103 protein-coding genes, 1 tRNA gene and 1 other RNA gene are annotated in these 111,650 nt (G+C 47.6%); 66 read left to right on the forward strand and 39 right to left on the reverse strand.

All coding sequences use genetic code 11. The features are described 5' to 3' along the window. Positions 1–224 precede the first annotated feature (224 nt). On the reverse strand, positions 225–1,925 hold the full coding sequence (locus ACOSVP_RS14935; protein WP_487348290.1) for a tannase/feruloyl esterase family alpha/beta hydrolase: 1,701 nt from the start codon (positions 1,923–1,925) through the stop codon (positions 225–227). Positions 1,926–2,025: 100 nt separating this feature from the next. Next, positions 2,026–3,207 (reverse strand): AGE family epimerase/isomerase, encoded by a 1,182-nt coding sequence (locus tag ACOSVP_RS14940; protein WP_487348291.1) that lies wholly within the window; start codon positions 3,205–3,207, stop codon positions 2,026–2,028. Positions 3,208–3,364: 157 nt separating this feature from the next. Between ACOSVP_RS14940 and ACOSVP_RS14945 the strand changes: the two genes are divergently transcribed. From ACOSVP_RS14945 to ACOSVP_RS14955, 3 genes are all read left to right on the forward strand, one after another. Further along, positions 3,365–6,733 (forward strand): MHYT domain-containing protein, encoded by a 3,369-nt coding sequence (locus tag ACOSVP_RS14945; RefSeq protein ID WP_487348292.1) that lies wholly within the window; start codon positions 3,365–3,367, stop codon positions 6,731–6,733. 10 nt (positions 6,734–6,743) lie between these two features. Next, a complete protein-coding gene (locus tag ACOSVP_RS14950; protein WP_487348293.1) occupies positions 6,744–7,766 on the forward strand; it encodes an HD-GYP domain-containing protein in 1,023 nt (340 codons plus the stop codon). A 187-nt stretch (positions 7,767–7,953) separates the two neighbouring features. Beyond that, complete coding sequence (locus ACOSVP_RS14955; protein WP_487348294.1) at positions 7,954–8,271, forward strand: c-type cytochrome; 318 nt, start codon at positions 7,954–7,956, stop codon at positions 8,269–8,271. Positions 8,272–8,323: 52 nt separating this feature from the next. On the opposite strand, the gene ACOSVP_RS14960 is transcribed toward ACOSVP_RS14955, so the two are convergent. Then, entirely contained in the window at positions 8,324–9,559 is a 1,236-nt protein-coding gene (locus ACOSVP_RS14960) for an OmpP1/FadL family transporter (protein ID WP_487348295.1), read from the reverse strand. A 377-nt stretch (positions 9,560–9,936) separates the two neighbouring features. On the opposite strand from ACOSVP_RS14960, the gene ACOSVP_RS14965 reads away from it, so the two are divergent. Genes ACOSVP_RS14965 through ACOSVP_RS14975 form a run of 3 tightly spaced genes read left to right on the forward strand, consistent with a single transcriptional unit; the run spans position 9,937 to position 11,460 of the window. Next, positions 9,937–10,347 carry a DoxX family protein gene (locus ACOSVP_RS14965; protein WP_487348296.1) on the forward strand — a complete coding sequence of 137 codons (411 nt, stop codon included), beginning with the start codon at positions 9,937–9,939 and terminating at the stop codon, positions 10,345–10,347. 13 nt (positions 10,348–10,360) lie between these two features. Continuing rightward, positions 10,361–10,987: a TetR/AcrR family transcriptional regulator gene (locus tag ACOSVP_RS14970; RefSeq protein WP_487348297.1), complete on the forward strand. Its 627-nt coding sequence runs from the start codon at positions 10,361–10,363 to the stop codon at positions 10,985–10,987. 38 nt (positions 10,988–11,025) lie between these two features. Next, positions 11,026–11,460, forward strand: coding sequence for a DoxX family protein (locus ACOSVP_RS14975; protein ID WP_487348298.1), 435 nt, complete (start codon positions 11,026–11,028; stop codon positions 11,458–11,460). An 11-nt stretch (positions 11,461–11,471) separates the two neighbouring features. Here the strand turns inward: ACOSVP_RS14975 and ACOSVP_RS14980 are convergent, their stop codons facing one another. Continuing rightward, complete coding sequence (locus ACOSVP_RS14980; RefSeq protein ID WP_487348299.1) at positions 11,472–12,278, reverse strand: helix-turn-helix domain-containing protein; 807 nt, start codon at positions 12,276–12,278, stop codon at positions 11,472–11,474. Between the two features lie 87 nt (positions 12,279–12,365). Between ACOSVP_RS14980 and ACOSVP_RS14985 the strand changes: the two genes are divergently transcribed. Then, the gene (locus tag ACOSVP_RS14985; RefSeq protein ID WP_487348300.1) at positions 12,366–13,541 is read left to right on the forward strand and encodes an MFS transporter; all 1,176 of its coding nucleotides are present in this window, start codon (positions 12,366–12,368) and stop codon (positions 13,539–13,541) included. 37 nt (positions 13,542–13,578) lie between these two features. Beyond that, entirely contained in the window at positions 13,579–14,160 is a 582-nt protein-coding gene (locus tag ACOSVP_RS14990; RefSeq protein ID WP_487348301.1) for an NAD(P)H-dependent oxidoreductase, read from the forward strand. An 84-nt stretch (positions 14,161–14,244) separates the two neighbouring features. Here ACOSVP_RS14990 and ACOSVP_RS14995 read toward each other — a convergent pair whose 3' ends face one another. Further along, the gene (locus ACOSVP_RS14995) at positions 14,245–15,138 is read right to left on the reverse strand and encodes a LysR family transcriptional regulator (protein ID WP_487348302.1); all 894 of its coding nucleotides are present in this window, start codon (positions 15,136–15,138) and stop codon (positions 14,245–14,247) included. Between the two features lie 123 nt (positions 15,139–15,261). Between ACOSVP_RS14995 and ACOSVP_RS15000 the strand changes: the two genes are divergently transcribed. After that, complete coding sequence (locus tag ACOSVP_RS15000; RefSeq protein ID WP_487348303.1) at positions 15,262–15,894, forward strand: NADPH-dependent F420 reductase; 633 nt, start codon at positions 15,262–15,264, stop codon at positions 15,892–15,894. Between the two features lie 304 nt (positions 15,895–16,198). On the opposite strand, the gene ACOSVP_RS15005 is transcribed toward ACOSVP_RS15000, so the two are convergent. Continuing rightward, a tRNA-Arg gene (locus ACOSVP_RS15005) sits at positions 16,199–16,275 on the reverse strand. A 228-nt stretch (positions 16,276–16,503) separates the two neighbouring features. Here ACOSVP_RS15005 and ACOSVP_RS15010 point away from each other — a divergent pair. The 7 genes from ACOSVP_RS15010 (at position 16,504) to aroQ (ending at position 23,952) form a co-directional block, all read left to right on the forward strand. Further along, on the forward strand, positions 16,504–17,394 hold the full coding sequence (locus ACOSVP_RS15010; RefSeq protein ID WP_487348304.1) for a DUF4394 domain-containing protein: 891 nt from the start codon (positions 16,504–16,506) through the stop codon (positions 17,392–17,394). 23 nt (positions 17,395–17,417) lie between these two features. After that, positions 17,418–18,029, forward strand: coding sequence for a methylamine utilization protein (locus ACOSVP_RS15015; RefSeq protein WP_487348305.1), 612 nt, complete (start codon positions 17,418–17,420; stop codon positions 18,027–18,029). Then, a complete protein-coding gene (locus ACOSVP_RS15020; RefSeq protein ID WP_487348306.1) occupies positions 18,029–20,413 on the forward strand; it encodes a bifunctional diguanylate cyclase/phosphodiesterase in 2,385 nt (794 codons plus the stop codon). The genes ACOSVP_RS15015 and ACOSVP_RS15020 overlap by 1 nt, the downstream gene beginning before the upstream one ends. A gap of 109 nt (positions 20,414–20,522) precedes the next feature. Then, positions 20,523–21,236 (forward strand): dienelactone hydrolase family protein, encoded by a 714-nt coding sequence (locus ACOSVP_RS15025; RefSeq protein WP_487348307.1) that lies wholly within the window; start codon positions 20,523–20,525, stop codon positions 21,234–21,236. Between the two features lie 129 nt (positions 21,237–21,365). Continuing rightward, on the forward strand, positions 21,366–22,028 hold the full coding sequence (locus ACOSVP_RS15030) for a glutathione S-transferase family protein (RefSeq protein WP_487348308.1): 663 nt from the start codon (positions 21,366–21,368) through the stop codon (positions 22,026–22,028). Positions 22,029–22,105: 77 nt separating this feature from the next. Further along, positions 22,106–23,323, forward strand: coding sequence for an MFS transporter (locus tag ACOSVP_RS15035; protein ID WP_487348309.1), 1,218 nt, complete (start codon positions 22,106–22,108; stop codon positions 23,321–23,323). A gap of 173 nt (positions 23,324–23,496) precedes the next feature. Further along, positions 23,497–23,952, forward strand: a complete 456-nt coding sequence (gene aroQ, locus ACOSVP_RS15040) for a type II 3-dehydroquinate dehydratase (RefSeq protein ID WP_487348310.1) — start codon at positions 23,497–23,499, stop codon at positions 23,950–23,952. A 143-nt stretch (positions 23,953–24,095) separates the two neighbouring features. Here the strand turns inward: aroQ and ACOSVP_RS15045 are convergent, their stop codons facing one another. From ACOSVP_RS15045 to ACOSVP_RS15080, 8 genes are all read right to left on the reverse strand, one after another. Continuing rightward, positions 24,096–25,424 (reverse strand): GNAT family N-acetyltransferase, encoded by a 1,329-nt coding sequence (locus ACOSVP_RS15045; RefSeq protein ID WP_487348311.1) that lies wholly within the window; start codon positions 25,422–25,424, stop codon positions 24,096–24,098. After that, a complete protein-coding gene (locus ACOSVP_RS15050; protein WP_487348312.1) occupies positions 25,421–28,687 on the reverse strand; it encodes an Ig-like domain-containing protein in 3,267 nt (1,088 codons plus the stop codon). The genes ACOSVP_RS15045 and ACOSVP_RS15050 overlap by 4 nt, the downstream gene beginning before the upstream one ends. A gap of 471 nt (positions 28,688–29,158) precedes the next feature. After that, positions 29,159–30,094 (reverse strand): AEC family transporter, encoded by a 936-nt coding sequence (locus ACOSVP_RS15055; protein WP_487348313.1) that lies wholly within the window; start codon positions 30,092–30,094, stop codon positions 29,159–29,161. Positions 30,095–30,144: 50 nt separating this feature from the next. After that, positions 30,145–31,095 (reverse strand): pca operon transcription factor PcaQ, encoded by a 951-nt coding sequence (gene pcaQ / locus ACOSVP_RS15060; protein WP_487348314.1) that lies wholly within the window; start codon positions 31,093–31,095, stop codon positions 30,145–30,147. 206 nt (positions 31,096–31,301) lie between these two features. Beyond that, positions 31,302–32,594, reverse strand: coding sequence for a Xaa-Pro dipeptidase (gene pepQ / locus ACOSVP_RS15065; protein ID WP_487348315.1), 1,293 nt, complete (start codon positions 32,592–32,594; stop codon positions 31,302–31,304). A gap of 47 nt (positions 32,595–32,641) precedes the next feature. Further along, a complete protein-coding gene (locus ACOSVP_RS15070) occupies positions 32,642–34,561 on the reverse strand; it encodes a putative bifunctional diguanylate cyclase/phosphodiesterase (protein WP_487348316.1) in 1,920 nt (639 codons plus the stop codon). Between the two features lie 11 nt (positions 34,562–34,572). Next, on the reverse strand, positions 34,573–34,791 hold the full coding sequence (locus tag ACOSVP_RS15075) for a YgaP family membrane protein (protein ID WP_487348317.1): 219 nt from the start codon (positions 34,789–34,791) through the stop codon (positions 34,573–34,575). A gap of 48 nt (positions 34,792–34,839) precedes the next feature. Beyond that, positions 34,840–35,847: a GyrI-like domain-containing protein gene (locus tag ACOSVP_RS15080; protein WP_487348318.1), complete on the reverse strand. Its 1,008-nt coding sequence runs from the start codon at positions 35,845–35,847 to the stop codon at positions 34,840–34,842. Positions 35,848–36,011: 164 nt separating this feature from the next. On the opposite strand from ACOSVP_RS15080, the gene ACOSVP_RS15085 reads away from it, so the two are divergent. After that, entirely contained in the window at positions 36,012–36,671 is a 660-nt protein-coding gene (locus tag ACOSVP_RS15085; protein WP_487348319.1) for a cytochrome b/b6 domain-containing protein, read from the forward strand. A gap of 27 nt (positions 36,672–36,698) precedes the next feature. On the opposite strand, the gene ACOSVP_RS15090 is transcribed toward ACOSVP_RS15085, so the two are convergent. Then, on the reverse strand, positions 36,699–37,121 hold the full coding sequence (locus ACOSVP_RS15090; protein WP_487348320.1) for a YebG family protein: 423 nt from the start codon (positions 37,119–37,121) through the stop codon (positions 36,699–36,701). 125 nt (positions 37,122–37,246) lie between these two features. Here ACOSVP_RS15090 and ACOSVP_RS15095 point away from each other — a divergent pair, with 125 nt between their 5' ends. The 5 genes from ACOSVP_RS15095 (at position 37,247) to ACOSVP_RS15115 (ending at position 41,267) form a co-directional block, all read left to right on the forward strand. Beyond that, a complete protein-coding gene (locus ACOSVP_RS15095; protein WP_487348321.1) occupies positions 37,247–38,101 on the forward strand; it encodes a mechanosensitive ion channel family protein in 855 nt (284 codons plus the stop codon). Between the two features lie 14 nt (positions 38,102–38,115). Next, a complete protein-coding gene (locus ACOSVP_RS15100; protein ID WP_487348322.1) occupies positions 38,116–38,718 on the forward strand; it encodes a DUF1439 domain-containing protein in 603 nt (200 codons plus the stop codon). A 56-nt stretch (positions 38,719–38,774) separates the two neighbouring features. Beyond that, positions 38,775–39,257, forward strand: a complete 483-nt coding sequence (locus ACOSVP_RS15105) for an FKBP-type peptidyl-prolyl cis-trans isomerase (protein ID WP_487348323.1) — start codon at positions 38,775–38,777, stop codon at positions 39,255–39,257. Positions 39,258–39,525: 268 nt separating this feature from the next. Further along, the gene (locus ACOSVP_RS15110; protein WP_487348324.1) at positions 39,526–39,894 is read left to right on the forward strand and encodes a hypothetical protein; all 369 of its coding nucleotides are present in this window, start codon (positions 39,526–39,528) and stop codon (positions 39,892–39,894) included. Next, entirely contained in the window at positions 39,891–41,267 is a 1,377-nt protein-coding gene (locus ACOSVP_RS15115) for a class II fumarate hydratase (protein WP_487348325.1), read from the forward strand. The genes ACOSVP_RS15110 and ACOSVP_RS15115 overlap by 4 nt, the downstream gene beginning before the upstream one ends. A 95-nt stretch (positions 41,268–41,362) precedes the next feature. Here the strand turns inward: ACOSVP_RS15115 and ACOSVP_RS15120 are convergent, their stop codons facing one another. After that, positions 41,363–41,632 (reverse strand): DUF3820 family protein, encoded by a 270-nt coding sequence (locus tag ACOSVP_RS15120; RefSeq protein WP_487348326.1) that lies wholly within the window; start codon positions 41,630–41,632, stop codon positions 41,363–41,365. Between the two features lie 1,537 nt (positions 41,633–43,169). On the opposite strand from ACOSVP_RS15120, the gene ACOSVP_RS15125 reads away from it, so the two are divergent. The 5 genes from ACOSVP_RS15125 to ACOSVP_RS15145 all read left to right on the forward strand — a co-directional run bounded on the left by ACOSVP_RS15125 (position 43,170) and on the right by ACOSVP_RS15145 (position 46,613). Further along, positions 43,170–43,778: a hypothetical protein gene (locus ACOSVP_RS15125; protein ID WP_487348327.1), complete on the forward strand. Its 609-nt coding sequence runs from the start codon at positions 43,170–43,172 to the stop codon at positions 43,776–43,778. A gap of 72 nt (positions 43,779–43,850) precedes the next feature. Continuing rightward, positions 43,851–45,008 carry an HNH endonuclease gene (locus ACOSVP_RS15130; protein WP_487348328.1) on the forward strand — a complete coding sequence of 386 codons (1,158 nt, stop codon included), beginning with the start codon at positions 43,851–43,853 and terminating at the stop codon, positions 45,006–45,008. Between the two features lie 150 nt (positions 45,009–45,158). After that, the gene (locus tag ACOSVP_RS15135; protein ID WP_487348329.1) at positions 45,159–45,434 is read left to right on the forward strand and encodes a putative quinol monooxygenase; all 276 of its coding nucleotides are present in this window, start codon (positions 45,159–45,161) and stop codon (positions 45,432–45,434) included. A 99-nt stretch (positions 45,435–45,533) separates the two neighbouring features. Then, the gene (locus tag ACOSVP_RS15140; RefSeq protein WP_487348330.1) at positions 45,534–46,103 is read left to right on the forward strand and encodes a DJ-1/PfpI family protein; all 570 of its coding nucleotides are present in this window, start codon (positions 45,534–45,536) and stop codon (positions 46,101–46,103) included. 150 nt (positions 46,104–46,253) lie between these two features. Then, on the forward strand, positions 46,254–46,613 hold the full coding sequence (locus tag ACOSVP_RS15145) for a ribbon-helix-helix domain-containing protein (RefSeq protein WP_487348331.1): 360 nt from the start codon (positions 46,254–46,256) through the stop codon (positions 46,611–46,613). Between the two features lie 33 nt (positions 46,614–46,646). On the opposite strand, the gene ACOSVP_RS15150 is transcribed toward ACOSVP_RS15145, so the two are convergent. Together ACOSVP_RS15150 and ACOSVP_RS15155 are read right to left on the reverse strand one after the other, a co-directional pair. Further along, positions 46,647–48,059 carry a dihydrolipoyl dehydrogenase gene (locus ACOSVP_RS15150; RefSeq protein WP_487348332.1) on the reverse strand — a complete coding sequence of 471 codons (1,413 nt, stop codon included), beginning with the start codon at positions 48,057–48,059 and terminating at the stop codon, positions 46,647–46,649. 294 nt (positions 48,060–48,353) lie between these two features. Then, the gene (locus ACOSVP_RS15155) at positions 48,354–49,259 is read right to left on the reverse strand and encodes a LysR family transcriptional regulator (RefSeq protein WP_487348333.1); all 906 of its coding nucleotides are present in this window, start codon (positions 49,257–49,259) and stop codon (positions 48,354–48,356) included. Between the two features lie 132 nt (positions 49,260–49,391). Between ACOSVP_RS15155 and ACOSVP_RS15160 the strand changes: the two genes are divergently transcribed. Both ACOSVP_RS15160 and fghA read left to right on the forward strand, forming a co-directional pair. Next, positions 49,392–50,510 (forward strand): S-(hydroxymethyl)glutathione dehydrogenase/class III alcohol dehydrogenase, encoded by a 1,119-nt coding sequence (locus ACOSVP_RS15160; RefSeq protein ID WP_487348391.1) that lies wholly within the window; start codon positions 49,392–49,394, stop codon positions 50,508–50,510. A 66-nt stretch (positions 50,511–50,576) separates the two neighbouring features. Further along, the gene (fghA, locus tag ACOSVP_RS15165; protein ID WP_487348334.1) at positions 50,577–51,410 is read left to right on the forward strand and encodes an S-formylglutathione hydrolase; all 834 of its coding nucleotides are present in this window, start codon (positions 50,577–50,579) and stop codon (positions 51,408–51,410) included. A 108-nt stretch (positions 51,411–51,518) separates the two neighbouring features. On the opposite strand, the gene ACOSVP_RS15170 is transcribed toward fghA, so the two are convergent. Beyond that, positions 51,519–53,141 carry a methyl-accepting chemotaxis protein gene (locus ACOSVP_RS15170; protein WP_487348335.1) on the reverse strand — a complete coding sequence of 541 codons (1,623 nt, stop codon included), beginning with the start codon at positions 53,139–53,141 and terminating at the stop codon, positions 51,519–51,521. Positions 53,142–53,302: 161 nt separating this feature from the next. On the opposite strand from ACOSVP_RS15170, the gene ACOSVP_RS15175 reads away from it, so the two are divergent. Continuing rightward, complete coding sequence (locus tag ACOSVP_RS15175; RefSeq protein ID WP_487348336.1) at positions 53,303–54,136, forward strand: SDR family NAD(P)-dependent oxidoreductase; 834 nt, start codon at positions 53,303–53,305, stop codon at positions 54,134–54,136. Between the two features lie 2 nt (positions 54,137–54,138). On the opposite strand, the gene ACOSVP_RS15180 is transcribed toward ACOSVP_RS15175, so the two are convergent. From ACOSVP_RS15180 to ACOSVP_RS15190, 3 genes are all read right to left on the reverse strand, one after another. Next, complete coding sequence (locus tag ACOSVP_RS15180) at positions 54,139–55,128, reverse strand: alpha/beta hydrolase (protein ID WP_487348337.1); 990 nt, start codon at positions 55,126–55,128, stop codon at positions 54,139–54,141. A 7-nt stretch (positions 55,129–55,135) separates the two neighbouring features. Beyond that, positions 55,136–55,423, reverse strand: a complete 288-nt coding sequence (locus ACOSVP_RS15185) for an HlyU family transcriptional regulator (RefSeq protein WP_487348338.1) — start codon at positions 55,421–55,423, stop codon at positions 55,136–55,138. A gap of 76 nt (positions 55,424–55,499) precedes the next feature. Further along, on the reverse strand, positions 55,500–56,687 hold the full coding sequence (locus ACOSVP_RS15190; RefSeq protein WP_487348339.1) for an MFS transporter: 1,188 nt from the start codon (positions 56,685–56,687) through the stop codon (positions 55,500–55,502). Between the two features lie 168 nt (positions 56,688–56,855). On the opposite strand from ACOSVP_RS15190, the gene ACOSVP_RS15195 reads away from it, so the two are divergent. Next, entirely contained in the window at positions 56,856–58,208 is a 1,353-nt protein-coding gene (locus ACOSVP_RS15195; protein ID WP_487348340.1) for a ribonuclease J, read from the forward strand. 79 nt (positions 58,209–58,287) lie between these two features. Here ACOSVP_RS15195 and argC read toward each other — a convergent pair whose 3' ends face one another. From argC to ACOSVP_RS15220, 5 genes are all read right to left on the reverse strand, one after another. Next, positions 58,288–59,223, reverse strand: a complete 936-nt coding sequence (argC, locus tag ACOSVP_RS15200; RefSeq protein WP_487348341.1) for an N-acetyl-gamma-glutamyl-phosphate reductase — start codon at positions 59,221–59,223, stop codon at positions 58,288–58,290. A gap of 142 nt (positions 59,224–59,365) precedes the next feature. Then, on the reverse strand, positions 59,366–60,649 hold the full coding sequence (gene sbmA / locus ACOSVP_RS15205; RefSeq protein ID WP_487348342.1) for a peptide antibiotic transporter SbmA: 1,284 nt from the start codon (positions 60,647–60,649) through the stop codon (positions 59,366–59,368). A gap of 194 nt (positions 60,650–60,843) precedes the next feature. Then, on the reverse strand, positions 60,844–61,341 hold the full coding sequence (locus ACOSVP_RS15210; protein WP_487348343.1) for an NlpC/P60 family protein: 498 nt from the start codon (positions 61,339–61,341) through the stop codon (positions 60,844–60,846). 157 nt (positions 61,342–61,498) lie between these two features. Continuing rightward, positions 61,499–62,725, reverse strand: coding sequence for an aspartate aminotransferase family protein (locus tag ACOSVP_RS15215; protein ID WP_487348344.1), 1,227 nt, complete (start codon positions 62,723–62,725; stop codon positions 61,499–61,501). Between the two features lie 52 nt (positions 62,726–62,777). Further along, complete coding sequence (locus ACOSVP_RS15220; RefSeq protein WP_487348345.1) at positions 62,778–67,595, reverse strand: NAD-glutamate dehydrogenase; 4,818 nt, start codon at positions 67,593–67,595, stop codon at positions 62,778–62,780. Between the two features lie 255 nt (positions 67,596–67,850). Between ACOSVP_RS15220 and ACOSVP_RS15225 the strand changes: the two genes are divergently transcribed. From ACOSVP_RS15225 to ACOSVP_RS15245, 5 genes are all read left to right on the forward strand, one after another. Beyond that, positions 67,851–68,909: a GlxA family transcriptional regulator gene (locus ACOSVP_RS15225; RefSeq protein ID WP_487348346.1), complete on the forward strand. Its 1,059-nt coding sequence runs from the start codon at positions 67,851–67,853 to the stop codon at positions 68,907–68,909. A 126-nt stretch (positions 68,910–69,035) separates the two neighbouring features. Further along, on the forward strand, positions 69,036–69,803 hold the full coding sequence (locus ACOSVP_RS15230; RefSeq protein ID WP_487348347.1) for an ABC transporter ATP-binding protein: 768 nt from the start codon (positions 69,036–69,038) through the stop codon (positions 69,801–69,803). A gap of 93 nt (positions 69,804–69,896) precedes the next feature. Further along, entirely contained in the window at positions 69,897–70,652 is a 756-nt protein-coding gene (locus ACOSVP_RS15235; RefSeq protein ID WP_487348348.1) for a transporter substrate-binding domain-containing protein, read from the forward strand. A 60-nt stretch (positions 70,653–70,712) separates the two neighbouring features. After that, complete coding sequence (locus ACOSVP_RS15240) at positions 70,713–71,402, forward strand: ABC transporter permease (protein ID WP_487348349.1); 690 nt, start codon at positions 70,713–70,715, stop codon at positions 71,400–71,402. A 4-nt stretch (positions 71,403–71,406) separates the two neighbouring features. Beyond that, positions 71,407–72,123, forward strand: a complete 717-nt coding sequence (locus ACOSVP_RS15245; RefSeq protein ID WP_487348350.1) for an ABC transporter permease — start codon at positions 71,407–71,409, stop codon at positions 72,121–72,123. A gap of 82 nt (positions 72,124–72,205) precedes the next feature. On the opposite strand, the gene glnK is transcribed toward ACOSVP_RS15245, so the two are convergent. Beyond that, the gene (glnK, locus tag ACOSVP_RS15250) at positions 72,206–72,544 is read right to left on the reverse strand and encodes a P-II family nitrogen regulator (RefSeq protein ID WP_055463653.1); all 339 of its coding nucleotides are present in this window, start codon (positions 72,542–72,544) and stop codon (positions 72,206–72,208) included. A 134-nt stretch (positions 72,545–72,678) separates the two neighbouring features. On the opposite strand from glnK, the gene ACOSVP_RS15255 reads away from it, so the two are divergent. Next, positions 72,679–73,053, forward strand: coding sequence for a hypothetical protein (locus tag ACOSVP_RS15255; RefSeq protein ID WP_487348351.1), 375 nt, complete (start codon positions 72,679–72,681; stop codon positions 73,051–73,053). Between the two features lie 27 nt (positions 73,054–73,080). On the opposite strand, the gene hemE is transcribed toward ACOSVP_RS15255, so the two are convergent. From hemE to ACOSVP_RS15270, 3 genes are all read right to left on the reverse strand, one after another. Further along, positions 73,081–74,184: a uroporphyrinogen decarboxylase gene (hemE, locus tag ACOSVP_RS15260; RefSeq protein ID WP_487348352.1), complete on the reverse strand. Its 1,104-nt coding sequence runs from the start codon at positions 74,182–74,184 to the stop codon at positions 73,081–73,083. 126 nt (positions 74,185–74,310) lie between these two features. After that, positions 74,311–75,120 (reverse strand): DUF2927 domain-containing protein, encoded by an 810-nt coding sequence (locus ACOSVP_RS15265; protein ID WP_487348353.1) that lies wholly within the window; start codon positions 75,118–75,120, stop codon positions 74,311–74,313. Further along, on the reverse strand, positions 75,110–75,643 hold the full coding sequence (locus ACOSVP_RS15270; RefSeq protein WP_487348354.1) for an NUDIX hydrolase: 534 nt from the start codon (positions 75,641–75,643) through the stop codon (positions 75,110–75,112). The genes ACOSVP_RS15265 and ACOSVP_RS15270 overlap by 11 nt, the downstream gene beginning before the upstream one ends. A 206-nt stretch (positions 75,644–75,849) precedes the next feature. On the opposite strand from ACOSVP_RS15270, the gene astE reads away from it, so the two are divergent. The 22 genes from astE (at position 75,850) to gspM (ending at position 97,275) form a co-directional block, all read left to right on the forward strand. Beyond that, entirely contained in the window at positions 75,850–76,860 is a 1,011-nt protein-coding gene (astE, locus tag ACOSVP_RS15275) for a succinylglutamate desuccinylase (protein ID WP_487348355.1), read from the forward strand. 85 nt (positions 76,861–76,945) lie between these two features. Further along, positions 76,946–78,040, forward strand: a complete 1,095-nt coding sequence (znuA, locus tag ACOSVP_RS15280) for a zinc ABC transporter substrate-binding protein ZnuA (RefSeq protein WP_487348356.1) — start codon at positions 76,946–76,948, stop codon at positions 78,038–78,040. Positions 78,041–78,129: 89 nt separating this feature from the next. Further along, a complete protein-coding gene (locus ACOSVP_RS15285) occupies positions 78,130–79,107 on the forward strand; it encodes a KpsF/GutQ family sugar-phosphate isomerase (RefSeq protein WP_487348357.1) in 978 nt (325 codons plus the stop codon). Between the two features lie 22 nt (positions 79,108–79,129). Further along, entirely contained in the window at positions 79,130–79,987 is an 858-nt protein-coding gene (gene kdsA, locus ACOSVP_RS15290) for a 3-deoxy-8-phosphooctulonate synthase (protein ID WP_487348358.1), read from the forward strand. Further along, positions 79,987–80,574, forward strand: coding sequence for a KdsC family phosphatase (locus ACOSVP_RS15295; protein WP_487348359.1), 588 nt, complete (start codon positions 79,987–79,989; stop codon positions 80,572–80,574). Before kdsA ends, ACOSVP_RS15295 begins: the two co-directional genes overlap by 1 nt. Before the next feature lie 3 nt (positions 80,575–80,577). Then, positions 80,578–81,351 (forward strand): 3-deoxy-manno-octulosonate cytidylyltransferase, encoded by a 774-nt coding sequence (gene kdsB / locus ACOSVP_RS15300; RefSeq protein WP_487348360.1) that lies wholly within the window; start codon positions 80,578–80,580, stop codon positions 81,349–81,351. An 11-nt stretch (positions 81,352–81,362) separates the two neighbouring features. Beyond that, positions 81,363–82,121 (forward strand): hypothetical protein, encoded by a 759-nt coding sequence (locus ACOSVP_RS15305; RefSeq protein ID WP_487348361.1) that lies wholly within the window; start codon positions 81,363–81,365, stop codon positions 82,119–82,121. 104 nt (positions 82,122–82,225) lie between these two features. After that, the gene (locus ACOSVP_RS15310) at positions 82,226–83,053 is read left to right on the forward strand and encodes a type II secretion system protein N (protein WP_487348362.1); all 828 of its coding nucleotides are present in this window, start codon (positions 82,226–82,228) and stop codon (positions 83,051–83,053) included. 9 nt (positions 83,054–83,062) lie between these two features. Beyond that, a complete protein-coding gene (gspD, locus tag ACOSVP_RS15315; RefSeq protein ID WP_487348363.1) occupies positions 83,063–84,952 on the forward strand; it encodes a type II secretion system secretin GspD in 1,890 nt (629 codons plus the stop codon). A 185-nt stretch (positions 84,953–85,137) separates the two neighbouring features. Next, on the forward strand, positions 85,138–86,442 hold the full coding sequence (locus ACOSVP_RS15320) for a conjugal transfer protein TraF (protein ID WP_487348364.1): 1,305 nt from the start codon (positions 85,138–85,140) through the stop codon (positions 86,440–86,442). 271 nt (positions 86,443–86,713) lie between these two features. Further along, positions 86,714–87,703, forward strand: coding sequence for a paraquat-inducible protein A (locus ACOSVP_RS15325; protein ID WP_487348365.1), 990 nt, complete (start codon positions 86,714–86,716; stop codon positions 87,701–87,703). After that, positions 87,696–89,357 (forward strand): intermembrane transport protein PqiB, encoded by a 1,662-nt coding sequence (pqiB, locus tag ACOSVP_RS15330; RefSeq protein ID WP_487348366.1) that lies wholly within the window; start codon positions 87,696–87,698, stop codon positions 89,355–89,357. Before ACOSVP_RS15325 ends, pqiB begins: the two co-directional genes overlap by 8 nt. Beyond that, on the forward strand, positions 89,354–89,914 hold the full coding sequence (locus tag ACOSVP_RS15335; RefSeq protein WP_487348367.1) for a PqiC family protein: 561 nt from the start codon (positions 89,354–89,356) through the stop codon (positions 89,912–89,914). Before pqiB ends, ACOSVP_RS15335 begins: the two co-directional genes overlap by 4 nt. Before the next feature lie 25 nt (positions 89,915–89,939). Then, positions 89,940–91,457: a type II secretion system ATPase GspE gene (gene gspE, locus ACOSVP_RS15340; RefSeq protein WP_487348368.1), complete on the forward strand. Its 1,518-nt coding sequence runs from the start codon at positions 89,940–89,942 to the stop codon at positions 91,455–91,457. Further along, positions 91,457–92,656, forward strand: coding sequence for a type II secretion system inner membrane protein GspF (gene gspF, locus ACOSVP_RS15345; protein ID WP_487348369.1), 1,200 nt, complete (start codon positions 91,457–91,459; stop codon positions 92,654–92,656). Before gspE ends, gspF begins: the two co-directional genes overlap by 1 nt. Before the next feature lie 20 nt (positions 92,657–92,676). Further along, the gene (gspG, locus tag ACOSVP_RS15350) at positions 92,677–93,138 is read left to right on the forward strand and encodes a type II secretion system major pseudopilin GspG (RefSeq protein ID WP_487348370.1); all 462 of its coding nucleotides are present in this window, start codon (positions 92,677–92,679) and stop codon (positions 93,136–93,138) included. Then, on the forward strand, positions 93,128–93,622 hold the full coding sequence (locus tag ACOSVP_RS15355; protein WP_487348371.1) for a pilus assembly FimT family protein: 495 nt from the start codon (positions 93,128–93,130) through the stop codon (positions 93,620–93,622). Before gspG ends, ACOSVP_RS15355 begins: the two co-directional genes overlap by 11 nt. After that, positions 93,600–94,019 carry a type II secretion system minor pseudopilin GspI gene (gene gspI / locus ACOSVP_RS15360; protein WP_487348372.1) on the forward strand — a complete coding sequence of 140 codons (420 nt, stop codon included), beginning with the start codon at positions 93,600–93,602 and terminating at the stop codon, positions 94,017–94,019. The genes ACOSVP_RS15355 and gspI overlap by 23 nt, the downstream gene beginning before the upstream one ends. Next, on the forward strand, positions 94,006–94,650 hold the full coding sequence (gene gspJ / locus ACOSVP_RS15365; RefSeq protein ID WP_487348373.1) for a type II secretion system minor pseudopilin GspJ: 645 nt from the start codon (positions 94,006–94,008) through the stop codon (positions 94,648–94,650). Before gspI ends, gspJ begins: the two co-directional genes overlap by 14 nt. Further along, positions 94,647–95,633, forward strand: a complete 987-nt coding sequence (gene gspK / locus ACOSVP_RS15370; RefSeq protein ID WP_487348374.1) for a type II secretion system minor pseudopilin GspK — start codon at positions 94,647–94,649, stop codon at positions 95,631–95,633. The genes gspJ and gspK overlap by 4 nt, the downstream gene beginning before the upstream one ends. Before the next feature lie 2 nt (positions 95,634–95,635). Further along, a complete protein-coding gene (gene gspL / locus ACOSVP_RS15375; protein ID WP_487348375.1) occupies positions 95,636–96,766 on the forward strand; it encodes a type II secretion system protein GspL in 1,131 nt (376 codons plus the stop codon). Beyond that, complete coding sequence (gene gspM, locus ACOSVP_RS15380; RefSeq protein ID WP_487348376.1) at positions 96,763–97,275, forward strand: type II secretion system protein GspM; 513 nt, start codon at positions 96,763–96,765, stop codon at positions 97,273–97,275. Before gspL ends, gspM begins: the two co-directional genes overlap by 4 nt. Positions 97,276–97,294: 19 nt before the next feature. Here gspM and ACOSVP_RS15385 read toward each other — a convergent pair whose 3' ends face one another. From ACOSVP_RS15385 to ACOSVP_RS15395, 3 genes are all read right to left on the reverse strand, one after another. Then, positions 97,295–97,861 (reverse strand): 5-formyltetrahydrofolate cyclo-ligase, encoded by a 567-nt coding sequence (locus tag ACOSVP_RS15385; RefSeq protein ID WP_487348377.1) that lies wholly within the window; start codon positions 97,859–97,861, stop codon positions 97,295–97,297. Positions 97,862–97,866: 5 nt separating this feature from the next. Beyond that, positions 97,867–98,044, reverse strand: a non-coding RNA gene (gene ssrS / locus ACOSVP_RS15390) — 6S RNA. Between the two features lie 124 nt (positions 98,045–98,168). Further along, positions 98,169–98,462 (reverse strand): cell division protein ZapA, encoded by a 294-nt coding sequence (locus ACOSVP_RS15395; protein ID WP_487348378.1) that lies wholly within the window; start codon positions 98,460–98,462, stop codon positions 98,169–98,171. Positions 98,463–98,604: 142 nt separating this feature from the next. Between ACOSVP_RS15395 and prfB the strand changes: the two genes are divergently transcribed. From prfB to scpC, 4 genes are all read left to right on the forward strand, one after another. After that, positions 98,605–99,700, forward strand: a protein-coding gene (gene prfB / locus ACOSVP_RS15400; protein ID WP_487348379.1) for a peptide chain release factor 2 whose coding sequence is annotated in 2 segments (ribosomal slippage) — positions 98,605–98,676 and positions 98,678–99,700 — 1,095 coding nt in all. Because the reading frame shifts where the segments join, the coding sequence is not laid out codon by codon here. Between the two features lie 38 nt (positions 99,701–99,738). Then, positions 99,739–101,241, forward strand: a complete 1,503-nt coding sequence (lysS, locus tag ACOSVP_RS15405) for a lysine--tRNA ligase (protein WP_487348380.1) — start codon at positions 99,739–99,741, stop codon at positions 101,239–101,241. A gap of 205 nt (positions 101,242–101,446) precedes the next feature. Next, positions 101,447–102,502: a histidinol-phosphate transaminase gene (gene hisC / locus ACOSVP_RS15410; RefSeq protein WP_487348381.1), complete on the forward strand. Its 1,056-nt coding sequence runs from the start codon at positions 101,447–101,449 to the stop codon at positions 102,500–102,502. A gap of 438 nt (positions 102,503–102,940) precedes the next feature. Beyond that, complete coding sequence (gene scpC / locus ACOSVP_RS15415; protein WP_487348382.1) at positions 102,941–104,434, forward strand: succinyl-CoA:acetate CoA-transferase ScpC; 1,494 nt, start codon at positions 102,941–102,943, stop codon at positions 104,432–104,434. A gap of 69 nt (positions 104,435–104,503) precedes the next feature. Here the strand turns inward: scpC and ACOSVP_RS15420 are convergent, their stop codons facing one another. The 4 genes from ACOSVP_RS15420 to ACOSVP_RS15435 all read right to left on the reverse strand — a co-directional run bounded on the left by ACOSVP_RS15420 (position 104,504) and on the right by ACOSVP_RS15435 (position 108,402). After that, entirely contained in the window at positions 104,504–105,142 is a 639-nt protein-coding gene (locus ACOSVP_RS15420; protein ID WP_487348383.1) for an SDR family oxidoreductase, read from the reverse strand. A gap of 207 nt (positions 105,143–105,349) precedes the next feature. Continuing rightward, positions 105,350–107,233 carry a 1-deoxy-D-xylulose-5-phosphate synthase gene (dxs, locus tag ACOSVP_RS15425; RefSeq protein WP_487348384.1) on the reverse strand — a complete coding sequence of 628 codons (1,884 nt, stop codon included), beginning with the start codon at positions 107,231–107,233 and terminating at the stop codon, positions 105,350–105,352. 48 nt (positions 107,234–107,281) lie between these two features. Beyond that, positions 107,282–108,163: a (2E,6E)-farnesyl diphosphate synthase gene (ispA, locus tag ACOSVP_RS15430; RefSeq protein ID WP_487348385.1), complete on the reverse strand. Its 882-nt coding sequence runs from the start codon at positions 108,161–108,163 to the stop codon at positions 107,282–107,284. After that, positions 108,160–108,402, reverse strand: a complete 243-nt coding sequence (locus tag ACOSVP_RS15435; protein ID WP_487348386.1) for an exodeoxyribonuclease VII small subunit — start codon at positions 108,400–108,402, stop codon at positions 108,160–108,162. The genes ispA and ACOSVP_RS15435 overlap by 4 nt, the downstream gene beginning before the upstream one ends. A 170-nt stretch (positions 108,403–108,572) precedes the next feature. Between ACOSVP_RS15435 and pomA the strand changes: the two genes are divergently transcribed. From pomA to dapB, 3 genes are all read left to right on the forward strand, one after another. Then, positions 108,573–109,328, forward strand: a complete 756-nt coding sequence (pomA, locus tag ACOSVP_RS15440; RefSeq protein WP_487348387.1) for a flagellar motor protein PomA — start codon at positions 108,573–108,575, stop codon at positions 109,326–109,328. Between the two features lie 33 nt (positions 109,329–109,361). Then, positions 109,362–110,369 (forward strand): flagellar motor protein MotB, encoded by a 1,008-nt coding sequence (locus ACOSVP_RS15445; protein ID WP_487348388.1) that lies wholly within the window; start codon positions 109,362–109,364, stop codon positions 110,367–110,369. Positions 110,370–110,487: 118 nt separating this feature from the next. Next, positions 110,488–111,291 carry a 4-hydroxy-tetrahydrodipicolinate reductase gene (gene dapB, locus ACOSVP_RS15450; RefSeq protein ID WP_487348389.1) on the forward strand — a complete coding sequence of 268 codons (804 nt, stop codon included), beginning with the start codon at positions 110,488–110,490 and terminating at the stop codon, positions 111,289–111,291. A gap of 53 nt (positions 111,292–111,344) precedes the next feature. Here the strand turns inward: dapB and ACOSVP_RS15455 are convergent. Further along, positions 111,345–111,650: integrase core domain-containing protein (locus ACOSVP_RS15455; protein ID WP_487348390.1), on the reverse strand; the 306-nt coding region annotated here is incomplete at its 5' end.

The following is a 111,650-nucleotide window of genomic DNA, read 5'->3' on the forward strand; positions in this document are numbered from 1 at the left end:
AGCATTGCTGTCAGGGCTTTTTTACGTCTGTCAAAAAAGCTTACCAGCTTAGCAAAGGGGTCAGATCCCTTAACAGATGGCAGTGCTGGGAAGCTGATGTACGTACAGGGATCTGACCCCTGAAATGTAACCTTGATCCCCGATGGAATCGGGTCGTGCGAGTTGTCTCCTGAAAGCAATCAGAACCTCTCCTTAACAAGAAGGGGAGGTTGTTGAAAGTTAAACTACTGGCAACTAAAACTCGCCGCTGAATTGGTATTACCTTGACCGTTGTATTTAGCTACTGTTGGATAAGGACATAGAGGCCGTTCTAAGTTGTTAGGAAAACTCTCTGGGAGCTCTTCGTTTGTACCACCTAGATTATTTTTACCTCGTACTGAGGCAATCACCTGTTCTGGCTTTTGACCTTGCTCTACCCAATTAACCAGAGGAGTTAGCATATCAAATTGGTCAGTGGCGGAGCCGCCGCGACAGTGTCCCATCCCTGGAACGGTGTAGAACTGAGCAAATTGATCAGCATGGCCTTGGTTATTATCATTAAGTTGATCGTACCAAGCTTGAGTGTCATCAATGGAGAAGATGCCATCAGAGACACCATGGTAGACCATGATTTTCCCGCCACGGTCACGTAGGGTATCCAAGGATGCTGGGGAAGGGGGTTTCATAAAGTCCATGCCCGATTCGGAATATATCTCAGTTGATGCGTGTACTTTAGCAACTAATTTATCAATATCAGATTCCCAGACAAATTTTGCGCCATCAAAATTGCGAATGTTGAGATCTTTCAATGTCACCGGGGGGGATTGGAAAATCATCGCTACTGCACCTGAGTCCCGTTGTAATGGAGCCTTATATTCCCACATCATATGGTCCTCGCTGGCAATACCCGCATCGTATGGGAAGGATGAGTAAAATACCTCACCATCGCTGGTCGTGACACCTGAGTAAATGTCACTAACCGCAGTCTTTTGAGCCGTGGTCAAGCAGCTTCCATCTCGCCCATTTTCACAAGTTGGAATGTCTTTTTGCAAACTGAAAACCGTCTGGCAAGCGCGGTAGTCTTGTACTAAGCCATCTTTAAGGCCATCCAACGCATCGCACTTTTCTAGAATCTTATGGCTTACCATCAGACGTTCTTGTTTGGTAAAGGCACTTTCTAGGTTGTTCTGATCTGTATCCGGAACACTGGCATAGGTTTGTGCCCCTGCAATACTGGCTGCCGCAGCAAGGGGCAAACGGTAGCCGGGTGCACCGACTAAGATACCATCGTATTGGTCGCCATAGCGTGCCGCTGCGACCATGGCGTGTCGACCACCGTTGGAGCAGCCCGCGAAGTAGCTACGATCAGGCGCTTTTCCGTAAACTTGCTGGATAACAGATTTGGCCATAGGTGTCAGTTTAGCCACGGCCTGATAGCCATAATCTAAGCGCGCTTGAGGGTCGTAGCCAAAGGTGGGGAGTGGCTTATCATGACCCGCATCTGAGCTAATGACCGCAAAGCCTTGGCTTAGCGCACTGGTTGTTGGACCGCCGCCTGCTGTGCCTAAGGCCGTTTTCACGCTGCCATCTAAACCGCCATTCGCTTGATAGAGAAAGCGGCCATTCCACTCTTTTGGCAGACGCATTTCAAAGCCAATGGCGTAACGTTTGCCATTAACTTTTGAGGTTCGAGGGTACATTTCGCCTTTAACCAAGCAGTGTTCAGCGATGTCTTGCCCTGCAAGCGTGAGTTCACCGGATTGGACGGTACTGACAGACTGAACCGTTAAGTGATCATAAGAGAGAGACTCAGAAAGCGCTTCACATTGGCTTGCTAGAGAGGAAGATTGCGCTGGAGAAAGTTGTGGGTAGCTAGGCTGAGATAAAGTGCTACAGCCTTGTAAAGCCGTGGCTGAAATCGCCAAAGCCAACAGAGATTTTCTCATGATAACGTCCTTTGTATTTATTATTCGCAGATCAAAGATAACGTGTTGAGAAAGGTAAGCCCAGTCACTTTTTCACTAGGCTTATCCTGTGTGCTTTGCACTAGGGCTGATGCATTGTATCCAGTACATCCCAGCAGGCGCCCAAGGTATGGTAATCCACCTTGCCCATAGGCGATTTCTGATTAGTAATTTTGCTGCCGTCGCGAGCAACGATGCGATACCAAGCTCCGTGTTGATGATCAATTAAATGATCCCAGCTGTATTGCCAAAGTTTGTCGTACCAGACCAAGTATTGATCGTCACCAGTGACTTTAAACAAACGATAAGCGGCCGCGATCGCTTCGGCTTGTACCCAAAAGTATTTTTGGGCGTCGGCAAATTCTCCCGTTTTAGGGGCAAATCCATAAACCAAACCAGCAAACGTTTTATCCCAGCCATTGGCAACCGCTTGATCGAATAATGATTTAGCCCGCTCTACATACCAAGATTCGGGGCTGAGCTGATGCAGTTGAAGCAGTAACTTAGTCCACTCTACCTGGTGGCCAGGTTGAAAGCCCCATGGCTTGAAGAGATCATCAGGCTTATCAATATTGTAGTGCCAATCCGGCTGCCAGTTTTCATCGTAATGCTCCCAAATCATTCCACCAGCGAGATCGCAAAGCTCGCCTGCAAAACGGTTGGCTAGCTCTTTTGCTCGTTTCAGAAAGCGTTCATCCTCGGTAGCTCGATAGGCTGCAATAAAGGCTTCGCATAGATGCATATTGGCATTTTGGCCGCGATAAGGATCAAGTGTTTCCAAATCATCGGAACGCTCATCGGCATATGCGTGAAAGTCAGCTTGGTAGAAGTATTTATCTAACCAATTAAAACGATCAATCAGTTTCTGCTTGGCGTCACAAATTCCTGCTAGGTGGGCATGAGCATAGGCAAGCACAACAAAGGCTTGTCCGTAGGCCATGGCGGTTTTATCTACCGAGTCACCCAGCATCCATGCGTAGTGATCGGTTTCAGCTAAGTAATGCTGGCTTTCTAAGTGTTGCAAACCATGTCGAACCCACTCTGCATAATGTTCACCATAGCCACGGCGATAGGCTTCTGCATAGTTAAAGATAAAGCGAGTTGAAGACACAAGGTGACGAGTGTTGGCATCGAACACTGTGCCATTGTCTAAAAAGTTTTGAAAAAAACCGCCCTGTTGGTCGAAAGCAATAGGCTCATAAAAGCTCAGAATATCGAGGGTATGTTGCTTGAGAAAGTCGGCTTGTTGGAACTTGCTTGCCATAGAAAATCCTTTAGCTTGGTCAACATAATATGCACATTGAGGAATAACAGATAATTACTCATATTCGCTGTCATATATGCATGAGACTGATAAAGTAGCGTGGTGCTGTGCCGAATGGAATGTGGCACATGATGTTAATACTTTGCAGAGCTGAACTATGAACTGGCTAGATACATTTTTTGTTACGGATGTCGATCCATCACGTCTTGTTGTCGGTCAGTATGATCCGCTTTTGGTACTCTTGTCTATTTTAGTCGCTTCCTGTGCTTCCTTTTTTGCGCTGCGTCTTGCTGAAACGGCACGCCATATTGTTATTGAAAAGTATCGACATATTGCCACTATTACCGGTGCGAGCATTTTAGCGGGTGGTATTTGGAGCATGCATTTTGTTGGCATGCTGGCATTTGACATGCCCTATAAACATAGCTACCACGTCGGCCTAACCGTTCTTTCATTGGTGCCTGCCTTTATTGCCAGTTTTATCGTCTTACGCTCGCTTATTTATGTGCATGAAAAAGACACGCTATCACTAACTCTGACGCTTAAAAATGGCGTCATTGTGGGGGCGGGTATTGGTATGATGCATTACTTAGGCATGGCGGCGATGGAGATGCAGCTTACCCTGAAGTACAACCCTTATCTTTTCCTACTATCAATAGTTGTCGCTGTGGCATTGGCATGTGTGGCTTTACTTGCACGACGTGCGATGAAGTTATCCTTCCCCAATATGCCTACCATTCGTATTAAGTTGATCATCGCCAGCATTATGGGGTTGGCTATCTCGGGGATGCATTACACCGGTATGTCGGCGGCTTACTTTATTAAAGAGGCTCCTACTAGTGAAGTGCTGGCATTATCACATTCCAACCATTTCATGCTGGGCTACTCGGTCTCTATTTTTTCCTTTCTGATTTTTATTCTGGCAGTGAATGTCAGCTCGCAGCTGCGCTATCGCCAGCTGTTGATGGAGAAAACCGCCAGTGAGGCGCGTACTCAGGCGGTTCTACAGACTGCGACCGATGCCGTTTTCACAGTTAATGCGCAAGGGATCATCGAAGAGTTTAATACCGCCGCGCAAGAGATCTTCGGTTGGCAGGAGAGTGAGATTACCGGTCAGTCGGTCGCGCTGTTATTCCCTGACCAAGATGACGAACACTATGATGGCTTTTTAGTGGAATACTTTGACAAGCCTCAGTACAACGTTGTTGGTGTGAACCGCGAACTGATGGCGCGTCACCAATCCGGTCAATTCTTTCCTATTGAGCTAGGTGTAGGGCGTATCAATTTACCAAATGGTGATTTGTTGTACGTTGGTTTCGCTTCGGATATTTCACAGCGTAAAGCAATGGAAGAGCGTATCTTTAAAAGTGAAGAGCGTCTAAGTTCACTGATTCGTAATATCCCTGGTGTGTCATTTCGCTGTCTGCTAGATGAGAGCTGGACACCTTTGTTTCTATCAGAAGCGATTGAAAAGCTTAATGGATACAAAGCCGAAGAGTATCTTGACGGTCGTCGTAGCTTTGGATCTTGGCTGCATCCTGACGACCTCCAAGACGTGACTAAGTTTTTTGAAGAAGCGGTTGGTAAGCAGGATAAATACGAGCTGGAATATCGTGTTGCTCACAAAGATGGCCAAACCATTTGGGTGCTAGAAAGCGGTACCATTGTCTATGACGAAGCGGGTACTGCTAAGTGGTTGGATGGTGTCATGCTCGATATTACCGCACGTAAAACCATGGAAGATGAGCTACGAGAAGCCAAATCGAAAGCCGAGTATGCTGCCGAAGCGAAGGCATCATTTTTGGCTAACATGAGCCATGAAATCCGCACGCCAATGAATGCCATTATTGGCTTTAGTAGCATTTTATTGGACTCATCGTTACCTGCTGAAACGCGTCGACATCTACAGACCATTAGTCAGTCGGCACAATCATTGCTTCATTTGCTGAATGATATTCTCGATAGCGCTAAGCTGGATAAACACAAGCTGGAATTGGAACTTAAACCCTTCCGCCTTAACAGTTGTGTGGATACGGTCATTTCGACTTTATGGCTACAGGCTAAAAATAAGCATCTGGCGCTTGAATTTGAAATCAGCCCAGAGCTGCCTAAAGTGGTCAATGGGGCTGAAGAGCGAATTCGACAAATCCTAATGAACCTAGTTGGCAATGGCATCAAATTTACTGAGCAAGGCTCTGTTTCACTCACCGTAGAGCCCCTAACTGATCGTCCAAATTGGGTACGCTTCACAGTGCGTGATACGGGGATTGGTATTTCCCAAGATCGTATCAACAGTATTTTTGAGGCCTTTACTCAGGCGGATGCTTCCATGAGCCGCCGTTTTGGCGGTACTGGGCTTGGTACCACTATTTCAAAACAGCTAGTTGAGCTAATGGGCGGGGAGATTCACCTTGAAAGCCAATTGGGTCAAGGCAGCTGTTTCTACTTTGATATTCCACTGCCAGAATCGGATGCGGAATTGGTGGTTAATACGCAACAGATTTTACAGCTGCCGCCACTTCGTATTCTGGTGGCAGACGATATTGAAGAGAACCTAACCCTACTGAAAATTATGTTAGGCAAACAGGGCCACAGTGTCTTTGTCGCCAGCGATGGTATTGAAGCGGTGGAACAATTTAAAACCCTTCAGCCGGACGTGGTGTTGATGGATATTCAAATGCCAAGGCTCGATGGGTTAGGTGCTTGCCAAGCGATTCGCGAATATGAACAGTCTGCTGGTTTACCGGCGACCCCAGTGATTGCCCTAACCGCAAGCGTGTTACTAGAAGATCGACTTCAAGCGCAAGATGCTGGGATGAGCGGTTTTGCGAATAAGCCAGTCGACCTACCCGCGCTGACACAAGAAATGGCTCGCGTGCTGGATATTGAAGCGGAAACCTTAGCGTCTGTCATGAGCAACAGTTCCTCTCCTGCGCAAAAGTTGTCGGTTGTGCATGTGAATCGAGGGCTTGAGCTGTGGGGCGATTATGCGGTGTATGTATCGGAATTGGTGAAGTTTTATAACAAGCATCAAGCGTTAGTCAGTACGCTGGAAAGCTACCTCGAACAACAAGAATGGGCATTACTGGGCGAGCGTGCTCATGCTTTGAAAGGCTTAACTGGCAACCTTGCGTTGCTGTCCTTATATCAACATTTTGCCACCCTAGAAAAAGCCAGCGACCATCATCGTATAAGTGATGCAAAGACGGCTTTAACCAATATTGAAGACGTATGGTCTGCGTTAGCCGGTGATATCCAGACACTAGAATCCAGTTTAGACCCCGTTTCAGATGAACCGTCAGAACAGGGTAAGTTGAGTGATCAAACCTTAATTGAATTACTGACAGAGTGGTTACACATTACCGAATCTGGTGAGCTTGATGACGAGCTTTCGCAATCGATCATCCGTGGTGCTACTGAAGATATTTCCTCGATAGTGTATCAGGCGGTCCAAGCGATTGATGACTTTGAGTTCAAAGAAGCGGTTGAACTGATTCATCAAGCACGTGCCAGTCTTTGTCAGTAAAGGAAGAAACATGTCATTACTTAATAAAGCGCTTCCTCGAATCCTGATTGTGGACGATGAACCCGCTAACTTAAAAGTGCTGCGTCAGGTACTACAGGACAACTATCGTTTGTCCTTTGCCCGTTCTGGTGTAGACGCGTTAGAGCTTCTTGAGAAAGAAGACATTCATCTCATTTTGCTGGATATCATGATGCCGGATATGACCGGCTTTGAGGTCTGCGAGAAAGTGAAAGCTAACCCGCAAACGGCACGTATTCCTGTGATCTTCGTCACCGCCTTGAAAGACACCATTGATGAAGAGACCGGCTTTAATCTTGGAGCGGTCGACTACATCACCAAGCCTATCGTGCCGGCCATTGTTCGGGCGCGTGTAAAGACTCACTTATCATTGGTGCAAGCGGACGTATTAAAAGACACGCAGGTGGATTTGATTCAGCGTTTGGGCCGTGCAGCCGAGTATAAAGACAACGAGACCGGCATGCATGTGCAGCGCATGAGCAGTTATGCTTACGTGTTAGCGGTTGCTGCTGGCATTGATGAGGATACGGCAAATGAGTTGTTACTGGCGGCGCAAATGCACGACCTAGGCAAAATTGCCATCCCTGATAGCATTTTGCTGAAGCCGGGGCGACTGGATGACAGTGAGTTCAAACAAATGAAGTCACATACGCAAATTGGCGCCGATATTCTGTCAAACCCTCGTTCTCAGCTGGTGGCTCTGGCGCATTCGATCGCTATCACGCACCACGAAAAGTGGGATGGCAGTGGTTATCCAAAAGGCTTAAAAGGTGAAGAGATTCCGCTAGAAGGCCGCATTGCCGCGGTGGCGGATGTGTTTGATGCTTTGACCAGTGAACGCCCGTATAAAGCGGCTTGGTCTGTAGAAGAAGCCATACAGTTATTGAAAGAAGAGTCAGGTAAACACTTCGACCCAAACTTGGTCGAGTTGTTTATACAAGAGCTGCCTAAGATCATCGCCATTAAAAATCAGTTTGCCGAGCAAATTCTCTATAAAAAACCAAACGCGGAATAACACGTTTCGATAGGTCATACACGATAGCCTTAAAAGAATAGAGATTTCTCTCATGTGCTTGGCTAATGCTGAGTTACCAAGCACAACACTTTCACTGCATTTCTTTACATCCCCATACACAATCACCGTACGTCTTTGAACCTAAACGAAATAATATATTAGATGTGGTTAATAAAAAGGTTGTGTCATGGGCAAAGTTTTTTTGACTCTGATGCTAGCCTCGTTAATAGGCTGCTCAGATAGAAACCAAGCCACAACGGACGTGCAAGATGGTAAAGAGCTGTATTCCATGTATTGCTCTAGTTGCCACAAGGACAACGGAGGCGGTCAATTCCTAGCGGGTATTCCTCGTAATCGGGATACGCACTTTAGTGTGCAGGAAGTAGCCGGATTGATTCGCATCGGTCATCAAGACAAGGCAAATATGCCAACGTTTTCACAGCTTTCGCCGGCACAAGCCTATGCGATTGCATCTTATCTAAAGCATAAGTTAGGCACGCAATAGCACTTCAATAAAGCAAGCCTGACTTGCTTTATTGAAGGTAAACGTTCACCGCCTAGAAGTTATATCCCCAAGCTACACCAACAATATCCTGATCCATGGTTAAGTTGGCTTCACCGCCACCAAAGGCTTGTGGAATAGACTGATTACCGTAAACGGTATTTTCCAAGGCATGAGTATAAGACGCAGTGAGGCTGTGTGCTTTACTGATTTGCCAAGTGCCACCAATGCTCACATGGTCTTCGATGACACCAGGAGCTAATACGTTAAAGAAGGTCTGGCTTGCAGGGATGGGTTGATCCGCATGGCTATAGCCTGCGCGTAGCGTGACTTCTGGCGATGCTTTAAAGATCACGCCAATTTTGTACACGTCCATATCTTGCCAGCCAAAGCCCGCACCATGACTGCCGCCTAGTGACATGCCCAGTGGGTTATTGATGGAAGCAACGTCGCTGTAGTCGATGTGTTCCCAATCTCCCGCCAAGGTCCACGTTGGATTCATTTGCCAAGCAAAGCCTAAGCTGTAGCTTTCGGGTACATCAAAGCCACCTTGTTCAGCAAATAGGCCACGGTACTTATCAAAGCTATCTGTGTTGATTTTAGAAGCCCAAGTGGCACCTAAGGTCACGCTGTCAGAGACCTTCCCCTGCCATCCTAAACGCACCCCCCAGCCGGTACTGCTGTCGACGTCATTATTGCTGACCGCATCAGGACTTTGGCTCATTTGCGCGAAGTTTTGGATGCCTTGTGCTTTAAAGTATTGGTATAGGTAAGTGATACCGATACCAAAGCTATGATCCGGCGTAGCTTGGTAGGCCATTGAGCTGGTGATAAACAGCTGGCTTAAGTCGACTCCTGCGGTACCTGAGCCACCCATATTGGCAAATGGGTTATTGCTGTAAGAAGTGTTCATACCGCCATTGGCATACACGGCTACACCGTAAGCGACTTTCGGTGAGTAAAGGCGTGAGAAGCCCGCTTGAGGGATCCAAAATGAACCATCTTGGTTACCATCGTATTGGCCGTCCATACCATAGCCGTTTCCTTCAATGCTGGCGCCGCGCTCAGGCTTAAACCAGCTCAACCCCAGCTCCATTTGATTGCCAACAGCAATCAGTGACGCTGGGTTAGTGGCGCCTTGAACACTGTCATGGGCCAATGCCGTGCTCACGCCCGCCATGCCTTGGGCCTGAATACTAGTACCGTGAATAAAGTAACCATTCGTAGCGTGAGCCGCTATAGGCAAGCTCACCAATGCGAGTACGACAGGCGTACGAGACGTGATGTTCATGAAAATCTCTATATTCGTAAAATGATAATTAGATGGTGCAATATTAGCATTTATAGATATAAGAGATAAGGAAATAATGGGTATTTGGTTATATTGCAGGCTTTAAGCTCTGTATTTGGTCACCTATTGAGAATAGAAAGTTAGCAAGAATGTTGTCTGATCTGGGGCGGTTCATCTTGCGATTGAACGTTTTTGTTGGTTGATAACTAGCCTCGATGCAAAGCACAAGCGACCTATGAATGATCATTGATCAGGTAAATAGCACAACGCATTAATTAATGTACTAATAAGTTTGATAAATTTGCTCGATCATATTGACGTTTGGGTATTGCGTAATTAGCATACTCGAAGGTTTAGTAAATTGAGTGTGACTACTTATGTATCTAATTGAATCCTTTCTTACTCACCCTATAGCGCTCCTAATCGCCAAGATTATTTTAACTTGTGTCTTTTGGATGGCGGGTGTGTTCGGTTTGTTTAATTTTAAAGTGATTGTCCAAGAGATGATCGATGCCAACTTACCGAGCCCTAAAGTCTTTGCTGTTGCAACGATTGCTACCCAGCTGATTGGCTCTGCAATCGTTATTGTTAACCCTTATGGTCTTGGCTGGTTGGGAGCGGGTGGCTTAGCAGTATTCCTACTTTTAACCATTCCTATAGGACATCCTTTTTGGAAGTTTGATGGCGCTAAAAAAGATGAAGAATTTCATATTGCACTTGAACACATCACGGTCGTTGGTGGGCTGATGCTTGCGGCGATCTTGTCTTTTCTACCGTTGAATTCATAAATTTGAGGTTCATATGACAAATGAAAAACGCTCTCGTGGTAGACCCAAGGATCGCACTAAAGAAATCAGCATCTTAAACGCAGCACGTACTTTATTTCTGACTCGTGGACCGGACGTCACATTGGATGAAATCGCCGCTGCTGCTGGGGTGGCCAAAGTGACTTTGTATGCCAAGTTTTCGGATAAAAACAGCCTTATTAAAGCCGTGATTCGTCGCGAGTCTGATCTGACTGTAACAGATGAACAGTTGGTTAAGTTCAGTGGCCTAAAGATTCAAGAGGCGTTGTTTGAGTTCGGTATTCAGTTCCTAACCTTTATCAATAGTAGGGATTTGCTGGGATGGGATCGTTTGATTTCGTCCCTTGAAGAGGATGAAAACGAGCTACCAAGGGAGTTTTTTGACCTAGGGCCAGGACGTGGTCAACGTCTGCTCACACACATGATTGCGACAGCAGCAGATCAAGGGCAGCTAGTAGAGCTCGATCCTGTCGATGCCGCCGATGTATTAACGGGTCTTTGGCTTGGCTTTGTCCATTTAGAAATCAAGTTAGGCGTTAAGTCACCGCTGTTGGGCGATGAAATCAATAAGCGGGTAAAAAACGGTGTGGAGATCTTTATGAAGGTCTATCAGGCTGCCTAACGGTCATGAATGAAAGCGTTCTTTGGGAGAAATGTTAAATGGGTAATGTGGTGGAATCATTATTGGTAAGCCGATGGCTTTGGTTAGTCGCTCGGGTACTGTTGGCGATTGTATTTGTATCATCTGGCTTAGCGAAGCTGATTGATTTTGAGGGAGGGATGGCTGAAATGCGAGGTGCAGGGCTATCACCCGCATGGCTATTTAATGTCGCGACTATTATTACGTTGCTAGGTGGTTCGTTATTATTGTTGCTAGATCGTGTCGTTTGGCTAGGATCCGGTGCTCTTGCTGTTTTTCTAATGTTGACGATTGTGATTGTTCATCATTTTTGGGCAATGCCTGAAGAGCAAATGATGATGTCGCTATATGTTGCTCTTGAGCATATTGCGGTGATTGGTGGTTTGATTGCCGTGAGCATTGCGAGCGAGCTTCACAAACGTTATGCGCAGCTTCGCCAATCCGCTTTGAGTTAGGAATTTTCGGTTTAGTCTCCCCAACGTTGTTGTCGATACTGCCTTGGGGAGCATCCAAATTGCTGTTTAAAAAACGTAATGAAAGCACTGATGGATTCATAGCCTAAAGATTCAGAAATACTTTGAATCGACTCGTTGTTCGCCAGCTTTTGCAGAGTAATCACGATTTTTAACTGCGCTCGCCACTGTCCAAAAGACAGTTTTGTATGCTGTTTCACAAGTCTAGACAGCGACCTTTCACTCATCGCCAAAGTATGTGCCCACTCCTTTAAGGTAAAACGATCCTGCGGATTCTGTAGCAACATGGTGGCGAGGGCTTTTAAACGCGGCTCATCTGGGATAGGGAAATCAAAGGCTTCAGTCGGAGCCTGATTAAGCAGATTAAGTAGTACCTGCACTTCTCGATAAGTTGGGCTGTCTAGCTCATAGTCAACCGGCTGTTGCGCGATATGTAGCACAAGCTCCCGAATAAGAGGGGAGATGGAAATAGTACAGACATGGGACGGTAGCTCTGTTTGTTCAACATCAATAAAGACCATACACACATCGGTATGCGCGGCGACCGTATTACTGTGTGGAACGCTGCCAGGGATCCATACAGCACACAGTGGCGGTACTGACCATATACCATTCTCTGCAAACGTCGTGACGCTACCACACAAAGGGACAATCAACTGGCCCTTTTTGTGCTGATGCATCGGAACCGTTTCTTCATTAGGAAGGTCAAGCCAGCGCTGTAAAACCATCGGCTGCTGCATTTGATCTGCAACGCCAATGCTGTCGAGCATAGATTGATTAGTTTGGCCAGTTTTAGTCATTATCTGTCTAATATTAGAAATTCAGCCAGAAAGTTAGTTTATATACTAGCGACCTGTCAAATTGTTCAACTAAACAAGCTTTCTAATATGTTTCGTCAATTCTCACCTACGTCGCTCGTTTTACTTGCGTTTATCTTTTTACTCTCCTTAAGTTTGCGTGGTCCTGTTGTCGGTATCGCACCGGTTTTAGACCAGCTTCAGGTCGACTTATCTTTACCCAACGCAGCCTTGGGATTACTCACTTCATTGCCGTTGCTATGTTTTGCCATCTTTGCACCCGTAGCATCGTGGCTGAGTCATAAGCAGGGCATTGAGAAAACACTGCTGCTAAGTGCGCTGTTAATTTTGTTCGGCATAGGGCTGCGTTCAGCTGGCTTTTTGAGCAGTCTTTACGGTGGTGTAATCCTTATTGGGGCAGGGATTGCTATCAGCAATGTCTTATTGCCTATCGTGTTAAAGCGTGATTTCAAAGAGCACATCTTTGTTTTGACGGCGATATACGTTTTGATGATGAACTTGGGTGGCGCCTTGATGACTGGCAGCGCGATTCCAGTGGCTTTATTTTCTGAACAATGGTTTCACGATCAATTACCAAGCTGGAGTGTCGCATTAGCGAGCCAAGCGTTGTTTATTTTACTACCTATTATCATTTGGTTTTTCTTGCCCAAACAGAAAACCGACGCACCACAGCAGCAGGCATCAACACCAATATGGCGCTCCCCTGTTGCTTGGCTATTGGCGATGTTCCTCGCGCTAAACTCAGTGATTAATTATGCCTTGAACGCATGGATTCCAACCATTCTCATGGCGAAAGACTTTAGTCCTGTCACAGCGGGTCTATATCAGAGTTACATTCAGATTGCAGGGGTTATCCCAGCGTTAATTCTGCCTTTCCTACAACGTGTCTTCACGACGAAACGTCAGTTGAGTGTTCTTTCGGTGCTTTCAACTTTGGTGGCTTTGCTTGGCTTTACGTTTGTGCCTGCATGGTCACTGGTTTGGTCATTCTGTTTCGGTTTTGGTAACACGTTAGGCTTTATCGTTGGTCTTTCGTTTATCAGCTTACGTACTGGGAGCCTTAAAGAAGCCGCGGCTTTGTCAGGCATGGCGCAATTGACGGGTTACTTACTGGCTTCCGCAGGCCCAGTGCTAGTTGGCGCATTATTTGATTTGGTTGGTGATTGGCAAACACCTTTGTACTTCCTTACTGGCCTATGTGTGGTATGGACCGTTTTAGGCTGGTATGCGAGTCCAAGCGAATAGCTTGAACAAAATATGTTTAAATTAATAGGTAATTTTAATGAGTAATATCTTAATCATTAATGGAGCGAAAGAGTTCCTAATCTCTAAAGGCGAGCTTAACAATAAATTTGCTTATCTTGCGTATGATCATTTGGCGACCCAAGGTCATAATGTCTCAATGACGGTTGTTGACAGTGGCTACGATGTAAAGGAAGAAGTACAGAAAATTGCGAATAGCGATTTAGTCATCTTCCAAATGCCAGGTTGGTGGATGGGAGAGCCTTGGACGGTTAAACGCTACATTGATGAAGTCTACACTGCGGGTCATAGCGTGTTGTATGCCAGCGATGGTCGCTCGCGCAGTGATGCTTCGAAAAAATACGGCAGCGGCGGTTTGCTTCAGGGCAAAAAATACATGCTATCTGTCACATGGAACGCGCCTGCTGAAGCATTTGATGACCCAGAGCAGTTCTTCGGTGGTGTGGGCGTTGAGGGTGTTTATCTTCATCTGCACAAGGCAAACGAATTCTTAGGGCTAGAAGGACTACCAACCTTTATTGCCAATGATGTAGAGAAGAATCCACAGATCGACAAAGATGTCGAACGCTTCCTACAACATTTGGATGAGTACGTTAAGTAATATCTGGTGTATTACCATTCCATATTAAAAATCCTAGAGCTAGAAAATGGAGTATCTATCTAGGATTTTTAATATGACTTTCAGTTAGTTCGCTTCGTTCTGAAAGCTTTCAATCAAAAAATCAATAAGCGCTCTGACCTTAGCCGAAATGTGTTTTCGGGAAGGGTAAACAGCGTATATGCCTAATTCAATGGCCTTATAATCAGGCATCAACTCAATCAATGTTCCCTCAGCCAAATCGGTGTCGACCATAAAGGCCGGCTGAAAAATAATCCCCTGATTGTCCAATGCCGCAGCCCGACAGGTATCGCCACTGTTAGACGTTAAGCTGGGGCGAGTTCGAACGCTAACAGGCCCAGTCGGCCCTTCGAAGTTCCATTCGTCTCCTTTGAACCAGTAGCTATAGGCAAGAATTTCATGCTCTAAAAGTTCAGAAGGGTGATTGGGCATTCCTCGTTTTCGTAGGTAGTCTGGTGCGGCACACAGAACCATTCTTGTGGTTGCTAGCTTTCTGCAAACGAGTGAAGAATTCGCTAATTGTCCGATGCGAATGGCGACATCGTAACCTTCTTCAATAAGGTCAACATATCGGTCTGCTAACGTTATATCTAGGGCTACTTTAGGATGAAGCCGTCGAAAATGCCCCCAAAGTGGAGCAAGGTTGCGAACACCGAATGTCACGGGAGCACTTATACGAAGTAGTCCACTGGCCGAATGAGTTTGCTCGGTAATTTCATCTTCCGCTTCGGTAACTGCTTGCAGGATATCTTTGCAGCGATTGAAGAAAATTTGTCCCTCCTCGGTCATGGAAAGCGTCCGAGTTGTTCGTTGTAAAAGTCTTACACCGAGTCTAGATTCTAGCTCCGCGACGTGTCTTGATACGGCAGCTTTAGATATTCCAAGCGCTTCGGCCGCGCTGACGAAACTTCCTGAGTGGATAACTTCCACCAGAACTTGCATTTGTAAAAGCTTGTTCATTGTTCCAAAAATCGGATTAATGTGTTTAGGAAAAGCATGTTTATCCCAATAATATAGCCATGTAAAGTCTCTTCTTATAGAAAGCACATCAACCTAATGTTGTTAATATGAAGGGGAATACTTATGAAAGTTACAGTTATTGGCGCCGGAAATATGGGTGCAGGTTTCGTCAAACAACTTACTCTTGCTGGCCACCAAGTTAGTGTTACAGCTCGCAATCTTGATAAGGCTGAAGCGGTTGCGGCTGAGAACACCGGGGCAACGGCTGTCGCAGCGGATCAGGCTGCTGTTAATGCGGATGTTATCGTACTGGCGACAGGGTATGAGGATGCCGTGGCGGCGCTGCGTTCGGTTGGGGATCTTGAAAACAAAATTGTTATTGATATCACCAACCCACTCACAGCAGACTTTATGGGTCTAACCATTGGCCATAACACGTCAGCGGCAGAAGAAATCGCTAAGGCTGTATCGAATGTTCGTCTTGTAAAAGCCTTTAATACAGTATTCGCTCAAGTTCTAAACGAGGGCGCACGTTCTATCAATGGGGACAAAGTAAGTGTGTTTATTGCGGGCGATGATTCTCAAGCTAAGCAGGTAGCCGCTGATTTGGCTGTTAGCATGGGCTTTGAAACTATCGATGCAGGAGCGCTTAAAAACGCTCGCTACTTGGAGCCATTAGCAGGATTTAACATTTATCTTGGTTACGGCGCAGGCTTGGGAACAGCGATTGCTCCAACTTGGGCTCGTAAAGCGTAATTACGTTAAAGCTTCCTTTGATAACACAAGTACTGTACTTATCCAGCAGTATTTGTGTTGTCTAGTAGTTCTTAACTACCTCTCACTCATAGCAATAGAAAATGAGCGCATATCACTTCTTGAAACAGCTGTTTGGTCCAACAAACAGTTCTTCATTTCACCCTTCAAGCTGTTATTCAGCCTCAATTTAACACCTAAACATTTGCATCAAAGAAGAAAGGGCCATATTGAGGTACTTTAGTTCAGATACTCTGAATAAAATGTTGGTGAATAAAAGGAGTCAATAGGTTAGAAACAACGGAGATGGCGCGCCCGAAAGGATTTGAACCTTCGACCTTGCCCTCCGGAGGGGCACGCTCTATCCAGCTGAGCTACGGGCGCATAATGTAGGCGGAGAATTATAAGGGGTTGTGTGCCATCACTCAAGGCGGATTGTAACTATACCGTTAAAACTTATTACATGGATTTACACTGATTGAGCGCGCTGTATCTTTTTGTAGCAATTTAAAGCTTATGACATCTAGATATCGTATGCTCTGGACCTGAGGCGATAATGAAATTGTCTCGCGTATACGCTTTGCCAAACATCAGTGACAAAGGAGTAACGGCATGTTCAATGATCGCATCACACTATCGCCCATCGTATTTCTGTTAGCAGCTACGTTATCCACCTCTGCAATTTCCGCTTCTCCAGCTTTATCTAAATCGCCAACATCGGTTTGGGCGGTGAATGACCAGCATCTCCTTTTTAATGTGCACCCCGATCAACCGAGTCAGGTGATTCACTCTGTTCAAGTGACAGGGCTTGTGGGACAGGATCAAATCATTGGCATTGATTTTCGTGTGGCCCGTGGTGAGTTGTACGCCTTAGCCAATAGTGGTCGCCTCTATCGTCTTGAGACTCAATCTGGGCAAGCTTTCTTAGTGGACGGTTCTGAGCCAGTCGCTGAAATGGCCGTAGGTCCTTATGGTTTCGATTTCAATCCAGCGGCTGATAAACTTCGAGTCGTTGGTAATCACAATAAAAATATGCGTTTAAACCCTGACACAGGGGCCAAGGTGGACTTTGATGCGCAGCAAGTCGGTGTGCAAACAGACCCTGATTTAGCGTTTTCGGCAAACGATCATCAGGCTGGAGGCTTCCCGGATATAGTCGCGGCAGCCTATACCTATAATTCTAATGACAGCAAACTAACCACCAACTATGCCATTGATCGCCGAACAGGTATGCTGCTGATGCAGGGGACTAAAGAGGGCGCGTCACCAGCGGTCTCACCTAATTTAGGGATGTTGTACAGCGTAGGGGCTCTAGGCACGGGTCCGATCAAAGATGCCTCGTTTGATATTAGTGACATCAGTAATACCGCATTGGCTGCGATCTGGCCGAGCGATGGTCAGTCGACGCAATTAATGAAGATTAATTTAGATACAGGGCACGCGACCCCAATGGGCATATTGGGTAACGGAGCACATGTATCAGGATTTGCGATCGAGCCGTGAATGAGCAGGAGTAATCGTAACCTATGTTGAAGTACGTGAAACAAGGGGCGCTGGCTGTGTGCTGCGTGTGGTCAGCGCTGGTTTGGTCGGAAGTAACGGTCCAAGTCACGGACGCCAATGGTCAGCCGTTGGCAAATGCCGTGGTGTTTCTGAAATCTCCAGATTTAATCGCAAGCTCTAAGCCGTTAAATAAGGCTGAGATTGCTCAGCAAGACCGTAGCTTTATTCCCGGTGTGCAGGTGGTGACGGTAGGCACGGCAGTGGACTTTCCTAATCGCGATGACGTGCGCCACCATGTGTATTCCTTTTCTCCTGCAAAAGTATTTGAGTTAAAGCTTTATATTGGCAAACCTGAGGCCCCGATTGTGTTTGATAAAGTGGGCATTGTGGAGCTGGGCTGCAACATTCACGACAGTATGTTGGGCTGGGTATTAGTCAACGATACGCCCATGTATGGCAATACCGATGAGGCTGGCTATGTCCGCTTTGATGTGGCACCTAATGATGCTTTAAGTGTGGATATTTGGCATCGCAATTTCCCCTATGGCGCGCCCTATGAAACTTTCCCATTAACACCTAATGACGATAAATCGTCATACATCTTAGCCTTGCAAACCCCTGGAGTCTCGTTGTAATGGGTGCGTTATCTCGCATGATTAAAGGGCGTTTATCGTTCCGCTTTATCGTTATGACCTTAGCATTGCTGGTGCTGATCCAAGCCATTGGCTTTGGTATTGTGCAAGCCACGGTGGATCGCTATGTCCGAGCGGAAGTAAAGCACGCCATTACGGTAGCAGAGCGGGTATGGAATAAGCTTCTCGTGCAAAATCACCAGCGTCTGGTAGAAGGCGCTGAGTTATTGGCCTCGGACTTCGGTTTTCGTTCAGCAGTAGCGTCTCGCGACGCCAATACCATTGCGTCGGCCTTGCAAAACAGTGCCGCTAGAATTGGGGCTTCTGTGGCGGTTCTGGTCGATTCCCAGTGGCAGGTAAAGGCCTCTTCTGAAGAAGAAATGCTGCACGCCTCTAGTATTCAAACCTTGATCGAAGCTTTGGCTAAAACCCGTGCTGAGCAGGGCGATGACACCTTCCTAACCGCCTTGTACGAAGGCAATCCCACCCAGTTTGTGATTGTGCCCGTGCGTGCGCCAAGGGTAATCGGTTATGTCTTAATGGGCTTTGCCATTGAGCCAGAGATGATCGCTGAGGCAAAGGACTTATCTGGAGTTGAGCTGGTGCTGATGTCGCGTAGCCAGCTGAATTCAGTGCATGTGATCGCCAGCTCAGAGCCACTGAAACAACACTTTTTAGAGGATATTCCGGGGGAATATTTCTTAGAGGATTTAACGCTGGATATGCCAATTCATGAGGACACTTACGTCACCATGATTCATGGCCAAGAGGTGGTGGGTGGCTACATCAGCTTAGCGTTAATGGAGTCCTTAGACGAAGCCAAACAGCAGTTTGCCGCCTTGTTTAATCAGTACCTTTTCATCACAGTGCTGGGCTTAATTATCTTTGCCATCACCATTACTTGGTTATCGCGCCGTGTTGCTCGACCTTTGGAAATCTTGACGCATGCTACCAGCGCTCTGCAACAGGGCGATTACGATGTGGAGATCAGCGGTACTCGCCGCGAAGACGAAGTCGGCCTGCTGGCACGCAGTTTTGATGGCATGCGTAAAAGTATCAAGCAACAGCAAGAGACGATTACCAAGCTCGCTTACTATGATCCACTGACGGGATTGCCAAACCGTTTAAGCTTCCGCAATCAAGTCGCGAGTTTGATGCGTTGCGGGCAGTATTCATCATTAAGTGTGATTACCATTAATCTAGATCGCTTTAAACAGGTGAACGATGTGCTCGGGTACGAGATGGGCGACGAGATCCTGAAAGCGACGGCGTCTCGTCTATTGGGCATCAGTTGTTCCGAGCACGATAAGTTGGCCCGTGTAAGCGGAGATGAATTTTCAGTATTAGTCTTGCCTGATAGTCAACCTGCGCTTGACGTGGCAAGATCCTTACTAGACAAATTAAATGAACCACTGGAAATCGATCATACCTTGATTGATTTAAGCGCCAGTATTGGTATCGCCAGTTGGCCAGCAGACGCTTCAGGCTGTGACGCCTTGATCAATGCGTCGCAAGTGGCCATGTATGCGGCCAAGAATCGCACTGAGGACATCATTCAATACAAACGTGAACTGATGACTTCGACGCCGGAAAGTCTGAGCCTGCTATCAGAGCTGCGTCAGGCGGTGCTCAATGATGAACTGCGCGTGTACTTGCAGCCGAAAGTTTCGACCGATGATCATCAGGTGATAGCTGCCGAAGCCTTAGTACGCTGGCAACATCCAGAAAAAGGATTAGTGCCGCCATTCCAATTTGTGCCGTTTGCGGAACAGACGGGCTTTATTCGGGAGCTGACTAAATGGATCATTCGGGCGGTGGCGAAAGAATGGCATGCGCTACAAACGGATGAACAAAGATTTCGCGTCTCCATTAATCTATCGACGCGGGATCTATTGGCTTCAAGCTTTCCGGAATTCTTGGCAAAAACGCTTAAAGAATTCAATGTACCTGCTTCGGGCTTGTGTTTGGAAATTACCGAAAGTGCCATTATGGACGATCCAGGCTTCGCTGAGCAGACCTTAGCAAAGCTGTCCAACATGGGCTTTCGTCTATCGATTGATGACTTTGGTACCGGTTATTCGTCACTGGGCTATTTAAAGCGTTTGCCAGTGAATGAGTTGAAGGTCGATCAGTCGTTTGTATTCGGTATGATTGAAAACAACAGTGATCGTATGATTGTTCAATCGACCATCGATTTGGCTCATAACCTTGGTTTAGATGTGGTCGCCGAAGGGGTTGAGACCGAAGCAATGTACCAAGTTCTGGCCGAATTAGGCTGTGAAGAGGTACAGGGGTATCTGATTGGCAAACCGATGCCAGTGGATACTTTTAAAACTTGGCGTGAGGAATGGAATGCTCGTTTAGGGCTCAAATTGGGTCAAACATGACGGTTATCTTGCAGAATTATGTAAATCTTATGGATAAGATTGCGAAATCTTGAAGTTACTTAGCTTGAGTTATTATAGTGCTCGCAGTTTGATAACCATTGGAGTTTATATGGCTACGGAATTTGAAAAGCAGTTTGTCAATAACATACAACGTGCCCATGTGCATGTAGCGTGGGTAGGGGATGAATCGTCTGACGTTCACGTTGTTATTTGGCCGACTTGGAGTGGCCTGAGCGACTTTGAAAAAAGCTTTGCCGAAGAGGTGGTAAGCTGGGGACATACGGCCACCGCGGTCGATCTCTATGGCGTTGGCAACAACCCTGTTGAGCTACATGATAAAGCGGATACCATGATGGCCTTAGTCAGCGACAAAGACTCACTGACTGCATTGCAAGCTGACATTTGTCGCGAGATTGCGGAAGCACATCCAAATAAAAAACTGGTGCACGTCGGTTTTTGTTTAGGTGGCCGCCTGTCGATTGAAGCCGGATTGCATATCCCGAGCAGCAAAGGGGCTGCAAGCTTCCATGGTTTGATGAATTTCCATCGCGCGGCAAGTCCTGATGAGGCCAACCAAGCGGCGAAGTTTATCATCTTTAATGGTTATCAAGACCCGATGGTTGACCCTGAGTCTGCAGCAAAAGCGCGTGCTTACTTCGATGAATTGAAATTAGACTGGCAATTTGTCGACTTTGGCCAAACGAAGCATTCTTTCATGTTGCCGAGTGCCAACGCACCGCAAGATGGTCATGCCTATAGCGCCACGGCAAGCGCTCGTGGTCGTAATGCCTTGCGCTTCTTCCTAAGTGAAATTGCCGCGTAGCGTAAGTTACAGATCTGAGTGATACGAAAACGCCTAGATAGTTTATCTCTCTAGGCGTTTTTTTGTGCGCGAGAACAATCCAGTTGCTTTACTTAAACGTATCAAGGTTAAAGCATCATGGAGGCTATCATGCTGGTCTTACATCACCTCGAAAATTCCAGATCGCAGCGGATTGCTTGGGCATTAGAGTTATTGGGCCTAGAGTACGACGTGAAAACCTATTTACGTACACCAGAACAAACCGCCCCTGAAACCTTAAAACGTATTCATCCTTTAGGCCATGCACCGATATTACAAGACGGTGATTTGACCATTGCTGAGTCTGGCGCCATCTTGGAATACTTGGCAGACGAATACGATTCCAATCAGAAACTTAAACCCCTGAGCAAAGCTGAGCGTCGCGATTACCAATACTGGTTACACTTTTCTGAAGGCTCATTTATGCCTTTATTAGTCATGATGCTGCTGTTTCGTAAGATTCCCACTCAGCCTATGCCGTTCTTTGTCCGCCCCATTGCCAAGACTATTTGCAATAAGGTGATCGCAAGCTTTATTGAGCCTCGACTAAGAGACGTGCTGAATTTGATTGAAGACCATTTGCGGCAAAAGCATTGGTTTGCTGGGGAGAACCTTAGTGGCGCCGACATGCAAATGAGCTTTCCATTATTAGCCCTTAGTATCAGTGTTTCATTGGACGATTATCCGCATATTGAGCGCTGGTTAGGCAGTGTACGCAAAGATCCGGCTTACCAAAGAGCGGTCGCCAAAGTGGGTGAGTTTCAGGTGTTCTAATCCTTTAATTTAATTGTCCTAAATCAATTATTGGCGTAGTGTTCGGATTTTGTAGATGAGTCTTTAAAGGATTGACTATGTCTCAGCCTGTGCGCTTATTGAGCATTGCAGTGGCCTTTGCCTGCATTTTGCTCGCCTTGAACTTCGGCCTACGCTCTTCCATGGGCTTCTTTATGGCCCCCATTTCTGATGAATTCGGCTATGGTCGAGAGGTGTTTGCCTTCTCGCTGGCTTTACAAAACCTATGGTGGGGCTTAAGCCAACCGATTGCGGGGGCGTTATCTGACCGCTTTGGTACTCTGAAAACCGTTCTGGTCGGTGCCGTGTTATATGCGCTAGGTCTGTATGTGACTGCCAGTGCCGATGGCGCGATGACTTTACATATTGGCTCTGGCTTCTTAATGGGCATGGGCATTGCTGCGACCGGATTTGGCGTGGTGTTACCCGCCATGGCACGTATGGTGGCGCCAGAAAAACGTGCGTTTGCATTGGGCCTTGGTAGTGCGGCAGGTTCTGCTGGGCAATTGCTGGTCGTGCCGGTGGCGCAGCAATTCTTATCGGCCTATGGCTGGAGCTCCGCGCTGTTACTATTAGCTTTTTGTGCCTTGTTAATGATCATGTTTGCTTTGCCACTGAATAAAGGCGATGTCAGCCATTCTGCTGCAGGTGAGCAAAAAGGCCAAACCGTTAAAGAAGCCCTAAAAGAAGCAAGTGCTTACTCGCATTATTGGCTATTGGTGGCAGGATTCTTTGTCTGTGGTTTCCAATTGGCGTTTATCACCGTGCATATGCCTGCGTTTCTTTCTGATAAAGGTTTTCAGCCAGAAGTGGCGGTGATGTGTTTGGCCTTGATTGGCCTCTTTAATATTTTTGGTTGTTTGCTGTCGGGGTCTTGGTCGGGTAAGTACTCCAAGAAAATGCTGCTGGCGTATATTTACGCTCTGAGAGCGTTAGCCATTGCCGTCTTTATGTGGTGGCCAATGAGCACGGCCAGTGTTTACATGTTTGCTATTGTGACTGGTGTCTTGTGGTTGGCAACGGTGCCACCGACATCCGGTCTGGTTGGACAGATGTTTGGTCTAAAGCATATGGGCATGCTCTATGGCATCGTGTTCTTAAGTCACCAAGTGGGCTCTTTCTGCGGCGTTTGGTTGGGCGGCTACCTGTACGACAGCACCGGCTCTTATGACGTGGTGTGGTGGGCGGCGTCCATTATTGCCTTGATCACCGCAGTGATTCATTTATTTATTGATGAACGTCCTGTGGCGCGCTTACGAGAGGCGATTGCCGCCTAAGTATTCTCTGTCATCCGCCTCGGCCGAAGAACGCTTGCCAGGTTAACTTTTGAATTTATATGGCGAAAATTCAATGGTAATTGGCAAGCTTTGGCGCGGGCGCTAGTGCTATATTACCCACTTCGATTTTTAAGGCGTGAGCGGCGGTGCTGATGCCTTGCTGAGGAGTAACTATGTCTACGATTATGATTCTAAATGGCCCGAACTTGAACTTGTTGGGTCAACGTGAGCCAGAGCAATACGGCCATGAAACCTTGGCTGATGTTGAAGCCATGTGTAAAGCGGAAGCCGCTAAGCACGGCTACGACATCGACTTTCGCCAGTCGAATCATGAGGGTGTATTGGTCGACACCATTCACGAAGCGGGTCAATTGATCAAAGCGGGTAAGCTATTGGGTGTGGTCTTTAACCCAGGTGCTTACACACATACTTCTATCGCGCTACACGATGCGATCAAAGGTGCAGAAGTGCCTGTAGTAGAGGTGCATATTTCTAACGTACATGCCCGTGAAGCTTTCCGTCACCACTCTTACATTTCACCATGTGCAGTGGGCATTGTCATAGGCATGGGGGTACAGGGTTACGTGCTGGGTATGCAAGGCCTGATCAACAAAGTGGTGGCTAAGTAAATAAATCTGTCGTGAACAGTTATCTCAAAACCAGCCCAAGCATCTTGAGCAAAGAGCTGAAATGATGCAGGGCTGGCGAGACTCTTTAGGTTCACACGGGAGATATATGAGCCTCCCTGTTCTACGCGAAAGTCAGTGTTTGCTTATTGGCAATTAACAGTAATATCAAGTAATCGGCTCCCATTTTGTTTTGTGATGTCTCTACCTAGCAGTCGTTTGGATAGCCGGGCAAGGCGCTTGTTTTGCCGAAAATTCGACTCAAGTAAACCAAGACCAACCATATCCATTTTCTTGCCAGAGCGTGGGTCTCGTGTGTGCTCTCTAAGGTAGGATTCTTGCTCAAAGCCTAGACTGATCGTGTTTTTTACAGCATCACTGTTGTGACCATAAATCATTGAAGTGATCTTTTCTAAGCCGAGTATATTGAAAGAAAAATCGAGAACCAAAAGGGCAGCCTCCAGTCCAGTACCATTCCTCCTATCTTCTGCCTTCGGCAGTCCAATCAGCAGCTCCGCGCGTCGGTGGAAACGGTTTATCTCGACTAGATTAGCTAATCCAAGTGGTACACGGGAGTTTTTCTTAAAAATGAGCCAGTCAAGTGATCCAATTTGGCTAGGATGCAATACAGACTGTTGTCGTAATTTCGCTTTGATTTCAGCTTGGTTCATTCTTTCGCTTATAAAGCGGTTGTAGTTACCTAGGAATGAAGTGTCTGTATAACAGGTGTATAGATAATCACTATGGTTTTGATTCGGTCGCTCCAGTCTTATGACATTACCGACCAGAGGTTCACTCCAGCGACTTGAAAGTAGATTAAATGCTTGTTGGGCTTCTCTTGAATTAGGAGCAAGCAACACAGCGTTTTTAAGCGTCCGCTGTGCTGCCTCAACATCATTGAGATCGGCATACGTTTGGGCCAGCTGCATTAACGTCTCTAAATTGTTTGGGTCATCTTCTGTTAGTTTAAGCAAAACCTCATTAGCTTCTTTAATTTTTTTGGAGCGTAGGAGTACTTTTGCGAGATTCTTTCTGGCCTCGATAAACGAGGGTTTTAGCTGAAGCGCACTGCGAAACTCTTGCTCAGCCGAAGTTTTCTCTCCTAAATCTAGAAAGATAGCACCTAACGTGTTTCGAATATCAGGAATATCGGGCGAAACAGTTCTAGCTTTAACAGCAAGAGTTCGCGCTTTCTCGAGATCATTGTTTTCACGACAGGCATTAGCAAAATTGATTAGATGGGATGAGGAGTTTGGATCTAAATCTATTGCTTTTGAGAACAATTCATATACTTTCGCGAATTTTTTTGCCTGAGCATAGCAAAGCGCCGATAAGTGAAGAACCTCCGGGTTTTCGGGTTGTGCCTTAACCATCTGATCACACGCGCCGAGGCATTCCTCAGCGCGATTGAGTCGCAAGTAATCGAGTATTTCTTTCGCTGATTTTATGGACATCTTTGAAGCCGCTCTGCTCATATCACGTTGAAGTCTAATTCTTGATTTCCGACGATCCCAATAAAATTATTTCCCGAAATATCCTCGAGAGCTGACGCGTCTACGTTGAGGTAGTAGCTTTGCCCGGAGGTTAAATCTAGGCTAGGGTCAAGGATCACTTCGTGATTGCTAATTATTAAGTTGCCGCCTGAGCTTCCAAGACCAGTCTCGACATTAAAGCTTTCAACAAGATCTCCATTGGACAGATACAGGGATAGGTTACCAGTATTAGCGAAGACATCTTCTGAAAAACCGAATAGCAAATTGTCTTGAGTGCCAAGATAACCACCATCTCCGGGTGTGGAATAGCTCAAGGTTATAGTGTCCACTGCGGTAAAGTTCAGGGTTGTCGAATCATTCACGCCGATAAAGGATTCGCCTGCTAAGTCGTCGATCGCGCTAGCATCGATCTGAAGGTAATAGCTGGTACCAGGCGTAAGATCGCTTGTGGGATCGATGTATACAGTATTGCCATCAATAGAGTTAGAGTTGCCGCCTTTGCCGTATGTGAAGGTCGATATATCGAAAGCCTCGATCATTTGGTCATTGGAATCGTACAGGGTGATGTAGCCAGAGCCTGCTTGCACGGATTCTGAGAATGTAAGCATCAGGTTCTGATCGTATTCCAGTGTTGAATCGTCTGCGGGTGTTGAGGACGACAAAACAGGGGCATCATTGAACTGTGCTTCGAAATTCAAAGTGGTTGCATCGCTGATGCCGGCATAGGTTTGACCGATGGAATCTTGAATCGCGTTACTGTCGATATTCAGGTAGTAGGAAGTACCGTCCGTAAGATCGTCATAAGGATTGATTGTCACGGTATCATTGAGGAAGACTACAGCCCCACCGTTACTGCCTACTCCGGTTGCCACATTGAAGCTTTCAACCAGGGTTCCGTCAGCGAGGTACAGTGAGATGTCTCCTGTACCGGCAAAGATACTTTCAGTGAATATTAGCTCCAGATTTTGAGTCGTAAACAGTGCCCCCTCATCTTGTAGTATTGAGTAGATACTCAAGTAAGGCGCAGCATCTATAGCTGTGAAATTGAGCGTAGTTGAGTCACTGATGCCAGCAAAGGATTCACCGGCTAAGTCGTCGATCGCGGTTTCATCGATTTGGAGGTAATAACTGGTATCAGGCGTAAGATCGCTCGTGGGATCGATGTATACAGTATTGCCATCAATAGAGTTGCCTCCTTTGCCGTATGTGAAGGCCGATATATCGAAGGCCTCGACTATTTGGTCATTGGAATCGTACAGGGTGATGTTACCGGAGCCTGCTTGCACCGATTCTGAGAATGTGAGCGTCAGGTTTTGATCGTATTCCAGTGTTGAATCGTCGGCGGGTGTTGACCCACTCAGGAACGGCGCACTATTTACAGCCGTGAAGTTGAGTGTGGTTGAGTCACTGATGCCGGCAAAGGATTCACCTGTTAAATCGTCGATCGCGGTAGCATCGATTTGGAGGTAATAGCTGGTACTAGGCGTAAGATCGCTTGTGGGATCGATGTATACAGTATTGCCATCAATAGAGTTAGAGTTGCCGCCTTTGCCGTATGTGAAGGTCGATATATCGAAGGCCTCGACTATTTGGTCATTGGAATCGTACAGGGTGATGTGGCCAGAGCCAGCTTGCACGGACTCTGAGAATCTAAGGATCAGGTTCTGATCGTATTCCAGTGTTGAATCGTCACTAGGTGTGGTCGACAGAATAGTGGGCGCAGGGTCTGAGGGAGTTGTAGTTGTAGTTGGAGTTGTAGTTGGAGTTGGAGTTGGAGTTGGAGTTGGAGTTGGAGTTGGAGTTGGAGTTGGAGTTGGAGTTGAGATTGGCTGTCCTGCAGCAATCTCTCCCACATTCGAGTTGTTAATTTTTTCGTTGAGGTTGTTGCCCGCAAACTCTTCAATAACCTGACTCAGTACTGGATTACTCGCATTCAGCGCACTTGCGATTCCATCGAGAAGGCTGGTTTGAGCAACTGTAGCTGTTTTGGCTAGAATTGTGATGTCCTCAGACTCTTCCGTCGCTGAGTTTATCCCAGCAAAGACCGATGCTAGATCAGTCTGAACACTCTCTGCGATATCGAGTTTGGTAGTCTCTATGACCGACTTTATAATCAATGTGATGTTGTCTGGCTCATCTAAATTCACGGGATTGCCATCCCCTTCAACCAGCAGAGAGCTAAACGCGTTTGATACGATCTGGGTCGACACCGCTGTGTCAAGCTCATCACTTAAGCTACTGACCGCGGTAGATAACAAGGTAATTGTGTTTGCTATCTGCAAAAATTTTTTTTGAGCCGCTAGTGCTTGTTCATAAGTTTGAGTATCGGACGAGGTATCCGCGAGCACCTCAAGCGGGTCGTAAGTCAGCAGGTTTACTTCACTAGGAAGACCTAGGCCAGTTTTAAGCTTATCGCTTAACTGCCCTAAAGATTCCTGAGGATAACTCTGCATTAAAGATTGCAAAACAGTTGTGGCTGGATTGACGATCATCGAGCCTGACGGCGCTGTAAGCGTTCCTTTGAACTCAGCTCCCGTCATGATATCAGTGCCACCGAACGCTGCGATGGAGCCAGTTGGTGCATTGTTAGGGAGATAATAGTTTCCAAATTCATCTGTAGTGGTTGAAAATTCTTCGGGGTCCAAAATACCGTCACCGTCTTCATCGATGAAGACTGTTGCACCGGCTATATAACCATCAACTACTGAGCTTTGCAGACCATTTTCAGATAGACGTTCGATTAATGTTTCAAAAGCCTGTTCCGCCGAGGATACTGCCCCATCGGTGTCATCGATGCTCTGAAGTATATTTCGAACGGCGACATAAAGTGCGGGCCCTGAATAGAAATCTGATTTTTCTGTTTCGTCTAATTTTACAGAGAAACTATAGGCAGCGTCTGCACGATTATCTAATGTTTCTCCAAGTGAATCGGTTCGAGAAATCAAGCCGATGAACGCATCGGTCCAACTGATCGCTCCAGAGTCGAATGCATTAGTTAAGGCGACTAATTCCTCTGTTTCTAGCTCAATATTCAACGCGTTTGTTACGACAAAACGTATTACCTCAGCTGTCCCCAGCTCGGCTTGCAGTCCCGTCATGTAAGTTTCAACGACTTCGATGAGGGGTGAAAAGTCGCCACCGCTGATCAAAGTGTTAAGCGCTTCGATTTCCTCTGAACTAGCAGGACGGCCTGTGCCTAAAATAAAGATTTCGTGGAATAGTTTGTGTAGTTCTTGTTCGCTCATGATTTAATTTCTAATCCTTTTTAAATTAAGTCTTGCTATTAAGTTATCTATACTTTTTGAATTACTACTTTTGTTAATTCAAAGGAAACCTGTCTGGCTTTGAAAAAGACAATATCCATCTAGATGTGTTAGACGTCTTGAGAATCAGAAGAAAAGCATATTTTCGAAATATGTAAATCCAGTAATTCCTTTTTCTAACAGAATTATTTTAGTTGATTGCTGAATGTCAATAATTTTTGGGCATAATAACTTCGAATCTAGATCCATTTTTTGCTAAGTAAGCTTAACGGTAAAGTTCTTGCTCTTAATCATTCGTGCAAAATTAGCCATGTGGATAGTAGGCATTACTGCAAATCAATAAAAAAGCTGTTAGCTAACAATTTAAAAAATAAGACAATGTCTATGGATAATATAAAGATAAAATCAATACTAAGGTCTAGCAATGCTCGGCTTTGTTGTTTTTTGCGAGTGCTAATTGAGAAAAGCAAGTAACAGCGGCAGGGTCGCAAAGCAGGCAATCGTGGTAATCAGCAAAGCACTGGCACAGAACGAGCGGTAGCCATACTGACTACCGATAATGGGATAAATACTCATCATGGGAACGGCGGCGAGAATCACGGCACCAATTCTAAGATGGTTATCGATGCCAGGAATCAGCCACATAAATAGCGCCATACAAGCAGGGTGAATAATCAGCTTACCGAAGGTGATGGCGCTGATATCCGCAACGTTACCTTTGATGCTAGTACCCACCAAAGAGCCGCCTAACACCATCAAGGCCAAGGTCGCTGAGGCACCAGATAACATCATCAAGACTCGATCGGCCACATCTGGAAGGCTTAAATGGAACTGCGAAAAAAACATACCGCAGACCACAGCAAGCACCAGAGGGTTCTTCGCTAAGCGTTTCAGAGTGCTAAGCAAGGTTTGCGACAGACTGAGCCCTTGATCTTTAGAGGAAAAGTAACTGAGTAAGGCAAACACAGTGGGTAAGATAATGGCGTTTTCCCCCATCAGGGTCATGGCAAATGCCGCCGTAGGTGGATCGTCAAACACCAGCAGCATCACGGGGTAGCCAAAGAAGCCTGAGTTAGAGCAGGCCATGCCTGCCCCTTTCAAAGAGGCTTGCAGGTTGTCTTTTTTGAGTGCCCAGGCGGTAAATAGAATACCGATCAACAGCGATAACAAAGACGCCAAGCTAAAAGCCAGCAGATATTCAGGAACAAAGACCTCACTCGAATCCATCTTTGCCAAGGTGCTAAAGATGAGGGCAGGTAAGGTGAAATAGAGCACGATTTTAGCCATGCCAGCGATGCTTTCATCGCTGACGAGACGAGTGCGCACCGCCGTGAAGCCTAGCGCCATCAAGATAAAGATAGGCGCAGTGGTAAACAACATTTCAAACATGATTAAGCATCACAAGCAGAAGCAAGATATTACTGATAGCAGGATTCAGATCACTCAGAGAAAGAGTGATCTGGATTGTAGTAGCTGTCTAGGTTTGCCGCAGTTTCTCGTACGGCTTTACTGAACAATTGCAGCGCCATGGAGGCATTGGTGTCCGCGCGCACGCTAAGGCCGACAGCGCTAAGGGTTTCTTTGGTGTTGACTGGCAGTTCTGCCAATTCGCCATCGGCGATTTCACGGGCAACAACACCGCGGGAGATGATCCAAATGGCATCCGTATGGCGAATAAACTCTTTACCAAAACTGTCTGACACCGTATCGATACGATCACGAATATTGCTCACCCCTTCTGCTAGCAAGAAGCGATCAACCGTTGGACCAGTGATGGATTCTTCTGGTGGGTACAGTACCGTGTATTGGGTGATTTCGTTGAGCTGGAAGTCCGCTTTGTCGAGTAGTGGATGACCAGGACGTACGGCAAACACCACCTGTTCAGAATAGAGATGCTGGAAGGAAATCCCCGCCATGGCTTCTGGTACGCCCATACGACCTACGACCAAGTCTAATTCGCCAACACGTAGCTGGCTCATCAGTAGAGAGTTTGGTCCCGAGACAAGGTGCAAGCGCACATCCACGTTGTTGGAGCGAAAGCGTTTCACTGCTTCGGGCAGCACGCTAGTGGCAACCGTTGGTAATACACCGATACTGAGCTTTTGTTGGCCGGTCACCAAGGCTTGATTAACGCGCTCCGCCCCTTCACGTAGGGCGGCAACACTGGTGCTGGCGTGTTCTAAAAAGAGGTTGCCGTAATGCGTTAGCTCGATGCCTTTCTTGCTACGCTCAAGCAGTCGTACCCCTAAAATCTCTTCCAACTCTTTCAGCTTTTTGGAAACGGCGGGCTGAGTCAGTGATAGCACATCTGCCGCGCGCACGACGCTGCCTTGGCGAATGACTTCTAAGAAACATTCTAAGTGGCGATACTTAATGCGATTTTCCATCATGGTGTTTGGACCTTCAACTCGACGCTAACAGAAGTTGTGTATTACAACCTGCTTTGTTGGGCATTAAAAGTAAAATATACAATTTTTGATATGCTTATTTAAAAAATGAAAGACGCTTGTTAGTAATTCTCCCTAAATGTGCCAATTTACGACTCATATAGGGAGAAAATGGCATATTAGAAATAATTATATGTCAAAAGCGGTATCTAAGCGTGTTTGGCAAAAGCTTCTCGAGTGAGATTGCGAATGCCTTCAATGCCCACGACTATGTTGTCTTCAATACGTATGCCACCGTAAGGAAGCAGGCGTTCGATCTTCTCTAGGTTGCAGGCGTGGTGTGGTTGTTCGGCTTTGAGTTTTTCGAGCAACATGGGAATAAAATACAAACCAGGCTCAATGGTCAGCACCATATTTTCATTAAGATGGCGGGTCAGACGTAGAAATGGGTGATCCGCTGGCGGATCGATGATTTGTCCTTGTGGGCTACCTTGACGGCCACCGGCATCATGTACTTGCAGACCTAACAGATGGCCTAAGCCATGCGGATAGAAATGATGGGGAACGTGTTTAGCCAATTGCTCTTCGATACTCAGTGAGCAGATATCATGCTTTTTCAGCAGTTCCGCAACGCCGATTAAGGATTTGTCATGCAGCTCAACAAACGGTGTTCCGGCCACGGCTTGGTTGGCAATACTTTGTTGCAACACATCCATATCGGCGACCAGATCGCTGAATTCATCTTGTAAGGTGGTCGTGGTTCGGGTGATATCACTGGCGTAGCCATTGAACTGGGCGCCAGCATCGACCAACAAGGTGAGTGGGCGAAATGGGCGATGATGGCCTTTCTGCTCATAGTGTAATACCGCGGCATGCTCATTGATACCAACGATATTTGGGTAGGGCGTATGGATCGCATCTTGTGCGGTCGCTCTGAGGTAAGCGAGATGCACCTCAAACTCGCTAGCTCCCTCTAAAAAGGCGGTTTGTGCAGCCAAATGGCCTTTGACCGCAATCGCAGAGGCTTCTTCTATACAAGCAATCTCATAATCAGTTTTCACTGCACGATCATAATTAAGCCAAGTAAACAGGGAGTCATTATGCCTTAGTGAGCCCAGAGCGTCGGGGCCGATCAGGGCGACATCAGATGGCAGACATTTCAACCAATCATCATTAAGCGTGGGGACTATGTGCCAGTGGGCTTGCCATTCGCCTTCAGGGATGGCGTTGGCCATATGCCAAAAGTCTTGCTGAGCTGGCCAGATTAACTCTGGTTTATCGTGTTTGATAACGATGTAACAGCCTGCCGGCAACGTGAAAGGTAACCATTGTTGTGCGGCGGCAAAGGGTTTGTAGGGATGAGTATGATCATCTTCAAAGTAATAACTAGGCTTGCCCGAGGCTATCACGATGGCATCCAGCTTAAAGGCTGACAAGGCCGCACAATAGCGCTGTAACAAGGTCTCTAAGTGACGAACATATAAAGAGTTTTGCATCATCATTCCACCCTAGATAGTGGCTGTGCTGAGCACAGCGGAATGTCTTTAGTTTAGGACACAGGCAGGGTCGGAGTAAATTTTAGCAGCGCGGTAAATTTATCCGCTGGTACAGGGGGGGAGTAGTAATAACCTTGACCGTAATGACAACCCAACGAATTCAATAGTGTGGCTTGCTCTAGGTTCTCTACCCCTTCTGCGACCACTGTGCAATCAAACGCTTTCGCTAAATTCAAGGCACTGGTCACAATTGACAAGTTACTGCTGTTGGTTTCCATGTCGCTAATAAACGAACGATCGATTTTAATCGTGTCCACATTAAGGCTGCTGATGTAAGCCAGCGAGCTCATGCCCGTACCGAAATCATCAATCGAAATACTCACACCTATATCTTTAAAGCGATTCAGGCTCTCAGAGATGGTTTGCAGGTGTAGGCTAGTGGCCGTCTCAGTCAGCTCGACTTCCAGCATCTTTGGTGGGATGTCGGCCTTTTGCAACAATTCCTGTGTATAGCAAACGATGTCTGGATCCAGTAGGTTATAAGGCGATAGGTTAATGGCCACTGGCACCATGAGGCCCTGCGTTTTCCAGATGCTAAGTTGATGGATCGCCATACGAATCACGTAACGGCCAAATTCACGCACCTTACCACTTTGTTCAATAAGTGGGATAAATAACAAGGGCGGTAACATGCCATCGACTGGGTGCTGCCAGCGAGCTAAGGCTTCACAGGCAACGATCTGACCATTGGTTAGGTTAACCTTCGGTTGGAAAAATAGCTTAATTTGTTGTTCCGCTAACGCATCCCCTAACTCACTACGGTAGCGTAACGTCTGCTGGCCTTTTTCATCATTTGAGTGGGATTTATTAAATAGCACCCATTTACTGCGTAGCTTTTTCGCTTCATGCATCGCGATGTCCGCACTGATCAATAGGGCGTCGATATCTGAGCTGTGTTCTGGGCAAAGGGCGATACCGATACTGGCTTCAAGGTGGATCGGTAGTTCGTTCATGGTAATTGGATGTTGGAAGGATTCCACCACGGTTGCGGCAAAGGCTTCACATTCTTCTGCGGACACATCCGGTGCCCAAATCAGAAATTCGTCACCGCTGGAGCGAAATAGGGTTTGTTCGGGGCTTAATACTTGGCTTAATTTATGAGCAAAGATGACCAGTAGCTTGTCGCCAGCACTGTGCCCTAGGGTATCGTTGATTTCTTTGAATTTATCTAGGTCAATGGTTAGCAAGGTGCCTTTGACTAACTCATCAGAGTTTCTTTGCTGAGTTTGCAACAAATCCACTAGGTACAAACGGTTAGGTAAGCCAGTCAGTGTGTCGTGGGTCGCCAAGCGGCGCAGAGCCTCGTTCTTTTCCTCAACTCGTTTGGCAATCCATGACGATAAAGTCAGAGCTAGCCAGACAGCGATCCAGAAAACAACAACGGATGTAATCGATAGATGTTTGGCAATATGGCTCAGGGCTTGATCGATACTGCTCGGCGCAGTCACCATCATAATGGCGGTGTTATCGTCGCTTTGTAACGTCCATAAGAAATGCAAATCATCGTGTTCGATATAGCCTGAGCGTTCGTCATTCAACTGTGCTTTGGCAATCATCGGGATTAATGCATCAAGTGATGCATTCGGCATATTACGAGTAATGTCCCATGATTGATCTGTGCTTGAAACGCGAATGTAGAGTGGCTGTGTCGCATCGCTTTCAGTTTGCTGCATGATGTCGATCAGCTCATTGATACGCTGTTCAGCCTCTTCGCCTTCTTCTTCAATTTCAGCTAACAAAAAGAGAGAGCGCTTTTCCAAGTAGCTAATTTCAGTGTTAATACCCATTTCGCTACTAAGACGGTAGGCGGCGACACCATAAATAACCGACACCACCAAAGCAACACTTAAGCAAATAATAATAAGCTTACGTCGCAATGATCCATCGAGTTGTAAATCAAATAGTGCCGCCATGTGCTGTGCTTCTACTTATCTTTTGGGCGGGTGCTGATACCCGCGATGGAATAAACCGGACACCAACCTGTCGCTAGGGAAATTAAGTTAAGAACGCCAAACAAAAATAATAAGATTTCAATAATGCTATCTTGAATGACTTCGCCGTTGAATAGGGCAAAGGAAATCACGAAAACACCAATCACGCCGCGTGCTAGGCGATCCCAAATGTGTAGGTTTTGTTTGATCATAGATACCCTCAAAACAACGATTAATTAATAGATCAGTTAAGCCTAAATTTACTGTATTGGCATGTAGAGTACAGTAACAAATTGCAATGGATCTGTAGTTTCTTTTGGCGAAACTTCGTAAACCTCAATACTGCTACGCTGTCTGGCGGGTTTGTGTTGCTGCAAGCGCACACAAGTTTCTAAGACATGCCATGCTAACCATAAATACTGATAACTTCCTTGATACCTTAGTCCAACAAAATTGCCTTTAAAGGTGATGCGTTCCGGCTGGGCTTCACAGGGGCTTAGATTCTGAATCGGGATACCCAATTTGCCAGTAAAATAATGGTGGCTCATATCCGCCGCTTCAAAGAGTGCAAAGCTTGGACCTGCGGGTCTATTTTCTGGACCAAGGCTAATAATCAAATCACGAAAACCTTGCTCCATTTGCATCGACATGGAGTGATCGCTGACGATAAATGGACGTGTGATGGCATCGACATTGGCTAAAGTGCGGCTGTCTTGCAGTGCAAAGGAGGTTAAGTAATGACTGTCAGGCTCGGTGCGCGCACACAAGCGGACCAGCAACAGGCGCATATCCGCATGAATTTGCTTTAACAACTGTGGTTGCTTGTAACGATGCCAGAAGTTTAGTTCGCTTTTGGCAATGACATTCATGACTAACTGATGATCTTCAGTTTCACTTAATTCGATTTGAACCTGAACCGGGCTCGGATAAAAGTGATCACTTTGCACCTGAAATCTCACCAATTTATTGGCTTGTTGCGACTCAATATGACAAGACACTTTACCAAGTTGCAGACCTTTTAATTGCACCAAAGCGCCTTCTAAAGAGTGACTGCTGCGTTGATTGACTAAAACGGAAGCATTTTCATCAAATAACGCCCACGGCAACCAACTTGGCCAATATTCCAATTGGTTTATTTCTGAGAAGACTTTTTCAGCCGAACACGACATTAAGGAAGTATGATGTATATAGACATACCTTTGCGTGAACAGGGCATAACCCGCTACGCAAAGTAGGATAGAGATGAGTATTATTAGCCCAATGATCACGGTATTGCGCTCCTTACTGCTTCGTAACGGCGAGCAGAAGTAAATCCATTTAGGGAATTAATGTCCCTAAAAATGGAGAAAAAGGCAAATCCTAAGGTCAGTATAGTAACGGTCCTTGGCTTAAGACAAAGATAACGCTATTTACAGAAGAGGGGAAACAGCAGATGCACAAAGTATTGGTATGGGATTGGCCGGTGCGGCTACTTCATTGGATGATGGTGCTACTGTTCACTGGTTTGATCATTACCGGAAAAGGTGATGGCGATAATATGGATTGGCATTTCTATATGGGTTATGCCTTGTCTGCCGTGATTGTCGCTCGTATAGCGTATGGTTTTATGGGGTCGGATTTCGCCAAATTTAAGCACTTTATTTACCATCCCTTAGAAGTGTTGCAGTACGGCAAAAACCTGATCGCTGGTAAAGGGGAAACCTACCTAGGCCATAACCCTGTGGGTGGTATCATGGTAATCGTGTTGCTGTTGGCGATGACCGTACAATGGGGCACTGGTCTGTTTAGTAGCGATGAAATCTTTTGGTTTGGTCCCTTCTACGGCACCGTGTCGGAGGAGCTCAATGCGACCCTAAGTACGTTGCACCACGCTTTGCCAAATATTCTCTTAGCCCTAGTCGCACTGCATATTTTGGCGGTCTTGTACCATGAGTTACGTTTCGGCGAACGTTTAGTAGCAGCCATGCTGCATGGTAAGAAAAAACACCATACCGAATTTGAGAAGCACGCCAGTACGCCCCGTATTGGTGTAGTGTTATCCCTTGGTGGAGCACTAGCGTGGTTAGCTTGGCTATGGAATATTCCGGTTTGATTTGAAATCGTCTGAAAGTGGTGCCGCTTATGCGGCATCGCTTTCACTGTAGATCTCATCTTTGTTGTAATCTATGCTATCGTCACTATTGTAGTCGTCGCCGGATTCATCCATATAGGAAGTTTCATCCGGTTCAATGACTAAGTCTTCTAGATCGCTTTGCTCGTCTTTAGGTTCTGAGCTTTGAGTGCTTTTCTCAGTTGGCTTTTTTGGCGTTTTCTTACGCTTATTGCCGAGCGCTTCAAGCAGCTCTTCTTTGTTTTCAGCTAAATACATGGCCAGTTTTGTGGTTAGCTGATCGTCCTCCAGCACGCCGCTGCTTTGCAGTAAATCCTCAAGATTTTCTGCGGTCTCCAGCAGTTTGTCATAGTGGTCTGCTTCCGCTTTAGAGGAAAAAGTCATTTTCTCAACACCATTGCGTTCAACAACATATTTAATTACGACAGGCATAAATCGCACCTCATTTAAAATACTGTATAAATATACAGTTATGATTTTGTGCTTGTCCAGTATTTTATTTGCTATTCAGCACCACCTTGGTAAAGTGGCGCGAAAAGTCAGTTTTTAGGTTAGCCATGTCTGAATTTGAATGGTCGCAGTTAAATGCGGCATTTTTCACCAACAACTTTGAATACATTGCCACGCTGCTCTGGATCATCGGCATTGTTGCCATCCGCCGTTATATGAAGCGGCTATTGCGCGCCAATGAAAAGCTCGAGATGGATCGCAAGCGTCGTCGCTTAAACGCTGTTGATAACGTATTTAACTTGGTGATGTTTGTCGGTCTAGTGCTGATTTGGGCGACCGAGTTGCAGAACATTGCCATTTCCATTGCCGCCTTTATGGTGGCCTTGGTGATTGCCACCAAAGAGTTTATTTCCTGTATTGTCGGCGCGTTTTACAAAGCCAGTACTCGACCTTATCAGGTGGGTGACTGGGTGCGTATTGGTCAGTTTGAAGGGGAAGTCACCGACAGTGATTGGCTCTCAACCACCTTGTTTGAAGTGGATTTTAAAGGTGGTAGCTATGCCTACACAGGGCGTACTACGGTCGTGCCGAACAGTGTCTTGCTGACCAACTCGGTGCAGAACTTAAACTATATGCGTCGCTATGTTGAACATTCCTTTTCGATTTCTAGACTGACAGATGACGTAAATTTGTTTGAAATTAAAGAACCTATTTTGGCCAAGATTCGTGAGTACAGTGAGCACTTTCACGAAGTGGCGATTCGTTATAACAGTCTGATTGAAAAACGCTTGGACATTAAAATAGCCGGCCCTGAGCCAACCGTGCGCGTGCAAACTACGATCGAGGGCTACAACGTCTTTACGGTGTCGCTGTTTTGCCCGACCCACGAGGCTGCAGAAATTGAGCAAAAAGTCACCGAAGATTTTATGCGTATTTGGTTTGAGAAAAAGCGTCAGTCTTAGGAGGCGCAGTGTTCATGTTTAAACAGAAATTGTTAAAAAATAAAATGATCTGGCTAGCGGGGACCGCGGTCGCGGCACTGTTATCTGGCTGTTCGTCAGATATGAGTGTCAGTGAAGCCGAGTTGAATGCGGAAGTCGCCAAACGTCTAGAAACCACTCAACCTGATATCATTCAGCTGACCTTAGAAGAGTCGACGCTGAACCTTGATTTACTGATCAAGGAAGCCAATATAGACCTGACTGAACGTGATGGCGGTTTGGTGATGGTGGATATGAAAACGGACATTCGCGGAACCTTAAATGTTTTCGGCCAAGATATGACCATGACCGCGCAGTTGGATCCATCGTTTGAGTCGGGTCTACGCATTGAAGAAGATCGTGTTTACCTTGTCGGCGCGAAACTGACGCAAATCGCGGTGCAAGGCAACAGCATCAGTGATCAGATGTTCCGTAATACCTTGGGCTCATTGCACAGTGATTTTGAAACCGCACTAGCCAATTATTTTGATACTCATCCGGTGTATGTATTGAACCATTCGATGACCGAAAAAGCGGCGGCGAAAATGGTGAAAGACATAGTGATCACCGAAGATAGCATCGAATTTATGATTTTTTAGACGTTAAGGGGCCTGTTAGGTTAGCATGGCTCCGATTATTGAAATGAGGACAACATATGTCTATTGCAGACAACACAGTGGTGCAATTCCACTACACACTTCGTGAAGGCGACAAACTAATCGAGACTTCTGCAGGTAACGAGCCATTGGCTTACCTACACGGCCACGGCAACATCATTCCTGGTCTTGAAAAAGCCATGGTGGGTAAATCAGCTGGCGATGAGTTTGAAGTGACTGTTCCTTGCTCTGAAGGTTACGGCGAGCGTCAAGAAGACAAAACTCAGCAGATCCCTGTGAAACACCTACACGGCGCGAAAAAATGGACGCCAGGCATGGTGGCTAACGTGCGTACTGACCAAGGCGTTCGTCAAGTGACTATCGTGAAAGCGGGTCTTAAGCACGCGACTGTGGATCTTAACCACCCACTAGCAGGCAAAGAGCTAACTTTCTCTGTGCAGATCGTTGATACACGCGAAGCAACAGAAGAAGAAGTGGCGCACGGCCATGCACACGGCATCGGTGGTCACCACCACCATTAAGCACTGCCAAGTTGCCGTCGATTTTGTTGATCGACGGCAAGCTTTTCTCCTCGCCAATGATCTTTTCGATTCCTTTTCATTCCGCAAAAATCTCGCATTAATCTGATCAATCACTAGCATTTTGCTGTTATTTGGCCATTTTTCTAGGCAATTTCACGGATTCTGTTCCAAGCTGAATAGGCAAAATTAAAATAACTGTGGCTTGACAAAGTGACGTCTCAATGATTAATTGATAATTATTATCATTTGCATCAAAGAGGCTTGAGTCATGACTTATCACATCGTTCCGTTCTCTGTTATTGAGCAAACCATTAAACGTGGCGTGGCATCCGATTCCCCCAAGGTGTTGCACCAATACTTGGATACTAGCGAAGCGTACGCCGAGCAGTTGGGCATTTCAGAAGCCTACGATCTCTACAAGCGAGTGTTTCGAGTGTTACTGGATACCGTATGTGATGCGGCTGTGCCAATGCATTGGCGTGAATTGTGTTTGGACTCGATTTACCGTCCACTGATGCAATTGAAACGCTTTGTAATCACCGATCAGGACGCGGTGGATTACTACCGTTTGGAACATGAACTGCGTGCCATGAGTCACTACTTTATGTCGAGCCAGCAAATGGGAGTCAGCAAATGAATACCCGACTAGAAGCGGACAGCATGGGACAACTCGAAGTCCCTGAATATGCTCTGTACGGTGCGCAAACCCAGCGTGCGATCAATAACTTCCCAGTGAGTGGGCAGTCACTTCCAGAGTCATTTATTCGTGCTTTGATCAGCTTAAAACAAGCCGCTGCGCGAGCGAATCTACGACTTAAATGCATAAGTGAACCCATGGCTCATGCCATTGATCAAGCTTGTACTGAGCTGCTTAAAGACCCTGAATTGATGAAGCATTTCCCTGTGGATGTGTTTCAAACGGGTTCTGGTACCAGCTCCAATATGAATGCCAACGAGGTGATCGCCACCTTAGCGACTTTGCGCCTAGGGGAGAGTGTTGGCGCCAATGACCATGTTAACTTTGGCCAGAGTAGTAATGACATTATCCCCAGTGCGATTCATGCCAGTGCAGCGATCGAGGTCAGTAAGCGCTTACTGCCAGCGCTAGAGCATTTGAAGTCCACTATTAGGGAAAAAGGCCAAACGCTGAAAGGCCATACCAAAACTGGCCGTACCCACTTGATGGACGCCATGCCGGTGCGCTTTGACCAAACCTTTAATGGTTGGGCGGCACAGTTGCAAGACAATATTGATAACCTGAATTCGATCTTGGCCAAAGTCACCAAGCTGGCTCAAGGGGGCACAGCGGTCGGCACAGGCATTAATGCCCATCCTGACTTCTCTAAGTTTATCTGTGAAGAACTGTCGACCCTCAGCAAGGTGACCTTTAGCCCCGCAGAGGACTTCTTTGCTGTGATTGGCTCCCAAGATACCGCGGTCGCGCTATCGGGTATTTTGAAAAGCACCGCCGTGACCTATATGAAAATCGCCAACGATTTACGTTGGATGAACTCTGGGCCTTTGGCTGGCCTTGGGGAAATTACCCTCGAAGCTCTACAACCGGGCTCTTCGATTATGCCGGGTAAAGTAAACCCCGTGATTCCCGAAGCCACGGCCATGGCGGCGGCACAAGTGATCGGTAATGATACGGCGATCACCATTGGCGGTCAGTCTGGCAACTTTGAGCTTAATGTTATGCTGCCCATGATTGCCCATAACCTATTGAATAGTATCCACTTACTCACTACCACGGGCACACTAATGGCGGACAAAGCCATCGCGACCTTGACGGTGAATGAAGACAAACTGAATGAAGCGCTGGGCAAAAATCCAATCTTGGTAACGGCATTGAACCCGATTATTGGTTATCTCAAAGCCGCGGAAATCGCTAAAAAAGCCTACAAGGAAAAACGCCCAGTGATTGATGTGGCGGTGGAAGAAACCGATTTAAGCCGTGAAGAATTGGAAGCGCACTTGGATCCGGCTAAATTAACCAAAGGCGGCTTATAAGCGAAAGGAAAAGAGCAAGTAAGTTCCATCACGGACGATGGGACGGGCTGGAGGACGCAAGCCCCTCCAGCCCATCTAATATGCTTAAAAAGGGACTATTTCATATCATCAAAGCGGATTTGCACCTTCGGTTGCTTTGGTTTTGGCACCTCGGGCAGCTTTAACGGCTCAACAATCTTCTCCAGACCATTCACCTTAACCTCCAACGCCAACTGCAACCAACGGCCTAACTTACCTTCCGGCCAGCCCTTATGGTTAAACCACAGCAAATACTCCTCTGGCAGATCAACGATCAAACGACCCTCGTACTTACCAAACGGCATCTTCTGACGCGCAATATCCAGCAAATCCTGCTTCTCAATCATAACCACCACCGCTCCTAAACAAGCCCCGCATACTACCACAAAACTCCCTTGTGGGAGGGCTGTCCCAGCCCGATTGCTTTTTGTAGGACCTCGCTGTGCGAGGGAAACGATCTCGTACGAGCCGCCTCCGTTCGGCGATTGGCCCTTCCTTGTAGGACCTCGGTTTCCGAGGGATCAATCTGCAAACTCGGCAATTTCTCTAGGATGCTATTCATCAGCTTCGGTGCTTACCAACCGCTTTGCAGGCACTATCCCATGTGATTCAATTCGCTTGCGCAATGTCTCATTCTTCGACGCGTCAGCACGAATCAAACACATGGGATATCGCTAATAAGCCCGCAAACTCCCGTACGAGCCGTCTCCGTTCGGCGACTGGACTAGCCGCTCCGCAGGTAATCAGAGGCTCCTGATTTTGTGAGAGGGCTGTCCCAGCCCGATTGGACTAGCAACTCAGCAGGCAATAAGAGCTCTCAGCTTCGGTGCCTATCATCTCCTTTGGAGGCACTATCCCATGTAATTCAATTCGCTTGCGCAATGTCTCATTCTTCGACGCGTCAGCGCGAATCAAACACATGGGATATCGCTAATCAATCCGCAAACTCTCGTACGAGCCGCCTCCGCTCGGCGACTGGACTAGCAGCTCCGCAGTTAATCAGAAGCTCTTGCTGTTTTTGTAGGAGGGCTGTCCCAGCCCGATTGGACTAGCAGCTCAGCAGGCAATGAGAGTTCTCCGCTTCGGTGCTTACCAACCCCTTTCGAGGCACTATCCCATGTAATTCAATTCGCTTGCGCAATCCTCGTACTTCGGCCCCGACTTTGTCTTAATTAAAGAGCGCGCGAATCAAACACATGGGATATCGCTAATAAGCCCGCAAACTCTCGTACGAGCCGTCTCCGCCCGGCGATTAGATTTATCAGATCAGCAGGAAATAAGAAGTATCTGCTGTTTTTGTAGGAGGGCTGTCCCAGCCCGATTGGACTAGCTGCTAAGCAGATAATGAGAGATCTCAGCTTCGGTGCTTACCAACCCCTTTCGAGGCACTATCCCATGTAATTCAATTCGCTTGCGCAATCCTCGTCCCTCGGCAACGACTGCGCGAATCAAACACATGGGATATTGCTAATAAGCCCGTAAATTCTCTCGTACGAGCCGTCTCCGTTCGGCGATTGATCTACATTGCTAAGTAGAAAATGAGAGGCCACATAATTAGCTCTTATCACTTGTTCAAATATTCAGTGTATTTTTGATTAACTCAATAAAATGCGCATTTTCACGGTTTGAATGTGGTTCACTTTCTCGGATTTACACAAGAAAATCATAAAAAATATAATAAAATCAGTCGCTAACAAATAGTGTGGTTAGAATAACGTGCTGTGGATAAATGTGATAACGCGTATGCTCATTTTTATCCGATAAAGCTTCTTTAGGTAAGCTAGAAAAGCAGCTTTAAATCATTAATTTAGTGAGGTTTAATGAAAACATTAAGAGTTGCGTAAATGAGCATGCGCACTATTAAAATGTTAGGCAGGAGGAAGCATGGCAAGTATCGGAGAAAGAGTTAAGTATGCCATTGATCATATGGGAAGAGGCGAAGTATATGCTGCTTTAGAGCATGCATGTAACGCAGTAGATGTTACATCTCAACGCTATTACAATCAGGATTCAAGCAGCAGAAGTTGCTTCAAAAACTTGATCAAGGAATACACTTGGTTGATCGAGTTTATGTCACTTGGCGGGTTGAATCTTGATGACACTAAATTTGAGAATTTTCCTATCACCGAGGGAGTTAGAAAACCTATAAATGACCCAGACTTTGCTGATTTAATGTACCATGTCGTAAGGTGTGGACTTGTGCATAGTGATTCACTATCAAAAGGTTTTTCATTTCATAATGATGGAAGTCTTCTAATTGCAGATAAAATGATTACATTTCCCGCAAGTGTGGTTTGGGGGATACTCTCCATCGCAATTTTCTGCCCGTCAAACAAGAATGAAATTACAGCTTCAGGGTACTGGATTGGCTTTCATGAAAATAGATTGGTAATTAATGACTTTTGGGGCAATGAAGCTATTGCTAAGCATCTTGCTGGTAGGTATCCAATGCCAAGAGTTACCTTAACTAATCTAAGTTTCGAAAATGCCTAACAAGGTGCTGCAATGACAGCCAAAACTGTCGCTGAGCGCGGCGTTAGTTTTATAGGTAAGTTCGGAGTTTGAATGAAAGAGTGTATATATTGTCGTGAAGAAAAAGATTCTTCTGAGTTTAGTCTGGAGCATATTCTACCTCAGTTTATCGGTGGGGCAGCCGCTCCTGAATTTCTAAAAACACGACAAGTATGTGAAAAGTGTAATAATAACCTTGGGCTATTTGTTGATGCAGGTTTTGAAAAAGACTGGATAGTTCATAATCATTTAAGAACAGCAGCACACGCCTTCTTTAACCCTGAAAAGCCGACAGGTTTGCCCTTTATTTGCATGGGTAATTCAGATTTACAACCTCCTGAAATGTTGGAAAGTGAAGTTTGTGAACTCTGGCTAGGTCCCTTGGGTGAAAGAGTCTACTGGATAAGACCAGTAGACAAGAGGTTATTTTGGTATGCTGGTGGCAACCCTAGAACAGCTAAAAAGAAACATAGCCGAGCATATTTTATGTTCTCTGAGCGCTCAAACAAGAATATGTTGCTTTCATGGCTTAGTTTTCGTGACTGTTTTGAGGGCAAAAAGGTTAGGAAAGTTCTTTGTGGTACGGTTGAGGGAGCAGACCCGAAAACTATTGGCTTCTCGGACTCTGATACATTAGATAAAGAAAGAGTAAAATACTTCTTTCGTCATGTTAAAGAGAGTAATAATCAGGAGCGTGGTACTGCCTCTATGTATATTGATTATGATATACGCTTTATGGCAAAAACAGCGATTGGCGTAGCATACTCATTGTTCGGTGATATGTTTCTAGAAACGCCTTACTCAAGAGAGCTGACGAAAGCACTTTGGTATCGTCGTGAAGATGAGATTCCTGACATAAAATTCGGACGTAATGTCGCAGAAAAAGACTCGATGTTATCGAAAATTTTGAGTAACTCAAATGCAGTAACATTATCAGTAATTCCCAACAATATTGGTGTGGGAATCAACTTCAATATATCTGGTAATTTGAATTGGGTTATTCAAATGTTAGTAAATGATGAGATCACAAAAGAACAACGTGAAGCTGTAGGTAACGGATTTGTTGTTATCTTATTTAAACCCCTTAAAAAGTGTATTGTGTTAGATTACCCTGATTTCCTGGCTTATAAATTAGGCAATATAAAGCATCAAGAACTTGATTCCATTTATGCTCAAATGGACAAGAATAAAGACTATTTAAAAAATCTGTAGGCATATAAAACTAACAAAGCATTTAAGAGTGATTCCTAACGCTTGGTATTTTTTATTCCATCGTTGGGTTCAGTGTTTACGGTGATATGGTTGAGTTTTGCGGTCGCGTTGCTCACCCCTTAACAGGGCGTTACGTATCACAGGAACCCCATGCAAAAAATAACACTAAAAGGCTTTATCCTAATCCCTGAGTCGGATCTTGAAATAGTACAAACTGAGTTAGTAAACCACACACGCCTCACACTCGAAGAAACCGGCTGCATCACTTTTAGCGTTATTCACAACCCAGACAATCCTCTTCGTTTTGACGTTTACGAAGAGTTCGCTGATAAAGAATCGTTCGACTTACACCAGCAACGAGTGAAAGCATCGCATTGGGGGAAGGTGGCGGTAAACGTTGAGCGTCACTATGAAATATTGGAATAATCACAGCCCCACTCCCCATGTAACAACCCGTTAATACCTCCCGCGCCACTCTAACTGTTACAACTTACCTCTGTTGGAAACACAATAAGAGGAAGCATTATGTCTAATAAAAAAATCTTAATGATCACGGGTGATTTCACGGAAGATTACGAAACCATGGTGCCGTTTCAGGCGTTGTTAAGTGTCGGTCATCAGGTGGATGCGGTCTGTCCTGATAAGAAAGCTGGTGACTCTGTCGCAACGGCGATTCACGATTTTGAAGGGGATCAGACCTACACCGAAAAGCCCGGTCACCGTTTCGCGTTGAATGCGACCTTTAGTGAGATTAAGGCGGAAGACTACGATGCTTTGGTGATTCCAGGTGGTCGTGCGCCGGAGTATTTGCGTTTAAATAAAGACGTGATTGTCATGGTGCAGCATTTCTTTAAAGCCGATAAACCGGTTGCGGCGATTTGTCACGGTGCTCAGTTGCTGGCAGCGGCGGGTGTGTTGGAAGGTAAAAAATGTTCCGCGTACCCAGCGTGTCAGCCAGAAGTAGAGCTTGCGAAAGGTGTCTACGCGAATATTGCGGTGGACCAGGCGGTGACCGATGGTAACTTGGTGACGGCGCCAGCATGGCCTGCTCATCCTGCGTGGTTAGCGCAGTTCTATGTTTTGCTAAACCGCTAATCTGATCTTTCTCTGCTGTATCGGGGGAGTGGGCATTAACTTTTTTGTAAAATAGTGGCTTCTCCCTCTGACTTTCCTAAAAAATCAGCTAACCTGTTTTGTCTGCGTTTGTTCTTTTGCGTTGTTAAGGGATTTTAACAGGATGATTTTATGTGCAAGCTGTTTGTGAACTCAGACCCAAGCCTATGGCAAAACGTCACGCGCTCCGTGCGTATTGATGGCATGGTGACCAGTATTCGATTGGAAAATATTTTCTGGTTTACCTTAGAGGAAATTGCCCAGCGGGATCAGTTGTCGCTGGCGCAGATGATTGTGAAGCTTAACCATGAAGCGTTAGAAGCGGGGCACGATCTGGATAATTTCACCTCTTTCTTGCGTGTCTGTGCCATGCGCTATCTGCATTTACAAACTATCGGCATGCTGCCGTCTTCAGCAGATATCAGTTTGGCATCACTTAATAGCGAGCGAATTTTAGAACAGGAAAAGCGCTACTTTGAGGCGCATCAGTAATGAAAAACGAGGGCCGCAACCCTCGTTTCTGTTTTAAGCCTGCACCACTTCTTCCACTGGTTTATCGTAAAGTTGTTTCGCTAACTCTCTAAGTGCCACGCGCACACCTTCTTCGATATTGGGGTGGTAGAAGGGCAAGCATAGGATCTCGGCTACTTCGACATTAAGTTGATGCACCCAGGCCAGTTGGTGCAGTAAGTGCTCACCCCGTGGCGCGATCATTTCCCCACCAACTAAACATTTACTGGTTTTATCGGCATAAAGGCGAATCAAGCCTTCAAACTCCTGCATCACCCGTGGCCGGCCAAGCATATTGAAGTTATAAGAGCCGATCACAATGCTGTCAGGATCAAGCTCCGTAAAACGTTTACCAAAGAAGCCGATATTAGGATGAGTAAAGGCCATGCCAAGCTCGGTGCGTGCTTGATAATGCTTGGCGTTGCCTTGTTGTAACGCTTGAATCACATTGTAGGCAGCGATGCGACCCTCGTCGGCGGCTTCATGGAGGATGGCTTTTTGCCCTGTGGCATCACCGGCGACAAAGATATTTGTGCCTTGGATACGCATGGTGCTTGGGTCAATCTCAGGCATGCCCCGTTGATCTAAGGCAATACCCGCCTTAGCAAGGTTTAGGGTATCAAGATTCGGGCGACGGCCTAGAGCGGCTAGCACCTGATCCACTTCGACGCTGTGCTCACCAAAGCTGACTTTTATACCGTTATTTATCTGTTCTAATTGCGCCGCTTGGCCTAGATAAAGAGGGAAGTCATGACCAATCAGTTCGAGTGCTTTGTCTAGCACTTCGGGATCGCTAATGCCAGCAATGGTCTCGGCCATTTCAATACCAATCACTTCAACGCCTAAGCGTGCCATGGCTTGGCCCAGCTCTAAACCAATGACACCAAGACCGATCACCGCGACTTTGTTAGGTAAAGAGGCTTGTTCAAAGAAAGTATCCGACGTGACCACGCCTTTAATACCTTGCCAAGGAGCTGGCAGCACAGGACGGGAACCGGGGGCGAGGATAATGTGTTTGGCTTGCAGCTGTTCAGTACGCCCATCCTCATAGGTGATTTCTAAGGTACTTGCATCCACAAAGGCCGCACGGCCATTAAGATTCTTCTCGGCCGGAAGCGTTTTCCAAGGAGCAATGGTTTTCTCGACAAAGGCATCACGCATGCTTTGCACCCGCTTCATCACGGTTTCACTATTAACGTGAGCTTGTTCTAAACCTTCAATGCCTTCCACCGCCATCTTCTTTAAATGGTCAAAGTCATCGGCGATTTGGATCAGCACTTTTGAAGGCATGCAGCCAACCTTGGCACAGGTAGTACCATACCAACCTTCATTGATCAGCACATAATTATCCGTGTGCTGCTTGATCAACCCCAACGCGGTATAGCCCGCTGAGCCCGCCCCGACAATGGCAACATCTACTTGGCGCATCACTGCTCCCTCTTATTATTTATTAGATAACTCTAAAGTAATAAGCGAGCGTTATTTCTTCAAGGGAGGATTGACTAGATTGGGACTTAGATCAATTTAGTAGGTAGGGGCTTAGATTAGGTAAGGGGTCAGATCCCTTACGCGTATGACGGTGTTGAGTTGACCGGCTATATCTGTGTAAAAGGGATCTGACCCCTTGAGAATCTGAGGTTCGAGTAGCAGTAGAGCTGTTAGTACAGAGTGGGGTCAGAGGGATCTGACCCCTGAAGTGCCGAGGGCTTGTATCAGCAGAGTTTAAGGCCGCTTACTCCAGCTACCAAAGATATCTTCCTTAGCAAAGCGCTCAATTAAATAATCACAGATCGACTTTAGCTTAGGTGACGGTTGCTGTGCCCTAGGGTACACCAACCACACGCCGGTATAGGGGTATTGATACTGGGGTAATAGCGAGACGACTTTGCCTGAGGCCAAATCATCTTTGACGTAATAATCCGGTAGCTGAGCAATGCCGAGGCCGCGACGTACCGCGTCGAGTAGGGCGGGGCCGGAGTTACTGCGCCAGTGGCTGGAGACCTTTACCTCTTTGCGTTGACCGTTTTGGCTAAACACCCAATGGGTCTTGGACCCCATCAAACACTTATGTTTATTGAGCTCCGCTAAGGTGTGCGGGATACCGTGCTGATCGACGTATTCACGTGAGGCACACAGGTATTCTGCTCGGTCACACAAACGGCGCGATAATAGACTAGAATCACGTAACGCCCCCATACGAATGGCCAAGTCGTAGCCTTCTTCGATCAGATCCACCTCGCGGTTAGTGAGGTGCAGGTCCAGATCCATCTGCGGGTTTTGCAGTAAAAAGTCATTCAATAACGGCGCAAGGTAGCGCTCGCCAAAGGTGGTGGCGCAGGTTATGCGTAAGGTGCCGGTTGGGGCTTGGTTTAAGGCACTGACCGCTTCTTCGGCAGTGGCCAGCGTATTTGGCAGGTCACGACAATGCTGATAGAAGCGCTCGCCTGCTTCGCTTAAGCGAATGCTGCGAGTGGTGCGGAATAATAAAGTGGTATTAAAGCGTTGCTCGAGATGTGTAATGAGGCGGCTTACATGTGAAGCTGACACATCAAGACGACTGGCGGCTTTGGAAAAGCTTCCTTGGTGGACAACTTCCACAAAAGCTTCCATGGCTTCCCATTGTTTCATGCGCGGTGAATCCTGATTGTTGCTGTATGACAATAATGATTTGTTAAAATAAGTATTATCGCAATAGTTATTTGGTATTACACTACGCGCACTTGTTTCACTAACTGTTAAGTTAAAACGGAGTTCACAATGTTGAAATGTAAAGCGGCCGTAGCTTGGGGTCCAGGTCAACCTCTTAAAATCGAAGAAGTTGAAGTACAAGATCCACAGGCAGGTGAAGTACTTGTTCGCATGGTAGCAACAGGTGTTTGTCACACTGACGCATTCACTCTTTCTGGTGAAGACCCAGAAGGTATCTTCCCAGCGATCCTAGGCCACGAAGGTGCAGGTATCGTTGAAGCAGTTGGTGCAGGCGTAACATCTCTTAAAGTAGGCGATCACGTAATCCCTCTTTACACTGCAGAATGTGGTGAGTGTAAGTTCTGTAAATCTGGCAAAACTAACCTATGTCAGGCAGTTCGTGCGACTCAAGGTAAAGGCCTTATGCCAGACGGCACTAGCCGTTTCAGCATCAACGGCGAGCCAATCTTCCACTACATGGGTTGTTCTACTTTCTCTGAGTACAGCGTTGTACCAGAAATCTCTTTGGCGAAAGTTAACCCAGAAGCGGCAATGGACAAAATCTGTCTACTTGGCTGTGGCGTAACAACAGGTATCGGTGCGGTTCTAAACACTGCAAAAGTTGAAGAAGGCGCGACAGTGGCTATCTTCGGTCTAGGTGGCATCGGTCTATCTTGTATCCAAGGTGCGCGCATGGCGGGTGCTTCTCGTATCATCGCGATCGACCTAAACGAATCTAAATTCGAAATGGCGCAGCAGTTCGGTGCGACAGACTGCATCAACCCAACTAAGTTTGATAAGCCAATCCAAGAAGTGATCGTTGAGATGACTGACGGTGGTGTTGATTACTCTTTCGAGTGTATCGGTAACGTTAACGTTATGCGTGCTGCACTTGAGTGCTGTCACAAAGGTTGGGGTGAGTCGATCATCATCGGTGTAGCCGGTGCTGGTCAAGAAATCTCTACTCGTCCATTCCAGCTAGTAACTGGCCGCGTATGGCGTGGTTCTGCGTTCGGTGGTGTGAAAGGTCGTTCTCAGCTTCCTGGTTACGTTGAAGACTACATGAGCGGTAAGATCGAAATCGACCCATTCGTGACTCACAAAATGAAGCTTGAAGACATCAACGAAGCTTTCCACTTGATGCACGAAGGTAAGAGTATCCGTACTGTTATCGAGTTCGACGCAAAATAAGCGTTAATTATCTTAAAAAAGCCCATCTCTAGGATGGGCTTTTTTTACTGATCTAAAGAGGGACATATGGAACTTTTATCGAGCACGAAAGTAAGCGGCGGTTGGTTGAAACGCTACCGTCACGAAAGCTTGTCTGTAAAAGGTGACATGGTGTTTGCCATCTTTTTGCCAGCACAAGCAGAAAGCGCAAGCGTACCAGTACTGTACTGGTTGTCAGGTCTAACTTGTACAGACGAAAACTTCTCGCAAAAAGCGGGTGCGTTTAAGAAAGCAGCGGAACTTGGCCTTGCGATCGTGATGCCAGACACTAGCCCACGTGGTACAGACTACCCAGGCGAGCACGAGAGCTACGACTTCGGTTCTGGCGCAGGCTTCTACGTAAACGCAACGGTGGCACCTTACTCAAACACTTACCACATGTACGACTACGTGGTAAAAGAGTTGCCAACACTGGTGGAAGAGCACTTCCCAGTAACGGACAAGCGTTCGATCTCTGGTCACTCAATGGGTGGTCACGGTGCGCTAATCTGTGCCCTGAAGAACCCAGGCCGTTACCAGTCTGTCTCAGCGTTTGCACCGATCACCAACCCAACGCAATGTCCTTGGGGTGAGAAAGCTTTCACCGGTTACCTAGGTGACGATCGTGAAGCGTGGAAAGCATGGGATACGTGCGAGTTGATCGCGACAGCGTCTGAGCGTCTACCACTATTGGTTGACCAAGGTGAAGCTGATAACTTCCTAGAAGAGCAACTTAAGCCAGAAGCGCTTGAGCAAGCGTGTGAAAAAGCGGGCCATGAACTAACGCTACGTCGTCAGTCTGGTTACGATCACAGCTACTTCTTTATCTCTAGCTTCATTGATGACCATCTAGTTCATCACGCTAAAGCTCTAGGTCTATAATCTAGCCCTCAAAGCTATAGCTAAGTATGAAAAAGGCGAGTGACCCAAATGGTGACTCGCCTTTTTTGTTACTTACTGCTTTAGCTGAGGATTAGCTAAAAGGGCATCTTAATTAAAGCGGAATTGGTTGATTTGTACTCGCAACGAATCGGCCATAGTGGCAATCATTTCTGAGCCGTGGGCCACTTCTTCTGCTTCTTGTAGCACGCGCTCTGACACTTCGCGAATGCCCATCAAGTTGCTGTTGATCTCTTCTGCTACTTGGCCCTGTTGCTCGGCGGCGGAAGCGATCTGCACGCTGCTGTTAGAGACTTCATCCACCTGTGACAAGGTGCTCGCCAAGTTGGCCGCCGCATGACGCATACGCTCAGCGCTTAGCTCGGCTTGCTGGGTGCTGGTTGCCATGGAGTTAGAGGCTTCCGAAGATTGCTGTTGTAACTTCTCAATGATCTGACGAATTTCTACAGTAGAGCTTTGCGTGCGGCCCGCCAAGGTGCGGACTTCGTCGGCTACTACGGCAAAACCGCGGCCTTGTTCCCCAGCACGAGCGGCTTCAATGGCTGCGTTCAAAGCCAGCAAGTTAGTTTGCTCTGAAATATCGCCAATCACACCGAGTACCGATTCGATCTGCTGAGTTTGGCTTAACAGCTCAATAATTACCTTGTTAGCGCCTTCCACATTTTGAGTCAGACTTTGAATATTTTGGTTAGTCTCATTCAAATCAGCACTTGAGCTACGGGTAGTTTCTTGCACCTGTTGTGTCGCATGGGCAGTGTCTTTAGCGTTGCCCGCCACATCACGGATCGAGTAGGACATCTCGTTCATGGCAGCGGCCACTTTTTCCACTTCACTAAACTGGGCATCCATACCTTGTCGAGTGTTGGCTGTGTTGGAGCGCATTTGCAGCGATACCGTTTGTAATTCTTCAATGGCATTAGCCACCTTGCCAAGCGTCGAGCCTAGTGAGCTCGAAACCTGATTAGCTGAATCCGCTAGGATGCCCAGTTCATCTTTGCGATTTAGCTCAAGGTGAGTGGTCATATCGCCGCTGGCCACCACTTGTAGATGATCTGTGACGGCTTTAAGTGGTCGAACGACACCGCGGACAATAAAACAGCTTAATGTCAGTGCTATCAGTACTAATAGGGTTTGAATGGAAGCTGATACTTTGACATCGTTCCAAAAGTGCTGCTGAACATCGGTGTAAAACACACCTGAACCGACGATCCAGCCCCAGTCTTTTAGGCCTTTCACATAGGAAACTTTGTCTTCTGGGGTATCGACTTGTGGGCCTTTGTAAGTGTATTCCACATAGCCTTCGCCATCTGCTTTTACAGTTGATACCATCGCTTGCCAGTGGTAGTTGCCACTCGCGTCCTTGGTATTGGTCACGTCTTTGCCATTTAATTCAGGCTTAAGCGGATGCATTAGCAGGGTGTGTTGGTAATCATTGACCCAGAAGTAACCGCCATTACCGTAACGCAAGGCAGCAAGTGCTTTAAGTGCTTGCTCCTTGGCTTGCTCTTCGCCAATGATCGGCGCTTGATCGTGGTAGTATGCGAGCAAAGAAAAGGCATTTTCGACTTGTTCTTTTACTTGTGCTTTACGGTCATCTAGAGCGTTATGATATTGACTAAAATAGGCGTCTACCTCAAAAATGACGAGTAAACCCACTAAAATGGCGATCAAGCCCCATAGCTTGCGACTGACTTTAATATTGGCGATATTCATGACATCCTCCCTGACTTTCGATAAGCGTAGATTATGAATGCTATGGTATGAGTAAATGCTGATGTAGGTCATTAGTTAACTATTAAGACAAATTATGAGTCGTTTTAGGGCGTATTTTGGGAGCGACCGACATCAATCTGAAACCTACACTGGGATGTGCAATGCAATACTCAATTTTAATCACTGGCTGCAGCACTGGTATTGGTCTGCAAGCTGCGCAAACGCTGCAGAAGCATAACTTTTTAGTCGTGGCGAGTTGCCGCAAGCAAGCGGATGTGGAGCAACTGCGTCGCAGTGGGATCAAGCATGTGGTGCAACTGGACTTGGCTGATCCGGCTTCCATTGAGCAGGGGCTTAATGAGACGTTAAAGATTACCGGCGGTAAGTTATATGCCCTGTTTAATAATGGTGCTTATGGCCAACCGGGGGCGGTGGAAGACTTGCCGGTCGAGGCCCTACGTAAACAGTTTGAAGTGAACGTATTTGGTACTCATGACCTGACGACACGTGTGGTCAAGCTCATGCTGGAACAGGGCTACGGTCGCATCGTGCAAAACAGTTCTGTGCTGGGCATGGTGGCCGCGCCATTTCGAGGTGCTTACAACGCCAGTAAGTTTGCTTTAGAAGGCCTGACAGACACCATGCGTATGGAGTTGAGCGATACGCCAATTAAAGTGAGCTTGATTGAACCAGGCCCCATTGTGAGCAAGTTCCGTGATAATGCTTTGCATGCCTTGCAAGACAATATTGAGATGGCTGCGAGTCGTCATAAGAAGGGCTATGACGCTGCGCTGGCTCGTTTAACGAAGGTCGGCCCCGCTTCCAGTGGTACGTTGCCTGCGAGCGCAGTAGTGGATAAGTTACTGCATGCGTTGGAGTCACCGCGTCCGAAAGCCCGATACTACGTCACTTGGCCGACCTATGCCGCGGCTATTATGCGTCGTATCTTGCCAACTGCATTACTAGATCGTGTGATGCGTTCTAAAGGTAGCTAGTGTTAAGCGTTAAATGACTGATCTAGCAGCCATTGATCAATGGCTGCTAGATAGTTAGCGCGTATTGGTGGGGGCGATAAAAATAGATCGTGATAGCCACCATTGATGCTGACACAGGTGAGTTCAGTGAAGATCTTTTGTGCCGCATTAGTCATGCTACCCACGTTCAATACCCCATCGCCTTTGCGTAGATCCTCAATGCCGAGCGCGGATTTCGTGGTGATGGCGGAGCGACACATTAGTGTCGGCAAATCAATATGTATTTGCTGTAGTGCACGTTGTGCGAGGATGATTTGTTTTAACCAATGAAACGATAATGGAAAGCCATGGGCGGGTTTCCAATCAAGGCGATAGTCCCATTCACCACCAAAAACTTGGTGCAGGGTTTTGGCGTACATGCTGATTTTCTTGGCACGCAATGAATGAAACGGCAGCAGTGAGACTGTGATTCGAATCGGCCAGCTGAGGCGCTTCAGCACTTTGGGGGGAAATGGCAGCGCTAGAAAAGGGCTATTGAGAATCAGCCCCTTTATCCTTGGCAATGCGGCACTGACTTCTCTGGGTCGTTGCCGATCGGCGAGAAAGCTTGAGGCAATCAAACCACCAGTGGAGTGTGCCAGAATCACCACTTCTTCAATGCCGCGTTGATGGATCTCGGTCAGCGCGATCTCAATGTCATCAAAATACTGATCTAAGCTTTCACACCAATTCGGTCGGCTATTGGGGCGAATTGAGCGGCCATAACCTTGCATATCAATGGCAAAAAAACGCAACCCTTGCTGCGCAAAATGCTCCGCTAATTCCTGTTGAAAGAAATAATCCGTATAACCATGCAAATATAAAATAGCGCGCTTAGATGTATTTTGGTTGGCGTATTCGATCAAGGTGCTATCGACAGCGGTGACAGGCCCTTTAAAGCGAAAGGTATGAGCAATAAAGGGCTCGCCCAGAATATCGGTTTTGCTGTGCAGGTGCTGCCAAGAGGGAGTCATGGGCAGCCTAGAAAATCTGGTCGCCTAACTGATCAATGGTCAGCTTGGCTTTACGAATGGTTAGCTCAATGCATTCATCACGGCTTGCCACGAGGTCGGAACGAATGAAGGTATGGGTCTTTTGTTGCTCACCTTCGCCTTTCGTAATGATGGCGCTGACGCGGTACTGGCCTTGATCGGCTTGCGGTGCTGGCGTGATGACATAGTCTTTGTATTCGATAGGCTCTGCGGCTTGTGAGGCTGGCGCGCTTGCCGACGCTGAAAACAGTTTTGAAATACTAGACAGGATACCCATGACAATAACGTCCTTAATAATACAGAGTGACCTTCATTGTCATGGATTTTTCCCTAGAGTCAAATAAAGCGAGCCTTTAGCCGACGGAAGCGGGTGGGTTGGCGATGATAACGGCGCGTTTTTGGCTCGACATTAGGGTGAACATGGCCACTAAAATCGCTGGAATCATGAGCAAGTTGAGAATCTCCCAACCAAAGATGGAGTGCCAATAGCCTGACAATAAACTGGCCGCTGCAGCACTGGAGAACACGATTAAATCGTTCAGTCCTTGTACACGGGCTTTGTCCGCGGGTTCATAGGATTTGGTCAGCAGTGCGGTGGCGCCGATAAAGGTAAAGTTCCAGCCCACGCCCAGCAAAACCAGAGCGCCAAAAAAGTGCCAGTAGCTGATGCCAAATTGATTAAGCATGACGCAGCCTAATAGCAGAATGCAGCCCAATTGGATGATACGGTAGGTGCCGTAGCGCATGATTAATTTGCCAGTGAAGAACGAGGGTAAAAACATGCCCAGCACATGCCATTGTATGACGTTGGCGGTATTACCAAAATCAAAGCCACAAGCCTGCATCGCCAGCGGTGTCGCGGTCATCACCAATACCATCACAGCATAGCCAATCGAACCTGCGATGATGGCACCAGAAAGATCCGGTTTCTTTAGGAGTTCACTGTAAGGCTTAGCTTTACCGGATTTTTCTTGTGCGGTTGGTGCCCTAAGCGGTAAGTAAGCGATTAAGACAGTATTGAAGACATATAAAACAATCAAAGCCGCGAATGCACCTAGGTATTTGGTCTCAGCCCAATCTGCAAACCAAATCGCCATATTAGGCCCCAACACGGCAGCGATTACCCCTGCGCCCATGATCATACTGATAGCCTGAGGGGCTTTGTCCGCAGGGGCATTTTCAGTGGCCGCAAAACGATATTGTTGACCAATACCGATGGCCATCCCTAATAAAAAGGTGCTGCCACAGAACAGTTGAAACAGGTCATTTTGTACGGCGTAAAAGGCAAGAAGTGCGCCGCTGACTCCGATAAGATTGCCCGCGAGAAAACCTTTTTTTCGGCCCAGCCAGCCCATTAATAGGGCAGCTGGCAGGGTCACACCCATTAGGCCAAGGAATTGGAGTGCGACTGGTAAGGTCGACAATGCGAAGCTCGGCGCTAAACTTTGGCCGATCAGTGCTGTCACAGATACTAGAAGAATATTGCCTGTGACGAGGAGTGCTTGTCCGAGAGAGAGTCCCCAAACCGTTATATTAAGCATGCTAAATTCCCTTTTTAGCTGTCAGAGTATTCAACGTTCCCATGGGTCAACTCCTAGCGGAAAGTCGCCGAGCAATTTGAACATTTATTGCATAAATATAGTGATCACCTGAACTAAGTTCAATTTGAATCGCGTAGAATAAGCAAATAAGTATAAAAGGAGAGATGTGTGGATTTGCTGATGCCAACGCGAAACGACCTATGGTTTTTGCCGCTCGGCGGAACTGGCGAGATAGGGATGAATCTCAATTTGTATGGCCACGACGGACAGTGGTTGATGGTCGACTGTGGGGTGTCATTCAACGAACCGATTGACGAAAACAGTGCACGCACCCATGAGTTGGTCAGTGCCGATCCGGATTTTATCGCGCAGCAACGTCACCGCTTAGCGGGGATTGTCATTACCCATGCCCACGAAGATCATGTGGGTGCCTTGCCATTTTTATGGCGTCGTTTCCAAGTACCTGTTTACACTACGCCGTTTACTGCGGAAATCCTGCGCCGTAAGCTCGCCCAAGTCGGCTTATTAGGCGAAGTCGAAATTCATGAATTGCCAATGGCGAGCCGCTTCAAAGTGGGTGTATTTGATCTGCAATGGATTACCTTAACCCACTCGATCCCTGAGCCAAGTGGTTTGATGATCGAAACGCCTGCGGGCAATGTGTTCCACACGGGAGATTGGAAAATCGATCATAGCCCTGTGATTGGCGAGCGTTTTTCTCCGGCCATTTTAACCACGCTACGCAAACGCGACGTGAAAGCCATGGTGTGTGATTCCACCAACGCCTTGAAATCCGGTCACTCCGTATCTGAGTTTGATTGCTATAAAGCCTTGCTGGAAGTGATTAAAGACGAGTCGGGGCGTGTGGTGGTGGGCTGCTTTAGCAGTAATATTGCACGCTTAGTCTCGTTAGCGCGTGTGGCGAAAGAAACTGGACGTTATTTAGCGCTACTCGGACGATCGTTGCAAAATATGGTCAGTGCCGCCAGAGCTTCAGGTTACTGGCCAGACGATTTGCCAGTGGTGGATCCTACCCATCTAGGTTATTTGCCAGCAAACGAAGTGCTGGCGGTGGCCACCGGCAGTCAGGGGGAGCCGCGTGCCATGCTCAATCGCTTGGCTCGTGATGATTGCTTTGATTTGTCGTTAGACAAAGGCGATTTGGTGCTGTTCAGCGCCATGATCATTCCTGGCAATGAGCTGGCTATAGAGCGCTTGGTGAAATCCTTTAAAGCGCAAGGGATTCGTACCTTACAAAAGCATGAGACAGAGCTGCCAATCCATGTCAGCGGTCACCCTTACGAAGAGGAATTAGCGGCCATGTACGATTGGGTACGCCCGCAAGTGGCGATCCCGACTCATGGTGAGGCGGAGCATATGGCAGCGAATGCGCGCATTGCCAAAGACGCCCATGTACCGCGTCAGCTGACCGGGTTAAATGGTGACTTGTTTACCATCGCGCCAGAGATTGGGGTGCGCAAGCAGGTGATTAAAGCCAAGCGTATTGCGCTAGCGCGCTAGTTTATTGGATAGCCCGAGCAATAAAAAAAGCCCGTTGCTTAACCAAGCAATGGGCTTTCTTTTTGTAGAAGGGTAGGGCTTATAGCACTACTGCCACGTCTTCGGCAAAACCTAGCATCAAGTTTAGGTTTTGTACCGCGGCACCAGATGCCCCTTTACCCAGGTTATCTAGCTTCGCTGACAGTACCACAGACTTGCCGTCTTCTGAGGCGAATACCGCTAGCTCCACTTGGTTGGTGTTTTCCAAACCGTGTGGCGTTAAGAAAGGTGCATGGCTGTCTTTCACTTCATTGAATGGGTGAACAGTGACGAAGTCTTCTTCTTCGTAAGTCGCTGCCAAGGCTGCGTGCAGCTTCTCACCCGTCATGTTGCCTGAAAGCGTTAGCGGAATGCTGATCAACATGCCTTGTGCGAAGTTGCCCACGCTTGGGATAAAGATTGGCGTGTTGTCTAGCTGAGACCATTTTTGGATTTCAGGTAGGTGTTTATGTTTGAAGTTCAAACCGTAGGTGCCGTACGTCGCGGCTTCTGGGTTGCCTTCGTATTTCTCGATCAATTGCTTACCGCCACCAGTGTAACCTGAGATTGCGTTGACAGTGTAGTGACCGTCTTTTGCTAGTAAGCCTTGCTCAACCAATGGTTTCAGCAACAGGATGATGCCAGTAGGGTAACAACCTGGGTTGGACACGAACTGCGCGTCCTGGATCTTTTCGCGTTGGCTCGCGTCCAACTCCGCTAGACCGTATACCCAGCCGTCGGCAACACGGTGTACAGAACTTGCGTCCAATACACGGCAGCCTTCTGCTTTCGCCAGAGCAACGGTGTCTTTTGCTGCGTCGTCCGGTAGACACAATACCGTTACGTCCGCTTCTTTCATCAGGCGACGTTTTTCTTCTACGTCACGCTTCTTATCTTGATCGATACTGATGACTTCGATGTCAGGGTGGTTTACTAGACGTTCACGTACCTGTAGACCCGTTGTGCCCGTTTCACCGTCGATAAATACTTTTTTCATTTGTGTCTCCAAGCAACTGCTCAAGCAAAAGGGCGGGCAGTTGGCAATTCATGTTTCGGCCAATCATAGCATTGGCATGAGTCAGAAAAAACAAAGCGCTGGCTCAGATGAGTAAATATTTAAGCCAGCGCTGTGGGATCTTTTAGCCTCGTTCAAACGCCTCGACTGGCTCGGTCACTAGCTCGTCTGGCACGTCAGCGATGGCCGATTCAAAGGCTTTCAGACGTTTGTAGATCGACAGCAATTCCACAATCGTGGTCCAAGAGTTGACCAAGAACTGGAACGAACCTTCTACCTGATTAAAGGCGTTGGAAATACGCTGCATCACACCGAGCGTGAAGGCACCCGCAACAATCGATGGGCCAAGGGCAATCAATGGCACCAAGACGCCTGCTTGCAGGTAGCCGTAACGCACCACGTTGAAGTATAGGTAGTGGAAGTACAGGCGGAAGTAGTTTTTGCGCACATTGCTGAATAGCTCAGCCAGCTTGATGGGCTCGGCACGATCCGCATGGTCTTCCCCGTAAACCAACTCTTTACGGTAAGCGGCTTCCACCTTTTGGTTTTTAAACTCAAGGCCAGGCAGCTTAATACCAGCGGTAGCCAGTAATACGGTACCGAAGATCGACCAAAGAATGGCTACGAATACTAAGGCTTGTGGCACTTCACCGATCAGTGGCAGCTCAGTCACGTAACCTGATAAGCCCCATAGTACTGGCAAGAACGCCAACAGGGTCATAATCGAATCCAAGAAACGTACGCCTAGGCTTTCGACAATGCTGGCGAAGCGCATGGTGTCTTCTTGAATACGCTGGGAGGCACCCTCGATATGACGAACTCGTGGCCACATAGCGGTGTAGTAGTTGTTCATCGCAGTACGCCAGCGGAATACGTAGTGGCTGACGAAGAAGTTATTAAATACAGACACCGTGATGGCCACCAAAGCGATGGTCGCAAAGGTTAATAACTGGCCGTAAAACTCCGACAGGGTAATGCTGTTGGGCGAAGTGAGGGCTTTTTGAATTAGGTCGTAGAAGCTACCGTACCATTCGTTGATCATGACACTGACTTGTACTTGGAACCAGGTGATAAAGACGATCAAGGCCGAGCCCATCACCGACCACTTGCCCCATTTTTGACCGCCATAGACCATCCACGCACCGACAAACAGGGCATAGCAGACCAACATATATTGGTAGAGCCAAACATCGTTGGCGAAGCTATAAGCGTCTTGGTAAGCCATTTGCGCCGCTTGTTCAGCGCCTTCTGCTAGCGCAGCAGGGTAATCCACACCGAACAATTGCCCTAGGCTCAAACTCGACCCCAGATCTTGCCCGAAGGTGTACCAGCTAATGACCGCAACAAATGCCCATAAGGCAAACGTCAAAAAGAACAGTTTGGGTTTTGGGAAAAAGGATAAAAACACTGTTTATCTCTCTCTGTCAGTAGGTGAGTGGATCGCAGTAGGACATTGATCTCAATAATAAAATGGCAAGATCAGCCGCTAGAGCTTAAACCAGCGCGAAGGCTTCGACAACGAAGTCGTTTCAAGGATCTTGCAAATAAATAGATAAACCAAAGCGTGACACGGGATTGTTATTGAAACATTAACCTGTTTGCTTAACGAATGCGACGGGCGTGCCAAAAATGCTTTTTCCAGTAGATATTATCCAGTCGTGAAATCATCACCCCTTTAGAGGTGGAGGCATGTAGAAATTTACCGTCTTCCATGTAGATGCCCACATGGCGTACTTTGGCGCTGGTTTTAAAAAACACCAAATCTCCAGCGGCCAGCTCATCGTCATCGATATGATAGCCAGTTTGTGCCTGTTGCTCAGTCGTGCGAGGGACATAGGTGCCAAATTGATCTCGTAGGGTGAGATAAACAAAGCCGGAGCAATCGACGCCGTGTTTACTCATGCCGCCATAGGCATAGGGGGTGCCACGCCAGTCTAGATATTGGCGATAAAGGTGTTCATTGATGGTGGATTCTTCGCTGCTGCTGAGATTGCCTGAGCTGATGCTGATCTTGTTGTCGGGAATGGAGCTACAGGCCGTCAGTGTGATAGCGAGTGACAGGGTGGCGAGTATCCGAATCAAGTATTTGGCATCTGGCATGGTCAAGCATCCTTCTAAGCGATCGATTTATCTTAAGCTCTTTGGGCTTTCTTGACAAAAAATAGACGATATCTGCTGTGTAAAGATTGCTGGAGATAATAAAAAACCGCATTCGGAAAGCCCGAATGCGGTTTCTAAAAACGGCTTAATCGAAGGATTAAGCGTCTTTTTTAAGATCTGCCACCGTTTTGGCAACCGCGCGTTCAAACAGTTTGAAGCCTTCCTTGATGTCCGCTTCAGGGATGATCAAAGAAGGAGCGAAACGTACCACGTTTGGACCTGCCACCAACACAAATAGACCCTCTGCTGCAGCGTTGCTTAGGAAGTCTTTGGCATGGCCAGCAAGTTCGTCGGTTACTTCAGCACCCATCAACAGACCCATACCACGGATGTCTTTAAACACATGGTATTTTTCGTTGATCGCAGTTAGCTCGTCTACGAACAGTTGATGACGTTTTTTCACACCTTCAAGCACTTCAGGGGTATCCACGATATCGATGACCGCTTCAGCAATGGCTGCTGCCATTGGGTTACCACCGTAAGTACTACCGTGTGTGCCCACGGCTAGAGATTTCGCCACTTCAGCTGTGGTTAGCATGGCAGCAACAGGGAAGCCGTTACCAAGCGCTTTAGCTGTAGTTAGGATATCTGGCGTCACGCCCGTTTGCTCGTAAGCGTAAAGCGTACCCGTACGGCCAACACCGGATTGAACTTCGTCAAATACCAATAGTGCTTTGTGCTCGTCACACAATGCACGCACTTGCTTAGCGAATTCTGGATCAGCTGGAATGATACCGCCTTCACCTTGAATCGGCTCCATCACCACCGCGCATGTCTTATCAGAGATAAGCGCTTTTAGGGCTTCGATGTTGTTGTATTCACAGTGTTTGATGCCACCAGGTACTGGGGCAAAGCCTTCTGTGTATTTTGCTTGGCCGCCAACCGATACGGTGAACAAAGTACGACCGTGGAACGATTGGTAGAAAGAAATAATTTCGTTCTTTTCTGGACCAAAGTGATCAAACGCGTAACGACGTGCAAGTTTGAAAGCGGCTTCGTTAGCTTCACCGCCACTGTTAGCGAAGAAAACGCGATCGGCAAAGGTTTTCTCTGTCAATTTTTTCGCTAATCGAAGTGCTGGCTCGTTGGTCATTACGTTGGATAAATGCCAAAGCTTGCCCGCTTGCTCACGCATAGTTTCAACCAAAGTAGGGTGTGAGTGTCCCAATGCAGTTACTGCGATACCGCCTGCAAAGTCGATATACTCTTTACCTTCCTGATCCCACACGCGAGAGCCCTCACCACGAACCGGAATCATCGCTGCCGGTGCGTAGTTAGGAGTCATAACTTCGTCAAACATTGCTCTCGTTACTTGTTCAGTCACTGTACTAATACCTCATAAAATTAGAGCGGCTCAAAGCGAGCCGCTCAAGGATTTATATCAAATTTCTCAACTCACGAATAGCGACACTTACCATAGAAAGAGATAATTCTGTCTCAGCTTTTATCTCGTTAAATGTGCTGTGGTAATGGTTGATATTGTCTTGGTTTAGCTCATGCCAGTAAGCCAGACGTTTGTCCAGATCGTTGATCTCGGTACTCGCCTGAATCACCTCTTGAGTTAGGGTACGTAGGGCATTATCGACCTCGTCACCTAAGCCCGCTTTAGCACGACGTTCCCACATATCATCCGCAGGCAATTTGCGAATGCTTTGACGCAACCAGTACAAGCCAAGATCCATTTCCAACTCGAAGTAAGTCAGAGCGGTATCCAACACTTCTTTCTGGGTGTTGTCTGCGACGCGGATGATGTCCAAACCGTAGAACAACAATGGCAAAGCACTGATCTTATCGGCGATCTCCGCAGGTACATTCTGTTCCTGTAGCTGCTGGCTAGTTTCTGCCAAGAAGTCGCTAGTCGGTTTAGTCAGTACCGCATCCAGATTGCTACGAATAATGTCGATGCCTGGTTTGTAAGTATCGCTTAGCTTCTGAATTGCTAGGGCTTCACGGGTGTTACGAATCAGCCATAGGGTCGCTTTTTCCAGCAGACTTTGAATTTGGATAAATAGCTGGTTCTGTAAGCTGTTTTCAACTTTGAAGTCCAACGTATTGATCGCATCCCAAAGGGCTGGAATATCGAACATTTGCTCGGCGGCCATGTAGGCACGTAGTACGTTCAAGGCTGAGGCACTAGTTTCTTCTTGCACGTAAGTAGTGAAAGTCGAGCCCATGCGGTTGCCCACATTGTTGGTCACGTGTGCGGCGATGATTTCTTGCGCCAGCGGGTGATCAATCATGTGATCAGAGAAACGTTCTACCAATGGTTTCGGGAAGTAATCTTTGATTTGCGCACGCAAATCTAGGTCTTCGCCGATGCCATCTTCCACTAACTGTTCAGCAAACTTGATCTTAGAGTATGCCAACAACACAGAGATCTCAGGACGTGTTAGGCCTTGTCCCTTGCTCATGCGTTTCTTCATTTGCGCATCAGTTGGCAAAAACTCGATTTCACGGTTCAAACGACCTTCGCGTGCCAAAGACATCATCAGACGCCAGTGATCTGCAACACGCTCAGGAGCGCGTGAGTTCACCAATGACAACAGGTGGCTTTGGCCGCGGTTGTGGCGTAATACCAATGAGCCCACTTCGTCGGTCATTTCGGCCAACAGCTTGTTACGCTGTTTCTCTGTCATGTCGCCGTTTTCAACGATACGGTTCAACAGGATCTTGATGTTTACTTCGTGGTCCGAGCTGTCTACACCAGCAGAGTTATCGATCGCGTCGGTGCTCAGTAGACCACCATTTTGCGCGAATTCAATACGACCGCGTTGCGTGAAGCCAAGGTTACCGCCTTCGCCAATGATCTTGCAGCGTAGTTCTTTACCATTGATACGCAGCGCGTTGTTACCGCTATCGCCCACATCGGCGTGAGTTTCAGTTTCGGCTTTGACATAAGTACCGATACCACCGTTCCATAGTAGATCCACTGGCGCTTTCAGAATGTGCGAAATCAATTCTGTTGGCGCTAGGGACTTCACATTGCCATCGATGTCTAGGGCTTTGCGAATGTCCGAGTTAATCGGGATCGACTTGGCACTACGGTTGAAGATACCGCCGCCTTTAGAGATCAATTCTTTGTTGTAATCTTCCCAAGATGAACGTGGCAAGTTGAACAAGCGTTGACGCTCTTCAAACGAGCTGGCCGCGTCTGGCGTTGGGTCGATAAAGATGTGCATGTGGTTAAATGCAGCGATCAAGCAGGTGTGTTTCGACAACAGCATACCGTTACCGAATACGTCGCCAGCCATGTCACCGATACCCACAGCAGTGAAGTCCGTGGTTTGGCAGTTAATGCCCAGTTCTTGGAACTGACGTTTCACCGATTCCCACGCACCACGGGCAGTAATACCCATTTTCTTATGGTCGTAACCGTTTGAACCACCAGAAGCAAAGGCATCACCAAGCCAGAAACCGTATTTCTCAGAAATGCTGTTGGCTAGGTCAGAGAAGGTCGCCGTACCCTTATCAGCTGCGACTACCAAGTACGGGTCGTCTTCGTCATAACGTTTTACCGCTGTTGGTGGCACTAGCTCTTGCTTCACTAGGTTATCCGTGATGTCTAGCAAGCCCGAGATAAAGGTGGTGTAACAACGTACAACTTCCGCTTGGGTTTCTTCACGTGACCAGTGTTTCTTAAGCTGTTTGGCAACGAAACCACCTTTGGCACCTGATGGCACGATCACGGCGTTTTTCACCATCTGTGCTTTAACAAGGCCCAGTACCTCGGTACGGAAGTCTTCCATACGGTCTGACCAACGTAGACCACCGCGGGCAACTTTGCCGCCACGCATGTGTACGCCTTCTACCCATGGCGCGTAGACGAAAATCTCGAAACGCGGACGTGGGAGTGGCACGGCTGGGATCATGCTTGGGTCAAGTTTGAAGGACACGTAATCCTTGCTTTCGCCTTCCGCACTTGGCTGGTAGAAGTTGGTACGCAGCATGGCTTGAATCACAGACAAGTAGTGCTTCAAGATGCGGTCTTCATCTAGGTTCGCCACTTGGTCTAGGGCTTCTTCGATCTTCTCAAGTAGCTTAGCGACCTTGTCTTCACGCTTACTTTCTAATGCTGGATCAAAACGCTGCTCGAACAATTGCACTAACAGGCGCGCAATCGGTGCGTTCTTCTCTAGGGTTTGCTGCATGTACGGTAGCGAGAAAGGTACTTGCAATTGCATTAGGTACTTAGTAATCGCACGAAGCATGGTTACTTGACGCCAAGTCAGTGACGCATCTAGGACTAGGGCGTTGAAGCGGTCGTTCTCGATGCGGCGTTTAAACACGGCATTGAAAGCGTCTTGGAAGTCGTCGCGCTGTGCTTTCTTATCTAGGTTAACGCTTGGGTTAACGCTGATGGCGAATTCCACTACCCAGGTGTTGGCTTGTCCGTCACCGTTTTGATCCAACTCGTAAGGACGTGCTTCAAGTACGCGAAGGCCCATGCATTCTAGAATTGGCAATACGTCAGACAGTACGAGTGTGGTGCCAGCACCGTAGACCTTGAAGAAGTAGTTGTTCTTCGCTTGTCCAACTTGACGGTATAGGTGCGTGGTAATGTCGCCATCATTTTCTAGGCTATTTAAACGCTCAATGTCTAAAACGGCAGTGTTTGGCGAAAAGTCTTCACGGTACGCGGCAGGGAAGTAAGGTGCGTATTCGTTGTAAAGGGTGTTGCCGTTCTCTTCACCTTGGCTAGTGTGAATGGCTGCCAATAGCTTGTCGTCCCAAGACAAGGCCGCATCCTGCATCTTGCGTTGGATATCATCAATGTCCAAGGCTGGACTATTGTCTGGATCGGCAATTTGAATGGTGAAGTTAACGCGTGCTAATACCTGTTGCGAGAACTGTACGTTGAACTCAGAGCTAGTACCGTTACAGGCCTGCATCAGGATGTCTTGCATCTTGATACGCAGTTCTGTGTTGTAGCGATCACGTGGTACGTACACTAGGGCGCTTAGGAAGCGACCGTAAATGTCCTTGCGCAAGAACACGCGCAGTTGACGACGTTCTTGAATTGCCAAAATACCTTCGATGGTGTGGAACAGTTCGTCCACTGGCGCCTGCAGCATTTCATCACGTGGGTAGCTGTTCAGAATGTGCTTCAGGGTTTTGCCTTTGTGGCTGTAAGGATCCACATTCATACGTTCTACTAGCGCATCCAGTTTCTTACGTAGTAGAGGCACGTCTTGTAGTCGAGCCACGTACGCAGCAGAAGAGTACAAACCAAAGAAGCGCCATTCGCCAACCACGTTGCCTTTTTTATCAAAGCGTTTGATGCCAAGGTAATCTAGGTGTACTGGGCGGTGGACTGTGGAAATAGCGGTTGATTTGGTCAGTACCAATAGGTTGTCACGATCGTAGGCCAATTTCGCTAGGTGATCGTTTAGAACAATGTCGTATTTTTCTTTCTTGGTCTTACGGAAGGTACCCAAGGCAGAGTTTTCAACAAACTTAAGGTGCGTGTTGTCACCGTCTTTGACTAGGTCGTATTCGCGGAAACCAACAAAGGTAAAGTGATCACTTTCAACCCAACGTAGGAAGGCTAGGTTCTCTTGGTGTTCTTCGTTGTCTTTTAAGTGCTGAACTTGTTCAGACGCTTTGATAACGTCGGCCAGCTTGGCTTTCATGGTTGGCCAATCTTCTACCGATACCTTCACATCACCAAGGGTATCCAGCAAGGCTTCTTTGATTTCTTCCATTTTGGCAAGATCAGAGATGCGGTCGATTTCAAAGCGAATCAGTGCTTCTTGTGTGCCGGGGTGCTGACGCTGGTTAACCGTTTCTAGTTCGCCTTTGCTGTCACGCTGCGATGCTAGGATAGGGTGTGCGGTAAAGTGAATAGTATGGCCAAGACGCACCAGTGCCATGTTGAAAGAAGACACGATGAATGGCATGTCATCGGTTAGCACTTCAATGACTGTATGGGTGGATTGCCAGCTGTGCTCTTCAAAGTTCGGGTTGTAAACGCGCACTTTTGGGGTGAGTGCTTCACGTTGTTGAATAAAGTCCCATAGGCACAGCACGGTACCGTACAGGTTGTCGATGCTCTCATGTTCCATATCTTCGATCAGAAGATCTTGGAAGTAGATGTGAGCTAATGTAATCAGGTCGTCAGCGACTGTATTACCAACGTTTTCTTTAATTTCGGCTTCAATACGAGTGATCAATTCACTTTTCTTAGTATTCGTCATGTTACTCATCCTTATGAGTGGTGGTGTCTATTGAAGATCTAGTTATTGTTGTATTGCGCCATCTCCCTCACCGCTTATTCGATTATTATGAAAAATAAGCACCGAAGAAAGTTAGCAACTTTTCAAAATGCGACGTATGCTTTTTGGTAGGCGATATCCGCGCTAAAAAAAGCTTGATGTCGATATCAAAAGTCTCTGTTATTCATTCTAAACGATATAAATCTCTTTTGAATGTCCCTATCGTAGGATAATAATTTGTACAACACCGAATTTGCATCACGTGAAATCATGCATCCGAGTAAAAAGGTGCAAAAGTATGGCTTTTTACTCATGCCAAGCTTTTCCATGCTGTCGTTCTCCTCTGCGATTGAAACCATACATATGGCCAATTGGGTGAGTGGTAAAGACCTTTATCAGTTCTGTACCATTGGGCAAAAAACAAAAGTCGTACTTTCGAATTCTGGTGTGGCGACCACGACTGACTATTTGCTTGACGATGTTCCCAAAGATCTGGATGCCATCTTTATCTGTGGTGCCTCGACCGTTAGCCAAGATGATGATCTGAGTTTAGACGCTTGGTTGCTATCTTGCTCAAATCGAGGGCAAGCATTGGGCGGAATTTGCACCGGTAGCCACATTTTGGCGCGTGCGGGTTTATTAAATGGCTATCGCGCGACCATTCATTGGGGCGATATTGCCAGTCTGCGTGAAGCCTTTCCAAGCGTGATCGTGTCCAACCATTTATTTGAAGTCGACAAGGATCGCTTTACTTGCAGCGGTGGCACGGCCGCCATGGATATGATGCTGTTTTTGATCGGTAAGCAGCATGGTATGACCCTAGCGAGCCATATTTCAGAGCAGTTTGTTTGTGAGCGTATTCGCACCAACCAAGAGGCACAGCGAATTCCATTACAGGCACGGATTGGCACGGGACAACCGAAGTTGATTGAAGCTGTGCAATTGATGGAGGCTAACATACGTGAACCACTGTCGTCCGATGATATCGCCTACCATGTTGGTATCTCCCGTCGCCATTTGGAACGTTTGTTTAAACAAAACTTGGACACAGTGCCGTCTCGCTATTATTTAGAACTACGTTTAAAGCACGCGAAACAGCTAATTACACAGACTGATAAGACTATTTTAGAGGTGGGTACGGCCTGTGGCTTTACTTCAGCGCCCCACTTTAGCACTACTTATAAGGGCTTTTTTGGGGTATCGCCACGGGATGAACGTAAGAATTTAGCGATTAATTTGGATAATCCTGTCCATACGGATAAGAAAACAAGACAACTTTGGCGAAAAAAGTTTTAGAATAGAAGGTTATGTAGTTGGCGTGATATTTGAGCGTTCTACCTGAACCTAAACATCGATGCGTAAATTTGAGTTTTATCAGGCTCATCCATTACGCAACCGAGTCATCAATAAAAGGTAATAAGAATGGCTAAAGACCCTGCTTTAGAGCTAAAGGATATCCATAAGACCTTTGGGGATCACGAAGTATTGAAGGGAATTTCCTTGGAAGCGCACGATGGAGATGTGATTTCGATCCTAGGTTCAAGTGGCTCCGGCAAGAGTACGTTCTTACGTTGTATTAATCTGCTGGAGAACCCGACACGCGGCTCGATCCGTTTTAATGGTGAAGAGTTACTGCTCAAGCCCGGCGATAGTGACCTAGTTGCGGCCGATATGAAGCAGTTGACCCGCATGCGCCAGAAAATCGGTTTTGTATTCCAAAGCTTTAACTTATGGCCCCATATGACGATTTTGCAAAACGTTATGGAAGGGCCACTGCATGTGCTGAAACGCCCTAAACAGGAAGTGTTGGAGTATGCAGAGTACCTGCTGAATAAAGTCGGTATCGCAGACAAAAAGCATATGTACCCCAACCAATTGTCGGGTGGTCAGCAACAGCGTGTTGCGATTGCACGTACCTTGGCAATGGATCCCCAGATTCTGCTGTTCGATGAACCCACCTCTGCTCTAGACCCTGAGCTGGTAGGCGAAGTGCTTGGCGTAATGCGTGGTTTGGCGGAAGAGGGCCGTACCATGTTGATCGTGACCCATGAAATGAACTTTGCCCGCGAAGTGTCCAGTGAAGTGGTGTTCTTGCACCAAGGCCTAGTAGAAGAAAAAGGCACCCCAGAAAAAGTGTTTGGTTCGCCGGATTCAGAACGTTGTAAGGCTTTTCTATCCACCGTGTTTTAAGTCGCACAAGCGGCATTAAAACCGTTCACCCGCTTGGTGAAAGTGGTTAGAGCGTACTATATAAAACCAATAACCTAACAAAAGGACCATAGAATGAACCTAAAAAAATTAGCAATCAGCTCAGCAGTGCTTTTGACTGCGGCAGCTTCTTCTTTGTCTGTGAATGCTGCGGATTCTATCCGTATTGCCACAGAGGGTGCTTGGGCACCGTTTAACTACATCGATGAAAGCGGCAAGCCACAAGGCTTTGACGTCGACATCGCTTGGGCATTGTGCGAGAAGATGGAAGCAGATTGTAAAGTCGTGACGCAGGACTGGGATGGTCTGATCCCTGGTCTGAAAGTACGTAAGTTTGACGCCGTTATCGCGTCTATGTCGATCACGGAAGAGCGTTTACGTCAGGTGGATTTCACCAATAAATACTACTCAGGCGGTTTGCGTTTCCTAGCACCTGCCGGAAAAGACTTTGATCTAGAAAACCTAGATGGCAAGGTGATCGGTGCCCAGCGTGCGACGCTAGCGGCACAATACCTAGAAGACAACTATACAGATAAAGCAACGCTGAAGTTTTACGATACCCAAGACAGCGTTTACTTGGATTTGGTAGCAGGCCGTCTAGATATCGTATTGTCTGATGAGTTGCCAACGTTTGATTGGTTGAAAACCTCAGGTAACGGCGACAAGTTTGAGTTCAAAGGCGATTCCTTTAAGAAAGAAGATGAAATCGGTATCGCAGTGCGTAAAGGCGATGATCTAAAAGAGAAGTTCAATGAAGCATTGGATGAGATCATTGCAGACGGTACTTACGAAAAAATCAACGCTAAGTACTTCCCATTCTCCATCTATTAAGATGAAACCGAACGGCGCACAGCTACCTGATGCGCCGTTTATTTAGGCTGAGATATCTTTATGTTAGATCTTCACGGTTTTGGTGATCAGCTCTTACAAGGAGCCGGAATTACCATTCAATTAGCGCTGTGCTCATTAGCAGTCGGGTTGATTCTCGGGCTGTTGGGGGCATCGGCGAAACTGTCCAGTATCAAACCTTTGCAATGGATCGCAAACCTTTACACGACGATTATTCGTGGTGTGCCTGAGCTGCTCACAGTATTGATTATCTACTTTGGTGCAACCACTGTACTGATGGCTATTGCCAGCGTTTTTGGATACGAAGAGTACATTGAAATAGGGCCATTTGCGGCAGGTGTAACGGCGCTGGGTCTAACCTTTGGTGCTTATGCAACGGAAGTGTTTCGTGGTGCCTTACAAGCCATTCCTAAGGGGCAGCATGAAGCGGCAATTGCGCTGGGCATGAACCCGCGTCGCAAGTTCTTCCGCATTATTTTGCCGCAAGTATGGCGTGTCGCCTTACCAGGTATTGGTAACTTGTTTTTGGTATTGCTTAAGGACACGGCGTTGGTATCGGTCGTGGGTCTGGAAGACATCATGCGTAAAGCCAATGTGGCGGTAAGCAATACCAAAGAACCGTTTCTATTTTATCTAGTGGCGGCCTTTATGTACTTGGCGTTAACGATTGTTTCAATGGCCGTAGTGCACTTCCTAGAAAAACGCGCAAGCCGCGGTCTGACACGAGGGTAAGCCGGTGGAATTAGATTTTTCAGTTGTTATTGAATACTTTCCGCGACTGCTGACCGGCACCTGGATGACGATTAAGCTGGTATTGCTGTCGATTGTGCTGGGGGCGATTGTTGCCTTGCCAATTGCGTTAGCACGCACCTCGAAAAACTGGTTGATCAGTGGTGCGCCGTTTGCGTTCATCTTCTTCTTCCGTGGTACGCCGCTGTTGGTGCAGATTTTCTTGGTGTATTACGGTGCGTCGCAATTTGAAGCGGTACGAGAAAGCTTCTTATGGCCGGTGCTAAGAGAGCCATTCTGGTGTGCCATCATTGCCTTCACGCTGAATACTGCGGCCTATACAGCGGAGATTTTCCGCGGTGCGATTCAGGCGATTCCTGAAGGGGAAGTGGAAGCTTGTAAGGTAATGGGCATGACCAAGGCGCAAATGTACCGTCGCATCTTGTTGCCACGTGCCTTTGGTATCGTACTGCCAGCCTACGGTAATGAGATTATCCTGATGCTGAAGGCGAGCGCCTTGGCGAGTACCATTACGTTACTTGATCTCACCGGGATGGCGCGTACCATCATAGCGCGTACTTACACGCCGATTGAGATCTTCCTTGCAGCGGGGGCGATTTATCTGGTGATCAGTATCTTTGTCATCTACATCTTTAGATTGGTAGAAAAACGCCAGAACCGTTACTTGGGTACCTTGTCGATTAAGGTGCCGGATAAAGGCTAGTGTTTGCAGTAAACCCGCTTAAAGCAAAAGAGGCGCATCCTAGGATGCGCCTCTTTTGTATCTGTTGATCGGGCGGTAGCGATTAGATCGCGTCTGCGCCAGTCTCACCGGTACGGATACGGATCACTTGTTCCAAAGCAGTAACGAAGATTTTACCGTCACCGATTTTGCCTGTGTTGGCACTTTTCTGAATTGCTTCGATGGCTACGTCTACTTGATCATCATCGATCGCAAGTTCCAGTTTTACTTTCGGTAGAAAGTCCACTACGTATTCTGCGCCGCGGTATAGTTCAGTGTGACCGCGCTGACGACCAAAGCCTTTTACTTCCGTAACAGTGATGCCGTTAATACCAATTTCAGACAAGGCTTCACGCACTTCGTCTAATTTAAAAGGTTTAACTATGGCTGTTACTAATTTCATAGATTCTCTCCAGTTAAGGCATTGTTTGCCTATAAATTACCATTCAAATGCGGGACTCGCTACTAATTGCATGAAAATGTTCTACAGTTAATTCCGAGCCTGAATAACCCCTGTGCCGAACGGAGGAGACAGACATGGATCAACCCGCCTTGATTACCTTTGAAAAGGGCATGGATAAGTTCGTGAAGAGCTTAAAAACCAGCCTGCAAAAGCACGAGCATGTCAGTGTGTCTCATCAGTCTATGCCGCAATGTTTGGAAAGTTTAAAAGTCACCGACGAAGACGACAACGAGCATGTGTTGCGGTTAGTGGTGGTAGGCTGTACCGAAAAGACCTTGCTGGCGCGTCTATCTTGGCTGGATAAAATGGGCAGAGATCATGTCTGTTGTTATCTCAATAGCAAATTCGAAGCCGTGAAACGCAAACACAATGGGCTATGGGTGAAGGATAAGCACGAGCCGGCGGACATGTGCTTAAGAGTGTGGACCTGCCTTCATTCACCGATTTAGATCAATCAAGGCAGGTACACAAGGCGATTACTCAGCGTCGTTTAGAGCGTCTAAGTCTTCGTATTGTGTTTCGTGGTACGGACGGCTTAACTCATGTACCGCGTCAATCAGGTATTTTGGACGTTCTGGATCCACGAACTGGTGAATACCATGGCCAAGGTTAAACACGTGACCTGAGCCTTTACCAAAGCCTTCCAAGACTGCGGCCACTTCACGTTCAATCACCTCTTTGCCTGCGTACAGTACGCAAGGATCAAGGTTACCTTGTAGGGCGACTTTGTCACCGACACGAGCGCGTGCCTCAGCCATATCTGTGGTCCAATCTAGACCCAAAGCGTCAGGGCCTGTTGCCGCCATATTTTCTAGCCATTGACCACCGTTCTTAGTAAACATGATCACAGGAATTTTGCGACCTTCGTGTTCACGGATCAGGCCGTCCATAATTTGGCGCATGTACATCAAGGAGAACTGTTGGTACATAGGACCGCTTAGTACGCCGCCCCAAGTATCAAAGATCTGTACCGCTTGAGCGCCGGCTTTGATTTGGCCGTTTAGGTAATCGGTCACCGAAATCGCCAGCTTATTCAGTAATGCGTGTAGCACTTCTGGCTGTGAGTACATCATGCCTTTAATGTGGCGGAAGTCTTTGCTAGAACCACCTTCGACCATGTAAGTCGCCAAGGTCCATGGGCTACCCGAGAAACCAATCAGTGGCACACGACCGTTTAGCGCATGACGAATGGTGGTCACAGCTTTCATGACGTAATCAAGGTCAGAGACTTTGGCGATGGGTAGCGCTTCGACGTCTGCTTCGGTGCGAATCACATGCTTAAATTTTGGACCTTCGCCGGTTTCAAAATACAAACCAAGACCCATAGCATCTGGCACAGTCAGAATGTCTGAGAACAGGATGGCCGCATCGAGATCGTAGCGCTCTAACGGTTGCAGCGTCACTTCACAGGCAAACGCATCGTTTTTACATAGGCTCAAAAAGTCCCCTGCAGTGGCACGGCTTTGGCGGTACTCTGGTAGGTAGCGACCTGCTTGGCGCATCATCCATACAGGTGTCGCATCAACAGGCTGTTTTAGCAACGCGCGCAGAAAGCGGTCGTTCTTGAGTTCTGGAAACATTCAATTTCTCCGATGAGTTTTCAAGTTTTTCGGCATTTTACCTAACTTGAACAAAAAAAAAGATGCAATAACCAGAATTTATGACTCTGGTTAAGAAAATGGCATTAAAACAAGAAGAAAAGGGCGCTAATCCCCTATATGACTTTTGAGGCTGCCTATCTGTACCTGTCTTGCTGCATCGTCAATGATGCCTAAATAATACAGGTCATTAATCACTGTTGGTAACAGTCGATCGACCTCTGCAGCAGTCATACCGGCTTTTAGGCGCGGTGAGTAAAGGATCTTAAGTAAGATGTAGTCTAGCGGCGATAGATAAATATCAGGGCTGACATCGTTGAAGATAGAAGGGTAGACAGTTTCCGAGTCATTGGGCAAACCTAATAACTGGGTGATCTCTTCGATGATACAGTCAAGGAAACGGGCGTTTTGGCGTGCGTAATTTACCGGAATGATGATTACACCCCGTTGAATTTCCCCTTGGCTATTGACGCCAAAGTTGCCTAAACAAATGGCTTCATCGAGGGCCACACGGATGGTTTCAGGGTCACCGATGTAGCGCGCGACCTTTTCTTCGACTCGGTCTAACTCGGTAAAGGAGGCAATAATATTGGCTTCATTTAAATGGTCAGTGAAGTTGATAGGAACGCCGGTAATACGGGTTAAATGTCGAGCATGAATGCGCAGCAGTTGCTTTTGTAGACTGGCATCTCCCGCTTCACTTTCTACGTAAACAAAGATCGGGCTTTCCCAGCGCACCAAGCGCGGTGTTGATGACTGATTGTATTCCCGTTGCAGAGCGATGGTGAGAAAACTGTCGTGAATGAAGTTTTGCTGTTGCCAATGGGCATAACCTTGCGCATAAACACTGCTGCTCAGGCAACTGAAAAAAAATAGCGCGAGGGCAGTCAGCTTAATAGAAAAGCGCTTATGGCACATTGTCATAGACCTTCAATTGGTTATTCACATAGTGCAGTAGGGCGTCGTAGGTGTCCGGTGTAAATGGTAACTGATCAGGATTGTCTAAAATCTCTTGTACCGTCATCTCACGGACTTCTGCGACTTCTTTGGCTTGTAATGTCATTGGCCCATGCTGCGCTGCATCATAGTGACAAGTATAGACTTTACCCCAGATTCTGAAGCCTTCGCCTTCGGTAAAGAACATGCCTTCGATATTCAAGGGCAAAATTAAGCCAAGTTCCTCTTCCAGTTCACGCTGTGCACACAGGTCGTAGCTTTCACCTTTAGCCACTACGCCGCCGGTGGTGATACCGTAGTAGCCTGGGCAGAAGGCTTTGGTTTGTGTGCGCTTTTGCAATAACAGCGTATCCGGTCCGGTAAAGACTAGGATAAAGGTGACACGGTGAATGTCGTCTTGAAAGTTCATTAAACGGCGTGGTATGTCGCCAATCACTTGGTTGCTGCGATCAACGAGAGTAATGATTTCATCAGTGTCAGACATAACGTGTACTTATTTTGAGCAAAACCAGAAGGGTAACGATTTCGCCTTAGATTGCAAAGGGTTAATGGCCTTAAGCGTGAGATTAGACAATTTTCGAAAATGCGACACATACTTAAGTCGTGAATAGAACTCAATCAGTGATGTGATTTCTCATGCCAAGCTTTAGGCTACTATGGCGCCCGTTATAGATTTCATTGGAGTGAAGTATGTCGTCGATCCCAAACCATGATTTTTTGCGCTTTACCTTAGAGCATCCAGATAGGGTGAAGCCAATGCAGTTGACCTTGCCTGATGCGACCGCGTATCTAGAAGGAGTTGGCATACTACGTATCGAGCCAAATCAACCTGCGACTCAGAGTGTGGTCTTGTCGGCCGGCATTCATGGTAATGAAACGGCACCGATTGAACTGCTTAATGGTGTAGTAAGACAGCTGTTAACGGGGGAACTGAACATATCTGTGCGTCTATTGGTGATCCTGGGTCACCCCCATGCCATGATTGCCGGTGAGCGATTTTGCGATGTAAATTTAAACCGTCTGTTCTGTGGTGCGTGGCAACGTTATCAGGGCATGGAAGTGGCGCGCGCTGAGGAACTTGAGGCGGCCGTTGCACGCTTTTTTGAGCCACATCAGCAGGGCGACAAGTTACATTATGATTTGCATACGGCGATTCGTGGTTCCCAATACGAGAAGTTTGCCGTGCATCCCTTTGTGGATGCTAAGGCATATCAGCAAGCTCAGTTTGGCTTTTACGATGCGATCGGTCTAGAAGCGGTTTTATTGTCTCATCAACCAACCACTACGTTTTCCTATCACTCCTATGCTAAGCACGGCGCACAAGCGGCCACGGTTGAGTTAGGGCAGGTGAAACCCTTTGGTGAGAATGACTTAAGTAAGTTAGAGGCTCTCAATGGGGTGCTAAAGACCTTGTTAGTGGAAGGTGTCTTAGCCCAAGGCGACGCAGAAAAGGTGCGCTTATTTGAAGTGATTGATGTCTTGACCAAAGACGCTGAGGATTACCGCTTACATATCAGCGCGAACGAAAAGAACTTTACCGCGTTTGAAGAAGGCTTTGAGTTAGCGAGCTCCAGTGAAAGTCGATACCTAGTGAAGCAAACTGGTGATGCACTAGTCTTCCCCAATACCAAGTTGCCATTGGGGCAGCGTTCAGGCTTGGTGGTGCGGCCTAAGAATTGGCAAACATTTAAGACAATTTGAGAGTTTGCGACATGGGGGATTGAGAAGCCCCGCTGAAGTTGTTATTGTTATGTTATAACATCTTTGGTTGATTGGATTCTTTCTCATGTTGAAGTACGCATTACCTGCCTCTCTTTTATTGTCTGTTTCTGCTTTTGCACAAACTCACGTTGTGACCTCGATTAAACCTGTATCCATGGTGGTTGCTGCCATCGGTGGTGATCAGGTTGAGATCGAACAATTAGTAAATAACCAAGCCTCGCCTCATGACTTTGCTATGCGTCCTTCTGACTTACGTAAGCTGGATCAGGCGGATCTTGTTGTATGGGTTGGCGAGAATCTTGAAACCTTCCTTGAAAAGCCACTGGCCAATCTATCGGCTAAAAAAGACATCGAGTGGATGGCGTTGAGTGGCACTTACTTGCGTCAATTCAGTGAAACCGCGGATCAGCACCATCACGACGAAGAGGCGGATCATAAAGGTCACGATCACGATGAGCACCATGAAGAACATGGCGAGCATGAAGGCCATGACCACGATGAACATCACGACGAACATGCAGACCACGAAGATCACGATCATGAGAAACGCCATGATGAGCATGAGGATCACGAGGGTCATGATCATGAAGAACATGTGGACCATGAAGGACATGATGAACAGGGGCATGAAGGCCACCATCACTCAGGCACGGATCCCCATGTTTGGTTAGACCCTGTCAATGCGAAGGTGTTGGCCCATGAAGTGATGGAAAAACTAAGCGCGCTAGATCCCGCCCACAAGCAAGCCTTTGCTGATAACTACAACACTTTTGTACGTCTATTAGAGGCGGCGGATAAGAACGTTCAAGCAGAGCTTGAGCCAGTAAAAGAAGTGCCTTACTTCGTCTTCCACGAAGCCTATGGTTACTTTGAAAACCATTACAAGCTAAACAACAAGGGTGCTATCACTCTAAGCCCAGAACGTAAGCCGGGTGCGAAAACCGTGGCTAACATTCGTTCTGAAATCGAAGAGCATAATGTGGCGTGTGTCTTTAGCGAACCGCAATTTAGCCCTGCGATTGTCGACACGCTGATCGAAGGCACTGAGGTGAAAACCGCGGTATTGGATCCACTGGGTGTCTCGCTAAAATTGTCCAATGATAGCTACCCAGCCTTCCTTGAGGCGCTTGCAGGTCAGTACGCGACTTGTCTTAAGTAAAACAAAATGGAGCGCCTACCTTGCTTAGGTAGGCGTTCTGCTTTTGCCTCTGTATAATGGCGCCACTATTTACGAATTCGAGTTGGCCCATGAGCGAAAACCTGTCTACGTTGTCTTGTGATTCACAAACACTGATCACCAGCGCTAAAACCACTCTAAAGACTCAAGCACAAGCTCTGATGGGCTTGGCGGATCGAGTTGATACGCAATTCTCCCAAGCTGTGACCCTGATGTTGAACTGCCAAGGCCGTGTCATTATCTGTGGCATGGGCAAATCAGGCATTGTCGGTAAGAAAATTGCCGCGACCTTAGCTTCCACTGGTACACCGTCTTTCTTTCTTCACCCAGGTGAAGCCTTCCATGGCGACTTGGGTATGATTCACAGGGATGACTTGCTGATTTTGATTAGCTACTCCGGTGAAACGGAAGAAGTGATTCGCTTGCTGCCATCACTGCAAAGCTTTGGTAATCAGTCGATCGCCATTGTCGGCAACCCAAGTTCAACCCTAGCTCAGCATTGTGACTGTGTGCTGGACATCGCCATTGATCGAGAAGTCTGCCCCAACAACTTGGCACCGACGACCTCGACCACCATGACTATTGCCATGGGCGATGCCTTGGCCGTTGCGTTAATGCAGTGCCGTGATTTTCAACCACAAGATTTTGCCCGCTTTCACCCTGGTGGCAGCCTAGGCCGCAAGTTGCTAACCCGTGTGCGCGACTTAATGCACAAAGACAACTTGCCGTTCTGTTCACCAGAAACTTCGTTACAAGAGGCGATCGCGGTGATGACCCAAGGTCGTCGCGGGGTGGTACTGATCAAAGACGGTGAACGCTTAGCAGGCATTTTTACCGACGGTGACTTGCGCCGTGCCATGCTCAAAGATGCCGCCGGTATGCTCAGTAAAACCATGGCTGAACTGATGACCGCCAACCCGAAAACCATTTCTCAAGATACTATGATTGTCGAAGCAGAAGAACGCATGCTGCGCGACAAAATTACTTTACTCGTAGCGGTAGACGACGACAAAAACGTAGTCGGCCTGCTCGAAATTTACGACCGTTAAGATTGATAGGACAGACACGACTATGTCAGAAACCAGCAAAATCATCCGTATTGGTAATTCTATTGAGGTGGCCAACCACCTACCGTTTGTCTTGTTCAGTGGTGTGAACGTATTGGAATCCCGTGATCTAGCGATGAAGGTCGCTGAAGAACACGTGAAGATTACTGAGAAACTGGGCATCCCTTATGTTTTCAAAGGTTCGTTTGATAAAGCCAACCGTTCTTCGATCAATTCTTTCCGTGGCCCAGGTTTAGACGGCGGTCTAAAAATTCTTCAAGAAATCAAAGACACCTTTAACATTCCTGTGATCACGGATGTGCATGAGAATGATCAATGTGCGCCAGTAGCAGAAGTGGCCGATGTGATTCAGTTGCCAGCGTTTTTGTCGCGTCAAACCGACCTTGTGGTGGAAATGGCGAAAACTGGCGCTGTGATCAACATTAAAAAAGCCCAGTTCCTAGCGCCACATGAAATGAAGCACATTCTGACTAAGTGTGAAGAAGCCGGTAACAGCAACCTAATGTTGTGTGAGCGTGGCACCATGTTTGGTTACAACAACCTAGTGGTCGACATGCTTGGCTTCGGTGAAATGAAGAAATTTGACTACCCTGTGATGTTTGATGTAACTCACTCATTACAGCGCCCAGGTGGTCGTTCTGACTCAGCGGATGGTCGTCGTGCGCAGGTAACGGAACTGGCGCGCGCGGGTATGTCCCTAGGTTTGTCTAGTATGTTCTTGGAAACTCACCCTGATCCAAACAATGCCAAATGTGATGGTCCATGTGCCTTGCCACTAGACAAGCTGGAGCCATTCCTAAAACAAATTAAGCAGCTGGATGAGCTGGTGAAAACCTTCGATACTCTGGATACGAGCGCCTAATGGACGTTGCTTTCTTAGAACATTACCAAGAGCTGGTGAACGGTAACCTTCTGATGAAGAAGTTGCCGTTTTTGAAGCTGGTGATTTTTGATGTGGACGGTGTGCTGACCGACGGCGGCCTGTACTACGGTGCGGACGGCGAAGCGGTAAAGCGCTTCAACGTCAAAGACGGTGTCGCACTGAAGTTGTTGCCTAAGTGGGGCGTAGAAGTAGCCGTGATTACCGCGAAAGATTCCGCACCTTTGCGCAAGCGCATGGACGATCTTGGCGTCAAACACGTCTATTACGGTTGCCATAATAAAGCGGCCGCGTTTGATGAGTTGATGCAAACGCTGACCCTAGAGCCTGAGCAAGTGGCCTATGTGGGCGATGACGTGATTGACTTACAAGTGATGCCGAAAGTCGGTATTTCACTGTGTCCAGCGGATGCCCATACTCTCCTGCTACGTCACTGCGATATCACCTTGAAGCGCTCAGCGGGACAAGGCGTGGCTCGTGAAGTGGCGGATCTTGTATTGGCCACACGTATGTCATTAGAAAGCGCCTATGAGCTTGCTAAACGTCCTGAATTTGAGAAGAAAGGTTAGTCTATGAGTAGTTTACCTGCGTTCCATATTGTGATTCCTGCGCGTTTTGCTTCCCAGCGTTTTCCGCAGAAAATGCTGGCCAATCTTGCTGGTAAGCCGGTCGTGCAATGGGTCTATGAACTGGCCCTTAAAGCGGGCGCCGAATCGGTCACCATCGCCACTGATCACGAAGACATTTTTAAGACTGCAGAAGCTTTTGGTGCCGATGTAGTCATGACCCGTACCGACCATGAAAATGGTACTGAGCGTCTAGCGGAAGTGGCCAGTATCAAAGGTTGGTCTGGGGATGAGATTGTCGTCAACGTACAGGGCGATGAGCCTTTGTTGCCGATTGGTTTGATTCACAATGCGGTACAAGCGTTAGCGGATGATAAAGAATCGGAAATGGCCACGGTCGCCTGTCCGATTCATCGCGAAGAAGACATCTTTAACCCAAGCGTGGTGAAAGTGGTGTGTGATGCTAAAGGTCGTGCTTTGTACTTTAGCCGTGCCAGCATGCCGTGGGATCGTGATGGCTTTGCCCAATCGCCGAAGCAAATTGCTGAAGATTATCCTGCCCTGCGCCACGTTGGTTTATACGTGTACCGCGTGTCTCTATTAGGTCGCTACGCACAAATGCCGATGTCGCCACTGGAAAAGTGGGAGAAACTGGAGCAACTGCGTTTCCTTCATCAAGGTATCAAGGTGCAAGTGGCGCTGACCAAAGAGCTACCGCCGCACGGTGTTGATACGCCTGAAGACCTAGAAGCCTTAACCAAAAAGTTGATGGCGCAATAGGGCGATTCGCGATGGGCAGCAAGGCTTACACGGCACTCGCTATTTGGTTTGTCCTGATTGTCTCATGCATTGTGGGGGCCTATGTGCCCCTGCATTACTGGACTGCGCAACTACGTGGTTTGATGCCGCAAGGTGTCGAGCTAACGCGGGTGTCGGGGCATTGGTGGTCCGGACAAGCACAACTTTCCGTAGCGGCATTACCTGAGCCGTTACAACTTACATGGTCCATGCACTCCTTATTTGAACCCCTTGATTGGCATCTCAATCATCCACAATTGATGGGTTACGGTCAGGTGCAACCTTCTTTCAATCGGGTCTCATTATGGATTGAGGGACTGCGTGTCGATGCTGATTTACTGAATCCCGTGCTCGTGCCTCAAGGCGTGCAGGTGAGTGGCGAGGCCGTGACGGTCAGTCGTTGGTTTAGTGTCTATGATGTTCAACAAGAGCAATTTGAAGCGTTTCGTGGCAATGCGCATTGGCCAGTCGGACGCATTCGTTATCAGTTTGAAAGGTTGACGACACAAGCGCATATCGTTGACTGGCAACTTCAAGGTTACTTGGCCGAGGATGTTCATCCCAAGCAGCCAATTTTGGCGCTGCAATCCCAGCAAGGTAGCCCTCTGTTTGAGGTAAAGCTGTTACCCCATTGGGAAGTCGAGCTCACCGTCATGCCAGAATTGATTCAAACCATGGGGCTTCGTTGGCCTGGGAAAAAAGAATATCCGGCTTTTGTCTTGATTCAGCCATTAGCGGAGATGTGGCCTTAAACCTGGCTTGTTTCCTTAAATCAATGCGATCTTCTTGCAATATATTGTCGCTTTGATGAAGATAGCCGTTCAGATTCTTGATATCCGTTGATTAGGTTGCATTTGTGCATTGGAAAGCTGCTGAAAAAGTTGCGTTATGGCTGACCATTTTTGGAGCAGTAACTGTGCTCGCCGTCGCCGTTGGCAACAGTGTTGCCCGCTGGTGGTTTCCTCCTTCGCCGATATTAACGCCTTTTGTCCTTCCGACTCCGAACTCCAGCATTGTTGCCATCCCGACACCGAGTGCGGATTTGTTTGGTGTGGCGCCGCTTGAGGCGCAGTCACTGCAACCGACGACCTTGCAAATTCATTTACTTGGGGTGCTGCCCAGTGCCGATCCTGAGCAAGGCATGGCGGTGATCCGCTCTGCTAATCAAGTGGAAGCCACCTACCAAGTAGGTCAAAGCCCAGCGCCGGGCGTCACTCTAAAAGCCGTGTTTGCCGATCATGTGGTGTTAGAGCGTGGTGCGCAGAGGGAGACCCTGTTTTTTAGTGAGACCGCTGGCGCGGCTAATAACGCTTTATTTATTCCCATAGCAGTATCTGCCCCAAAAACCATTGAACCGACTATTGCAGTGCGACAGCCTTCTTTAGCGAGCCGATCTCCGCAAACCGTCGCAGAATTCGCTACCGCCTTTCGTCAAAATCCGCAGCAGCTGCTTCAAGAGGTGGGTGTTGAGCAAACCGGCACAAGTTACCGTTTGACTCCCGACAGTCGTCTGACTCAATTTGGCTTACAGCCAGGTGATCAGCTGGTGTCCTTAAACGGGATTGACCTGAATTCGCTGCAAGGGGATGCCACACTGCAAGCCCAGTTGCAGCAAGCGGATGTGATTCGCGCTGAAATTGAACGAGGCGGACAGCGCCTCATCATTAACTTTTCCATTAAGTAAGGATGCCCCATGTTGTCGTTGCGCAAATTCATGATGAGCGGTTTATGTGTGCTGGCGTTAACCGCCACGCCAAGCATGGCGCAAACTTGGCAAGTGAATTTGCAGCAGGCAGACATCGGTGTTTTTATTCAGCAAGTGGCTCAGATGACCGGCAAGAGTTTTATCGTTGACCCAAGAGTGAAGGGCAAGGTCAGCGTTATTTCCAATGAAGAGCTCAATGAAGACGCCGTTTACCGTTTGCTGCTGTCAGTGCTGACCGTGCATGGCTATGCTGCGTTAGAAACGCCTGATGGGATTAAAGTCGTGCCGCAAAACGTGGCGAAACAAAGTGGTGTCGACTTTGATAGTCAAGGCATCGCTGCGGGCGGATTATTAGTGACGCGCATGATTCCGGTGAAGCAGGCAACGGCGTCTGAGCTGGTGCCGATCCTGCGTCCCCTAATCCCTCAATATGGTCATCTTGCAGCCGTGGACAGCGTTAATGCACTGATCATCAGCGATCATGCGGACAATATTCGTGAACTGGAATCCTTGATTGCACGTCTAGACAGCTCTAGCGAAGGCGTGGTGCGTGTGGTACCTCTTGAGCACGCTTGGGCCAACGATGTATTAGGTCTGATTACCGAGTTAACTGGAGCCAGTGCAACCGCCAGCGGTACGGCTAATGCCCCTGTGGTGATGACGACCAAGGTAATTGCGGACGATCGAACCAATCGTATGGTCATTAAAGGTAAGTTAGAAGACGTTCAAAAAGTGGCTGCCTTAATTAAGCAACTGGATTCTCCTACCAAGGTTGCCAGCCGCTTGTCGGTGTTGCCGCTACGTTATGCGGATGCCCCTAAAACCGCTGAGTTAATTGGTGGTTTGCTCAACAGTGCGACCACAGCGGAAAGTAGTGCGGCTAATGCTACCTTGGTGAAGGCGGACGAGGACTTAAATGCCTTGGTGGTACGCGCAGATCCGAGTGTATTGGTCGACATTCAATCGGTACTAAAAGAGCTCGATGTGCCTCGAGCGCAAGTCTTGGTTGAAGCCATCATTGCCGAAGTGAATATGGACGACGCGGAAGCCTTTGGTTTTCAGTGGCTGTTTGGTGACACCTCAGACGCTACCGTACCAGCCATGGGCACTAACTTTACCGCGGCGGGCAGCAGTATTACCGAGATTGCCACGGGGATAGCAACGGGACGTCCAAGCTTAAGTAATGGCTTAACCGCCGCAGGGATTCGATTTAACAGCAATGGCGATCTGAATCTTGCGGGGATCTTGCAGGCGATTGAAAGCAACTCTAACGCTAACCTGTTATCGACGCCCAAGATTATGACCTTGGATAATCAAACCTCGAAGATTCTTGTGGGTGAGACACGTCCGTTTCAAACCGGTGGTTATGCAGACAGCAGCAGTAATGCCTTTGTCACCACCACGCGAGAAGACATTGGCTTAACCCTTGAAGTGACGCCCCATATCAATGCTGGCGATGAAGTGCGTATGGAAGTGTTGCAGGTGGTAGAGGCGGCGTCTTCTGAGCCAAGCTCGTTGGGCACTATTACCACTAAGCGCGAGATCTCTACCACGGTTATTGCTGGCAATCGTCGCACCATCGTTTTGGGCGGCTTGATCGAAGATAACGTGGTGGAAGTACAGCAAAAAGTGCCCTTACTCGGTGATATTCCAGTGATCGGCGCCCTGTTCCGCAGTACCTCACAAGAAAACCAAAAACGTAACCTACTGGTGTTTATTCGTCCTACGATTTTGCGTTCGCAGCAGGACGTTGAAGCGGTTACCAATGATAAGTTTAGCGGCTTTAGAAGCATTGAAATCTCTCAAGCTTTTAGCCTACAGCGTCCCGAAACATTAGAAGGGCGCTTTGATCGTCCTTATGCCGCCCCTGCGAAATAATGGGTAATTTTAATAAGTAATAACTTATATGTGGTCTTGGGATTATGTGTAAGATTTTGTATCTTCCTAATGTTTGTTTTGTAAGGTTAGTGTAAACTGCGCCGGTATTTTTCGGTGTCACAGGGAAGTGGCAGCAAGATTCGTGTGTTGCTTCCCCATTTTACTTTTCAAAATTGAGGTTAGTAATGCAAAAAGCGCTTATTATTGCAGGAAGCTTAGCGTGTGGTGCAGCGGTCGCAGCACCTGTCTCTCAGCCATTTGGTTCAAGTTTTACTCTAGGCTCTAGTGCCAATCCAGCGTCATTGATGACGGCCATGGGGAACCCTGCCGCTGCTTACTTTATGGTCAACAGTGAAGAAGGCGACAACTTCCGTACTGGTATTCTTGGCCCTATTGGCGTTGGCTACGAAGTGGGCGAAGTCGACTCTCTAGAAGACAAAATCGATGAGTTAGACGATCTATTAGATCAAGAAGTGACGACCATCGGCCAAGCATTAAATATCCAATCTCGTGCCAATGATTTGCTAGCGCAAATGGGTGAAGACGCCAACCTTAAAGTGATGGTGGGGGCGCCAGTACCTGTGTTCCCAATTATCTACAAAACCGACAGTGGCAGTGCTTTTATGCTGGATCTATCGGTTTCAGCGGTGGCAAAAGGCCATTTCTTAGATGATGAAATCGACATCGTACAAGAGACGAATGGTGATTACCGTCTAGACACTAACTCTTCTTTGTATGCCAAAGCCGGTGCGGCGGTGACCTTTGGTTTAGGTTACTCAACCGATGTTTACAGCAGTGATGCGGGAACTCTGGTATTAGGTACTAAGCTGAATGCCCACAGTGTGACACTGGGCAAGGCGCTACAGCATTTAGAGTCGTCTGATGATGATACGTCGGATGCGTTTTCGGATGCGTTCTCGGATCAACAAGAAACAACCACGGACTTTGGTCTAGATCTGGGCGCTATTTGGGCGGCTGAGCATTACCAATTGGGCTTTCAAGCGACCAACCTGAATGAACCAAGTTTTGAATACGGCAAGCTGCCAAGCAACTGTGCGACGGTGACGCCAATTAACCAGCCAAGCTGTAATGCGGCGCTTGAATTCGCTCAAAAAGGCGAAATTGAGCTAAACGAAGAATACACCATGGAGCGTCAATTCACGGTGGAAGCGTCAACATTCGTATTTGATCGTCAACTGTCCCTAGCGGCAAGCTACGAGCTAAACGAAGTTGCGGACTTGGTGGGTGATGACTACCAGTGGGCGACGGTTTCTACGGCGTACTACAGCAGCAGTTCCTTTATTCCTGCGCTTCGTCTAGGCTACAAAAAGAACATGGCAGGTTCTGAACTGAGCTACGCCATGGTGGGGGCGACCTTGTTTAAACGCTTAAATCTGGACTTGGCTTACGGCCTAGAAAGCGTAGAAATCGATGGTGATGAACAGCCACGTAGTTTGTACTTCAGCGCTAGCATTGAAAGTGCATTCTAATAAGACTCCCTGAGTTTTCCACTGTCCGACTCTTTAAAAACGCGCTATAACTATAGTGCGTTTTTTTATGGGCGATCGCCTACAATCGGTTGTAGTGAGTTGGATGAATAAGCAAAGGGTTGGGGCGCAAGGCCCTAATGAAAACAGACTGATTTCCTGCAAGGGGTGCGGGCTTCACACCCATGTTCCGCATCTAGAACCCAATCAAACCGCATACTGTCCCCGCTGTGGTCACAAGCTGACGTCGTTAAAGCAGAATTGGGTTGATAGAGTGCTGGCACTAGGTGTGTCCGCCTTTGTCTTGTTGCTGCTGTCGATTTCGTTCAACTTTTTATCCTTTTCCAGCAACGGTTTAGAAACCTCTATTACGTTAATCTCTGAAGTAGAAACGCTGATCGAGCAGAATTATTTAGGGCTGGCTGGGGTCATATTGTTTGTCTGCATCCTCTTGCCCGCCTGCGTTTTACTGTTGCTCTGCGCTTGGATGCTATCGATCAAATTTGGCTTTGGCTTGCGAGCGACTAAGGCGCAAATCGCTCTCTGCTTTAACTTTATTATCTGGTGTATGCCGGAAGTGTTTATGGTGGGGGTGATCGTCAGTATGGTTAAGGTGACCTCCATGGCACAAGTCACCTTTGGACCGAGTTTCTATTTTTATGTTGGTTTCATGGCGCTGTATATTTTGACCTTATTGCACCTAGATCGTTTTCAAGTAGAGTTAGCTCTGATGAAGGAGTCGAAGTCTGAAAGTGCTAAGCTTAAAACAGAAAATCGAGTGCAATGGACTTGGGCACTTTTGTTTACCTCTATTATTTTGTATTTACCGGCGAACTTTTTACCGATCATGACCACTCGCTTTTTAGGTGTGGATTCGCCTTCGACCATTGTAGGCGGGGTGATTACGTTATGGCATCATGGCTCTTATATGATCGCGGCGATCATTTTTATTGCCAGTATCTTGGTGCCTATGTTTAAGATGTTTGCCATTGGCTATTTGAATTATTCTGTGCAGACGAACAGTAGCGTGAGTATCAAACAGCGTTATGTCTTATATCGGGTGACTGAATTGATGGGGCGCTGGTCGATGATTGATGTGTTTGTCGTCGCCATATTAGCTGGGTTAGTGCAACTTGGAAGCACTATGAGTGTCTACCCTGGCTCTGCTGTGATTGCATTTTGCGCTGTGGTGGTGCTGACCATGTTAGCAGCCATGTCATTTGACAGCAGAATGATTTGGGAAGTGAGCAATAAACATGAGTGAACCTTCTGTGCAACATCGTAAAACAACCGGCTCTGTGCCTGCGACCATAAAGTCAAACAATCGAATTTCTAAGATTTGGCTCATTCCTATTATCACTTTGTTATTGAGTGCTTGGTTTATTTTGCAAGAATTAAACGATAAGGGCATTGAGGTAGAAATTGAATTTCAAACGGCGTCTGGATTAGAAGCGGGTAAAACGCAAATCAAAATCCGTGATGTAGTCATTGGCCGAGTTGAGTCTATTGAGCTGAACGATGATTCCACTGGCGTCTTAGTGACAGCGGTATTGGACAAAAAAGCCGAGAAACTGCTACGCAGTGATACCCGTTTTTGGGTGGTGTCGCCACGGGTCTCTTTGGAGGGTATCTCAGGTCTACAAACGCTGCTGTCGGGTTCCTATATTGATATGGCGCCGGGTATTAATGAACAAACGGCCCGTCATTTTACTGCGTTAAATGATCCGCCTGTGACGCCGATTGGTACTCCTGGTTTGTGGGTCTTTTTAAACAGCAAAAAATCTTTTACGGCCAAAGTAGGCGACCAAGTCATTTATCGTGGTTTGGCGGTGGGACGTATTGAAACCGTGGAGTATGACTTAGAAAAACGTCTGGCAAAATACAGTGCTTTTATCGAAGCACCGTTCGACAAGTTAGTGACTGCTAATACTCGATTCTGGAATTCGAGTGGTATTGAGCTTGAGTTGGGGGCTGACGGTGTGGGTGTCAGCACACCTAATCTAGAATCTTTAATCGCTGGCGGCATCACCTTTGATGAACCGGAAGACATGCCGCCAAGCCAGCCGTTCCACAAGGATAAGGTATTTGAAATTTACCCTTCCTACAAAAGTGCTATGGCCCATCGCTATGTGGAAAAAGTCTACTATTTGATTTTGATTGAAAGCTCGGTGCGCGGCTTAAAAGAAGGTGCGCCGGTAGAGTATCGCGGTTTGCAAATCGGTCAGGTGGAAGACATCAATATCAAGCTGGATGATCACAAACTTAAAGTCGATGCCGAGTCTTATAAAATCCCAGTATTGATTTCGATCCAACCTGGGCGCGCCAATCTAACCGATGATAAGGCGGGTAGAGAATTTATCAGCCAGCAATTCAAGCTGTGGGTGGAGAATGGCTTAAGGGCGTCTCTAAAAACTGGTAGCTTGTTAACTGGCGCAGTATTTGTCGATTTGAAACACGATGACAAAGCGAAAGACTATAAAACCGTTTTGTTAGCCGGTTATCCTTTGATTCCAACGGTGCCGGATGAAATTGTACAGTTTACCGATCAGCTGAGTACCACCTTAGATAAGATCAATGAATTGCCGCTGCAAGGCGTAGCAGAGGATTTGCGCGTGCTGTTGCAGGATCTATCGACCAGTGCCAATGCCTTTAACCAAGCCAGTAGTTCGATTAGTGGTAAGTTGGATGAGTTTGATATGGCCGGTATGAATGCAACCTTATCGAGCCTAAATGATGTATTGGAGAAGTTTGCTACAGAAGACAATGGCGTGTCGTCAATCAATCAGACCATGATTGAAATTCAAAATGCCATGCGTGAGCTGACACCACTACTACAGAAAATGAACACGGCGCCAAACAGTCTGATCTTTAAGAGTCAGGTGGCACCGGATATCGAGCCTCGAGGAGCTGGGCGATGAGAGTAATATTGCTGTTAATCAGCATAGTGATGCTAGCGGGTTGTTCTTCACAGACATTACAGCCGCCAAAATACTATGTCTTAAGTGGGACTCCCGCACAGTTAGTCCCCCATAAGACGTTGCATCCCGCGATAGAGGTACGCTCAATTTCCTTGTCTGATTACCTGCAAAGCTCGAACATAGTGCTGCAGGTGTCTGACCATGAGCTGTTCTTCTCAGCCAACCATTTGTGGGCTGAGCCGTTACAAGTTGGGATTGAAAAAGTGCTGATCAACCGTCTCGCTAGTACACAAGACTTAAGCGACGAGCCAGCATTGTTGCTAGACCTCAAAATCGATTACTTCCATATCGTGGATCGCGATGCGGTGATTCTGTCTGGTAGTTATGTGGTTGCAAACCAAGCGGGAGAGAAGTTAGTGCGTGAGCGCTTTGCTCTGCGTGAACCGTTAAATAATTCAGGCTATGAATACGCGGTTTCAGTGATGACTTCTATCCTTGGAGTGTTAGGCCAAGAAATTGCCGCTAAAGCGACGGCTAAGCACAGCAGTGCGCGTTAGTGTCTGACTCATATAAGGGGTTTCTTTGTCTGCTTTAGCTTACTCTTTTGTCAAACAATATGGTGTCTTGCTGTATCCGTCTGCTTCCGGTTGGGCGTTGGCGCATCGTGCCAATGCGAGTTTACCAGCGTTAAACGAAGCGTTTCGCTTAAGCCCCGCCATGCCGACGTTAGAACCCTTATCCGATCAGGCGTTTGAAGCGCAAGTCGTGCATTTTTACCAACAAGCCGGAAAGCAGACTTTAGCCAACGCCTTAGACGATGAGTCGTACCTAAAGGGTTTGGATCTTGAGAGCTTGGCGGATGCCATCCCTGAAAACGAAGATTTGCTGGAGCGTGAAGGGGATGCGCCGGTAATTCGCTTGATCAATGCGATTTTAAGCGAAGCCTTAAAAGACGGTGCGTCGGACATTCATATTGAAACCTATGAGCGCCAGTTGAAAGTGCGCTTTCGTGTCGATGGTCTGCTTCGAGACGTCATTTCCCCCAAGCGTGCCTTAGCGCCGATGCTGATTTCGCGTATTAAAGTGATGGCCAAGTTGGACATTGCGGAAAAGCGTTTGCCGCAAGATGGCCGTATTTTATTGCGTGTGTCGGGCCAAGACACGGATGTACGTGTATCGACCTTGCCCTCTACTCATGGCGAGCGGGTGGTGTTGCGTTTGCTCAATACCTCGATCGATCAGCTCGCCTTGGATCACCTTGGCATGAGTGTCACGGATCAACAACGTTTACGTCAGCTGATCGATAAACCCAACGGCATTGTCTTGGTCACTGGGCCAACAGGCTCGGGTAAAACCACTAGCTTGTACGCCGCACTGAATTATCTTAACACGGGGCGTAGCAATATTATGACCGTGGAAGATCCGGTGGAGTATCAACTCGATGGTGTGGCGCAAACCCAAGTAAATAGCAAGGCGGAGATGACTTTTGCTAAAGGGTTACGCGCGATTTTACGGCAAGACCCTGATGTGGTGATGATCGGTGAGATTCGTGATTTGGAAACCGCAGAGATCGCGGTACAAGCGTCTTTGACGGGGCATTTGGTACTGTCGACCTTACATACCAACAGTGCCATTGCCGCGGTGACGCGTCTACAAGATATGGGCATTGAACCGTTTTTATTGTCCTCATCGGTGGTGGGGGTCGTAGCGCAGCGTTTGGTACGCCGCTTATGTGACCATTGCAAACAGGCGCTACCACTGGATCACGCCGCGGGCCAGTTATTGAGTCATCTTGATGTCTTACCGGAAACGCTTTATCAGGCTCACGAACCAGGCTGTGAGCATTGCCATCAAGGTTACCGAGGTCGTTTAGGTATCTATGAAATCGTTGAAATGGATGCAACCCTACAAGGCTTGATCCATGACCAAGCCTCCGAGCAAGCCCTAACAGCCCATGTGCGTCAGCACAGTCCCAGTCTGCGTGTGGATGGTTTGCAAAAAGTGGCCTTGGGGCTTACCTCTATCGAAGAGGTGCTGCGTGTGACCTCCCAGCTGACCGAAGGCTTATCCAGCCCCCATATCCTGAGTGAATTGGACTGATGGCGGTATACGAATATCGTGCTTTAACCGATGCTGGCCGCAAACGTAAGGGCTTGTTGGAAGCGGATAATGAGCGTCATGCACGACAGCAACTGCGTCAGCAAGGGCTGGTGCCGTTTGAGTTAAAGAGTGCTAAGCCTAGCCGTAAGGCCTTTTTCCAAGCTAACTTATCGATTCGTGAACGGGCGCTGGTGATCCGTCAGCTGGCAACTCTAATTGAAGCCGGCTTGCCGATTGATGAGGCCTTATCTGGCGTCGCTAGTCAATCCGCTAAAGGGCGTGTGCGTTCCATGCTACTGGCGATACGAGCTCGAGTATTAGAGGGCTTTTCTTTTGCCCAAGCGCTTGCTGCTTATCCCAAAGCCTTTCCAATGTTATTTCAGGCCAGTGTGCAAGCGGGTGAAGAGTCGGGTAAATTGCCGGCGGTATTGCTGGCGTTAGCCGAGCATTCCGAGCGAGAACAAAATACCCATCAGAAACTGCAATCCGCTTTGCTGTATCCAGCATTACTGACGATCGTTGCCATGGGGATAGTGAGTTTCCTATTAGGCTCGGTGATGCCAGATATCGTAGCGGTCTTTCAGCGTCAGAATGCTCAGCTCCCGCCACTCACGCAAGCCTTGATTGGACTCAGTCATCTTGTATCGGATTGGGGCATTGCTGTGCTAGTGGCGCTTATGGCTGTCGTATTGGCTGTGCGTCTAGCTAGGCGCAGTGGTTCGCTTAGATTTAAGCTAGACGGTGTGTTATTAGCCTTACCTTGGCTGGGGCGCCTGTTGGCCACCTTGGCGATCACGCGCTACATTGCGACTTTGGCCATGCTTACCTCAAGTGGCGTGCCTTTGGTGTATGCCATGGACATTGCTGCTAAGGTGATTATGAATTTAGCCTTAAAACAACGTTTGCAAACAGCGCAACAGCAAGTGCGAGAAGGTATGTCCTTGTCACAAGCTTTGTCGGAGATCGCTTATGTACCCCCCCTGATGCGTCAGCTGATTAGCAGTGGCGAGCGCAGTGGGGAATTAGCCAATATGCTCGAGAAAGCCGCTCGTCAGCAAAGCGAATACACTCAACATAAAATGAACAACTTTCTTACCTTGTTTGAGCCGCTGATGCTTCTGGTAATGGGCTCCGCGGTGCTGCTGATCGTGATGGCGATCCTGTTGCCGATTATGAATATGAACCAATTATTGCGTTAACTTGTTAAAGGAATGTTTTCATGGGACACCCTTATGTGCCGCGTACCAAGCCGTCATTAAAGCGCCAACAGTCTGGCTTTACCTTGCTGGAGTTAATGGTGGTGGCGGCCATCTTAAGTTTATTAGTGGCACTGGTGGCGCCCAATTTATTGGGTCGTTCTGACGATGCCAAAGTCGCTGTAGCCAAGACCCAGTTGCGCAACATTGCTGCGGCGCTAGATTTGTATCGTCTGGATAACGGGCATTACCCTTCCACAGCACAAGGCTTACAAGCGCTTGTGACACCGCCATCCGGCTATCCAGAAGCACGTAATTGGAAGCAAGGAGGCTATTTGCCATCCCTACCACAAGATCCTTGGCAGTCGGAGTATTTATACATCAGTCCTGGTGCGCAAGGGGAATACGATTTGTTATCCCTAGGCTCTGATGGCCGTGAAGGCGGGGAAGGGGACGCTGCGGACATTTCCAGTCGTGCGCTATAACCCAACGGTACGCAGCGTCCATGGCTTTACCCTGTTAGAGCTGTTAGTGGTGCTAAGTATTCTAGGCGTGATGGTCAGTCTCGTCGCGCCGAATCTGACCGGCTTGTTGGCCCAAGATAAAGCGAAAGTCGAAGCCTATGCCTTGCGCGATGCCTTGCAAGACGTAATTGATCAAAGCTGGCTGGATGGGCGTTCAAGCTTTGTTGAAGTTCAGCACAATGAGTTAGTGGTATGGCAGCGTCTACAGGAGCAGTGGCAAACACAAGGCTCGCTGTATACGCTGCAAAGCGGTCTGGATTACCAACTTATTACCTCTTCTGAACAGTTAAGTCATGCCGAGCAAAGCCTAGACATGCCTGGCACTATGGCTTGGGTGGCGTTAGCCAATGCTGAGTACTTGCCATTTCGCTGGCGTATTCAAAGTGCCGCTCGTGCTTACACCGTTGTTGGGGATGGCATCAATGGCCTGCGCATCGAAGACTAAGCAAGGTTTTACCTTAATCGAAGTGCTGGTGGCCTTGGTGGTGCTAGCGGCGATTGGGCTAACCTTGGTGCAAACCAGTGACACTGGCACGGAGCACAGCCGTTATTTGCAACATAAGTTGTTGGCCAGCTGGATCGCAGAAGATAGTGCCACGGCATTGCGTTTGGCCTATCGTCTTGCTGAGCCTATTTCCTTAGGTGAAACCATCGTCGAACAGGGCGGCGAGCGCTATCTAACAAAGCTAACCCTCGCTAAGCAAACCGATTTCTTACAACGTATCGAAATTCAGGTATTTTATCTGTCAGAATCCCAGTCCACGGCGTCCGCTCCTATCTATGAACTGGTCAGTTATCTGCCACAAATGTCGGATCAGGAGGGCAGTCATGACCTCCCGTAAACCACTTTTAACACGTAGCAACAGACAAGGCTTTACCCTGATTGAGCTGTTGGTCGTGGTGCTGATTATCGCCATTATGGGCACGGCTTCCTACGAAATGCTCGGCACCTCCATGCGCTTGGAAAATCGTACGGCTGAGCATTCTCAAGGATTAGAGCAACTGACTCGAGCCTTTCATTGGTTACAGCAAGATGCTGAGCAATATGTCGAGCGACCGATTCGTGATGAGCTAGGGGAACCTGAGCCAAGTCTTTGGTTGCAAGATGACGTGCTCAGTTTGACCCACTTAGGCTGGGCTAATCCCTTGCAAGAACAGCGTTCTACCGTACAACGTGTGAGCTACCGCTTAGTGAATGGCGAATTGCAGCGCTTGAGTTGGCGTGTGCTGGATCGCGCGCAAGACGCTAAGCCTGTGCAGCAAACCTTACTCACCTCGGTACAAGGGATAGAGTTTGCGCTGTTATCCAGTACTGGCTGGCAAACTCAATGGCCAGTGCAAGCCGCGCCATTGCCGGGTGCAATACATGTAAACGAGGCTGTTGCTTTGCGGGTGCGTCTGACCTCCAAGCAATTTGGCACACTAGAGCGGTTATTTGAATTGCCTAGTGTTATCAGCGAGGGCACGCCATGAAAGCACGTCGGCAAGCAGGTGTGGTGCTGGTGATGGCACTAATGGTGTTGGCCGTGGTGGCGACCCTAGCGGTTTACACCCTAAAGCATGTGGCGCGCTCGGTCGAGCTTGTGTCCTATCGTCAAGATAACACTAGCGTAAAACAGCAGTTGCTCGGTGGTGAAGCTTGGGCCAGCGCTTGGTTTGCCCGTCACTATGATGCGCTCAGTCGTGTCAATGTGCCCAACCTGGATAAGCCCTGGTATCTGTTACGTCAGGAGTTTGAGCTTGAAGATCCTGCCGGTCGTTTGCAGATTGAACTGGTCGAGCGACAAGCCTGTATTAATCTTAACTTGCTTGGTGATCCTGCTCGTAGTGCCTTGACCGAGCAGCGTTTGCTGCGTTTATCCAATGCCCTCGCCATCGATGCTGGCTGGATCGTACTCGTCAAAGATTGGCTCGATCGCGATCAGGATCTGACCTCTGCCGCTAGTCATGAAGACGAGTACTACCTTGGCCTAGATCCGGCTTTTCGTACCGCGGATAGTTTATTGGTGGATGCCAGCGAATTGGGTTTATTGCCAGTGCCTGTGGGCACGTTTCAACGTTTAGCGCCCTATATCTGTTGGCAGCCAGATAATGATCAAATGAACCTGACGCGATTAAATATGCCTTTGATTAAGGCCTATTTTCCGACCTTAGATGGGCAACAAAGAGAGTCTTTGCTCGCTCGCTTGGCTTCGTCTGGCTTTGGCAGTGTGGAAGCCTTTTTGGCTTGGCCTGAATTCAAAGAAGAGTCACTAAACGTGGACGAATGGCGTCTGGACAGTCGTTATCTTGACGTCTTCACAAGCTTAACGGCAGGGGATAAAAAGCGCTTTTTACACAGTCGTTTAATGCGTTTAGAGGATCGTCGAATGGTGCCTTTTGCTCGCGCCTTTGCTCCCTTTGACGTACTATCTAACACCTTAATTCAGCGCGATAGTGAGACGGTGAGTCAATAAGGATGCATGGGCACAGACTGATACTGCAATTACGGGAAAGCACTTCCAGCGAAGGTTTGCTGGCGGATTGGTGGCTATTTGAGGGGCAACAGCTGGCGCATCAAGGTAACGCGGCGAGCCCTGAGGGTATGGCGAGTGCTTGGCTGTCTTTAAAAGAGCAGGTTGCAGGAGCCATTGAAGTGGTGATCTTTGCGCCGGCCCATCGTGTGCACATGCGTCAGCTGAGTGTAAGCAAGGCTCAGCGCCGCCATCTTCATCGTGTGTTGCCTTATCTGATGGAGCCCTACCTTGGCCAAAGTGTGGAGGAGCTACATTTTGTTAGCATAGCTGCAGAAGAAGATTCAGTATGGGCGTTGGCGGTCTCGCACGCACAGATGCAGTCTTGGCAAGCTTGGACCTCGGTGTTTGCGGATGAGCGTGTACTGCTGTTAGCACTGCCGAGTATGTTATTGAACACCTCGACCGAGACAAGTGTTGAGGTGCTGGGAGAATGTTTTCAGTTTCAAGATGGCCAATGGTGTTGGTTGCCAAGAAGAGGGCAACAGGCCAGCTCATTACAAGATATCGCTTCTATCAATCAAACCCTGTCTCAGTCTAGGGTTTGGCAAAAAGGCAATCTGCTGCAGGGACGTTACCAAACGCGAGCAAAACGATCTTCCCATACTCAGCCTTGGGCATGGGCGGCAGTGCTTTGTTTATTTGCCTTTTCAGCTTACAGCCTAACCACCTACCTAGACACCCAGTCCCTTAATCAACAAGCACAGCAATTGGAAAACCGCGCTAATCAGGCCTTTTTACAATTAGTACCGGAAGAAGGTCGGGTTGTGAACTTATCGCGCCAGATGGCGGCCAGATTGCAGCAGGTCGATAGCACATCGGCAACGCAGGCGGCCTCCGCCTACGAAGTGCTGACACTGCTTGATTCTGTGACGGATCACTCGGTCAAGGGGCAGGGGCTGCAAAGCATTGCTTGGCAAACCCAGGGATATCGCTTTGAATGGCGTGCACGCTCTCGCTTGGAGTTGGAACGCATTCAGCAAAGCTTGTCTGCCAAGGGCGTTGAATTGGAGCAAACCCTACGTCAAGAGCAAGGTTATTTAGGTGTGTTTCGTGCCGTAGGAGCGCCATTATGAAGGCTTGGTGGGGGCGACAGTTTGCGCAAAGTGGCAGCCTGCAACAATGCGGGCGTTGGTATCAATCACGTAGTCTGCGAGAGCAAGTTCTGTTAGCGGTGGCGCTACTGTTATTACTAGTGACGGTCCTGTATGTCAGTGTCTTGGCACCTTTGCAACAGCAACAGCGTCTTGCTGAAGCGCGTCTACAGCAGGCGCAAGCGCAGTATCAAGCCTTGCAAATCAATGCGCAGCAGCTGTTATCAAGACGTCAACAGGCAAACTTTGAGGATCGTAATACCGATGCCCTGCGTCGTATCTTAAGTCAAACGGCGGCCGCAGCACGGTTCAGTGCGGATCGAATCCAAGTTGAAGGTGATAGCCGCATACAAGTGTGGGCGTCTGAGGTGTCTTTTGCTGTGGTGGCAAACTGGCTAAATGGTCTAGCCAAGGAGAGAGTGGCAATACACAGCTTACAGTTAGAACGGGTTGGCGAAGGCATGGTGAACCTTCGCCTGACATTGGATTAAGCGCGTTTGAATAAAGCGATTAGCACTTAATATGACGGCTTGGGGTCAACATGCCACTCAATGGCACGTCCCACGATTCAATCGGCAATTGCTCTACTTCTTGGCAATCGTGCGCTAAACCGATCAAACGAGTGCGCTCGGCTTTGTTTTCAAAGGTACGATCGTAGAAACCACCGCCCATGCCTAGGCGCCCGCCCTGAGCATCAAAGCCGACCAAGGGCATCAGTACCATATCCATTTCCGAGCCCTGCAGTGGCGCTGGATCGATCGGTTCAAGAATATTAAAGCTGTTCTTTTGCCATTCGCAGTTTTCGCTATAGCGTGCGAAGACCAAGGATTGACCGACTAAAACGGGTAGAAAGACGTTGATATCGTTTTGCCAACACCATTGGCAAATTTCGCTTGGCGAAATTTCACCGTCATTGGTGAGGTATAAAGCTAGATTAGATTGCGGTGTCAGTGAAGGGGCGAGTGCCGCTTGGAACTGTTCAAGCACTTGTAGAGAAGCAGTGTGTTGCTCAGACTCTGTAAGCTGCTTGCGTTTTGCGCGCAGAGTTTGGCGCAAGGTTTGACGATCTAAAGACATAAAAAGGGTTTCCCAAGTTGCCGTTTCGACTATTGGCCTTGAACCCAGTGGTTCAAGGTGGAAATAGCTGAAGCTCTTTAGGCTTTCCGACGCACGGACATGCACACCGAACTTGCAGTATCTTTCCGGGGGTTTGCTCATAGGCTCAAGGGCGTTAAGCCGCTTCGAACAACCCAGGAAACACCGCCAGTATAGGGCAGAAGACCTGAAAAATCACCCTTGAAATCTTGGGGACTGTCGCGCTACTTGAAGAATTTTCGTGCATAAAACTCTTGCTAAACGCCGAGAAACCTATTTTAAAAAACGTTTAGCCGGCTTTGCTTTGCTGGCCTAGAGCCGAGTCTAACTGAGAAGTCAGCTCTCGTAGCTGTTGTTCGTTAGAGCGCGCATAACGACGGCTAGATAACAAATCATAGGCAATGTTTAAAGCGGTAATAATGGCAATTTTTTCAAGTCCGACCGCTTTGCCACTTGCACGAAGCTCACGCATTTGAGTATTTAGATATTCTGCGGCTTCTTTTAATTCTGCCTCATGACCTTTTGGGCAGTTGATATTGAAAGACTTGCCCAGAATGTCGACAGCAACAGTTGGCTTTTCCATAGTATCTCCGACAGCTAGATAAGCGTTATATAAGATGAATTTCCATTATTTTCGTAACGAATAACATTTTATGCCGCAGGTAAATTCGTTACAATTGCGGATTCGATAAATCCACTTAAATTTATAGCAAATTGACGCAAAAATGGAAATTAATCCGATCATTTCGAAGATAAAAGACCTTTCCGAACGAACCAAAGTGCTTCGGGGGTATCTTTGACTACGAGTCAAAGAGTGAACGACTAGAAGAAGTTAACCGTGAATTAGAAGATCCAAACGTGTGGAATGACCCTGACTACGCTCAGAAATTAGGTCGTGAACGTTCGGCTTTGGAAACGGTGGTATCGACTATTGATAACATGGAATCTGGCGTAGAAGACGCTCAGGTTCTGTTGGATATGGCGGTAGAAGAGAACGACGAAGACTCCGTTGAAGCGGTGAAAGAAGAGCTTGCGGGGCTTGAGAAACAGCTTGGCGAACTAGAGTTTCGTCGTATGTTCTCTGGTGAAATGGACCCGAACTCTGCTTTCTTGGATATTCAGTCTGGCTCCGGCGGTACCGAAGCGCAAGACTGGGCCAACATTCTATTGCGTATGTACCTACGCTGGGGTGAAGACAAAGGCTTTAAAGTTGAGCTTGTCGAGGTGTCTGCCGGGGAAGTTGCAGGTATCAAGTCGGCGACGGTTCGCTTTGAAGGCGAATACGCTTTTGGCTGGTTACGCACGGAAACAGGTGTCCATCGTCTCGTTCGTAAGTCTCCATTTGATTCGGGTAATCGTCGTCATACATCGTTTGCTTCGGTCTTCGTTTCGCCAGAGATTGATGACAATGTTGAGATCGACATCAATCCGGCGGATTTGAAAACCGACACATACCGTTCATCCGGTGCCGGTGGTCAGCACGTTAACACCACGGACTCTGCGGTACGTATTACCCACATTCCATCGGGTATCGTGGTGCAATGCCAAAACCAGCGTTCGCAACACGCGAACCGTGACTTTGCCATGAAACAATTACGTGCCAAGTTGTACGAAATGGAAATGCAAAAACGTACGGAAGCAGCTCAGGCTCTAGAAGATACTAAGTCTGATATCGGTTGGGGAAGTCAGATCCGTTCTTACGTATTGGATGCTTCTCGTATTAAGGACTTGCGTACCGGTGTGGAAAGCTCCAATACCGGCGCGGTGCTTGATGGCAACCTAGACCAATTTATTGTGGCGAGCCTTAAACAAGGCCTTTAATGCACTAAAACCTTTTGACAAGAGTAATGTACAAAATCATGTCTAACGAAACTCAAAACGAGACCAGCGTAACTTCTGAAGATAACCGTTTAGTTGCAGAGCGCCGCGCTAAGTTGGCTGCCATTCGTGAGCAGGGTAATGCGTTTCCAAATACGTTCCGTCGCGATGCTTACGCAGCGGACCTACAAGAGCAATTTGGCGAGCTTGAAAAAGCTGAGCTAGAAGAAAAGAACCATGTGGTTAGCATCGCCGGCCGTATCGTACGTAACCGTGGTGCTTTCATGTTGCTACAAGACATGTCTGGCCAAATCCAAGCCTACGTTAACCGTAAAGCCTTGGATGAAGAAACGCTAAAAGACATCAAAACTTGGGACCTTGGTGACATCATCGGTGTGACGGGCCCAGTGCACAAGTCTGGTAAAGGTGACCTTTACGTGGATATGCAGTCGGTTGAGTTGCTAACCAAATCGCTACGTCCTCTGCCTGATAAGCACCATGGCTTGGCGGACATGGAAATGCGCTACCGTCAGCGTTACGTTGATCTGATCGTAAACCAAGAATCTCGTAAAACGTTTGAAGTGCGTTCTAAAGTGATTTCTACGATCCGTCGTTTCCTAGAAGATCGTCGCTTTATGGAAGTGGAAACTCCGATGCTACAAACCATCCCAGGTGGTGCATCGGCGCGTCCTTTCGTGACTCACCACAATGCCATGGACATGCAAATGTTCCTACGTATCGCACCAGAGCTTTACTTGAAGCGTCTAGTGGTTGGTGGCTTTGAGCGTGTATTCGAAATCAACCGTAACTTCCGTAACGAAGGTGTATCAACGCGTCACAACCCAGAATTCACCATGATCGAATTCTACCAAGCGTACGCGGACTACAAAGATCTAATGGATCTAACGGAAGAAATGCTACGTACGGTGTCTGAGCAAGTGTTGGGCACTACAAAAGTGCCTTACCAAGGTGAAGAGTTTGACTTCGGTGCTCCGTTCATTCGTATGACCATGTTGGAAGCGATCCTGCATTACAACCCAGAACTAACCGAAGCGGATCTTGCGACGGTTGAAAGTGCGACAGCGGTAGCGAAGAAGCTACACATCGACGTGCAGCCAATCTGGGGTCTAGGTAAGCTTTGGACGGAGATCTTTGAAGAAACTGCAGAAAGCAAGTTGATTCAACCGACCTTCATTACAGAATACCCAGCGGAAGTGTCTCCGCTAGCGCGTCGTAACGATCACAATGAGTTCATCACAGACCGTTTTGAGTTCTTTATCGGTGGTCGTGAAATCGCTAACGGCTTCTCGGAGTTGAACGATTCTGAAGACCAAGCCGCGCGTTTCCGTCGTCAGGTAGAAGAAAAAGACGCTGGTGATGATGAAGCGATGCACTACGATGCGGACTACATCAACGCTCTAGAATACGGTCTACCGCCGACCGCTGGTCAAGGTATCGGTATCGACCGTCTAGTCATGCTGTTCACTGATTCACCATCGATCCGTGATGTATTGCTATTCCCTCATATGCGTCCACAAGACTAATTGAGGCGTTATCGCGTACTACACGTTTGATTATGAATAAGGCCTCTTAATGAGGCCTTATTTGCCTTTGCTTGATATAAAAATAGAAACTGCTTAAGGGGTCAGAGCCCTTAAGCAGAAGAAAATGTTGTTTATCCAATGTCGGCGTTACTAGGGCTCTGACCCCATTATATAAGTAACAGCCTTTGCCAACAGAGAGAGTAAAATGAGCCGTTTTTGGACCGATAAAATCGCTTCTCTTGACCCTTACGTGCCAGGGGAACAACCACAAGATAAGCAATACATTAAGCTAAATACTAACGAAAGCCCGTACAGCCCATCACCAAAAGCTCTGGCAGCTATGCAGGAGCAAATCAGTGAAAAGCTACGTCTGTACCCAGATCCAAATTGTCAGGTATTGAAAAATGCGTTGGCTAAAGCCTACGGTGTTGAAGCCAACCAAGTGTTTGTCGGTAACGGTTCTGATGAAGTACTAGCGCTGGCCTTCCAAGGCTATTTTGCCGGAGGTAAACCACTGGCGTTTGCTGATATCACTTACAGCTTCTACAAGGTGTACGCCAACCTGTACGATATTGAGCCGAAGATTATTCCATTAACGGAAAACTTTGATATTGACCCTGCGGATTATGAAAACCTAGAGGTGTCGGGCGTTGTAGTAACGAATCCGAATGCACCAACGGGTAAAGCGCTGCCACTTTCAGATATTGAGAAAGTGTTAAAAGCGAACCCTGACGTGGTGGTGTTAGTGGATGAGGCTTATGTCGATTTTGGTGCTCAAAGCGCCGTGTCTTTGGTGAACCAATACCCGAACCTAATGGTGGTGCAAACCTTCTCGAAATCTCGTGCACTGGCGGGTATTCGTGTGGGCTACGCCATTGCTCAGCCTGAGTTGATCGACGGTCTTGAGCGTTTGAAAAATTCCTTTAACTCCTATCCGATTGACCGTGTGGCGCTAGCGGGCGCAACGGCTGCGGTAGAAGATGCGGAATATCTACAAGAGATCTGTGATAAGACCATCGCCACCCGTGAATGGACCGTTGTGGAACTAGAAAAACTAGGTTTCTCGGTATTGCCGTCGGCTACTAACTTTGTCTTTGCAACCCACCCTGAGAAAGAAGCAGAAGCCTTATACCTAAGCCTGAAAGAGCAGGGGATCTTGGTGCGCTACTTTGGTAAGAAGCCGCGTATTGGTGATTACCTACGTATTACCATTGGTACGGATGCTGAGATGTCAGCACTGATCGATGCGCTAAAAGCCTAAGTTTAGTTTGCTTTGATAAGAAGCCAGAGCCCAGTGCTCTGGCTTTTTTATTGAAAATCAAGCGAAACTATCCGCTACCTTAGTTTACTCACTGAGGAAAATTACGCGTCAAAATTTGCATCATCCATACCCGAAAGCAATAAATAAGAAAGATATAATATAGTGTTATTTCTTCTTTGATTTAAACGCGTGATTGATTTAATTTATGTTGTCTAAATGCTTGATTTAAAGCGTTTTTCTAATCATGGATTGTGAATTTTGAATGTACTACTTTAGTCCAAATTACGTCCGCCACTAAAGTTTCTATACTAACTGCGCTTTGATCTTTGTCACCAATATCCCTCCTTTTGAAAGCTTCTCGTCAATTAGACATGCGTGTTGAAAGAGGCCTTATTGGTTCACTGGATACAATCAATAATAAAGAGTAAAGGTTTTGGGATGCAGTTAGAGAGAATTAGAAACAGCAGCTTGCACGATAAAGTTATGTCTGCTGAACAGGCTAGCGAATTTATTAAAGATGGCATGACCGTTGGTATGAGTGGCTTTACCCGGGCAGGGGAAGCTAAAGCGGTGCCAAAAGCCTTGGCTGAGCGTTGTAAGCAACACCCGATCAAAATCAACCTGATGACGGGGGCGTCCTTGGGTAACGATTTGGACAAGATTTTAACGGAATCGGGCAGCCTTGCTCGCCGTATGCCGTTCCAGGTAGACACCACGCTACGTAAAGCCATTAATAATGGCGAGGTCATGTTTATTGATCAGCATTTATCTGAAATGGTAGAGCAGCTGCGTAACCATCAACTGATGCGTCCAGATATTGCTATTATCGAAGCGGTAGCCATTACCGAAGAAGGCCATATCGTACCGACGACGTCCGTCGGTAACTCGGCAAGTTTTGCGGTGTTTGCGGAAAAAGTGATTGTCGAAATCAATACCTTGCACAGCGATAAACTGGAAGGCTTGCACGATATTTATATTCCGACCTACCGTCCAACTCGTACACCGCTACCATTGGTGAAAGTGGACGATCGTATTGGTAGCACGGCGATTCCTATTCCACCAGAAAAGATCGCAGGCATTGTCTTCACAAGTACGCCAGATTCTTATTCAACCGTCTCGGATCCGGATGAAGAAACGGCGTCTATCGCGCGTCACCTTGTTAGCTTCTTAAAAGAAGAAGTGGCGCAAGGTCGTTTGCCAAATAACCTAGGTCCGTTGCAGGCAGGTATCGGTAATATTGCCAATGCGGTGATGATGGGCTTATTGGATTCGGATTTTGAAGATCTGACCATGTACTCAGAAGTGCTACAGGATTCTACCTTCGATCTGATTGATGCGGGCAAACTGCGTTTTGCTTCCGGCTGTTCCGTGATTCTGTCTGAACGTATGAACTCGAAAGTGTTTGATAACATCGAAGATTACAAACAGAAACTGATTCTGCGCCCACAGGAAATGTCGAACCATCCTGAGATCGTGCGTCGTCTAGGCATTATCGCAGTGAATACGGCATTGGAATTTGACCTGTACGGCAACGTCAACTCCACCCACGTGTGCGGCACTAAGATGATGAATGGTATCGGCGGCTCAGGTGACTTTGCCCGAAATGCCAATATGTCGATCTTCGTGACGAAGTCGATTGCCAAAGAGGGTGCGATCTCAAGCGTTGTGCCTATGGTAAGCCATGTCGACCACACGGAACACGATGTGGACATTCTGGTTACCGATCAAGGTTTAGCGGATCTTCGTGGTTTAGCCCCACGTGAGCGTGCTGTGCGCGTGATCCAAAACTGTGTGCATCCAGATTACCGTAATCAACTAATGGATTACTTTGAGCGAGCTTGTGCCCGCGGTGGTCATACGCCTCACCTTATCGAAGAAGCCTTTAGCTGGCATGTCAACTTAGAAAATAAAGGCACTATGAAGTTGTCTTAATGACAGCTTGCTTAAACTGCTTGAAAAGGCCAAAGCAAATGCTTTGGCCTTTTTGTTTTCTTTGGCGGGTTAATGCAAAACACTTTCGAGGGAGTTATGGCCATTAAACAGCTCTACGATCTTAATCTTGGTGCTGTCATGCTCAACACAGTAACAGATGGCTTCCGCTACATCTGCTCGTGAGATGGATGTGCTTGCTTGATCATCAGGGCGCTCTGTAGTGAAGCCGCCCTTTGGCGGTGTATTGGTTAGCATACCTGGACGCAGAATGGTGTACGGTAAGCTGGTAATGGTTAGATACTCATCGGTAATGTGTTTCGCAACCAGATAAGGTTTCAGGCTGGTGCTGAGTTCATCTGGATCGTCGGCGCCAAAGGCGCTGAGTTGAATAAAATGCTCGACACTGGGTTCTTCCTCGGCATAGTCGATGGCGCGTTTCGCCGCCCACAGATCCACCAATAGGGTTTTGTCACAGCCAGTTCCGCTTCCTGATCCCGCAGCAAAAACGACTTTGTTTACGCCTGCGAAGGCATCACTGAAATCGTCTTCAAGATTCACCTGAAAAACTTGTAAATTAGGATGTGATAGTTCGTTGGCACGATGCGTATCACGAACCAGTGCGCGCACGGTGTAGCCTCTGCTGAGCAGACTTCGACATACTCGTTGTCCAACTTGACCGGTGGCACCGATCACCAAGATAGTAGACATAATGATTGGCCTCTGTTTTAGAGTTTGTTTTATGTTAGCCAATAAGTGAGCAGTCAATGTGAACGAATAGATGCTTTCACAGTGTCTTGATAGTCGTTAGGAATTAGTCAAAGGCGGTGTAAATCACCGCCTTTTATATCTCTAGGGAAACCCATGAGAGAAGCGAATGTTCGCAGCTATAGGACATAACTGCGATTCAATTGGGGATTATAAGGACGTTAGTTTGCGTTCAATGCTGGCGAGAATGCCGTCTTGATCCAGTCCGATACGCGCAAGCATAGCGCTATGGCTAGCATGCTCTTCATAGCGATCTGGCAGGCCAAGGTGTAACACTGGTGTAGCAATGTCTTGGCTTTGCAAGAATTCACTGACTGCTGAGCCCGCGCCGCCCATAATGGCATTTTCTTCTACCGTGACGAATAGCTTGGCGTCTTTGTGCGCTAACAACGCTTGCTCGTCGATAGGTTTAACGAAGCGCATATCGATCAGTGTGGCATCTAGCGTCTTGGCAGCTAGCAGTGCGTCGTAAGTCGGTCGACCAAAACCGCAGATCACGATGCCAGAGTTACCTTGGTGTAAGGTTCGGGATTGACCAATCTCAATTGTCTCTAAGGTTGGCTCAATCGCCACGCCACGACCGGTGCCACGAGGGTAACGAACCGCTGCAGGGCCTTGATATTCATAACCTGTGTGCAGCAGTTTACGGCATTCATCTTCATCCGATGGCGCCATAATCACCATTTTCGGCACGCAGCGTAGGTAGCTTAAATCGTAAGCACCCGCGTGAGTCGGGCCGTCTTCGCCCACTAGGCCAGCACGGTCAATGGCAAACAGCACATCAAGGTTTTGCAGTGCCACGTCATGAATCAGTTGATCGTAGGCGCGCTGTAAAAAGGTCGAGTAAATCGCCACCACCGGCTTTAAACCATCACAGGCCATACCGGCGGCGAGGGTGACCGCGTGTTGTTCTGCAATCGCTACATCAAAGTAACGATCAGGGTAGTTGTCGGCAAACTCGATGAGATCCGAACCTTCTTTCATAGCGGGTGTGATGGCAACGAGGCGCGAGTCTTGCTCTGCTGCATCGCAGATCCAGCGGCCAAAAATATTGCTGTATTTTGGCTGTGATGGTGCTGAGGCTTCAGTAATCGGTTTTGGATCAGGCTCCACTTTGTTAATCGCGTGGTAACCGATTGGGTCGCCTTCTGCGGGTTCAAAGCCTTTGCCTTTCTTGGTGATCACATGCAGGAACTGGGGACCTTTACGATCCTTTAAATTACTCAGCGTCTGCGTCAGTAGCTCGATATCATGACCGTCAATTGGGCCAATGTAGTTAAAGCCTAGCTCTTCAAAGATGGTGCCAGGGGCAACCATGCCTTTCATATGTTCTTCAGCTTTACGGGCTAGCTCTAGCGCAGAAGGCAAACCAGAGAAGACCTTGCGACCACCTTCACGAATGTTCTCGTAAGTCTTACTGGCCCAAATACGAGCAAGTGAACTGGAGAGGGCGCCGGCAGGCTTAGAAATTGACATTTCGTTGTCGTTGAGCACGACCAACATATCGGCTTCGACATCGCCAGCGTGGTTTAAGGCTTCAAATGCCATGCCTGCTGACATAGCGCCGTCGCCAATAATAGCCACCGCTTTACGATTGGTTTTAAGTTGGCGCGCAGCCAATGCCATGCCCAACGCGGCACCAATAGAGGTACTAGAGTGGCCCACGCCAAAGGTGTCGTAGTCACTTTCTTCTCGTTTCGGGAAACCTGAAATACCGTTCTCTTGGCGAATCGTCAGTAGGGCATCACGACGACCAGTTAAGATTTTATGGGGATAAGCTTGATGACCCACGTCCCACACTAAACGATCTTCTGGCGTGTTGAATACGTAATGCAGAGCAACGGTTAATTCAATCACACCTAAGCCAGCACCGAAGTGACCACCGGTTTGTCCCACACTGTAGAGCATGTAGGCGCGCAATTCTCTGACAAGAGTGGTGAGCTCTTTCTTAGTCAGCTTGCGCAAATCAGCAGGACTGTCAATTTGGTCTAGTAGTGGCGTCAAAGGACGCGATGTTGGGATCGTTTCGAACATGGGCACCGGCAGGTCACTTATTCTGTCTTAAAATAGCGAGGCATTATATCAGTGGTTGCGGGCAATAATATAGTTAGCTAGCTCCACTAATGGTGTCGCTTTTGGGCCAAACGACATTACTTGCTCAATTGCTTCATCATGCAGGCGTTTTGCCAGTGCTTGAGCCCCTTCAAGACCCAATAATTTCGGATAAGTTGGCTTGTTGGCATCGGCGTCAGCAAATTGAGTTTTACCCAGTGTTTGCGTGTCACTGGTAATATCGATGATGTCATCTTGCACCTGGAAGGCCAAGCCAATCGCTGCCGCATAATTGTCGAGAGCTTGCAGTTGCTCAGCATCCGTTACGCCGACACTTTGTGCGCCCATTTTTACGGCGGCACGAATGATGGCGCCAGTTTTATGGCGGTGCATTAGTTCCAGATCTTCTAGTGTCATGTCTTTATTAACATTAGAAAGATCAATCATTTGGCCTGTCACCATGCCCAAACGACCTGACGCTTGTTGTAATGTGTTAATCACCGCAAGCTGGGTTGTAGCTTGATTCAGTTTTTCTTGGCACAGCAATTCAAAGGCATAGGTCTGCAGTGCATCACCAGCAAGGATGGCCGTGGCTTCGTCAAACTGAATGTGACAGGTCGGCTTGCCGCGGCGTAGATCATCGTCGTCCATGGCCGGTAGGTCATCATGGATCAATGAATAGGCGTGAATGGACTCTACCGCAGCGGCGCAGGCATCCGTTAGTTCATTGGCTTCGGCAAACAGCTCGGCAACCGCATAAGTTAGCATCGGGCGTACTCGCTTACCGCCGTTAAAGAGGCTGTAACGCATGGCTTCTTGTAGGCCATTGGCTGGGGCGTAATCAGATAGGGTTTGATCTAAGTAGCGGTTAACGCGCTCGCAAGCATACTGCGAAAATTGCTCAAGGTTCACTGTTCGGTTTCCGGATCAAAGGTTTCTAGGCGCTCGCCTTCATTGCTTTCAAGCAGGATTTGGACTTTTTGCTCTGCCTGAGTCAGTACAGATTGGCAATCTTGACTAAGTTTAACGCCTTTCTCAAATGCTTTAAGTGCATCTTCGAGGGATAATTGATTGGATTCAAGTTGCGCCACAATACTTTCGAGTTCGGATAGGTTTTCTTCGAAATGACGCACGCTAGTTTTACGAGACATAATGACTTCTCTTTTGGTAACCTACAATTTGTAACAGAATTCCCCATAATTCACGAGTGCAGTCACTCTTGAGTTACAAAATAGTATCGGCAGAATGGGACGCGCCGCTACTATTTGTTTAAAATGGAAGAAATTGAGTCGCATTATAGCTTTATTCGTAGGAGACGTGTGTGGATATCGCAACGTTATTAGGTCTATTAGGTTCGTTTGCAATCGTACTTATGGCCATTTTGTTGGGTGGTTCCGCAGGGATGTTCATCGACCCTGCTTCGATATTGATCGTGTTGGTCGGCTCTACTTTCGTTGTATTAATGCAATATCCACTGGGGCAGTTTCTTGGCGCAGGGAAATCCGCCGCCAAAGCTTTTATGTTTAAAAGCGTGCCTATGGATACGCTAATCGATGAAATCTTCGGCTTAGCTGATGAGGCTCGTAAAGGTGGCTTGCTGTCTTTAGAGGGCAAAGAAGTCAGTCATCCATTCTTATCTAAAGGCATTCAGATGCTAGTGGACGGTCACGACGGTTCCGTGGTGCGTGCCCAGCTTTCCAAAGATATGAACTTAGCCTTTGCTCGCCATGATCGAGGCGCGAAAATCTTTAAAGCTTTTGGTGATGTAGGCCCTGCCATGGGCATGATCGGTACCCTTGTGGGTCTGGTACAAATGCTTGCCAACATGGATGACCCAAAAGCCATCGGTCCGGCGATGGCCGTAGCCCTCCTAACAACACTCTATGGTGCCATGTTGGCCAACATGGTGTGCTTGCCGATTCAATCTAAGTTGGCTAACCGTGCGAATGAAGAATTATTGTGTCAGCAATTAATTCTTGATGCTTTGCTTGCGATCCAAGCCGGTCAAAACCCTCGTGTCCTTGATGGCGCATTGAAAACCTACATTGCCGAAGGCAAACGAGCAGAACGAGAATAGTATTCTCCATAGTGGTAACTGGATGTTTGAATCATGAGTGATGAAGAAGAAAACGACTGCCCCGAATGTATAGAAGGCCTGCCAGCCTACATGGGGACATTTGCCGACTTGATGTCGTTGCTGATGTGTTTCTTCGTATTGCTGTTGTCATTTGCCGAAATGGATGTGTTGAAGTTCAAGCAATTGGCCGGCTCGATGCGAGAAGCCTTTGGTGTGCAAAAACAAATTGAAGCAGAATCGATCCCAATGGGGACCTCGATCATTGCCCAAGAATTCAGTCCAGGTCGTCCTGAACCAACGCCGATTAATGAAGTGCGTCAAAAAGCCGACGATGTGCCTGAGAATACCTTGGAAGTTATGTGTAAGCCGGATGCTGCGGAATTGAATGAGCAAGAAGGCGCAGGGCAGCCTTCACCAAGTACTGCGGTAGATATGACTCAGGCGGATTTGCAGCGTCAGCAACAAATTCAACAAACCGAAGACAACGCAAAACAAGTGGCTTCGGTGATGCGTGAAGAAATTTCTAAGGGAACGGTTGAAGTAGAGACACAAGAAAATACCATCACCATTCGCTTGAAAGACCGCGGCTCGTTCCAGTCGGGATCTGCTGAGTTAAATTACGACTTTATTCCCATTATTGATATGGTGCGTGATGTATTAGTCGGTTTGGAAGGTAGCATTGCCGTAGAAGGACACACCGATAATATTCCGATTGATAGCCCGCGTTTTCGTTCCAACTGGCAGCTGTCTTCAGCTCGTGCGATCTCGGTGGCAGAAGAGTTGTTTTCAACCGGTCAATTGGATGAAAATCGCTTTTCTGTGACTGGCTTTTCCGATACACGACCTTTAGTGCCTAACGATACACCACAGAATCGTGCCACCAACCGACGTGTAGAGATTGTTATTCGTCAAAATGATTTGGCGCGTACCAATGTGATCGAACCGGAATACCCGCCAGGTGTTGGCGATGTGCCGGCCACAGATGATCTGTTCAGTGAAGGCGAAGGTGGATTCCGTTTGGATCCGAATGAGATCTTCTAATCGGTTCTAATATGGGACCGTTAAAAAAAGCGACGTTCTGCGTCGCTTTTTTCGTTCTAGTAATGCGCAGACAAGGGTTTTTTGCTATGGTTCTGGGCAAATTGTTTTGAGGAAAGAAATGATGCGTATTGCAGTAATCGGCGCAGCGGGTCGCATGGGTAAAACATTAATTCAAGCGATCACCGATGCAAACGGTGTAGAGCTTGGTGCAGCCATTGTTGAACCAACCAGTTCTTTAATTGGTGTGGACGCTGGCGAAGTAGCGGGTGTTGGCAAGCTGGGTGTGAGCATTGTCAGTGATATCAAAGATTGCGTAGCAGACTTTGATGTCTTGATCGACTTTACGACACCTGCTCTAAGTGTTGCGAACGCTGCTTACTGTGCAGAAAATGGCAAGTCTATCGTTATAGGTACTACGGGTCTTAATGACGAGCAAAAAGCGCAACTAGCTGAAGCGGGTCAGAAAACCTCTGTTGTGTTCGCACCGAACATGAGTGTCGGTGTTAACTTAACACTGAAGCTATTGTCTCTAGCGGCGCAAATCCTAGGTGACGACTACGATGTGGAAGTGGTTGAAGCACACCACCGTCACAAAGTGGACTCTCCATCCGGTACCGCACTGCGTATGGGTGAAGTGGTTGCTGAAGCTCTAGGTCGTGATCTGAAAGAATGTGCAGTGTACGGCCGTGAAGGACAAATTGGTCCGCGTACGCAAAAAGAGATCGGCTTTGAAACGATTCGTGCCGGCGATGTGGTTGGTGAGCACAGCGTATGGTTTGCCACAGAAGGTGAGCGCATCGAGATCGTTCACAAAGCGAGTAGCCGTATGACGTTTGCTAAAGGTGCTGTGCGTGCAGCGGCTTGGTTGGCAAACAAAGATGCAGGCTTGTACGATATGCAAGACGTCTTGAATCTTAAGTAATGGCAAGACGATTCAGTGACTAGTCCTGATATAGGTTGACACTTATTCAGGCTCTAAAACGCTCGATGAACTTCATCGGGCGTTTTGTATTTTAAGGTCATATGTGGCCGACTCTTATTATAGCTTTCTACCGACTCCGATATCATTAGCCTAGCCTCGCATAGATCCTTCGGCTTAATGATCAAGTACTCATTTTTAATGATGCCATTCACTCTTTCCGCCAGCGCATTCTGATAGCAATCGTAGCCATCAGTCATGGAACACTGAACTCCATGCTTTTCATGAAGCTGTTGATATTGCTTAGAGCAATATTGAAGCCCTCGATCTGAGTGATGCACAAGTAATTGAGCGGTTCTCGA

The sequence above is a fragment of the Marinomonas sp. HM11-D genome (assembly GCF_057626615.1).

What these genes read in the sequence shown, in the direction of transcription:
- ACOSVP_RS14935 (WP_487348290.1), bottom strand. Translation starts at nt 1,925, where the DNA reads ATGAGAAAATCTCTGTTGGCTTTGGCGATTTCAGCCACGGCTTTACAA.
- ACOSVP_RS14940 (WP_487348291.1), bottom strand. Translation starts at nt 3,207, where the DNA reads ATGGCAAGCAAGTTCCAACAAGCCGACTTTCTCAAGCAACATACCCTC.
- ACOSVP_RS14945 (WP_487348292.1), top strand. Translation starts at nt 3,365, where the DNA reads ATGAACTGGCTAGATACATTTTTTGTTACGGATGTCGATCCATCACGT.
- ACOSVP_RS14950 (WP_487348293.1), top strand. Translation starts at nt 6,744, where the DNA reads ATGTCATTACTTAATAAAGCGCTTCCTCGAATCCTGATTGTGGACGAT.
- ACOSVP_RS14955 (WP_487348294.1), top strand. Translation starts at nt 7,954, where the DNA reads ATGGGCAAAGTTTTTTTGACTCTGATGCTAGCCTCGTTAATAGGCTGC.
- ACOSVP_RS14960 (WP_487348295.1), bottom strand. Translation starts at nt 9,559, where the DNA reads ATGAACATCACGTCTCGTACGCCTGTCGTACTCGCATTGGTGAGCTTG.
- ACOSVP_RS14965 (WP_487348296.1), top strand. Translation starts at nt 9,937, where the DNA reads ATGTATCTAATTGAATCCTTTCTTACTCACCCTATAGCGCTCCTAATC.
- ACOSVP_RS14970 (WP_487348297.1), top strand. Translation starts at nt 10,361, where the DNA reads ATGACAAATGAAAAACGCTCTCGTGGTAGACCCAAGGATCGCACTAAA.
- ACOSVP_RS14975 (WP_487348298.1), top strand. Translation starts at nt 11,026, where the DNA reads ATGGGTAATGTGGTGGAATCATTATTGGTAAGCCGATGGCTTTGGTTA.
- ACOSVP_RS14980 (WP_487348299.1), bottom strand. Translation starts at nt 12,278, where the DNA reads ATGACTAAAACTGGCCAAACTAATCAATCTATGCTCGACAGCATTGGC.
- ACOSVP_RS14985 (WP_487348300.1), top strand. Translation starts at nt 12,366, where the DNA reads ATGTTTCGTCAATTCTCACCTACGTCGCTCGTTTTACTTGCGTTTATC.
- ACOSVP_RS14990 (WP_487348301.1), top strand. Translation starts at nt 13,579, where the DNA reads ATGAGTAATATCTTAATCATTAATGGAGCGAAAGAGTTCCTAATCTCT.
- ACOSVP_RS14995 (WP_487348302.1), bottom strand. Translation starts at nt 15,138, where the DNA reads ATGAACAAGCTTTTACAAATGCAAGTTCTGGTGGAAGTTATCCACTCA.
- ACOSVP_RS15000 (WP_487348303.1), top strand. Translation starts at nt 15,262, where the DNA reads ATGAAAGTTACAGTTATTGGCGCCGGAAATATGGGTGCAGGTTTCGTC.
- ACOSVP_RS15010 (WP_487348304.1), top strand. Translation starts at nt 16,504, where the DNA reads ATGTTCAATGATCGCATCACACTATCGCCCATCGTATTTCTGTTAGCA.
- ACOSVP_RS15015 (WP_487348305.1), top strand. Translation starts at nt 17,418, where the DNA reads ATGTTGAAGTACGTGAAACAAGGGGCGCTGGCTGTGTGCTGCGTGTGG.
- ACOSVP_RS15020 (WP_487348306.1), top strand. Translation starts at nt 18,029, where the DNA reads ATGGGTGCGTTATCTCGCATGATTAAAGGGCGTTTATCGTTCCGCTTT.
- ACOSVP_RS15025 (WP_487348307.1), top strand. Translation starts at nt 20,523, where the DNA reads ATGGCTACGGAATTTGAAAAGCAGTTTGTCAATAACATACAACGTGCC.
- ACOSVP_RS15030 (WP_487348308.1), top strand. Translation starts at nt 21,366, where the DNA reads ATGCTGGTCTTACATCACCTCGAAAATTCCAGATCGCAGCGGATTGCT.
- ACOSVP_RS15035 (WP_487348309.1), top strand. Translation starts at nt 22,106, where the DNA reads ATGTCTCAGCCTGTGCGCTTATTGAGCATTGCAGTGGCCTTTGCCTGC.
- aroQ (WP_487348310.1), top strand. Translation starts at nt 23,497, where the DNA reads ATGTCTACGATTATGATTCTAAATGGCCCGAACTTGAACTTGTTGGGT.
- ACOSVP_RS15045 (WP_487348311.1), bottom strand. Translation starts at nt 25,424, where the DNA reads ATGAGCAGAGCGGCTTCAAAGATGTCCATAAAATCAGCGAAAGAAATA.
- ACOSVP_RS15050 (WP_487348312.1), bottom strand. Translation starts at nt 28,687, where the DNA reads ATGAGCGAACAAGAACTACACAAACTATTCCACGAAATCTTTATTTTA.
- ACOSVP_RS15055 (WP_487348313.1), bottom strand. Translation starts at nt 30,094, where the DNA reads ATGTTTGAAATGTTGTTTACCACTGCGCCTATCTTTATCTTGATGGCG.
- pcaQ (WP_487348314.1), bottom strand. Translation starts at nt 31,095, where the DNA reads ATGATGGAAAATCGCATTAAGTATCGCCACTTAGAATGTTTCTTAGAA.
- pepQ (WP_487348315.1), bottom strand. Translation starts at nt 32,594, where the DNA reads ATGATGATGCAAAACTCTTTATATGTTCGTCACTTAGAGACCTTGTTA.
- ACOSVP_RS15070 (WP_487348316.1), bottom strand. Translation starts at nt 34,561, where the DNA reads ATGGCGGCACTATTTGATTTACAACTCGATGGATCATTGCGACGTAAG.
- ACOSVP_RS15075 (WP_487348317.1), bottom strand. Translation starts at nt 34,791, where the DNA reads ATGATCAAACAAAACCTACACATTTGGGATCGCCTAGCACGCGGCGTG.
- ACOSVP_RS15085 (WP_487348319.1), top strand. Translation starts at nt 36,012, where the DNA reads ATGCACAAAGTATTGGTATGGGATTGGCCGGTGCGGCTACTTCATTGG.
- ACOSVP_RS15090 (WP_487348320.1), bottom strand. Translation starts at nt 37,121, where the DNA reads ATGCCTGTCGTAATTAAATATGTTGTTGAACGCAATGGTGTTGAGAAA.
- ACOSVP_RS15095 (WP_487348321.1), top strand. Translation starts at nt 37,247, where the DNA reads ATGTCTGAATTTGAATGGTCGCAGTTAAATGCGGCATTTTTCACCAAC.
- ACOSVP_RS15100 (WP_487348322.1), top strand. Translation starts at nt 38,116, where the DNA reads ATGTTTAAACAGAAATTGTTAAAAAATAAAATGATCTGGCTAGCGGGG.
- ACOSVP_RS15105 (WP_487348323.1), top strand. Translation starts at nt 38,775, where the DNA reads ATGTCTATTGCAGACAACACAGTGGTGCAATTCCACTACACACTTCGT.
- ACOSVP_RS15110 (WP_487348324.1), top strand. Translation starts at nt 39,526, where the DNA reads ATGACTTATCACATCGTTCCGTTCTCTGTTATTGAGCAAACCATTAAA.
- ACOSVP_RS15115 (WP_487348325.1), top strand. Translation starts at nt 39,891, where the DNA reads ATGAATACCCGACTAGAAGCGGACAGCATGGGACAACTCGAAGTCCCT.
- ACOSVP_RS15120 (WP_487348326.1), bottom strand. Translation starts at nt 41,632, where the DNA reads ATGATTGAGAAGCAGGATTTGCTGGATATTGCGCGTCAGAAGATGCCG.
- ACOSVP_RS15125 (WP_487348327.1), top strand. Translation starts at nt 43,170, where the DNA reads ATGGCAAGTATCGGAGAAAGAGTTAAGTATGCCATTGATCATATGGGA.
- ACOSVP_RS15130 (WP_487348328.1), top strand. Translation starts at nt 43,851, where the DNA reads ATGAAAGAGTGTATATATTGTCGTGAAGAAAAAGATTCTTCTGAGTTT.
- ACOSVP_RS15135 (WP_487348329.1), top strand. Translation starts at nt 45,159, where the DNA reads ATGCAAAAAATAACACTAAAAGGCTTTATCCTAATCCCTGAGTCGGAT.
- ACOSVP_RS15140 (WP_487348330.1), top strand. Translation starts at nt 45,534, where the DNA reads ATGTCTAATAAAAAAATCTTAATGATCACGGGTGATTTCACGGAAGAT.
- ACOSVP_RS15145 (WP_487348331.1), top strand. Translation starts at nt 46,254, where the DNA reads ATGTGCAAGCTGTTTGTGAACTCAGACCCAAGCCTATGGCAAAACGTC.
- ACOSVP_RS15150 (WP_487348332.1), bottom strand. Translation starts at nt 48,059, where the DNA reads ATGCGCCAAGTAGATGTTGCCATTGTCGGGGCGGGCTCAGCGGGCTAT.
- ACOSVP_RS15155 (WP_487348333.1), bottom strand. Translation starts at nt 49,259, where the DNA reads ATGAAACAATGGGAAGCCATGGAAGCTTTTGTGGAAGTTGTCCACCAA.
- fghA (WP_487348334.1), top strand. Translation starts at nt 50,577, where the DNA reads ATGGAACTTTTATCGAGCACGAAAGTAAGCGGCGGTTGGTTGAAACGC.
- ACOSVP_RS15170 (WP_487348335.1), bottom strand. Translation starts at nt 53,141, where the DNA reads ATGAATATCGCCAATATTAAAGTCAGTCGCAAGCTATGGGGCTTGATC.
- ACOSVP_RS15175 (WP_487348336.1), top strand. Translation starts at nt 53,303, where the DNA reads ATGCAATACTCAATTTTAATCACTGGCTGCAGCACTGGTATTGGTCTG.
- ACOSVP_RS15180 (WP_487348337.1), bottom strand. Translation starts at nt 55,128, where the DNA reads ATGACTCCCTCTTGGCAGCACCTGCACAGCAAAACCGATATTCTGGGC.
- ACOSVP_RS15185 (WP_487348338.1), bottom strand. Translation starts at nt 55,423, where the DNA reads ATGGGTATCCTGTCTAGTATTTCAAAACTGTTTTCAGCGTCGGCAAGC.
- ACOSVP_RS15190 (WP_487348339.1), bottom strand. Translation starts at nt 56,687, where the DNA reads ATGCTTAATATAACGGTTTGGGGACTCTCTCTCGGACAAGCACTCCTC.
- argC (WP_487348341.1), bottom strand. Translation starts at nt 59,223, where the DNA reads ATGAAAAAAGTATTTATCGACGGTGAAACGGGCACAACGGGTCTACAG.
- ACOSVP_RS15210 (WP_487348343.1), bottom strand. Translation starts at nt 61,341, where the DNA reads ATGCCAGATGCCAAATACTTGATTCGGATACTCGCCACCCTGTCACTC.
- ACOSVP_RS15220 (WP_487348345.1), bottom strand. Translation starts at nt 67,595, where the DNA reads ATGACGAATACTAAGAAAAGTGAATTGATCACTCGTATTGAAGCCGAA.
- ACOSVP_RS15230 (WP_487348347.1), top strand. Translation starts at nt 69,036, where the DNA reads ATGGCTAAAGACCCTGCTTTAGAGCTAAAGGATATCCATAAGACCTTT.
- ACOSVP_RS15235 (WP_487348348.1), top strand. Translation starts at nt 69,897, where the DNA reads ATGAACCTAAAAAAATTAGCAATCAGCTCAGCAGTGCTTTTGACTGCG.
- ACOSVP_RS15240 (WP_487348349.1), top strand. Translation starts at nt 70,713, where the DNA reads ATGTTAGATCTTCACGGTTTTGGTGATCAGCTCTTACAAGGAGCCGGA.
- glnK (WP_055463653.1), bottom strand. Translation starts at nt 72,544, where the DNA reads ATGAAATTAGTAACAGCCATAGTTAAACCTTTTAAATTAGACGAAGTG.
- ACOSVP_RS15255 (WP_487348351.1), top strand. Translation starts at nt 72,679, where the DNA reads ATGGATCAACCCGCCTTGATTACCTTTGAAAAGGGCATGGATAAGTTC.
- hemE (WP_487348352.1), bottom strand. Translation starts at nt 74,184, where the DNA reads ATGTTTCCAGAACTCAAGAACGACCGCTTTCTGCGCGCGTTGCTAAAA.
- ACOSVP_RS15265 (WP_487348353.1), bottom strand. Translation starts at nt 75,120, where the DNA reads ATGTGCCATAAGCGCTTTTCTATTAAGCTGACTGCCCTCGCGCTATTT.
- ACOSVP_RS15270 (WP_487348354.1), bottom strand. Translation starts at nt 75,643, where the DNA reads ATGTCTGACACTGATGAAATCATTACTCTCGTTGATCGCAGCAACCAA.
- astE (WP_487348355.1), top strand. Translation starts at nt 75,850, where the DNA reads ATGTCGTCGATCCCAAACCATGATTTTTTGCGCTTTACCTTAGAGCAT.
- znuA (WP_487348356.1), top strand. Translation starts at nt 76,946, where the DNA reads ATGTTGAAGTACGCATTACCTGCCTCTCTTTTATTGTCTGTTTCTGCT.
- ACOSVP_RS15285 (WP_487348357.1), top strand. Translation starts at nt 78,130, where the DNA reads ATGAGCGAAAACCTGTCTACGTTGTCTTGTGATTCACAAACACTGATC.
- kdsA (WP_487348358.1), top strand. Translation starts at nt 79,130, where the DNA reads ATGTCAGAAACCAGCAAAATCATCCGTATTGGTAATTCTATTGAGGTG.
- ACOSVP_RS15295 (WP_487348359.1), top strand. Translation starts at nt 79,987, where the DNA reads ATGGACGTTGCTTTCTTAGAACATTACCAAGAGCTGGTGAACGGTAAC.
- kdsB (WP_487348360.1), top strand. Translation starts at nt 80,578, where the DNA reads ATGAGTAGTTTACCTGCGTTCCATATTGTGATTCCTGCGCGTTTTGCT.
- ACOSVP_RS15305 (WP_487348361.1), top strand. Translation starts at nt 81,363, where the DNA reads ATGGGCAGCAAGGCTTACACGGCACTCGCTATTTGGTTTGTCCTGATT.
- gspD (WP_487348363.1), top strand. Translation starts at nt 83,063, where the DNA reads ATGTTGTCGTTGCGCAAATTCATGATGAGCGGTTTATGTGTGCTGGCG.
- ACOSVP_RS15320 (WP_487348364.1), top strand. Translation starts at nt 85,138, where the DNA reads ATGCAAAAAGCGCTTATTATTGCAGGAAGCTTAGCGTGTGGTGCAGCG.
- pqiB (WP_487348366.1), top strand. Translation starts at nt 87,696, where the DNA reads ATGAGTGAACCTTCTGTGCAACATCGTAAAACAACCGGCTCTGTGCCT.
- ACOSVP_RS15335 (WP_487348367.1), top strand. Translation starts at nt 89,354, where the DNA reads ATGAGAGTAATATTGCTGTTAATCAGCATAGTGATGCTAGCGGGTTGT.
- gspF (WP_487348369.1), top strand. Translation starts at nt 91,457, where the DNA reads ATGGCGGTATACGAATATCGTGCTTTAACCGATGCTGGCCGCAAACGT.
- gspG (WP_487348370.1), top strand. Translation starts at nt 92,677, where the DNA reads ATGGGACACCCTTATGTGCCGCGTACCAAGCCGTCATTAAAGCGCCAA.
- gspI (WP_487348372.1), top strand. Translation starts at nt 93,600, where the DNA reads ATGGCCTGCGCATCGAAGACTAAGCAAGGTTTTACCTTAATCGAAGTG.
- gspJ (WP_487348373.1), top strand. Translation starts at nt 94,006, where the DNA reads ATGACCTCCCGTAAACCACTTTTAACACGTAGCAACAGACAAGGCTTT.
- gspK (WP_487348374.1), top strand. Translation starts at nt 94,647, where the DNA reads ATGAAAGCACGTCGGCAAGCAGGTGTGGTGCTGGTGATGGCACTAATG.
- gspL (WP_487348375.1), top strand. Translation starts at nt 95,636, where the DNA reads ATGCATGGGCACAGACTGATACTGCAATTACGGGAAAGCACTTCCAGC.
- gspM (WP_487348376.1), top strand. Translation starts at nt 96,763, where the DNA reads ATGAAGGCTTGGTGGGGGCGACAGTTTGCGCAAAGTGGCAGCCTGCAA.
- ACOSVP_RS15385 (WP_487348377.1), bottom strand. Translation starts at nt 97,861, where the DNA reads ATGTCTTTAGATCGTCAAACCTTGCGCCAAACTCTGCGCGCAAAACGC.
- ACOSVP_RS15395 (WP_487348378.1), bottom strand. Translation starts at nt 98,462, where the DNA reads ATGGAAAAGCCAACTGTTGCTGTCGACATTCTGGGCAAGTCTTTCAAT.
- lysS (WP_487348380.1), top strand. Translation starts at nt 99,739, where the DNA reads ATGTCTAACGAAACTCAAAACGAGACCAGCGTAACTTCTGAAGATAAC.
- hisC (WP_487348381.1), top strand. Translation starts at nt 101,447, where the DNA reads ATGAGCCGTTTTTGGACCGATAAAATCGCTTCTCTTGACCCTTACGTG.
- scpC (WP_487348382.1), top strand. Translation starts at nt 102,941, where the DNA reads ATGCAGTTAGAGAGAATTAGAAACAGCAGCTTGCACGATAAAGTTATG.
- ACOSVP_RS15420 (WP_487348383.1), bottom strand. Translation starts at nt 105,142, where the DNA reads ATGTCTACTATCTTGGTGATCGGTGCCACCGGTCAAGTTGGACAACGA.
- dxs (WP_487348384.1), bottom strand. Translation starts at nt 107,233, where the DNA reads ATGTTCGAAACGATCCCAACATCGCGTCCTTTGACGCCACTACTAGAC.
- ACOSVP_RS15435 (WP_487348386.1), bottom strand. Translation starts at nt 108,402, where the DNA reads ATGTCTCGTAAAACTAGCGTGCGTCATTTCGAAGAAAACCTATCCGAA.
- ACOSVP_RS15445 (WP_487348388.1), top strand. Translation starts at nt 109,362, where the DNA reads ATGAGTGATGAAGAAGAAAACGACTGCCCCGAATGTATAGAAGGCCTG.
- dapB (WP_487348389.1), top strand. Translation starts at nt 110,488, where the DNA reads ATGATGCGTATTGCAGTAATCGGCGCAGCGGGTCGCATGGGTAAAACA.